This is a genomic window from Shewanella sp. 10N.286.54.B9, from assembly GCF_041468565.1.
Classification (GTDB): domain Bacteria; phylum Pseudomonadota; class Gammaproteobacteria; order Enterobacterales; family Shewanellaceae; genus Shewanella.
This window is the reverse complement of sequence record NZ_JBFRIY010000037.1, coordinates 41,916-148,820: the sequence shown is the minus strand read 5'-3', so window position 1 is coordinate 148,820 and position 106,905 is coordinate 41,916. Positions and strand designations below refer to the sequence as shown.

Annotated in this window: 77 protein-coding genes and 1 riboswitch; of the genes, 31 read left to right on the top strand and 46 right to left on the bottom strand. The window is 44.5% G+C overall.

What is annotated here, in order from left to right; genetic code table 11:
- Positions 1-423 precede the first annotated feature (423 nt).
- Positions 424-2,556, top strand: a complete 2,133-nt coding sequence (locus AB4135_RS13720; protein WP_371993706.1) for a M3 family metallopeptidase — start codon at positions 424-426, stop codon at positions 2,554-2,556.
- A gap of 345 nt (positions 2,557-2,901) precedes the next feature.
- On the opposite strand, the gene AB4135_RS13715 is transcribed toward AB4135_RS13720, so the two are convergent.
- From AB4135_RS13715 to AB4135_RS13705, 3 genes are all read right to left on the bottom strand, one after another.
- Positions 2,902-4,473, bottom strand: a complete 1,572-nt coding sequence (locus AB4135_RS13715; RefSeq protein WP_371993704.1) for a Na+/H+ antiporter NhaC family protein — start codon at positions 4,471-4,473, stop codon at positions 2,902-2,904.
- A gap of 79 nt (positions 4,474-4,552) precedes the next feature.
- Positions 4,553-4,773, bottom strand: a riboswitch (Lysine riboswitch).
- A gap of 195 nt (positions 4,774-4,968) precedes the next feature.
- Positions 4,969-5,892, bottom strand: coding sequence for an electron transfer flavoprotein subunit alpha/FixB family protein (locus AB4135_RS13710; protein WP_371993702.1), 924 nt, complete (start codon positions 5,890-5,892; stop codon positions 4,969-4,971).
- Entirely contained in the window at positions 5,892-6,641 is a 750-nt protein-coding gene (locus AB4135_RS13705) for an electron transfer flavoprotein subunit beta/FixA family protein (protein WP_371993700.1), read from the bottom strand. The genes AB4135_RS13710 and AB4135_RS13705 overlap by 1 nt, the downstream gene beginning before the upstream one ends.
- A 340-nt stretch (positions 6,642-6,981) precedes the next feature.
- On the opposite strand from AB4135_RS13705, the gene AB4135_RS13700 reads away from it, so the two are divergent.
- The 6 genes from AB4135_RS13700 to AB4135_RS13675 all read left to right on the top strand — a co-directional run bounded on the left by AB4135_RS13700 (position 6,982) and on the right by AB4135_RS13675 (position 13,853).
- Entirely contained in the window at positions 6,982-7,374 is a 393-nt protein-coding gene (locus AB4135_RS13700) for an H-NS family nucleoid-associated regulatory protein (RefSeq protein ID WP_371993699.1), read from the top strand.
- Positions 7,375-7,533: 159 nt separating this feature from the next.
- Positions 7,534-10,581, top strand: a complete 3,048-nt coding sequence (locus AB4135_RS13695; RefSeq protein ID WP_371993697.1) for an amidohydrolase family protein — start codon at positions 7,534-7,536, stop codon at positions 10,579-10,581.
- 89 nt (positions 10,582-10,670) lie between these two features.
- Positions 10,671-11,948 carry an amidohydrolase family protein gene (locus AB4135_RS13690; protein ID WP_371993714.1) on the top strand — a complete coding sequence of 426 codons (1,278 nt, stop codon included), beginning with the start codon at positions 10,671-10,673 and terminating at the stop codon, positions 11,946-11,948.
- Positions 11,949-12,078: 130 nt separating this feature from the next.
- Positions 12,079-12,462 carry an Rcs stress response system protein RcsF gene (gene rcsF, locus AB4135_RS13685; protein ID WP_371993696.1) on the top strand — a complete coding sequence of 128 codons (384 nt, stop codon included), beginning with the start codon at positions 12,079-12,081 and terminating at the stop codon, positions 12,460-12,462.
- Between the two features lie 22 nt (positions 12,463-12,484).
- The gene (gene tsaA, locus AB4135_RS13680; protein WP_371993694.1) at positions 12,485-13,237 is read left to right on the top strand and encodes a tRNA (N6-threonylcarbamoyladenosine(37)-N6)-methyltransferase TrmO; all 753 of its coding nucleotides are present in this window, start codon (positions 12,485-12,487) and stop codon (positions 13,235-13,237) included.
- Positions 13,230-13,853, top strand: coding sequence for a DapH/DapD/GlmU-related protein (locus AB4135_RS13675; protein WP_371993692.1), 624 nt, complete (start codon positions 13,230-13,232; stop codon positions 13,851-13,853). The genes tsaA and AB4135_RS13675 overlap by 8 nt, the downstream gene beginning before the upstream one ends.
- Before the next feature lie 34 nt (positions 13,854-13,887).
- Here AB4135_RS13675 and AB4135_RS13670 read toward each other — a convergent pair whose 3' ends face one another.
- Together AB4135_RS13670 and AB4135_RS13665 are read right to left on the bottom strand one after the other, a co-directional pair.
- A complete protein-coding gene (locus AB4135_RS13670; RefSeq protein WP_371993690.1) occupies positions 13,888-14,352 on the bottom strand; it encodes a GNAT family N-acetyltransferase in 465 nt (154 codons plus the stop codon).
- 519 nt (positions 14,353-14,871) lie between these two features.
- Entirely contained in the window at positions 14,872-15,222 is a 351-nt protein-coding gene (locus AB4135_RS13665) for a DUF805 domain-containing protein (protein ID WP_371993688.1), read from the bottom strand.
- A gap of 795 nt (positions 15,223-16,017) precedes the next feature.
- On the opposite strand from AB4135_RS13665, the gene AB4135_RS13660 reads away from it, so the two are divergent.
- Complete coding sequence (locus AB4135_RS13660) at positions 16,018-17,730, top strand: proline--tRNA ligase (protein ID WP_371993686.1); 1,713 nt, start codon at positions 16,018-16,020, stop codon at positions 17,728-17,730.
- A gap of 96 nt (positions 17,731-17,826) precedes the next feature.
- Here AB4135_RS13660 and AB4135_RS13655 read toward each other — a convergent pair whose 3' ends face one another.
- The 8 genes from AB4135_RS13655 to AB4135_RS13620 all read right to left on the bottom strand — a co-directional run bounded on the left by AB4135_RS13655 (position 17,827) and on the right by AB4135_RS13620 (position 27,312).
- A complete protein-coding gene (locus tag AB4135_RS13655; RefSeq protein WP_371993684.1) occupies positions 17,827-19,047 on the bottom strand; it encodes a phenylacetate--CoA ligase family protein in 1,221 nt (406 codons plus the stop codon).
- 13 nt (positions 19,048-19,060) lie between these two features.
- Positions 19,061-19,879, bottom strand: coding sequence for an ABC transporter ATP-binding protein (locus tag AB4135_RS13650; protein WP_371993682.1), 819 nt, complete (start codon positions 19,877-19,879; stop codon positions 19,061-19,063).
- 99 nt (positions 19,880-19,978) lie between these two features.
- Complete coding sequence (locus AB4135_RS13645) at positions 19,979-21,265, bottom strand: ABC transporter substrate-binding protein (protein WP_371993681.1); 1,287 nt, start codon at positions 21,263-21,265, stop codon at positions 19,979-19,981.
- A 75-nt stretch (positions 21,266-21,340) separates the two neighbouring features.
- Positions 21,341-22,414 (bottom strand): branched-chain amino acid ABC transporter permease, encoded by a 1,074-nt coding sequence (locus tag AB4135_RS13640; RefSeq protein WP_371993679.1) that lies wholly within the window; start codon positions 22,412-22,414, stop codon positions 21,341-21,343.
- 51 nt (positions 22,415-22,465) lie between these two features.
- Complete coding sequence (locus AB4135_RS13635; RefSeq protein WP_220737366.1) at positions 22,466-23,359, bottom strand: branched-chain amino acid ABC transporter permease; 894 nt, start codon at positions 23,357-23,359, stop codon at positions 22,466-22,468.
- A complete protein-coding gene (locus AB4135_RS13630; RefSeq protein WP_371993677.1) occupies positions 23,356-25,320 on the bottom strand; it encodes a long-chain fatty acid--CoA ligase in 1,965 nt (654 codons plus the stop codon). The genes AB4135_RS13635 and AB4135_RS13630 overlap by 4 nt, the downstream gene beginning before the upstream one ends.
- Complete coding sequence (locus tag AB4135_RS13625; RefSeq protein WP_371993675.1) at positions 25,320-26,117, bottom strand: ABC transporter ATP-binding protein; 798 nt, start codon at positions 26,115-26,117, stop codon at positions 25,320-25,322. Before AB4135_RS13625 ends, AB4135_RS13630 begins: the two co-directional genes overlap by 1 nt.
- 154 nt (positions 26,118-26,271) lie before the next feature.
- Positions 26,272-27,312, bottom strand: coding sequence for a DcaP family trimeric outer membrane transporter (locus tag AB4135_RS13620; RefSeq protein WP_248973851.1), 1,041 nt, complete (start codon positions 27,310-27,312; stop codon positions 26,272-26,274).
- Between the two features lie 268 nt (positions 27,313-27,580).
- Here AB4135_RS13620 and AB4135_RS13615 point away from each other — a divergent pair, with 268 nt between their 5' ends.
- Entirely contained in the window at positions 27,581-31,069 is a 3,489-nt protein-coding gene (locus AB4135_RS13615; RefSeq protein WP_371993673.1) for a PAS-domain containing protein, read from the top strand.
- Positions 31,070-31,119: 50 nt separating this feature from the next.
- Here AB4135_RS13615 and AB4135_RS13610 read toward each other — a convergent pair whose 3' ends face one another.
- Complete coding sequence (locus AB4135_RS13610; protein WP_371993672.1) at positions 31,120-31,770, bottom strand: response regulator; 651 nt, start codon at positions 31,768-31,770, stop codon at positions 31,120-31,122.
- Between the two features lie 405 nt (positions 31,771-32,175).
- Here AB4135_RS13610 and AB4135_RS13605 point away from each other — a divergent pair, with 405 nt between their 5' ends.
- The gene (locus AB4135_RS13605) at positions 32,176-33,306 is read left to right on the top strand and encodes a patatin-like phospholipase family protein (RefSeq protein ID WP_371993670.1); all 1,131 of its coding nucleotides are present in this window, start codon (positions 32,176-32,178) and stop codon (positions 33,304-33,306) included.
- Positions 33,307-33,359: 53 nt separating this feature from the next.
- Here AB4135_RS13605 and AB4135_RS13600 read toward each other — a convergent pair whose 3' ends face one another.
- Positions 33,360-34,073 carry an SGNH/GDSL hydrolase family protein gene (locus AB4135_RS13600; RefSeq protein ID WP_371993668.1) on the bottom strand — a complete coding sequence of 238 codons (714 nt, stop codon included), beginning with the start codon at positions 34,071-34,073 and terminating at the stop codon, positions 33,360-33,362.
- A 22-nt stretch (positions 34,074-34,095) separates the two neighbouring features.
- Positions 34,096-36,045: a monovalent cation:proton antiporter-2 (CPA2) family protein gene (locus AB4135_RS13595; RefSeq protein ID WP_371993667.1), complete on the bottom strand. Its 1,950-nt coding sequence runs from the start codon at positions 36,043-36,045 to the stop codon at positions 34,096-34,098.
- A gap of 364 nt (positions 36,046-36,409) precedes the next feature.
- Here AB4135_RS13595 and AB4135_RS13590 point away from each other — a divergent pair, with 364 nt between their 5' ends.
- The gene (locus AB4135_RS13590) at positions 36,410-37,300 is read left to right on the top strand and encodes a GGDEF domain-containing protein (RefSeq protein ID WP_371993665.1); all 891 of its coding nucleotides are present in this window, start codon (positions 36,410-36,412) and stop codon (positions 37,298-37,300) included.
- Between the two features lie 13 nt (positions 37,301-37,313).
- On the opposite strand, the gene tilS is transcribed toward AB4135_RS13590, so the two are convergent.
- The 17 genes from tilS to rpsB form a co-directional block, all read right to left on the bottom strand.
- Positions 37,314-38,672 (bottom strand): tRNA lysidine(34) synthetase TilS, encoded by a 1,359-nt coding sequence (gene tilS, locus AB4135_RS13585; protein ID WP_371993663.1) that lies wholly within the window; start codon positions 38,670-38,672, stop codon positions 37,314-37,316.
- Between the two features lie 3 nt (positions 38,673-38,675).
- Entirely contained in the window at positions 38,676-42,146 is a 3,471-nt protein-coding gene (gene dnaE / locus AB4135_RS13580; RefSeq protein ID WP_371993661.1) for a DNA polymerase III subunit alpha, read from the bottom strand.
- A 174-nt stretch (positions 42,147-42,320) separates the two neighbouring features.
- A complete protein-coding gene (gene rnhB / locus AB4135_RS13575; protein WP_371993660.1) occupies positions 42,321-42,929 on the bottom strand; it encodes a ribonuclease HII in 609 nt (202 codons plus the stop codon).
- Positions 42,929-44,080, bottom strand: a complete 1,152-nt coding sequence (gene lpxB / locus AB4135_RS13570; protein ID WP_371993658.1) for a lipid-A-disaccharide synthase — start codon at positions 44,078-44,080, stop codon at positions 42,929-42,931. Before lpxB ends, rnhB begins: the two co-directional genes overlap by 1 nt.
- A 68-nt stretch (positions 44,081-44,148) precedes the next feature.
- Complete coding sequence (gene lpxA, locus AB4135_RS13565; RefSeq protein WP_371993656.1) at positions 44,149-44,919, bottom strand: acyl-ACP--UDP-N-acetylglucosamine O-acyltransferase; 771 nt, start codon at positions 44,917-44,919, stop codon at positions 44,149-44,151.
- Entirely contained in the window at positions 44,916-45,377 is a 462-nt protein-coding gene (gene fabZ, locus AB4135_RS13560; protein WP_044555987.1) for a 3-hydroxyacyl-ACP dehydratase FabZ, read from the bottom strand. Before fabZ ends, lpxA begins: the two co-directional genes overlap by 4 nt.
- 38 nt (positions 45,378-45,415) lie before the next feature.
- Positions 45,416-46,432 carry a UDP-3-O-(3-hydroxymyristoyl)glucosamine N-acyltransferase gene (gene lpxD / locus AB4135_RS13555; RefSeq protein WP_371993654.1) on the bottom strand — a complete coding sequence of 339 codons (1,017 nt, stop codon included), beginning with the start codon at positions 46,430-46,432 and terminating at the stop codon, positions 45,416-45,418.
- A 4-nt stretch (positions 46,433-46,436) separates the two neighbouring features.
- Positions 46,437-46,934, bottom strand: coding sequence for an OmpH family outer membrane protein (locus AB4135_RS13550; protein WP_371993712.1), 498 nt, complete (start codon positions 46,932-46,934; stop codon positions 46,437-46,439).
- A gap of 59 nt (positions 46,935-46,993) precedes the next feature.
- Positions 46,994-49,477, bottom strand: coding sequence for an outer membrane protein assembly factor BamA (gene bamA / locus AB4135_RS13545; protein ID WP_371993652.1), 2,484 nt, complete (start codon positions 49,475-49,477; stop codon positions 46,994-46,996).
- 31 nt (positions 49,478-49,508) lie between these two features.
- Positions 49,509-50,879 (bottom strand): sigma E protease regulator RseP, encoded by a 1,371-nt coding sequence (rseP, locus tag AB4135_RS13540; RefSeq protein WP_371993650.1) that lies wholly within the window; start codon positions 50,877-50,879, stop codon positions 49,509-49,511.
- Positions 50,880-50,893: 14 nt separating this feature from the next.
- Entirely contained in the window at positions 50,894-52,084 is a 1,191-nt protein-coding gene (gene ispC, locus AB4135_RS13535; RefSeq protein ID WP_371993648.1) for a 1-deoxy-D-xylulose-5-phosphate reductoisomerase, read from the bottom strand.
- 4 nt (positions 52,085-52,088) lie between these two features.
- Positions 52,089-52,946, bottom strand: a complete 858-nt coding sequence (locus tag AB4135_RS13530) for a phosphatidate cytidylyltransferase (protein ID WP_371993646.1) — start codon at positions 52,944-52,946, stop codon at positions 52,089-52,091.
- A 21-nt stretch (positions 52,947-52,967) separates the two neighbouring features.
- The gene (locus AB4135_RS13525; protein WP_371993644.1) at positions 52,968-53,768 is read right to left on the bottom strand and encodes an isoprenyl transferase; all 801 of its coding nucleotides are present in this window, start codon (positions 53,766-53,768) and stop codon (positions 52,968-52,970) included.
- A 184-nt stretch (positions 53,769-53,952) separates the two neighbouring features.
- The gene (gene frr / locus AB4135_RS13520) at positions 53,953-54,510 is read right to left on the bottom strand and encodes a ribosome recycling factor (protein ID WP_371993642.1); all 558 of its coding nucleotides are present in this window, start codon (positions 54,508-54,510) and stop codon (positions 53,953-53,955) included.
- A 263-nt stretch (positions 54,511-54,773) separates the two neighbouring features.
- Positions 54,774-55,502: a UMP kinase gene (gene pyrH / locus AB4135_RS13515; RefSeq protein WP_371993640.1), complete on the bottom strand. Its 729-nt coding sequence runs from the start codon at positions 55,500-55,502 to the stop codon at positions 54,774-54,776.
- A gap of 148 nt (positions 55,503-55,650) precedes the next feature.
- Complete coding sequence (gene tsf / locus AB4135_RS13510) at positions 55,651-56,499, bottom strand: translation elongation factor Ts (RefSeq protein ID WP_248973867.1); 849 nt, start codon at positions 56,497-56,499, stop codon at positions 55,651-55,653.
- A 135-nt stretch (positions 56,500-56,634) separates the two neighbouring features.
- A complete protein-coding gene (gene rpsB, locus AB4135_RS13505) occupies positions 56,635-57,363 on the bottom strand; it encodes a 30S ribosomal protein S2 (protein ID WP_020913562.1) in 729 nt (242 codons plus the stop codon).
- 295 nt (positions 57,364-57,658) lie between these two features.
- Here rpsB and map point away from each other — a divergent pair, with 295 nt between their 5' ends.
- The 4 genes from map (at position 57,659) to AB4135_RS13485 (ending at position 62,640) form a co-directional block, all read left to right on the top strand.
- Entirely contained in the window at positions 57,659-58,459 is an 801-nt protein-coding gene (gene map / locus AB4135_RS13500) for a type I methionyl aminopeptidase (RefSeq protein WP_371993638.1), read from the top strand.
- 217 nt (positions 58,460-58,676) lie between these two features.
- Positions 58,677-61,232 (top strand): bifunctional uridylyltransferase/uridylyl-removing protein GlnD, encoded by a 2,556-nt coding sequence (glnD, locus tag AB4135_RS13495; RefSeq protein ID WP_371993636.1) that lies wholly within the window; start codon positions 58,677-58,679, stop codon positions 61,230-61,232.
- Between the two features lie 33 nt (positions 61,233-61,265).
- Positions 61,266-62,090 (top strand): 2,3,4,5-tetrahydropyridine-2,6-dicarboxylate N-succinyltransferase, encoded by an 825-nt coding sequence (gene dapD / locus AB4135_RS13490; protein WP_371993634.1) that lies wholly within the window; start codon positions 61,266-61,268, stop codon positions 62,088-62,090.
- Positions 62,091-62,298: 208 nt separating this feature from the next.
- A complete protein-coding gene (locus tag AB4135_RS13485; protein WP_371993632.1) occupies positions 62,299-62,640 on the top strand; it encodes a DUF3718 domain-containing protein in 342 nt (113 codons plus the stop codon).
- A gap of 53 nt (positions 62,641-62,693) precedes the next feature.
- Here AB4135_RS13485 and purU read toward each other — a convergent pair whose 3' ends face one another.
- The 4 genes from purU to AB4135_RS13465 all read right to left on the bottom strand — a co-directional run bounded on the left by purU (position 62,694) and on the right by AB4135_RS13465 (position 65,926).
- Positions 62,694-63,527, bottom strand: coding sequence for a formyltetrahydrofolate deformylase (purU, locus tag AB4135_RS13480; protein ID WP_371993710.1), 834 nt, complete (start codon positions 63,525-63,527; stop codon positions 62,694-62,696).
- Positions 63,528-64,013: 486 nt separating this feature from the next.
- Complete coding sequence (locus tag AB4135_RS13475) at positions 64,014-64,475, bottom strand: flavodoxin (protein WP_371993630.1); 462 nt, start codon at positions 64,473-64,475, stop codon at positions 64,014-64,016.
- Positions 64,476-64,751: 276 nt separating this feature from the next.
- Positions 64,752-65,588 (bottom strand): tRNA pseudouridine(65) synthase TruC, encoded by an 837-nt coding sequence (gene truC, locus AB4135_RS13470; RefSeq protein ID WP_371993628.1) that lies wholly within the window; start codon positions 65,586-65,588, stop codon positions 64,752-64,754.
- A complete protein-coding gene (locus AB4135_RS13465; protein ID WP_371993626.1) occupies positions 65,585-65,926 on the bottom strand; it encodes a YqcC family protein in 342 nt (113 codons plus the stop codon). The genes truC and AB4135_RS13465 overlap by 4 nt, the downstream gene beginning before the upstream one ends.
- A 124-nt stretch (positions 65,927-66,050) precedes the next feature.
- On the opposite strand from AB4135_RS13465, the gene AB4135_RS13460 reads away from it, so the two are divergent.
- Entirely contained in the window at positions 66,051-67,064 is a 1,014-nt protein-coding gene (locus AB4135_RS13460) for a DUF3549 family protein (RefSeq protein ID WP_371993624.1), read from the top strand.
- Positions 67,061-67,459, top strand: coding sequence for a DUF3301 domain-containing protein (locus tag AB4135_RS13455; protein WP_371993623.1), 399 nt, complete (start codon positions 67,061-67,063; stop codon positions 67,457-67,459). The genes AB4135_RS13460 and AB4135_RS13455 overlap by 4 nt, the downstream gene beginning before the upstream one ends.
- Positions 67,460-68,205: 746 nt before the next feature.
- Here the strand turns inward: AB4135_RS13455 and AB4135_RS13450 are convergent.
- Positions 68,206-68,898 (bottom strand): SDR family oxidoreductase, encoded by a 693-nt coding sequence (locus tag AB4135_RS13450; RefSeq protein ID WP_371993621.1) that lies wholly within the window; start codon positions 68,896-68,898, stop codon positions 68,206-68,208.
- Between the two features lie 131 nt (positions 68,899-69,029).
- Positions 69,030-70,196 carry an MFS transporter gene (locus AB4135_RS13445; protein ID WP_029235440.1) on the bottom strand — a complete coding sequence of 389 codons (1,167 nt, stop codon included), beginning with the start codon at positions 70,194-70,196 and terminating at the stop codon, positions 69,030-69,032.
- Between the two features lie 190 nt (positions 70,197-70,386).
- Between AB4135_RS13445 and AB4135_RS13440 the strand changes: the two genes are divergently transcribed.
- The 4 genes from AB4135_RS13440 (at position 70,387) to AB4135_RS13425 (ending at position 74,590) form a co-directional block, all read left to right on the top strand.
- Entirely contained in the window at positions 70,387-71,268 is an 882-nt protein-coding gene (locus tag AB4135_RS13440; protein WP_371993619.1) for a LysR substrate-binding domain-containing protein, read from the top strand.
- A 115-nt stretch (positions 71,269-71,383) separates the two neighbouring features.
- Complete coding sequence (locus tag AB4135_RS13435) at positions 71,384-72,481, top strand: alkene reductase (protein WP_017062692.1); 1,098 nt, start codon at positions 71,384-71,386, stop codon at positions 72,479-72,481.
- A 10-nt stretch (positions 72,482-72,491) separates the two neighbouring features.
- Positions 72,492-73,580 (top strand): alkene reductase, encoded by a 1,089-nt coding sequence (locus tag AB4135_RS13430; protein ID WP_371993617.1) that lies wholly within the window; start codon positions 72,492-72,494, stop codon positions 73,578-73,580.
- Between the two features lie 68 nt (positions 73,581-73,648).
- On the top strand, positions 73,649-74,590 hold the full coding sequence (locus AB4135_RS13425) for a zinc-binding dehydrogenase (protein WP_371993615.1): 942 nt from the start codon (positions 73,649-73,651) through the stop codon (positions 74,588-74,590).
- A 1,692-nt stretch (positions 74,591-76,282) separates the two neighbouring features.
- Here AB4135_RS13425 and AB4135_RS13420 read toward each other — a convergent pair.
- A complete protein-coding gene (locus AB4135_RS13420; protein WP_371993613.1) occupies positions 76,283-76,588 on the bottom strand; it encodes an Mpo1-like protein in 306 nt (101 codons plus the stop codon).
- The gene (locus tag AB4135_RS13415; RefSeq protein WP_371993612.1) at positions 76,581-77,219 is read right to left on the bottom strand and encodes a GNAT family N-acetyltransferase; all 639 of its coding nucleotides are present in this window, start codon (positions 77,217-77,219) and stop codon (positions 76,581-76,583) included. The genes AB4135_RS13420 and AB4135_RS13415 overlap by 8 nt, the downstream gene beginning before the upstream one ends.
- A 472-nt stretch (positions 77,220-77,691) precedes the next feature.
- On the opposite strand from AB4135_RS13415, the gene AB4135_RS13410 reads away from it, so the two are divergent.
- The gene (locus AB4135_RS13410; RefSeq protein ID WP_371993610.1) at positions 77,692-77,922 is read left to right on the top strand and encodes a DUF2789 domain-containing protein; all 231 of its coding nucleotides are present in this window, start codon (positions 77,692-77,694) and stop codon (positions 77,920-77,922) included.
- A gap of 17 nt (positions 77,923-77,939) precedes the next feature.
- Here AB4135_RS13410 and AB4135_RS13405 read toward each other — a convergent pair whose 3' ends face one another.
- A complete protein-coding gene (locus AB4135_RS13405; protein WP_371993608.1) occupies positions 77,940-78,311 on the bottom strand; it encodes a DUF3192 domain-containing protein in 372 nt (123 codons plus the stop codon).
- A 149-nt stretch (positions 78,312-78,460) separates the two neighbouring features.
- Between AB4135_RS13405 and AB4135_RS13400 the strand changes: the two genes are divergently transcribed.
- Together AB4135_RS13400 and AB4135_RS13395 are read left to right on the top strand one after the other, a co-directional pair.
- Entirely contained in the window at positions 78,461-78,811 is a 351-nt protein-coding gene (locus AB4135_RS13400; RefSeq protein WP_371993606.1) for a hypothetical protein, read from the top strand.
- A gap of 5 nt (positions 78,812-78,816) precedes the next feature.
- A complete protein-coding gene (locus AB4135_RS13395) occupies positions 78,817-79,590 on the top strand; it encodes a Zn-ribbon-containing protein (protein WP_371993605.1) in 774 nt (257 codons plus the stop codon).
- A gap of 63 nt (positions 79,591-79,653) precedes the next feature.
- Here AB4135_RS13395 and syd read toward each other — a convergent pair whose 3' ends face one another.
- Complete coding sequence (syd, locus tag AB4135_RS13390; protein ID WP_371993603.1) at positions 79,654-80,301, bottom strand: SecY-interacting protein; 648 nt, start codon at positions 80,299-80,301, stop codon at positions 79,654-79,656.
- 59 nt (positions 80,302-80,360) lie between these two features.
- Between syd and queF the strand changes: the two genes are divergently transcribed.
- Positions 80,361-81,218, top strand: coding sequence for an NADPH-dependent 7-cyano-7-deazaguanine reductase QueF (gene queF / locus AB4135_RS13385; RefSeq protein WP_371993601.1), 858 nt, complete (start codon positions 80,361-80,363; stop codon positions 81,216-81,218).
- A 40-nt stretch (positions 81,219-81,258) separates the two neighbouring features.
- Here queF and AB4135_RS13380 read toward each other — a convergent pair whose 3' ends face one another.
- A complete protein-coding gene (locus AB4135_RS13380) occupies positions 81,259-82,173 on the bottom strand; it encodes a LysR family transcriptional regulator (protein ID WP_371993599.1) in 915 nt (304 codons plus the stop codon).
- A gap of 150 nt (positions 82,174-82,323) precedes the next feature.
- Between AB4135_RS13380 and AB4135_RS13375 the strand changes: the two genes are divergently transcribed.
- Entirely contained in the window at positions 82,324-84,321 is a 1,998-nt protein-coding gene (locus AB4135_RS13375; protein WP_371993597.1) for an alkyl/aryl-sulfatase, read from the top strand.
- A 75-nt stretch (positions 84,322-84,396) separates the two neighbouring features.
- Here AB4135_RS13375 and AB4135_RS13370 read toward each other — a convergent pair whose 3' ends face one another.
- Positions 84,397-85,287 (bottom strand): 4'-phosphopantetheinyl transferase superfamily protein, encoded by an 891-nt coding sequence (locus AB4135_RS13370; RefSeq protein WP_371993595.1) that lies wholly within the window; start codon positions 85,285-85,287, stop codon positions 84,397-84,399.
- A gap of 182 nt (positions 85,288-85,469) precedes the next feature.
- Positions 85,470-87,503, bottom strand: coding sequence for an elongation factor G (gene fusA / locus AB4135_RS13365; protein WP_371993593.1), 2,034 nt, complete (start codon positions 87,501-87,503; stop codon positions 85,470-85,472).
- A gap of 364 nt (positions 87,504-87,867) precedes the next feature.
- On the opposite strand from fusA, the gene AB4135_RS13360 reads away from it, so the two are divergent.
- The 5 genes from AB4135_RS13360 to pfaD all read left to right on the top strand — a co-directional run bounded on the left by AB4135_RS13360 (position 87,868) and on the right by pfaD (position 106,887).
- Positions 87,868-88,734 (top strand): transcriptional regulator, encoded by an 867-nt coding sequence (locus AB4135_RS13360; protein WP_371993591.1) that lies wholly within the window; start codon positions 87,868-87,870, stop codon positions 88,732-88,734.
- Positions 88,734-96,947 (top strand): phosphopantetheine-binding protein, encoded by an 8,214-nt coding sequence (locus AB4135_RS13355; RefSeq protein WP_371993589.1) that lies wholly within the window; start codon positions 88,734-88,736, stop codon positions 96,945-96,947. The genes AB4135_RS13360 and AB4135_RS13355 overlap by 1 nt, the downstream gene beginning before the upstream one ends.
- The gene (locus AB4135_RS13350; RefSeq protein ID WP_371993587.1) at positions 96,947-99,187 is read left to right on the top strand and encodes a PfaB family protein; all 2,241 of its coding nucleotides are present in this window, start codon (positions 96,947-96,949) and stop codon (positions 99,185-99,187) included. The genes AB4135_RS13355 and AB4135_RS13350 overlap by 1 nt, the downstream gene beginning before the upstream one ends.
- Positions 99,187-105,063, top strand: a complete 5,877-nt coding sequence (pfaC, locus tag AB4135_RS13345; RefSeq protein ID WP_371993585.1) for an eicosapentaenoate synthase subunit PfaC — start codon at positions 99,187-99,189, stop codon at positions 105,061-105,063. The genes AB4135_RS13350 and pfaC overlap by 1 nt, the downstream gene beginning before the upstream one ends.
- Positions 105,064-105,258: 195 nt before the next feature.
- Complete coding sequence (gene pfaD / locus AB4135_RS13340; RefSeq protein WP_371993583.1) at positions 105,259-106,887, top strand: eicosapentaenoate synthase subunit PfaD; 1,629 nt, start codon at positions 105,259-105,261, stop codon at positions 106,885-106,887.
- The last annotated feature ends 18 nt before the right edge of the window (positions 106,888-106,905 follow it).

Here is a 106,905-nt window from a genome sequence, read left to right as displayed (position 1 = left end):
GTGTTATAGACTATTTGTGGAGAATAACTAAACGGCATAGCCTCCGCCTTGTCAAAATAGCCAATAAACTGCGGCAAAAACAACCGTGAAAGATCAACAGCCCCTAGCAAATGCCGAATCACTAGCAAGTTTTAGTCTATTTGAGCAGCTATTTTTGGTTGCGTGATTTAGCGCAAAGTCTGACCTTGCCCCCTGCTCTACAATTTTGCTACAAATCATAAAAAGAGACCACGAATCTAAGCAACAAATAAGGTTCTATAACCCTACCTTTTAAGAATCAATTAACGAACAATTGATAATGTGCAAATCACTATCTTCCTAAGTCTAAAAGGATATAGGTGGCTGAAAAGCCGAGGTACTAGTTCTAGCAAAGGTTTCTAACGCTAAGACACATAACAACTATAATGAAGGAAGTTCTAAACAATGCATAAGACATTAATCGCCGCAGCCATTACTGCGACATTTGCCCTGAGCGCATGTTCAACAACAAATCAGGAATCTAATCAAGCCGCTATGGTGCAAACCCAGAATCCGTTTATGCAAGCCAGCACCCTGCAATATCAAGCGCCCGACTTTACGCTGATTAAAGATGAGCATTTCGCGCCAGCGTTGAATCAAGGGATAGCTGAACACGACAAAGAAGTCATCGCCATCGCCAACAATAGCGCTGCGCCAACTTTCGACAATACAATTGTGGCATTGGAAAAGAGCGGTGAATTGCTGAATCGTACTTCTAAGGTTTTCTATAACCTTACAGGCTCTAACAGCAATCCAACCTTACGCCAAGTCCAAGGTGAAATGGCGCCGAAAATGGCAGCGCACTCTGACAACATCAATCTCAACCCTGCGCTGTTTACTCGCATAGAAACCTTATATAACAATCGAGCAGACTTAGGCTTAACGGCTGAACAAGACCGCCTTGTCGATGTTTACTATCAACGCTTTGTGCGTGCAGGAGCCAAACTCACAGAGTCACAAAAAACCAAAATTCGTAGCCTTAATGAAGAACAATCTACGCTTACCAATGAATTTGCGCAGCGATTGATGCGTCTATCGAAAGAGATTGCGGTAGTCGTCGACTCCAAAGAGCAGCTAGCCGGGCTTTCAGACAGCGCTATTCGCGCGGCAGCGAAAGATGCTGCTGATAATGGCCATGAAGGTAAATATCAACTCAACATCACCAACACCACTCGTCAGCCTGTTTTAGCACAGCTCGAAAACCGAATACTGCGTGAGCAAGTATGGCAAGCCTCTGCTAATCGTGGCCTCAGTGGAGAAAACGAAACCGCTTCATTAGTTGCGCGTTTAGCGCAGCTTCGTGCAGAACGTGCCGAACTTTTAGGCTTTGAAAGCTGGGCCGATTATCGCCTAGCACCACAGATGGCAAAAACGCCAGAAGCGGTTTACAAGATGTTTGGCTCTATGGTGCCAGCCGTTGTTGCAAATACCAATAAAGAAGCCGCCGACATTCAAGCGATGATAACTAGAACCGGCGGCGATTTTGAGCTCGCTCCTTGGGATTGGGCTTACTACGCCGAGCTGGTTCGCAAAGATAAGTACGACTTAGATGCAAGCGCTATTCGCCCATATTTTGAGTTTGACCGCGTATTAGAAGACGGTGTGTTCTTCACCCTTAAAGCACTGTATGGCGTAAGTTTAACCCCACGCCCAGATCTACCTGTATATCACCCAGATGTAAAAGCCTACGAGATGTTTGATGAAGATGGCACTAGCTTAGCCATCTTCTATGCCGATTACTTCTCTCGTGAAGGTAAACGTGGTGGAGCTTGGATGAGCTCTTTTGTGACCCAATCAGAGTTGCTTAACAATAAGCCTGTGGTGGTCAATGTAATGAATATTAAGAAGGCACCTGAAGGCGAGCCTACCTTTGTCAGTTATGATGAAGTGACCACCATGTTCCACGAAATGGGTCATGGCACTCATGGTATGTTCTCAAAAGTAATGTACCCAACCTTGTCTGGTACTTCTGTTTCACGCGACTTTGTTGAATTCCCTTCTACTTTTGAAGAGGACTGGGCTGCCCACCCTGAAGTACTTGCTAATTATGCCAAGCACTATGAAACTGGTGAAGCGATCCCACAAGAACTGTTAGAAAAACTGCTTAAGTCTCGTAGCTTTAACCAAGGTTTTGATACTTTAGAGTATATGTCAGCAGCGCTGTTAGATCTTGAGTGGCACTCACTTAAAGCCGGTGAACCACTGCAAGATGTGGCCAGCTTTGAAGCGGCAGCACTGAAGAAACACGCAGTAGACTTACCTGCGGTACCGCCGCGTTATAAGTCGACCTACTTTGCGCACGCATTCCCTGGAGGATACTCAGCCAGCTACTATGCCTACATGTGGAGTGAAATTTTAGCTGCTGACGCTTTTGCCTACGTACAAACTCAAGGTGGGTTGAATAGAGAAATAGGCATGAAGTTTAGAAAGACCATTCGTGAAGTCGGTAATACCGTTGCGCCTATGGACGCCTATAAAGCCTTCAGAGGTCAAGAGCCAACAACCGACGCCCTACTGAAGCGCCGCGGCTTGAACTAGTTCTTATACCAATCGGCATAAAGATGGTCGCTCAGCGAGAGTTTAGCGGTTTTGAGGCAAGGCAGTGAGTGAAGTACATAGTTATTCTACGTTCAAGCTCATTAACCCAGCATCAGAGCCGTTAAAGCTCGCCTGTAAGGAGTGTTTTTGGCTTCCTAATTCGGTGTTGGATAAAGGCAATAGGGAACAACCATTATGGCAATTATTCGCCTTGAATTAGTTTGCCAAAAAACACTCTGAGTCGAGCCACTACTTATACCAATTGGTATTATACCGATTGGTATTATCCCCACAAAAATGCCGCTCTAATTAGAGCGGCATTTTTATGTCTATCGAATTATCTGACTAAGCAGTGGTTCGCTGACAAGATTTAATCCGCAGTATAATCACACTAATCACAAACAGTGCACTACACGTTAATAAACCTGCAGTCACCGACTCAGTGAAACCAAGTACGATGTAACCTGCCAAACTAATACCTGCAACAATAAGGGCATAAGGCAACTGCGTGATCACATGATCGATATGATGACAATTAGCACCTGTCGACGACAAGATTGTGGTGTCAGATATCGGTGAACAATGGTCACCAAATACCGCACCAGCAAGCACTGCCGCAAGCATTGGTAACATCATGCCGGTGTGGCTACCCATCGCCATATCGGCTGCAATAGGCAACATAATACCGAATGTCCCCCAGCTGGTGCCGGTAGAGAAAGCAGTCAAACCTGCTAGTATAAATAGCACTGCTGGCAGCATGGCAAACGGAATATTACCGGTTGCTAAGCTCGCCATATACTTACCAGTTTCAAGTTGGCCAATCACGCCCGCTATCGTCCAAGCAAACAACAAGATGTAGATGGCTGGTAGCATAGATTTAGCGCCCTCAACCACACCTTTAACGATCATCTTCTTATCTACGCCTTGGTAGATCACCAATGCGAGCGTAACAACAAGACCAATTAAGGCACCAAAAAACAGTGAAGAACCCACATCAGTATTCTCAAACGCACCGATTAAGCTGAACGCTTCGTTCTTAGCTGCGAGCGCATCACCGCCACTGCTCACCATAAAGTAAAAAGTAGCAAAGACTAATACGGTTATAGGCAAGAACAAGCCGATGATCTTACCGGTGTCAGCTTCAGGTAGATCTGAATTTGCTCCAGGAGGTAACCCTTTAGTTTCATCATAAAGATTACCCTTTTGAGCATTAAGCTCATGCTGGCGCATAGGACCAATATCTAGTCCCATTAGCGCAACACAAAGTAGTAATAACAGCGCGAAAATAGCGTAGAAGTTCATCGGGATCATCTGTACAAATGTGCTTAGATGTCCTGAGTCAGTAAAACCATGAGCCGTTAAAATACCGCCGATCAACGCAATAATATAAGCACCCCAGCTTGATACTGGCGAGATCACACAGATAGGCGCGGCAGTTGAATCTAGCAAATAAGCTAATTTACTGCGGGAAATATAGTATCGATCGGTAAGTGGTCTTGCGACGCTCCCTACAACCAAACTATTGAAGTAATCATCAATAAACACTACACAGCCTAGGAACATAGTGAGTAGTTTGGCATCGCGTTTATTACGAATATGGTTACGGGCCCAGTCAGCAAACGCTCGGGCTGCGCCACTCACAGTGATCAATGCAGTGATCATTCCAAGTAGCACTAAGAAACCAAGAATATATAGGTTCCAGCTGTTGAGTGCACCGTCATCCCACACGAGCCCCATCACTTTTTCACCTACGTATTGCGCCGTATTCACTGCAGAAAAATCTGTCAGCAATAGCGCACCCAGCAGGATCCCTACCCCAAGAGAAAGTAAAACACGACGCGTTAACATCGCCAGTACGATTGCAACTACCGGAGGCAGCAACGAAAGTGCCGAATCGGCATAGCTTAAAATTGTCATTTAATTATTATCTTCGCTAAGTACGAATGGAGGCCGACTGAACTGGTGGGAGTTAGCATTGAAAGCTGATTACACCTGTCCTATCAGTAGCGCTCCACAGTAATATCGATGTCTGACATCGATATAAATCTTCCTATCTTCCAGATAAGAAATACTATGGCAGTGCTGTTCCTATTTGGTAACAGCCCCAGCAACAAGCCCCGATATGCTATGTCACTTCGGCATTAAATCCTTTCTCAACAAGTCACAGGCATCACCCTACTTGTCGGTACTAATATTAAATGCACCTCTACTTCTAAGGACGCTAAATAGACAGAGCTAATTAACGTGAATGACATAAAAACATAAGCGGCTTTAGGGATGCTACCCTAAAGCCGCTTATCGTGACACAGTTCTCAAATATTACCAACCCAAACTCATTACCGATAACAGCGCAGCAACCACCAGGTTACAACTGATTGTTTTTTAACTGCCATCAATAAGCTAGTTAATAAATTAAAGCTGTGCTAAAAGCTGAGGTACTGCTTCAAACAGATCAGCTTCCAATCCATAGTCTGCAACTTGGAAAATCGGCGCTTCTGGATCTTTGTTGATTGCGACAATCACTTTTGAATCTTTCATACCGGCAAGATGCTGAATCGCACCAGATATACCCACAGCAATATACAAGTCAGGCGCTACGATTTTTCCGGTTTGCCCTACTTGCAGGTCGTTAGGCACATAACCCGCGTCGACTGCAGCGCGTGAAGCGCCCAGTGCACCACCCAGCTTATCTGCCAATTGCTCCAGCATACCGAAGTTCTCGCTATTACCCAAAGCACGACCACCAGAAACAATCACCCCAGCGCTGCCGAGTTCCGGACGTTCAGATTCCGTTAGGCTCTGAGAAACAAATTCGACCTGAGGGGCGACTTCTTGTGAAAGCGTCACTAGATCGGCATTACCGTCGCTTGCTACTGCATCAAATGCACTTGAGCGAACTGTCATCACCTTCTTGTCATCTAAGCTTTGTACCGTTGCTAATGCATTACCTGCATAAACTGGGCGAACGAAGGTGTCAGGACTTACCACTTCTATCACTTCTGATAGTTGGTTGACGTCAAGCAGTGCTGCAACCCGTGGCAATATGTCCTTACCGTGACTTGATGCTGCGGCAAGTACATGCTCGTAGTCTGCTGCAACTTCAGTAATGACATCTGCTATGTTTTCAGCCAAACCGTTGGCATAAACGGCCGCATCTGCAACCAAAACATTACGTACACCATTTAGCTGTTGTGCGCTTTTAACTGCATCGCCACAGTTATGACCAATAACCAGCACATCAATGTCGCTACCAATGGCTTGACCACAGGCAATCACTTTAGCGGTATCCAGTTTAAGACTGGCGTTATCGTGTTCTGCTAATACTAAAATTGCCATTAGATCACCTTCGCTTCATTCTTTAACTTTTCAACCAACTCTTCTACAGAAGAAACCATCACACCCGCACTGCGCTGAGCAGGAGGAGTAACTTTAATGATATTTTGATGCGCTTTTAATGTCACATCAAAATCAGCAGGAGTTAGCGACTCAAGTGGTTTGCGCTTTGCTTTCATAATGTTAGGCAACTTCGCATAACGAGGTTCGTTTAGACGTAAGTCAGCAGTCACAACAGCAGGTAGAGGTAGCATTAACGTTTGTAAACCACCGTCAACTTCGCGGGTCACGGTGAGCTGGTTAGCGTCGACCTTTACCTCAGAGGCAAATGTTGCCTGCGGCATTTTGCCAATGGCAGCTAACATTTGACCCGTTTGGTTGTTATCACTGTCAATTGACTGTTTACCTAAGATTACTAAATCAGCCTGCTCTTTTTGCTGTACAGCATGGATAAGTTTGGCCACCGATAACGGAACTAGGTCTTCATCGGTTTCAATATGAATAGCTCGGTCAGCCCCTAGTGCAAGCGCCGTTCTCAACTGCTCTTGTGACGCTTTAGGGCCAATACTGAGTACAACCACTTCTGAAGCGTTACCCGCTTCTTTCAAACGAACAGCTTCTTCTACTGCAATCTCACAAAACGGGTTAATCGCCATTTTAAGGTTTGCGGTATCGACACAAGTATTGTCAGCATTAACCCTGACCTTAACATTGGCATCGACGACACGTTTTACTGGCACCAATACTTTCATAGGGCTTCCTTCTTACGTCTCTTAATGAACGGGATTGTGTGAATAGCCACTTATATAGCACAGTCGCTATTACAGAATTTAGAGTCACTTTACGTGCTGTTGACGTTAACGTCAACCTAGAGTCGAACACCTGTTCATATTTATCTGTTCATCAACAGAGTATTTACCTTATATCTATACTTTTTCATCAATATAACAAGCCTTTTCCAGTTAAATTATAATTAATCCTTTTTAATTATTAATAAAACTAAAATAATATTTGATCCTTATTGAAATAGTTTCTATTATTTAGCCAGAATATATAAATCCATATCAACTTTTTTAATCGGACTTAATCATTATGAGCGAATTTTTAGATATTTTGACCCACGGTCGCCGTTTTAAAGCTGCTGTAAAAGAGTTATCTCTTGAAGACTTGAAAGAAGTTTCAGTAAAGCTAGAAAAAATCATCGAAGAAAAAGCATCTCAAGCAGAAGCTGAAAGCGAAGCAATGGCAGAGCGTAATGCTAAAATTGAAGAAATTCGTAAACAAATGGAAGCCATTGGTTTATCAGTTGATGATATTGGCGGCGCTGGTGTTAAACCTGCTCCGAAGAAGCGTGCTCCACGTCCTGCTAAATACCAAATCGAAGTTAATGGCGAAATGGTGCAATGGACTGGTCAAGGCCGCATGCCAACCGTATTTAAAAATGAATTAGAAAATGGCCGTACTATGGAAGACTTCCTTATCTAAGTTTTCTCATACCGCCTTTAAAAACCCAGCTTTTGCTGGGTTTTTTGTTAATTATCGCTACATATACATTCAAGGTTACAAATACTACTTAGTAATTGGCATTAAGTTAAGATATGCTCACATCTCCACCACTTCCTATAACAAACAATAAGTACGATAATGCATAAACATAAAATAAAAGCCCTTGTCGCCCTACTTAGTGTGTTGAGCAGCCATAGTGTAATAGCCAATGAGCAGCTGACAGATAATACGCCAAAAATCACAGCCTTAAGTCATGCAACTCTGATGTTAGAACCTGGAGAAGTACTGACTAATGCCACTTTATTAATTGAAAATAATCGAATAAAGTCAATTATAAAAGATAATGATATCCCAGCAGGAGCCTTAGAAATAAACCTGTCAGGTCATATTATTTACCCAGGTTTTATTGATCCATTCACTGAATATGCAATCGAATATGAATCCCAGAGTGAAGATAGCGATGGTCCGGTTTATGAAATAAAACGAATTGGTGGTAACGCCGAAAATGGTGCTATCCATTCAGAGAAAGAATGGTTTAATTATGTATACCCCGACAAAGAACAAGCTAACAAATGGATTAACAATGGCTTTACCAGTGTGCAGTCTAGCTATTTAGATGGCATATTTAGAGGCCGAGGAGTCAGCTTATCTCTGGCAGATAAAAAAGCAAACGATATAATATACAAAGCAAAAGCCAATCAATTTATGGCATTTGATAAAGGCTCATCTATTCAAGACTACCCACAATCATTAATGGGTAGCATGGCGCTCATTCGACAAACGTTCTCCGATGCACTTTGGTATAACAGTAATATAGACAAAAGTACTAGTTCACCTAATAGTGTTGAATTCAATATTGCATTGGAGCGTCTTTCAAACTTGAAAGAACAACGCTTCATATTTCAAACAAAGAACTTAAATAATCAATTAAGAGCTGCTAGATTATTAAATAAGCAAAAGCTAAAAGGTAGCTTAGTTGGTAATGGCCATGAGTACGCTAGAATTGATGAACTAAAATCTTACCCCTATAGTTTAGTATTGCCTTTAAATTACCCTGCTGCACCAACCATTATCGATAGCGATAGTGAACGAGATGTCAGTTTGGCATCTTTAAGACATTGGGAAACAGCCCCGAGTAATGCCGCCATGGTGGCCAAAGCTGACGTGCCTTTTGCGCTAACGCAATACGGTATTGATGAAGACAAATTTTGGCCTAGACTCAAGCAAGCTATTGAGCGAGGACTCGATCAGGAAACCGCCCTTGCTGCGTTGACCACTGAGGCTGCAGAAATAGCAGGGATCAGTAATATGGCTGGTCAACTGAAGCCTGGCTTTATGGCCGATTTAGTCATTAGTAACGGTAATGTATTTGAAGATGGCAAAATCACCAGCATCTGGTTACAAGGTGAAGAGCGTCAGCTTATCAGCCGCGATCTAGCCCTACTCGCGCAGCCGTACCAACTACAAATTAATGAGTTAACTTTTGACCTTAACATTGAACAAGAGCCGAGTTTAGCGGGTACCTTGTCCAGTGGCGAACAAGAGATCAGCCTAGCCAACGTTAACTTCCACCAAGGTCGAATGACCTTTAGTGCTGATTTAGCCGACGCTGGTATTGCTGGGATTAGCCGTTTCACATTGTGGTTTGATGACAATGGCATTCGTGGTCGCCTGCTCGATAGCAATAATCAAATTGTACCTTTTGGCGGCACAAAGCTTGAACAAATAGCATTAGATGATAACGACTCACTCAATGCCAAGAGCGCAGAGTTACCGAAAATTGCTAAGCAAACTTCACCCAATGTTGCCTATGGTTTGTTAAAACAACCCGCTCAAGACAAACTGCATATCAAAAACGCCACTATCTGGACGTCTGCTGAAAACGGTGTATTGAACAACACAGACTTGATTATCTCTCGCGGAAAAATAGAGGAGATAGGAAGCCAATTAAGTACCCCGTCAGGATATAAAGTCATCGATGCCTCAGGCATGCACCTCACTGCAGGTATTATTGATGAGCACTCACATATTGCACTAAATGGTGGTACAAACGAAGCGACCGATGCCGTCACTTCAGAAGTAAGAATAGGTGATGTGATTAACCCTGATGATATCGCCATCTACCGCGGCCTTGCCGGCGGTGTCACTACCGCACAGATTCTACACGGCAGTGCCAACCCTATTGGCGGTCAGGCGCAAATCATTCAACTAAAATGGGGAGATAACGCCGAGCAGTTAAAATTTAAAGGCGCTCCTGCAAGTATTAAATTCGCACTCGGTGAAAATGTTAAACAAAGTAACTGGGGAGACAACTTTGACAGTCGATTCCCTCAGAGTCGTATAGGTGTTAAATCTCTGTTCAGCGAGGCATTTAACGAAGCCTTAGCGTACAGGAAAGCACAGCGTGATTATAAAAAAATGCGCTCCAGCGAACGAAGGCGTACTGTTGCCCCGCAATACAACTACCGCTTAGAAGCTGTTGCCGAGGTCTTAGAGCAAACACGTAGTGTACATATTCACTCTTACGTGCAATCTGAAATCTTAATGTTTCTTAGATTGGCGGAAGCTTACAACTTTAAAGTAGGCACTTTCACCCATATTCTTGAAGGTTATAAAGTGGCTGATGAAATGGCCAAACATGGTGCCTATGCATCTACCTTCTCTGACTGGTGGGCTTACAAATTTGAAGTTTATGATGCTATCCCGCAAAACACCTGCCTAATGCAAAACAAAGGCGTACTCACCAGCATCAACTCTGACGATTACGAAATGCAGCGCAGACTCAATCAGGAAGCAGCAAAATCGATGATGTATTGCGGTATGAATGCAGAAGATGCTTGGAAGATGATCACTATTAATCCTGCAATACAGCTAGGCATCGAGGAAAAAGTGGGCTCACTGGTTGAGGGAAAACAAGCTGATATCGTGCTTTGGACTGACTCACCACTGTCGGTTTACGCCAAAGTGGACTCCACTTGGATTCAAGGACGTCGATACTTTAACCGCGAGCAAGATAAATTGGCTCAACTCGAAGTCGAAAAAGAGCGTGCCGCGTTGATCCAAAAAGTGTTACTTAGTGATGATGCCCACAAACAAGGTGAAACCAGTATCGAGTTAAATGAACCCGAATGGCACTGCGACACTCACTTTAATGCATGGCAACAAACAGCTCAAGGAGCACTGTAATGAAGCTCACTCAATCAATCAAAATAGCAGGCTCACTCGCTAGCGTTATTACTTCATGCTTGTTTAGCGGTGCGCTTTATGCCCACGACATGCTGCCAGCACCGGCGCAAACTTCAGCAATACTATTTACCAATGCCACTGTGCACACAGTGACTCAAGGTCAACTGGACAATACCGACGTACTGATAGCAGATGGCAAAATTGTGGCTGTTGGACAGAACCTAGCAGTCGCGGAACCAGCAGCGGATCTTGGCGAGCAAGCAGATAAGCCAGCAACTCAATCAGAAACAACGCTCATGGCCGCCAGCGCAGTCGTGTTCGATGCCAGCAATAAACATATCTATCCAGGTCTTATTGCACTTGATACCACAATGGGGCTTGTTGAAGTAGAGATGATGCGCCCAAGTAATGATGCCTACGAAGTGGGCTTTATTAATCCACAGCTTGAGGCCATTTCCGCCTTTAACCCAGATTCTGAAATCATTCCCACCGTACGTGTTAATGGTATTACTCATGCTCAGGTCGTTCCGCAAGGTGATGGCCTAGCAGGTCAATCAGCACTCGTGTCGATGGACAGTTGGACCATTGAAGATGCATTAGTTGAGTCAAACAAACAGTTTCACCTCTATTGGCCTTATATCCGTTGGATCTCTTCTGATGCTGACAAACGTCAAGAGCAACTTGATGATCTTGGCAAGCGAGTAAACAAGGTTCATGACGCTTTTACTGACGCTCATCGTTATCAACTGGCACTTAAAGCCGGTAAAGTAAATAAAACAGACCTACGTTGGCAGTCTCTAACCCCACTATTTGACGGTGATGCGCAGTTGTTTATTCATGCACAATCACAAAAGCAGATAGAGGAAGCGATTGCACTGAGTAAAATGTATGGCTTTAAAATTGTTATTGTTGGTGGCTATGATGCTTGGCGCTTAGCCGATGCTTTGAGCGAAGTGAATGCTAAAGTTGTCTATACCCAAACATTGAGCTTACCGAAGCGTAAAGATGAACCAATTGATCTGGCCTTCAAAATTCCAGCACTGCTTAAACAAGCCAACGTGCCTTTCGCACTCGGTTTTTCGTCCGACTGGAATAGCCGTAACTTGCCTTTTGCAGCGGGGCAAACAGTGGCTTATGGATTAACTAAGTCACAAGCACTTCAAAGCATCACCCTTGATGCCGCTAGAGTACTTGATATTGACGACATGGGCGCGATTGCGCCTGGCTTTAAAGCCAACATGATTATTGCAACGGGTGATATTTTAGACCCGATGCAGGCGGGCATTGAGGCGGTTTATATTGATGGTCGTAAAATTGATCTAAATAATCGTCATCAACAGCTTTATCAAAAGTATCTAAAGCGCTAGAATTTCAAACTTATAGCGCTAACAAGACCGTTTAATAAAAAGTGCTCTTTATGAGCACTTTTTTGTACGCCTCTGTAGTGAAAGTTAACCCCTTTTACTAACCTAATAACTCATATAACAGGCATTCATTATGAAATACCTACTGCCAGCAACTCTCGTCATTTTACTCAGCGCATGTGCGGGTGAATATGCCTTTAACAGTAACCTCGATGGCGAAGCAATTAACGATTACTTTAAAGTTGGCGATGTCACCCTCTATGAAGGAAATATTCAACCTAAAGGACCTTATGAAATAAAAGGTTTAGTTGAAGGCGAGACTTGTCAAGTCGGTGAAAGCGATGCACCTGCTTCTATTGTAGAAGCGCGCACACTAGCTCGCCGCGCTGCAGCGGATAAGCAAGCAAACGGGCTGGTCATTAAAAACTGCCTACTGATCGAAGAGTCGACTCCAAACTGCGTAACTCGCGCGCTTTGTGTTGGCCAAGCCATTGTAACTACTACAGCGCAGGAATAGCCTAATCGCTAAATAACTGACTATGTCTTTTACCAATCAGATCCAAGCAGTAGCATATTGCCGCACGCCCTATAAACAAAAGTTCGGTATCCCACGCCAACCAGGTCTTGTGAGTGCTGCACGTGGTTTTGTTGAGCTTGCTCCGCCTTTCAATCAAATTGATGCAGTAAGAGGCTTAGAGCAATACTCCCACTTATGGTTACTTTTTTGTTTCCATGAAAATTTAGCTCAAGGCTGGAAAACCACGGTTCGCCCTCCCCGTTTAGGTGGTAATGAGAAGCTTGGAGTATTTGCGACACGCTCAACTTTTAGGCCCAACGGTATTGGTCAATCAGTGGTGAAACTCCATGGCGTACACAGCGATAACGGTAAAGTCCGCTTGGAAATCTCCGGCATGGACCTGCTTGATGGCACTCCAATCGTAGATATTAAGCCTTATATCCCCTTTTCCGACTCGATTGAAGAGGCGGCAGGTGGTATTGCCCAAGAAGCGCCAGTGCTGGCAAAGGTCAATTTTAGCCAGCCTGCTCAACAGCAATTGGAACAGTATCAAAAAAATCCTGATTATCCACGACTGGCCGAACTTATAGAAGGTGTATTAGGGCAAGATCCTCGTCCCGCTTACAAGAAGGCGAAAGCCGATCCTAAGCTTTATCAAGTCGCTCTGTATGACTTAGATATCCTATGGAAAATGTTACCCCACGGTATCGAAGTGCTTGAGTTAAGGCCTTCACAAGTTGGCACCTCCGCCAAGTTGGAGAAAGCGGATGACTGAAGCAGACAAGCCTGACTACCAAACTCAACATAAAAAGCGCCTGTCGTACATGCCATGGCTATACTTTTCCCTTAAAGAGAAGCACCTAATCTGGGCTAAACCTTGGCAAGATAAAGTGCAAGCACACTTTTGCAGTGTCGAAACCATCTCTATCGCCGAAAACAGCTTTGTTGCGCCAGAGGCTAATCTGTTTGCAGAGCGTGGTCGCGAGATCAAAGTCGGTAGACAATGCATGATTGCCGCCGATAGTTTTATACATGGGCCGCTCACTTTAGGCGATGAGGTTGCAATAAATCATGGTTGCTCAATCGATGGTGGCCGTCATGGCATTACCATTGGCAATCAAACTCGCATTGCCAACAACGTTACCATCTACGCTTTTAATCATGGCATGGCACCAGAAACGCCAATCTATCAACAATCTTCCAACTCAAAAGGCGTTGTTATTGGTGAAGATGTTTGGATAGGGGCACAAGCTGGTATTGTTGATGGCGTAACAATCGGCTCCCATGCCGTTGTCGGAATGGGGGCTGTAGTCACTAAAGATGTTGCAGATTACGCCATTGTCGCAGGAAACCCTGCAAAGGTGATTGGTGATAGACGAGATAAAACATAGGACTTTATAAATAAAATCATCCTGTTTATCTGTGTTAGAACAGTTGCTTCGCCATTACGACTGATGCCATCTCAAAGCCTAAAGGGTGCACCCATAAGGTTTCTTCTTTAGCGACAAAACCTAGGCCTTGATAAAATTTAACGGCATTTAAAGAGGAAGAGAGCGTTAACTGCTTAACGCCTGCGCGCTTGGCTACCAACAGCAATTCACTCGCAATCAGCTTTCCATAACCTTTACCTGCGCAATCTGGGGTAACAAAAAGTGCCTCAAGACGACGCTGCTGAATATCGACAAAGCCAAAAGCCAGAAGCTGATTTTGAACCTCAAAGACCAGTGCCTCATGATGCACTAGTACGTCGGCAAACCCGTCAGGCATTGGCGCACTTGACCAGCTAGATACTGTTTCCTGACTATAATGGCTGGAGCAACTTATCAATATCGCCTGAGTCCTTATTTGCCACACCCTGTAAACATCTGCCTTGGTCGCTTTTCTAATCATCTATCCTCCAGTCTACAGGGTTAAATTTTGATAGTTATAAGCAAATGTGAGCGGGTTAGCACCAACTTTGATCGCTCAGTTATTATAAATATCATTCGCTATGCATCTCTCTATTAATGAGAAGATGCTAAATAGAAACTTGAATGACCAATATATCAATCACGTTATCTGAATTATTGACTTATCCGAGCTCACCAAAAGGTTGATTTAAAATCATGCCGCCTTTCTTTATTGAGATGTCTTTGCCATTTCACTTCATCGCACCTTGTCCGACAAACACTACATATACCTGCTCTACTTGAAGAAGTGATGTTCAGCAGCATCGTCTGGCAGAACGGGATCTTTCTTGATTATTTGCACGCTTGTGGTCACTCGCTGTCGAATTAGCGGGCAGTACCACTTTATCAATAAACGATGCTGTACTTTCAGTACGAGCAGTATTATCTATAACAACTATACGCAAGAAAAAGGCCGAGTCATCACTGAATTCGGCCTTAAAAATATCAATATACGCTTAACTTAACTTGCAGCAACGGCTTTGGGGCTGCTGCCGTAGCTATTTTCATCATGGCTGTCTTGTACAAAAAAGACGATCAGTACGATAAAGCCAATAATAGGGATGATAAACAGCAACTGCCACCAGCCACTACGGCCAGTATCATGCAATCTTCTAGCACCAATACTTAATGATGGTACAAGCAATGCTAATGAAAAGAGAAGCGAAAACAATTCAGTGCCAAGCAATGACCCCACTAGCGCTAAAGCCAAATAGAAAATAGTGTAAAACAACATAAACATCCAATACTCAGTTCGTCTTGCACGTCCTGAAAAATCAGCGTATTTCTTTAAAGCTCCGATAAAATAATCCATTACCTTGGACTCTCCTTGTTAGTTTCAATTTCTATGCTCAATTTTGAGTGTATCTTCCAGTCTAAATATCTGAATATGGCTTAGCCAATACTCCGTTTCGATATTGCGTCAAAGTTAAATTAAATAGCGTTAATTAACAACCTTTTAAATTGACAAATAGTACTGATAAACACGTTAATCTACATCCTTGGTATAAAACCCAATAGCTAGAATCGACATATTGGCAATGCTCGTAAGGGCATTCTGGTTTCGATATAATTGCTAAGGCATCTGCACGAGGCACTCTAGACAAATTCACCAGCTAATTTAAAGCAGATATTCATAGCGATTATCCCCCTGTTCACCTGCAAGCAGGTCTATACCCGTGCTACCTGAAGTTGCAGGATTCAGTGGGAATTTAATGGGCTTTAATCAAGGTCAGTTATTGCTCCTGCTAAACAGACATTCGCACCATCCCTGGCGCTTGCATTGATTGCCATTAATGGTCGCTCCCTTAGTAAAATCAATAACACCGAGTAAAGCCCATGCTTTTTATATAAGAAACGCCCATCGCAGAAGGCATTGTGCCAGCCCACTTCGTTGTTGCACTAACTTAAAAGGGAATAACCATTTCTACATTAATGCGCCTAGAATTGAACAGGCACAATGCCTCTGAAACGAGCATTTTCAAGTAGAACGGGTATATATAATTCCAACTAAAAGCAACAATTTTGATTATTGTCGAAATCCTTAGGTGACATCACTTCTACAAGTGATAAAATGGCGCCCATTCAACTCAAATTTGGACATTCGGTAATGCGCGTAAGCAAGTACCTGCTATCTACTCAAAAAGAAACACCTGCTAATGCAGAAGTCATTAGTCATCAGTTAATGTTACGTGCGGGCATGATCCGTCGTAATGCATCTGGTTTATACAGCTGGTTGCCGACAGGTTTACGTGTACTGCGTAAAATTGAAGCGATTGTTCGTGAAGAGATGAACAAAGCAGGTTCTGTAGAGATCCTTATGCCAATGGTGCAGCCTGCCGATCTTTGGGTTGAGACAGGTCGTTTTGAAAAGTTTGGTCCTGAACTGCTGCGCTTCCAAGACCGTCACAACCGTGATTTCGTTTTAGGCCCTACTCACGAAGAAGTGATCACTGACATCGTGCGTAAAGAGGTTAACTCTTACAAACAGTTGCCACTGAACCTATACCAAATTCAAACTAAATTCCGTGATGAAGTTCGTCCACGTTTTGGCGTGATGCGCTCACGCGAATTTTTGATGAAAGATGCTTACTCTTTCCACCTAGAGCAAGAGTGCATGGATGAAACCTATGAGGCTATGTTCCAGGCTTATAACAACATCCTTACTCGTTTGGGTTTATCATTCCGCCCTGTAATGGCAGATACCGGCTCTATTGGTGGCAGTTTGTCACACGAGTTCCACGTATTGGCTAACAGCGGTGAAGACTTAATCGCTTACTCTACCGAAAGTGACTACGCCGCTAACATTGAAAAATGTGAAGCGCCAATGCCGACTGCAGCACGTCAAGCAGCTACCGTAGAGATGACTTTAGTCGACACGCCTAAAGCGAAAACCATTGCAGAGCTTGTTGAGCATCACGATATCGTGATTGAAAAAACCGTTAAGACCTTAATCGTTAAAGGCGCGACTGAAGAAGCGCCTTTGGTTGCTCTTGTTATTCGTGGTGACCATGATCTTAACGAAGTAAAAGCAGAAAAAATTGAAGCTGTTCTGGCTCCTTTTGAATTTGCAGATGAAGCAGACATTCGTAAAGCCATTGGTGCCGGACCGGGTTCAATTGGCCCTGTTGGTCTTAACATTCCAGTCTTCGTTGATCACGGCGTAGCGGTTATGAGTGACTTTGGCGCAGGTGCAAACCAAGACGATAAGCACTACTTTGGCATCAACTGGGAACGCGACTTACCGAGTGCACCAGCATTTGATTTACGTAATATCATCGAGGGTGAGGCCAGCCCTTGTGGTAAAGGCACTATCGCACTGCTTCGCGGTATCGAAGTCGGTCACATCTTCCAGCTGGGTAGCAACTACTCAGAAGCGATGCACGCGAACGTACTTGACCAAAATGGTAAGTCTAAGACACTGCTTATGGGTTGCTACGGCGTGGGTGTTAGCCGCATGGTTGCTGCTGCAATTGAGCAAAACCATGATGACCGCGGAATTATTTGGCCTGCAACCATTGCTCCGTTCCAAGTTGGTATCTTACCAATGAACATGCATAAGTCTCACCGCGTTAAAGATATGGCTGAACAGCTATATCAAGATCTAACGGATGCAGGTATGGAAGTCTTGTTTGATGACCGTAAAGAGCGCGCCGGTGTGATGTTTGCTGATATGGAGCTGGTAGGCTTACCCAATGTTGTGGTCATCGGTGACCGTAATATTGATAACGGCGTATTCGAATATAAGAATCGTCGCACTGGTGAGAAGCAAGATGTTCCATTCGATCAAATTGTTGAGTTCTTAAAGGCACAACAAGCTTAATCCAACAATGAGCCGCTCTTGTCGTTAAACGCTAAGATGCAAAAATAGATAAACGCCGATGGTAAACCATCGGCGTTTTTGTTTTCCTCCACCGCTCTAGCGCCGATCTTCAATCACGATGCCATCATTAGGCAAACTACCTACAGGCTCGATACACACCTCAGCAGATAACTGTGTCACGGCACGTATGGTTTGCACAATGGCGCTGACATCGACACTATTTAACGCTGTCTCCGCCACCTCACACAACAAACACATTTTATCGTTATCATTATCTCGACTAACAACCATTCGTAAACGCTGGATTATATTATGTTGCACTCTTATCTGTTCAACTTGCTCAGGGTGCACGAACAAACCTTTTACTTTAGTGGTTTGATCTGCTCGGCCAAGCCAGCCTTTAATGCGTATGTTACTGCGACCGCATGCGCTTGAACCTGCAAGCTCAGCAGATAGATCCCCTGTGGCAAATCGAATCAATGGATAACTAGGATTAAAGCTAGTGATAACAACTTCACCCACCTCGCCGGACTCTACTGGCATTAGCGTACCGGGTCTCACCAACTCTAAAATAATATCTTCAGCAACGATAAGCCCATCATCAACACTTTCAAATGCAATCAATCCTATATCAGCGGTGGCATAAGCCTGTTTAACTTCTATATCGGCGTCAATAAAAGCGGCTTTTAATGCGGGGGTTAACGCCTCTCCGGTCACTAACGCTTTTGTGAATGGCAATTTTTGTTGCTGACTTTTGGCTTTATCCAGCAGGATTTTTAAAAACGACGGTGTACCGCAATAACCATTAGGCTTAAGGTTTTCAGCCATCTCTAGCTGTAACTCTGTTTGGCCCGGTCCTGCCGGGATCACACTACAGCCACACGCTCTCGCCCCCGAGTCCATAATGAAGCCACCCGGTGTTAGATGATAAGACAAGCAGTTCTGTACAATATCCCCCTCTCTAAAACCAGCAGCAAAGAACGCTTGCCCCATGCGCCACCAATCATGCTCATCGGCCTCAGGTTCATAGATAGGCCCAGGTGATTGAAACACTCTGCCAATACTCGCCATATTAGGCACCATACCTGCAAATGGCATAGCTGCCGCTTGTAGCTTGATTAAGTCTGATTTACGGGTAATTGGCAGCGTGGCCAAACTCTCTCTGCTATCTATTTGGCTAACATCAATATCAGCAAACAGTTGTTGATAGTAAACTGATGAATCCTTAGCAAAGCTTAAAAAATCATTTAATCCAGACAATAATGTTGATTCTCGCAGCGCCATCGACTGCTGCTCTTGAGCACTATAAAAAGACATGGACAAGACTCCTTTATAACCAACGTTTACGGCGTTTATAAGATTTCAAATTTTTGAAGCTTTTACGTTTTTCGCTACCACCGCCGAGATAAAACTCCTTCACATCTTCATTATTTAATAGTTGCTCCTTGTTACCATCTAGCACTATCTTTCCCGACTCCATAATGTAGCCGTAATTAGCCGCCTTTAGCGCATAATTGGCATTTTGCTCCACCAGCAACATGGTGATCCCTTGGTCGCGATTGATCTTCTCTATGATGCCAAATACCTCTTTGACCAGCAGTGGCGATAACCCCATTGACGGTTCATCCAAACAGATCATTTTAGGCCGTGCCATTAGTGCTCTGCCTATGGCGAGCATTTGCTGCTCACCACCCGACAAATAGCCCGCGAGGCCAGTTCGCTCTTTTAACCGAGGAAAATAATTGAACACCATATCGATATCTTGATTAACTTGACCATCGTTACGGGTATAAGCGCCTAGTTTTAAGTTTTCGATAACACTCATATCTTCGACAATACGACGCCCTTCCATGACCTGAAACAAACCGGAACGCACGACATCCTCAGCATTTTTAACGTCAATCCTCTCGCCCATGAAATGAATATCACCGCGAGAGACTTCGCCATTTTCTGTTTTCAGCAATCCAGATATCGCTTTCAGGGTGGTTGATTTGCCCGCGCCATTAGGCCCCAGCAAGGTCACGATTTCGCCCTGAGGAACATCAATACTGACCCCACGCAAAACTTGAATCACGTCGTCGTAGACCACTTCAATGTTATTAATCGACAACAATGGGGTCTCAGGCTTTAACTGCACAGCTTGTGACATAACAACTCCAACTTTAATGTTATTACCTAGCAGGTGACCGCTCACCCACTAGGCAGGTATACCGTTTAAGATTAGTAAGCAAAATTTTGCAAGCGAGGCTTAGTAACCTAACCAATCAACACGGCGTTCCAGTGTCACCTGATTCACTTTTTCAACTCGTACATCACCACCATTAAAATTACCTTTATAGATGTTGACTTGATTGATACCGCGATGGTCTTCAGGTGTCCAAGTTGCCGCTAAACAGACTCCTTCAAGCCCTTTCGGCACCCAGTTTTTACGCGCGTACATGCCCTTTTTAACGTTCTCTCCTGTAACACCGCCATTGGCTTTGGCCCACTCCATCGACTCTTTCATAAAGTAGGTCGAGCAGACACCGCGAATGTAATGATGCAGACGTTCCTCATCACCATCGCTATCTGACATCTTTGAGATCTCGCGAACCAGCGTCATACCTGGTACGTCATCAGTCCAAAATGGTGTCATGGTGGGGAAAATGTAGTTTTTAACCCCCTCTCCCGCCGCCTTAAAGACCAGTTTGTCGCCGCCCCAAATATTCGACATAAACTGGATATCGGTACCGACGGTATTACAAGATTTAATCAGTGACTGCACCGAGCCACCTAAGTTACCGATGTAGCCGTAGTTGGTTTTAGAGCTTTTAAGGCTTAAGCACTGAGCTTTAAAATCACCGGGCTTCATAGAAATGACCACAGGAGGCTGAACATCAAAACCTAGCTCGGTTGCGTATTCAGCACATGCTGCTTTAGGCGCGTTAGGAAAAGGATGGTTAGCGCCAATGTGAGTAAACTTTGGCTTACCTTGTCCTCCTTTAGTTTTCCAATCATTGGCCGCCCACTGCACTAAACCGCGACACGAATCTGAGTAAGATGCACCGTAGAAAAAGTTATAGGGAGCCGGCTTTTTTGTCTTAGGGTTCTTGCCCTGCGGGTCGGTTAAATGCCCTGAGTAGGATGCCGAAAACACCGGTGTTTTATCTTTGGCTGCAAACGAGATTAACGCTTCAGTATCCGCCGTTCCCCATCCTTGCATCGCCACCATATTCTTGCGTGATTTCCACTTTTTATAAGAAGCGATAGCTTGCGGAACCTTGTAGGCATAGTCGATAGTTTCATACTCAAGCTTGGTGCCATCGATGCCACCATGGGCATTGATATAAGCTAACGAGTCTCGCACACCATCAGCATATGGCTTACCTACAAACGCTGTTGGCCCCGACATATCAGCCAAATGGCCAACAAAAATGGTCTCCTCAGCGCTCACGAAACCGCTCGCGCTAGCGGTTAAACAAGCAATGCTTGAGCCCAGAGCCAATTTTAGATAGTTCACTTTGCTCAATCTGTTTTTCTCAGTTTTGTTATGCATTGTTATAATCCTTCAAATGTTCAGTCAAAGTTGCAAGCTGTATACCGCTGCTGTACAGCTCGGTAAAACCAGTGGTTAGTAAGCAAACGGGTAGAATTTCCAGTAATTCTTAATCTGGGCCCAACGATGGGCTAGCCCTTCCGGTTCAAAAATTAAAAACAGGATGATGACCAATCCAATCGCCATCTCTTTGATATAGGCTAGGCCATCTGTCACCATGGGGATGTTGCCCCAATCGGTATACTTCATCAGGGCGACTATGCTCTCCAGCACTTCTGGCAATAACACCATAAACACCACGCCCATTAAGGTGCCTTTGATTGAGCCAAGGCCGCCGATAATTACCATTGCTAGGAATTGGATAGACATCAAAATGGTGAAGCCTTCCGCCGAAACGTAACCTAAGTAGTGGGCATACAAAGCGCCGCCAATGCCGGCATAAAATGAGGAGATCCCAAATGACAGTAAACGATATTTGTTAAGCTTCACGCCCATGATTTCAGCTGAGAGGTAGTGATCTCGCACCGCAACAAACGCACGGCCATCGCGGCTGCGCATCAAGTTACAGCCCCAGATGTACATAAATACCAGTGCAAATAAGGCGATGTAGTAGAAGCTCTGATCAGTATCGAACTCAAAGCCAAACAGGTTTACTGGCGCCGCCATAGAGCCAGATGAACCGCCAGAGAACCATTCCGCTCGAGCAAAAAAGTCTTCAATAATGAACTGCGCCGCTAAGGTAGCAATGGCCAGATATAGGCCTTTAATCCTTGCAGCCGGCATACCAAACATCATGCCCACAGCCATGGTCAGAAAACCGGCCAGCGGAATACACAGCACCACCGGAATTTGAAAACTGGTGTTTAACCACGCCGAGGCAAAGGCACCAAAGCCAAAAAATGCACCGTGACCGAGCGAAATTTGTCCAGTAAACCCCACCAGAATATTCAGTCCAAGCGCGGCAATACCAAGGTATGAGATCTGAATGAACAGTGTTAGAAAGTAGCCATCAAGTACCAATGGCGCACCACAAGCAATGGCGATAAGCGCTATCGTCATTAGTCGGATAGTTTTAGTTTCAAATATTGTATTGTCGGCTTTATAGCTGGTGCGGAAATCACCACACGGACGCATCGCTAAGCTAGACATAAAAACTCCTTAAACAAAAATTGGCGATAATTAGTAACGTTAGACAGGCGCTTAAATACGCTCGATATCACGGGTACCAAACAGGCCGTAGGGCTTAAACCAGAGAATGATAAGCAGCACGTAAAACGGCGCGATATCGTACATGTTGCCAATGTGCAGATACTGGCTATCAAAGAACTCGGCGACGTTTTCTAAGATACCAATGGTAATACCGCCAACTATCGCGCCGACAATTGAGTCAAGGCCGCCAAGAATAACCGCAGGAAAGACCTTGATGCCGATAGAGGAGAGAGAGTCTGAGACACCATTCACCATGCCGATCACAACACCTGCGGTTGCAGACACAGTCGCTGCAATTCCCCAACTCATGGCGAAAACCTGTTTCACTGATATCCCCAAACTTTGCGCAACTTGCTGATCAAAAGCGGTTGCCCGCATGGCCAAGCCATGTTTTGAATACTTAAAGAACAAGAAAAAACTGACCATAATAATGAGCGCAATCACGGTACTCATTAAGTAAGCCAACTCGATATTAAGCCCAAAGATTGAGATTGATTGGGTATCGAAAACTTTTGGGTAACTCTGTGGCGATACGCCGAAGATCCACTTAGTCAAAGACTGGAAGAAGATAGATAGGCCAATAGTCACCATGATCACTGAAATGATTGGCTCACCAATCATTGGCCTAAGCACTATCATCTGCAGAAATACACCAAACACCGCCATAAAGCAGAGAGTGAGTAAAAAGCCTAAAAAGAATGGCAACTGCAGGTAAACCAATAACGCCCAACATACCCAAGCGCCCACCAGCAAGAACTCGCCCTGGGCAAAGTTCACAATCTGAGTCGACTTGTACACTAAAACAAAGCACATCCCCACTACGCCGTATAACAGGCCAACAATCACCCCGTTGATGATAAGTTGCAGTAACAGTTCAAAATTCATGATGCTCTCCTTTGAGATACACTGCCTTGCGCAGCCGCTGGTGATTCAATAACAGTTGCCACCTTAAGTTGAGTTTGAATGCGCGATTTACTGCCATCTTGGAAGGTAATCACGGTATCGATATCTACATGGGGTTTATCGCTATAGAGTGACTCGATAATGTCGGCATATTTTTCAGCAATAACACCTCGGCGAACTTTGCGGGTACGAGTCAGCTCGCCATCGTCAGCATCGAGCTCTTTGTATAGCAGGATAAATTTATTGATCTTCTGCGCATCCGGTAGCGATTGATTAACTATCTCTACCTCTTTAGTCAGTTGCTGATAAACCTCTGGTAACGTTGATAGGTTGGTGTAGTTAGTAAACGCCAGCCCTTGTTGTTCGGCCCACTTAGAGACAATACTGAAACGAATACAAAGAATGGCTGATAGAAACGGCTTGTCTTTACCTAAAATCACCGCTTCACCGATGAATGATGAGAACTTAAGTTTATTTTCAATATATTGCGGCGAGTATTGGATCCCATGGCTGGTTTTGGCCAGATCTTTAATACGGTCGATGACCACCAAGTGTCCCGATGGCTTGAAGTAGCCCGCATCACCGGTATGCATCCAGCCCTCTTTAACGTCTTCATCAAAAGCGGCTTGGTCGCCAAGGTAACCATTGAACATACCCACGGTTTTAGCGATGACTTCACCGACGCCTTCGCTGTCGGTATTAATCACCTGCAGCTCGGCAGTATCAAAAGCTACACCGACACTGTCATAGTCAACATCATCTTGATGGTGAATCGTGTAAGCACCACACATCTCGGTTTGACCGTAAAGTTGGCGCAGTGGCACCCCTATACTCTGGAAGAACTTGAATGTGTCGGGCCCCATCGCCGCGCCGCCAGTTGCCGCAGATTTTAGAAATGAAAACCCCAGCCTGTCGCGCAGCGCTTTCATTAACAGGATATCCGCCAACGTCGAGCGCTTACCTTGAGCAAGTGCTGTTTCTGCACGTTTCATCGCGAACTCAAACAGCTTTTTCTTCAGTGGCGTCGAGTCCATCATCCGCGCCTGCACGTCGGCTAAAATCCCCTCCCACACTCTCGGTGCGAGTAACACAAAGCTTGGGCCTATTTCACGAAGATCAGCCATCATGGTTTCTTGCTCTTCTACAAAATTAACTATCTGTCTGGCAATCAGTGCTTGGCCAACGGCGTAGACCTGCTCCATGATCCAAGGCAGAGGCAATACCGATACATAGTTGTCGCCAGGCATTCTTGGATCGGCACGCAAGTATGAGCAGCAGTGGTCAATGAACTTACTGCCTTGTAGCAGCACGATTTTTGGTTTTGAAGTTGTGCCTGATGTGGTGCAGTAGATGGCAATGTTTTCTGCTTTACCGGCATCAACAAGTTCGTCGTAAGCTGTTGGGTTTTGTTTATCAAGCAGCTGACCACTCTGGTAAATATCTTCAATGTTGATCAGACGTGGATCGTTATATTTACGCATCCCTCTAGGATCGCAATAGACAATGTATTTTACAGATGGGATTTGATCGCCAAGCTCAAGTAACTTGTCACACTGCTCCTCATCCTCAGCAATCACCACCTGCGCATTGCTGCGGTTAAGCAGGTATGCCACCTCTTCATGCAGCGAGTCTTGATAGATCCCTAAGGAGAAACAACATAAGGCATGTGCTGCAACTTCGCCCCAAACCCACTCGGGTCGATTATCGCCTAATAACGCAATGGTTGTTTCGGCTTCAATGCCCAAATCGCGCAAGGTTAATGACAGCCATTTAACGCGGTTATGGTAATCAAGCCAGCTAAACTCGCTCCAGATGCCAAACTCTTTTTCACGCATGGCAATATCATCACTCCATAGGAGCGCGTTGTGGCGCAATATTTTGGGAAAGGTATCCATATCACCCATATCAAAACGTTCTGCAGCGCCTTCATTTGCAGTTTTCATTAACCCACCTCCTGCAGCTGCTCATTATCATCTAGGCCTAAGTAAGCTTGCCTAACATGTTCGTTTGCCATCACTTCATCCGGTAAACCGCTAACTAATTTCTTGCCGAAATCAAGCACCATCACTTCATGAGAAATATCCATTACCACTCCCATATCGTGCTCAATCATCACCACAGTAATGCCGAACTCTTCGTTGAGATCTAAGATATAGCGCGCCATATCTTCCTTCTCTTCTAGGTTCATGCCCGCCATGGGTTCATCAAGTAGGATTAGTTTGGGATTTAGCGCGATGGCACGAGCCAGTTCGACCCGTTTACGCAAGCCGTAGGACAAGGTGCCTGCAATCGACTTTCGTACATGGGAGATATCGAGAAAATCGATTATCTCTTCAACTTGGCGCCTATGTTTAAGCTCCTCTTTTTGCGCAGGAGAAGCCCAGTACAGAGGCCCAGTTAACCAGTTATTTTTCATCTGGTGATGACGGCCAACCATGATGTTGTCAAGAACTGACATATGACCGAATAGCGCCAGGTTTTGGAATGTTCGACCAATGCCTAAATCTGCACGGTCATTGGGTCGCATGTGGGTGACTTCTTGGCCATCAAAATGAATCGAGCCTTCATAGGGACGATAGCGACCTGAGATACAGTTAAGCATTGACGTTTTGCCTGCACCGTTAGGCCCAATAATTGAAAACACCGAGCCTTTTTTAACTTCAAAACTGACATCTGTTAGCGCTTTTACGCCACCAAATGCTAAGGAAATCTGTTCAACTTTTAAGATTTTATCTGCCACACCCATACTCCTTTACACTCAACATCGTTCTGCTTGTCGCACTTTTTTGCCACTAAATACTTATGTCGGACGACTGCCATGGGAATCAAAACTGAATACAGAAATACTCATTCACATCAAAATGACAGCAGGGGGACCCTGCTGTCGTTAATGACTAAAGCGCGTAACGGAAAGAGAGCTGAGCATAATCTGAGTCAACGTCTTGATCGCCAATTTCAAAGTTGCCCACCTCAAAACCTATCGCTAAATGCGGAGTGAGGTTTTGGAAAAGGTTTACACTCCATTGGCTGCGCTCAGCATTGCCAATGTCAGTTTCAACTCGACCATATAGCGCGGTACTTCTTAGGGTATCGGTCCAAAAATGGCGGTAAGCGGCGAGATAAGATGTAGTACTTTCAACCTCCTCACCAACCAAATCTCGCGCGACACCAATACCGACATAACGACCCACTTCGCCTTGGTGGAATTGGAAACGCAGATCATCTTTACCGAAAGTTTTAATGCGCCCAGCAATAGAGCCACCAAATGCCGTTTCACTATTGCCTAGATCAGTATTTAGGCTGCGACCAAGTGCAGATATTGAAATATCGCCCCAATCTCCTTTAAAGTTATAGCGGGCAACAACATCGGGAAGGTCATCGTTTGCGGTATCGCCACCAACACTTTCAGGGTTTTCTATTGAGAATTGAAAACCGCCGATGTCGTAACGAATTTGACCTTGACGAATAAAAGCAAGCCCGACAGTTGCGCCAGCAAAATCTGCTGTTTCAGGAATTGCGCTAGTGTTCATAAAGGTGGTCCAGGTTTGACCTGCGGTTAACCCTTCATATTTGATGAATGCATGACGTATTCTTGGGTTAGCGGAGTTGGAAACAACTTGGTTACCACCACCTCCAAGAAAGTCCATTTCAATAAAGCCCATCACATCGCCGTGGACATATTTGGTGTTAAAGCGTGTTTCATTAGCGAAAATTCTAAATTGAGAAGCACTTGCCTCAAGCGGCGTACCTGTACCAATCCAAAAGTCACGGTAACCAACATCACCACTGACATAACGCGCATCAACTTTAATGTAGCCACCGAATGTTAGCTTGCCATCTTCGCCAACTTCAAAGTCATAACCGGCAGCGGCCGAACTGGCTAGCAAACACAACGAACCTGCTAATGTGATTTTTTTTATTTTAGAAATGAGCATCTTTTATCCCCTTTAATGTCTGCACTCAAGATGAAGAATTAAAAGTGTTTGCTCAATTGTGTAATGGTATTAGTGCAGCAGTATTAATACGTTAGGTGCAATACCAACGAATTAAACACATGTGATTAATCAAAATGGATTAAGACTTAAGTCGATAGCGTTCAGTGCGCTTAACAACTAAAAAATGTGATATGTTAATTTCTATAACAATTAAGGGAGTTCTCGGTTATTAGTCGAAGGCCTCCCAATAAAAAGGTGTAACGACAGCATGTTTCCTAATTGGCTATTGGTGACTATCAGTATTAGCTATATTGGTTTGCTATTCCTGATGGCTTTTCTTGGCGATAAATATAGAGAAAAGCTTTTTAAACAGCAACATACAATTATCTATTCGTTATCTCTCGGTGTTTATTGCACCTCTTGGGGGTTCCTCGGCACCGCCGGACAAGCAGCCAGTAACTCGTTCTCCTATCTGCCTGTTTATATTGCTCCGATTCTACTTTTTATATTTGCTTGGCCATTTATTCAGCGCATCATCCGCGTCTGCCTTAAACTCAATATTACCTCGATTGCCGATCTACTCGCCGCCAGATTTGGTAAATCACAGCTGTTGGCGACAGTGGTCACACTGGTCGCGCTATTTGGCACCTTGCCCTATATTGCGCTGCAGCTAAAAGCGATTGTTAACTCCTATGAGATTTTAAGACAAGATCACCTGCTCTCTTCTTGGCAGCTAGGCTTAGTGGTCAGCCTTATATTAGCTGGTTTTACCATCATATTTGGCGTGAGAGCTATTGATGTCACTGAGCGTCACCCAGGGATGATGCTAGCCATCGCCTTTGAATCTTTCGTCAAGCTCATCGCCTACCTGACTATTGGTATTTTTGTGTCATTTTTTCTATTTGACTCTCCCATGGATATTTGGCGTCAAGCTAATGAAACTCTGCCGGTATCCACTGAATTTACTTATCCAAATATGGTGTCGATGTTTGGTTTACTGTTTATTGTGATGTCAGCATTTCTGTGTTTGCCACGCCAATTTCAAGTATTGATAGTTGAACTGAAAGAGCAAAAACATGCACTGTGGAGCCGCTGGACCTTCCCGCTTTACATCTTAGTCTTTGCTTTTTTCGCCATGCCTTTGGGGCAAGCTGGCAACATACTCTATGGCGACTCACTACAAAGTGATGCCTATGTGCTGTTTCTGCCCGCTTTTAGTGGTGACGCTTGGCTCGGTTTGTTTAGCTTTCTAGGTGCAATATCAGCGGCAAGCTCTATGGTTATCATTTCAACCATTGCATTAAGCACTATGTTAAGTAATGAAGTGGTATTCCCGACTCTGTTTAAAGTAACCAATATTCAGAGTACTGATTTTCATAAGTTTCGCTCTCACCTACTAAATATCCGTAAAGGGCTAATCCTGTTCGTTATTTTCTTGAGTTACGGTATGTTTCTACTCGCTCCACCCGACACGCTTGCCTCATTAGGGGAAGTGGCATTTGGTGCAATCGCTCAGATAGGTCCAGCACTGTTCGCTGCCTTTTTGTGGCGGCGAGTCACCCTCATTGGTGTGCTTGCAGGCATAAGCAGTGGTTTTACACTGTGGCTGACACTTAACTTATTCCCGCAGTTAGGTCTCTATGCTCACCCTTTTGCGGGAAGTGAGTACTCGATGACAACTATGGCGACTCTGGTTGGTTTGTTTGCCAATATCACCATGATATGGATAGTTTCATCATTTACCCGCCAAAGCGTGCACGAACAGATGCAAATAGCACATTTTATCGAACGCCCTGACCTTGCTAAATTGCAACCGGCCCTGCCTAAATATATTAACCCTACCGAGCTGGAGTTACTGGTTGCTCGCTTTATCGGCAAAGAAAAAGCCACTCAAGGATTTCATGCGTTTTTCTCAGCACAACAACCAATATCCGACAAAGCTGCCTATAACCAAGCACTGACTTTTCATACCGAGAATATGCTGGCCAGCGTGATGGGGTCAGCCTCCGCTCGCTTAGTGATATCTTGCGCCCTAAATGGTCACAATATTGCGATTGAAGATGTGGCACAGCTAGTTGAAGAAGCCTCTAGCCACCGCACTGAATTTAGTCGCAGTGTACTGCACAGCGCCATTGAAAATGCCAGTGAAGGGATCTCTGTCATCGACAAAGATCTGAATTTAGTTGCTTGGAACCAGCACTATTTAAACCTATTTAGCTACCCTGACGACCTTGTTTATATTGGTTGTCCAGTTAAACAACTAATCAAGTTCAACTTAAGTCATGCCTACCCTTTACAGCATGATTTGGCCCAACAAGTTGAACGACGTTTAGCTTACCTGCGCCAGGGTAGTCGCCATAGTACAGAACGTGTTCAGCCCGACGGAAAGACAATAAGAATAGAAGGTAACCCGATTCCCGATGGCGGCTTTGTGATGATATTTTCTGATATCAGTATGTACCGAGAAGCGGAAAAGCTACTTAAAGAACAGAATCTAGATCTGGAAGCCAGAGTATATGAACGGACCAAAAAGCTAGAGCAGGCAAACTTGAGCCTAGAGCATACCAATCAAGAGCTGGCGGTAGCGCTGCAAAAAGTCGAACAAGCTCACCAGAAAAAGAGCCAATACCTAAAAGCCTGTAGTCATGATTTATTACAACCACTGTCTGCCGCAAGACTGTTTTCATCTGCATTTTTACAAGATAGCCAACTCAGTCGTAAGCAACAACAGCAGATAGGTTATATCGATAACTCATTACAAGTTGCCAATGAACTGCTGCTCGACTTGAACGAAATTTCGCGCATTGAAAGTGGCACCATCATCCCGGAAATCACCGAGTTTGCCCTGCAAGAAGTCATTGACTCACTCGTTGACGAATTTGGCGCCATAGCTGCAACGTCCAGTGTGAAATTTAAATTTATTAACACCCAGCTTTGGGTTAGAAGTGACAAAGTACTATTGCGACGGATCTTGCAAAACCTAATCAGCAATGCCTTTAGATACGCAGGCAAAGGCAAAATTCTACTTGGTTATCGCCGTCATGGAGATGATATCTCTATTCAGGTGGTTGATGATGGACCGGGGATCCCCAAAGAGAAACAAAAGGTTATATTTGAGCAGTTTACCAGGCTACAGCATTCGGGGCATGACGGTGTTAATGGTCTAGGCTTAGGGCTGAACATTTCTCAAGGTCTTGCCTCACTGCTTAACCATCAACTGACGTTATCATCAAAGGAGGAGCACGGCAGTATATTCAGCTTGCGTCTCGCCACTGTTAAGCCTCAACAACTTGCACCTAAAGCGCCGGTAGACATTCTAACCCTTAACGGTGTGCATGTTTTATGCGTCGATAATGACCCGAATGTGCTCGCAGGCATGGTGCAGCTTCTGCAAAGTTGGAACTGTCGCGTTTATCAAGCATCATCAGCTCAACAAGCAAAACAGGAATTTGCCAAACATGCACACAAGATTGATATCGTGTTGATGGATTATCAGCTTGAAGATGACCACAATGGGCTTAATTTGATGCAGGAGCTTCAGCAGCAAACCGACTTAGCACTACCAGCAATATTGATAACCGCAACCATTGATGAAACTGTAGTAAATAGAGCAAAAGAGCTAGGCTATGGCTATCTGCGTAAGATTATTAAACCTATAGCATTGAGAGCTGTTATGAGCGCAACGCTGGCCAAAAACCTCCATAGCAACTACGCAACAAGCAAGACATCGAATTATACCGTGGATGAGGAGTTGTAGACTGCAGTGTTAACCCAGCTAAAGGTTAACACTGTAGCTAGCGGCTAAAATCAAGCAATAAGAGGTGTTTTTTCAAGCTGCAGTTCGTTCATGGCAATCACTGCTTGGGTGCGGGTATGCACCCCAAGTTTTAAAAATATGGCACTCGCATGGGCCTTAATCGTTGCTTCAGAAAGGCCTAATTCGTAAGCGATTTGCTTATTGAGTAAACCATCAGCAAACATCATCAAGATGCTGTGCTGTCTAGGCGAAAGGCTAACAATTTTACTGGTCATACTATCGGCTTCTATCGCTTCAAAATTGCTGCAACCTGCAGGTACCCACTGCTGACCTGCTAATACTGACTTAATCGCACTAACCATCACCTCAACGGCTGTCGATTTAGGAATAAATCCTGCCGCACCAAACGACATACTCTTACTGACGGTGACTTTATCTTCCTGCCCCGAGATAACAACAACCCCCATTTGCGCATGACAATTGCGAATATTCACTAATGTATTAAAGCCATGCGCTTTGGGAATATTGAGATCCAGCAGCAATAAGTCTGCATCATGCTGCTTTAATACTTCATCAAGTTCGGCAACTGATTCCGCTTCAAACAAACTCACATTTTCAAAATGAGTGGTTAAGATATTGACCAATGCTTGTCTAAATAATGGATGGTCATCAGCTATTATTATTTTTAGTGGCTGTAACATGTTCGATCCCTCATATGTACATTTTTTTAGTCTACTCCATTGCCTTTTATTATCAACTCGCCACGATTATGCACCTATTCGGCACACTCGAGATTTAACACTTTAATTACAAATAGATAGTCTTATCCATTGCGTAAAAAGCTCCTTAGCTCCTAGCAGAAACATAGACTTATTAACTAGGTTTTCTGTAAGGTTTTTGTGTTAGATGGAACTTTCCCCCTAACTAAACGGTGTCGTATCACAGCGCAAACTCCGCAAAATTCAAATCAGCGCCATAAAATAACAGCCAATTAAACTCATCACTAAATTTGGTTTAAGGCTTGTACATAAAGCAACTCTCACATATTCTGAATTAAGCAGTATTTTTAAATTAGTTTTACTTTTCAAATGATAAGGAACGCCAATTTGCCAGATAAAATTGCATTAGTATTGGGTGGCGGTGGCGCAAGAGCGGCATACCAAATAGGCGTTCTTAAAGCGATTGTACAGTTTTATCCCCGTAACCAAGGGATCCCCTTCAAGATTGTTTGCGGTACTTCCGCCGGCGCAATTAACGCAACCTCTATTGCAACTCACGCCTCTTGCTTTCATTTAGGCGTGCGAAAACTGGAATGGGTTTGGCGCCATATTCACGCAAAAAAAGTCTATCAAGCTTCTATTGGCGGCGTGGTTAAGCACCTAAGTAAAATGGCATTAAAAGGAGTGCAAAGCGATGGTGCCTCTCACAGTGCCGGCAGTTTATTTAATAGTGAGCCTTTACGAGGGCTACTGAACGACTTAATTAGTTTTGAGCGCATAGGGCGAAATATTAGTAGTGGTGCGCTAGATGCTGTAAGCCTAGATACCTCTTGTTATAACAACTCTCGCTCAGTCACCTTCTTTCAAGGTAATCCACTTATAGATGACTGGCAACGTGCACGTCGAAGCGGTCAGCGCACTCGCTTAAACACCGAACACCTATTAGCAAGCTCTGCCATTCCGTTGATATTCCCGTCTGTGCGTCTTAAACAAGAATATTATGGCGATGGCTCGGTGCATCAGCTTGCGCCATTGAGCAGCCCGATTCACCTTGGTGCAGATAAGATCATGGTGATCAATTTGGAAAGCCCCCATAAGGCTCAACCAAAGGAACTTGATCATCATCCTAAAACTGCAACCATTGCAGGTCACCTGCTCGACACGATATTTTCAGACACCTTAAACAGCGATCTAGAACGACTTGAGCGGATTAACAGTACTTTATCACTCATTCCTGAAGAGAGCCGACAAAAGCTGGCTTTGAAACAGATTGAGACCTTAGTCATTAAACCAAGTGAAGATTTAAGTGTTATCGCATCACGCTACTTTCAAGATATGCCATTTGCGATCAGAATGATGATGAAAGCACTGGGGATCAATGAACACTCAGACTCGAGTGTTGGCTCATACCTATTATTCGAGCAGGGATATTGCAGTGCGTTAATAGAGCTAGGTTACCAAGATGCCATGTGCCAAATTGATGAAATAAAGTCCTTTTTCAATATTCAGTCTCATTGATCATTGAGAGAATAAATAACTCCCTCATTTAAGAACCAAATGGTATTAGCGGGCTATTTCGGCATAACAGTGTCACCAATGGCCTCAACAATACTGTCACCCCAATGTTGATAGATGAGTTCGCCAGGATGGAAACCATCACTGGCCATCTGCGCAGGTTCTGGCTTTGAGCCAAAATCTAACAAGATAAAAGGTTCAGACTTAGAAAGTTGTCTCAACAAGCCATTAAACTCATCACTACGCTTACCAAGAAACCAACGTAAAGGTTGCGGCAAAGCAGGAAAGCTTCCCATAGGTGGGACTTGAGTTAATATCAGTTTACGGCAGTTAACGCTTTGGGTAAGAAACGCTATGAGTTCTAGCTGTTGTTGCAACCACTCCCGCGCCGATAATGGACTTAGTACATCATTAACCCCAAGTGACACCACCACGATATCGAACTCAAATGCTTGCTCATTATATCTCTTATTGAGCATTTTAAGGGTCTGTGCAGTGTTAGCACCAGACTTAGCAATAAGCTGCCACGACACCTCAAAATGAGCCGATAAACCTGAACTGATAGTACCGCTTAAGGCATCCTTTTGCTGCTCAACGCCCACGCCGGCGGCAGCTGAATCACCTAACACTAACAGGGAGACCGCGGGTCCTTCTCCCAAACAACCGCTGCGATCACCGCCGGCCTCAGGTAACTTCGGCGTATTCTTCTTTACTCGTCGACCTTGAATAAACATCAATGGCAGTAGCAGTATAAAAATTATCTTGTGCAAAATAACGTCCTTATTATCTCTGTTAACCTTGTAGTAAAAAGGTTTCCGCCTTTTCTATTCGTCGAGGCTTTCCAAGCAATATTAGAATATCACCCGGTTTAATCTGCCAGTCCAGTTCAGGATTATCAACTTCAGCGCCCGCCCGGCGAACTGCACGCAGTTCAACTCGAAGCTTTTCCCAGGGGATATCTGCCAACGTCAGCCCTACGGCATTGGCCCCTTTAGGTAATGACACGGCATGAAGCAATTCAAGGGTAAAATCTGTTTCAGCCCCTGAGAAGAAACCATGTAAATATTGATAATGGTTGCGTCGCTCTGATTCCAAACGTTTTAGGATCCTTGCGAGCGGCACGCCACATTGATAGAGCACTTGAGAAACCAGCATTAAGCTGCCCTCTAGGGTTTCTGGAATAACTTGGCTAGCCCCAGCCTCCTCTAACTCCTCCATGCCCGAGTCATCGCGAGTACGTACCAAAATTTTAGCCTCTGGCGCCAACTGACGGCATAGAGGCAGCACCTCCTCCAATATTCGTTCACTACTAAAGGTAATAACGATCAATTTTGCATGGCGCACGTGCGCTTGTTTGAGAATACTGCGTTTGCACACGTCACCAAAGTATACCGGCTCTCCCGCCGTTCTGGCCTCAGAGACACGTTTGGGATCTAAATCGAGTACAAGATAGGGTATCGCCTCGGTTTTCATAAACCTTGCTATCGTTTGCCCAACGCGGCCATAGCCAAGAATAAGCACCATATCATCGGCAACATCAGCACCAACGGCAATCGGTTCACTTTTTTCAGGCTTAGGTTTTAACCCTTGTAGCATTCTTGCTATGTCTACACTATGGCGAACAAGCCAAGGAGCAAGTGCCATTGATAACACCGCAACCATAACTAATGTGGTACTAGTTTTCACATCCAATAATTGATAGTTAACTGCAAGCGCTAGCACAACAAAGCTAAATTCACCGACCTGCGCCAAGCTTAAGGCTGTTGACACAGAGACCCTAAATGACTCTTTAGCAAGTTTAAGTAACGAAAAAATGACTAACGCTTTACCTAAGATTACTGCAATTAACAGTATGATGATCTGCCACCAATACTGCGCGACGAGTTGAAAATCGAGCAACATACCGATGGAGATAAAAAACAGCCCCATCAGTAAGTCTCTAAAAGGGCGAATATCGGCCTCTAATTGCCGGCGGTATTGGCTTTCCCCCAAGAGCATCCCCGCCATAAATGCACCTAACGCCATCGATAAGCCTAGCCACTGGGTAATAGCACCAGTGACTAACGCTACAACCAAAGTCGACAATACAAATAACTCATTTGAACGAGAACGCGCCACTTCATCGAATAGTCTTGGCAACGCCCATTTGCCAAAAGCCATTAGCGCAATGAAAGCCAATATGCCTTTTAATAACGCATAGGCTACATCACTTAATAATAGAGGTGCACCATCGCTTGCGAGCAGCGGCAGTAGGATTAATAGGGGAACAACGGCAATATCTTGAAACAACAGCACACTGACTGACAGCTCACCATGGCGGCGTCGCAGCCAGCCTTGTTCATTAAGCAGTTTAAGCACAATTGCTGTCGAAGATAGCGCAATGGCCGAGCCTACAACAATTGATTCGGTCACAGTCAAATTACATAACAGAGCGATGACCATGCTCAGCGCAGCAGTCACCAGCACCTGAGCACTGCCTAAACCAAATACGGTTCTACGCATCGCCCAAAGCCTCGGCAGAGAAAACTCAAGCCCAAGGCTAAACATCAGCAGCACCACCCCAAGCTCTGCAACCGACTGCATCTGATGCTGGGTAAACCAATGGAAACCACTCGGGCCACTAATTATCCCTGTCATTAAGTATGCCAAAATCGCCGGTAATCCCGCCCGCCTTAAAATGGCAATAGAGACAATGGCGACCACTAACATAAGCAGTATTTGGATTAAAAAGCTGTGTTCCATGTGCTCAATGTACTCCTAGGGACAATGTGAATTTTTAAGCTTGGGTTTAACGCATCTATTTATCATAAAGAATAATACTTGTACTACAAGCCAAAGAAACGATTAAGCATTTAAAAGTGAAACACTAATTGGTAATTACAACAGCAAAATTTGTCAATTTCATATGAGGTTTTACGATTTTTCCGTGTTGCCGAAATAGCGCCACTTCGCTGTTTGTCAAAAAACAGTCGCCTCAAGTTTTAACGCCTAAAACACCAAGGTAAACCTATGATTAATAAAGATAACAAATAAAAAACGAGCTGTTGGCACGATTAGTGCTTATTTAAAGATTAGTAATACCGCTAATTTATTTGGAGTTGAGTACATGGAATTTGGCCTAGCGACCGAGCTTTTTCCTAACGAGTATCGCGTTGAAGCTGATCTAGAGTCGGCCTACCCGGTAGATCTTAATCTTGTCCCCATCATCCAACAACTGCACCAACATTTAGACCCGCGGACAGTATTTGCCTGCTTCGGCAAAATCATGGGGCAATATTTGCCGCTCCATGGGGTGCAACTCAGTTATAAGCAATATCACTTTCAATGGGGACGCCAAGGCGGTTACTCGATTGAGCAGCATCTAACGCTGGCTGACACTATGGTTACGGTTAACTATAACCTAAAAGCGCCTTTAGTGCCGTCGCAAGCTCAGCGTTTGAATCAACTACAAGAACTGGTATTACAACCCTTGTTCAACGCGATTCAGTTTCAAGAGATATCCAAACAAGCAATGTTTGACGCGCTGACTCAGCTAGGAAATCGCCACTATTATCTTGAACAGATAAAAAAAGAGATCGCTCGCGCAGAGCGAAACCACAGTACTTTTTCATTAGTCACCTTAGATCTCGATAACTTTAAGCAACTTAACGATCGCTTTGGGCATCAGTTAGGCGATGAAGCATTGGTCTCTTTTGCCAAACTGCTTAATCGGGTAATAAGAGATACTGATCAAGCCTTTAGAATTGGCGGTGATGAGTTCACAATTTTAGTGCAAGGTGATGCACAAGCGGCTGCGATCCTGTGTGAAAGAATTTTGAGCGCCTTGGAGCAACTTGCAAATATAGAGAGTTATCAGGTTCGAACCAGTTTAGGTATTGCCCAGTGGGCTAACAATGATTCTGAGCAGAGTTTATACCAAAAATCAGATAGTGCTCTTTATCAAGCCAAAGCGATGGGCAGACAGTGCTACAGTATCTATCAGCCAAAAGATTGCTAATTAATTTAAGTAATTAATTAGCGGTAAACGACAGCCCTTGCTCACTCTCGGAGCACAGATAGGCTTTTTCATTCCAGTAACCGATGGCACATACCAATTTACCGTTGTAGCACAATAGCGGTACTTTAGCTCTTGCCCACGGCGGTACGGCAAACTCCTGCCATAATTTCTTCAATTCGCGACCTTTATTGCGATTATGCGGCTGACAACGAGTACTTCCTGGCAAAGCAAACTCAATAGTCACCTTTTCATCTGCACGTGGTAAACGCACCCCAGCCCCTAAAGCCAGACTCGCGTTAACCCGTTTCTCAGTACCACAGCTAATTCCCTGTTCGAGGATTTCATCGATTGATGACACTGTGATCTTGCTCAATGGCACCTCTTTAGTCAGCGTTAGAAAGTAACCTGCGCCTTTAAAGCGCTTTATGACAACGTCAGCTAACTTTATATCAATATTGGCATCAGCTTTAGCATCGAGCAATTGGCTAAGAATTTGTTGTACTTGTACTTTAGAAGGTGGCGCAAACCCTAATTGTTCCATGTGGCCTCGCAGCAGTAGCGCTTGCCAAGCTGCAGAATACTCAGCTAATGCCGCGAGCTCAATAACCGACTCACCCTCTTGCCGACTCTGAATTGAGGGCAATCGCGTTGCCATCTCCTCATCAACAACACTTTGTTGCATCGCACATAACTCGGCACTGCGACTCGCTGTTGCAGCAATGGCACTCCAACGCTGCTTTAAGGCAGGAATGATAGATTGACGTAGAAAGTTTCTATCATATTTTTCATCAAAATTACTCTCATCTTGAATATGAGTAATGTGATGTTTGCTGGCGTAAGCTTCAACATCCGTTTTTTTCATATCAAGTAGTGGGCGTATCAACCACTTATCTTTATCGAATGGCTGTACCCTGCCCATCGCTGATAGACCTTTTGGGCCTAGTCCGCGCTTTAAAGCCAGTAAAATAGTTTCGAGTTGATCATCTTGATGATGAGCTGTCATTAGAATATCAGCAGCGTCCATCTGTGCTGTTAGTGCTTGATAACGCACCAAACGTGCAGCGGCTTCAACACTGACCCTTGGTGCCAGTTTCACCTCGACATGGACTACAGAGCAAGGTAACTGATATTTAGCAGCCTGCGCTTGGCAATGTAACGCCCAACGATTGGCGTTAACACTCAAACCATGATGAACATGCAGCAACTGATATTCAAACTGTGGCTGTTGCTTGGCAAACAACGACAAACCTTGTGCTAAGATCTCTGAATCGACGCCACCACTATAAGCCAGCACAACTTTACGGGGCTTTTGGCTTAGCTCAATCGATGGTAACTCGTCGATACAACGTTGGATCAGCTGTGCAATATCCATAACTTAAAAGACTATCCGAACTTTGTTTGAGCCTGTTAGCGACTCAAGCGCCAACATTAAATCATCGGTTGGGTTCACCCGCCATTCATCACCCAGTGCAAACTGCGCTTTAGTTTCTGGCTGGGCGTAATTGATTAACACTGGTACAGCGCCATTTTTCCATGGTTCAACTGCTGCCTGAAAACGGTTTAACCAATCTCCATCAACCTCTGTTGACTGCAGGTCAACTTCAACCGCATTTGCAAAGTGGCTGCGCGCTTCGCCCATATCAATAATATTACGCGCAGTCATACGATTACCGCCGGAGAAGTCATCGAAGCTAACTTCGCCTTCAATAATCAAAATACGATCTTTTTCAAGCAAGTGATTAAACTTCTCAAACGCTTCGGTAAATAGCATCACCTCTAAACGTGCACTCTTATCGTCCAATGTCACCAAGCCCATTTTAGCACCACGTTTGGTCATCATGACTCGTGTTGCTACCACGAGCCCAGCCGCTTTCATGGTTTTACCACGCTCTGTTGGATGAACATCTTTCAGCCGACCAGAGGTGTAATGCTTAAGCTCTTTGAGATACTGATTAATCGGGTGGCCAGTTAAATACAAACCAAGCGTGTCGCGCTCCCCTTCTAGCCAGACTTTGTCAGGCCAAGGCGTGCAATCTACGAATTGTTGTTTATCATCTTCTGGCTCGCTATTGAGCAAGCCAAACATATCGTGTTGACCTAAGGCTTCCGCTTTAGCATGCTGATCCGCCGCGCGAATAGCTTCTGGTAATGTTGCCACCAATGACGCTCGATGCGGGCCAAGATTATCAAGCGCGCCGGCACAAATTAACTTTTCAATCACGCGGCGATTAAGCTTTTTAAGGTCAATTCGAGCACAAAAATCAAACAAATCGGTAAATGGACCATCTTTTCTAGCCTGTAGTATCGAGTCCACTGGGCCTTCACCTACCCCTTTAACCGCACCGATGCCGTAGACAATATTAAGATCTTCATCAACAGTAAACCTAAATAACCCCTTATTGACATCGGGTGGGATAAGCGGCAAGCCCATACGTTCACACTCATCAACTAAGGTAACAATCTTGTCGGTGTTATCCATATCAGCTGACATCACCGCGGCCATAAACTGCGACGGGTAATGGGTCTTTAACCATAGTGTTTGGTAGGATACCAATGCGTAAGCAGCAGAGTGAGACTTGTTAAATCCATAACCCGCAAATTTTTCCACCAAATCGAAAATCTTCATCGATAGTGGGCCATCAACGCCGTTCTTAATTGAGCCCTCTTCAAACGTTCCGCGCTGCTTTGCCATCTCTTCTGGCTTTTTCTTACCCATAGCACGACGCAGCATATCCGCCCCACCCAAGGTATAACCAGCCAATACCTGGGCAATCTGCATCACCTGCTCTTGGTACAAAATAATGCCGTAGGTTGGCGACAGTAATTCTTTCAATGATTCGTGCTGGTACTCTGCATCAGGGTAAGAAACTTCTTCGCGACCATGCTTACGCTCAATGAAGTTATCTACCATGCCAGACTGCAAAGGACCGGGTCTAAACAGTGCTACTAGTGCAATCATATCTTCAAAGCAGTCAGGCTGAAGGCGCTTAATCAAATCCTTCATACCCCGGGATTCCAGCTGAAATACCGCCGTCGTTTCGTAGCGCTGTAGTAACTTAAAACACTTAGGGTCTGTCAGCGAAATAGACTCAATTCGCACACGATCTTCACCATTCTTGTCTTTAACGGCGTTAACCATCTGCAACGCCCAATCAATAATGGTCAGCGTTCTTAGACCTAAGAAATCGAACTTAACCAAACCTGCGGTTTCTACATCGTTTTTATCAAACTGAGTAACCGGGTTAAGCCCTTCCGAGTCACAGTAAATAGGAGAGAAATCAGTAATTTTGGTCGGCGCAATAACAACACCACCAGCATGCTTACCCGCGTTACGCGTTACGCCTTCCAATATGCGGCACATGTCGATGAGGTCTTTCACCTCCTCGCTGCCGTCATAGGATTCTTGCAACGCTGGTTCGACCTCAAAGGCCTTTGCCAAGGTCATACCGGGTTCTGCTGGCACCATTTTTGAGATACGGTCAACAAAACCATAAGGGTGCCCTTGAACACGTCCCACGTCTCGTATTACTGCTTTGGCCGCCATGGTACCGAAAGTAATAATCTGCGATACCGCATCTCGGCCGTACAAGTCTGCCACATGGTCAATAACCTCATCTCGGCGATCCATACAAAAATCGACATCGAAATCCGGCATAGAAACACGTTCAGGATTCAAAAATCGCTCGAACAGTAGATCATATTCTAGTGGGTCGAGATCGGTAATTTTCAGTGCATAGGCTACTAATGAGCCAGCACCCGAACCTCGACCTGGGCCAATAGGAATATCGTTATCCTTACCCCACTGGATAAATTCCATCACGATGAGGAAGTAACCGGGGAAGCCCATCTCGTTAATTACTTTAAGCTCAATATCCAAGCGTTCGTCGTATTCTGGCCGCTTCTCAGCTCTAACCTCTGCATCGGGGAATAAAAACTCTAAGCGCTCTTCTAACCCTTTCTCTGACACATCAACCAAAAAGTCTTCAATAGATAAATCGCCTGTGGGAAAGTTAGGCAAAAAATATTCATTCAAACGCACAGTGACATTACAACGCTTAGCAATTTCAACCGTGTTCTGTATCGCTTCTGGAATATCCTCAAACAGCTCACACATCTCCTCGCTACTCTTAAAATACTGCTGGTCGCTATATTTTTTAGGACGGCGAGGATCGGCTAATGTAAAACCATCTGAAATAGCCACACGGATCTCGTGTGCTTCAAATTGCTCAGGCTTATTAAATACCACTTGGTTGGTGGCGACTACTGGCAAATCTTTAGCTTGTGCCAGCTCTACAGCCATATGTAAGTAGCGCTCTTCATCTGGGCGCCCAGTACGTAATAACTCTAGGTAATAGCGATCTGGGAAATGGGTTTGATAAAACTCTATTAAGGAGTCAACCTGTGCCTGATTCTCTTTAAGTAACGCGCGGCCAACATCACCATGACGGCCACCAGAAAGTAAAATTAAACCGTCGTTATATTTGGCTAACCACTCATGATCAATAACTGCTCTATCGTCAATATGGCCACGAAGATAGGCATCACTGATAAGTAATGTAAGACTCGAATAGCCTTCATTATTCATCGCTATGGCAGTGATTGAGCAGAGCTCGTCGACACCAGGGACTTGTACCCAAAATTCGGTACCGATAATGGGCTTGATTCCGGCACCATGGCAACCGCCATAGAACTTTACCAGTCCACACATATTGGTCTGATCCGTCAGCGCCACTGCAGGCATGCCAAGTTCGCTCACTTTAGCGAGAATTGGTTTTACCTTGGACAGTCCATCAGACATTGAAAAGTCACTATGGACGCGCAAATGCACAAATAAAGGATCAGACATAGTTGGAGTATCTTTCTTTTAGGTAGATGAAGACAAATAGTCAATCTTACAGAGTAAAACATGGACTAGCAGCAAACAAGCGAAACCGCTAATCCAAGTGACGGATGGATAAATTTTTAGCGACAATCATGCCGTATATGCACTTAGAGCATTGTTTGAAAAAAAGGACAAGTTCTACATCGCTTCCCGTACTGGACGAAAACTCTTGCGATGCTCAGCGAGTACGCCGTAATTGGCTAATGCTTCAAAATGAGCCTTCGTCGGGTAACCTTTGTGTTTCTCAAATCCATATTGAGGATACTGCTGTGCAAGTTGCTCCATTTCACGGTCGCGGATCACTTTAGCAATAATTGAAGCGGCGCTGATGGCATCGATAAGACCATCACCTTTAATGATTGCGTGGCTTTGCATACCAAAGTCTGGACAACGATTACCATCAACCAATACCGAGCTTGGCTTAATAGATAACCCAGCAACCGCACGCTGCATTGCAAGCATAGTGGCGTGCAATATGTTTAGTTCATCAATTTCAATAGGCGTAGCAGCGCCAACGCTGACACTTAATGCTTTCTCTTGGATCTGATTGAAAAGCAATTCGCGCTTTTTCTCTGATAATTTTTTTGAATCGTTAAGGCCAATAATCGGATTATTGGGATCTAATATAACTGCAGCGGTTACCACATTGCCTACTAAAGGACCGCGGCCAACTTCGTCAACTCCAGCGTATTGTCCAATACAGATCGATTCAATTTGCTCTTGGGTTATACCTTTAAAAACGGCCACTAGTTTTGTTCCTCTATTAGCTTAACCACCGCATCTGCTGCACGTGCACTAGCATCACGACGGATCTCTATATGCATCTGCATGAAACGATCATGTAATGGGGTGAAATCGCTATCAAGCTGTCTAGATACTGCAGCAGCTATTTTTTGCGCGGTACAATGCTCTTGGATCAATTCTTCAACCACATCGTCATCGGCCAGCAAATTGGGCAGCGAATAGCGTTTGGTTAGCATCATACCTTTAGCAATACGATAGGTGATTGGGCTAACTCTATAAGCGACAACCATAGGTCTTTTAACCAACATAGCTTCAAGCGTGGCAGTACCTGATGCGAGTAATATGCAGTCGGCGGCTGCCATCACTTCACGAGAATGGCCTTCAACTAAATGAATCTCTAAATCAGGTGCATGCTCGCTCAGTGCTTGCTCGAATTGGGTGCGGCGTTTTTCATTCACCAGTGGTGTGACAAATTTGATATCGGGATAGCGCTGCTTAATGATGCTAGCCGCCTTCACAAAAGGCTCTGCAAGCATTTTTAACTCCCCACCTCGAGATCCAGGTAAGATAGCTAAATATTCAGCTTCGCCATCCAGTCCAAGTAGTTCACGAGCCTCAGCCTTACTGCTTTCTAACGGGATATCATCTGCTAACGTGTGGCCAACAAAGGTACAAGGTACTTGATACTTATCGTAAAAGGCTTTCTCAAACGGCAATAGCGACAGCACCATATTGGTTGCCTTCGCAATTTTAAAAATGCGCTTCGGCCGCCATGCCCATACTGATGGACTAACATAATGAACCGTCTTTATGCCACGAGCTTTAAGCTTTAACTCGAGGCCTATATTAAAATCAGGAGCATCAATTCCAATAAAGCAGTCTGGCTTAAGTTGGCTAATTTCATCAATCAGCGTTGACCGTACTTTAAGCAACCTAGGAAGACGCGAAAGCACCTCTACAATTCCCATAACGGCGAGTTCTTCATAGGAGAATAGAGATTCAAAGCCAAGCGCGTCCATGCGTGGGCCGCCAATGCCGACAAAGCGTGCATCTGGATAGCTTTGCTTAAGCGCTTTAATCAAGCCAGCACCAAGAATATCACCCGAGATTTCTCCGGCGACCATAGCGAATATACGAGGAGTGTTTAGGCTCATAAAAAAAGTCTATTTTTAAAGATGATTGATAAAGAAAAAACCCGCTAGATAGCGGGTTCTTATTAACACTATCGAACTATGCCTCGACTTGAAGATGCGACAAAGTCGACCAACAGTTTAACTTGTTCATCATCGACTGCCGCTTCCTTTAACTGCTCAACCGCTTCTTCAACGGTTAAACCATTGCGGTAAAGCGTTTTATAAGCTCGTCGAACCGCAAGCTGAGATTCCTTACTGAAACCTCTGCGTTTGAGACCTTCACTATTAAGGCCTCTTGGCACTGCAGGTTGACCCGAAGCCATGACAAACGGTGGCACATCGTTCAAAATTAAAGAATAGCCAGCTGTAAATGCGTGAGCGCCGATTTTTACAAACTGATGCACACCTGTCATGCCGCCAAGAATGGCATAATCGCCGACATGAACATGTCCAGCAATTGAAGCATTATTAGACATAATAACATTATTACCAACGACACAGTCGTGGGCGATATGCACATAGGCCATAAATAGGTTATTTGAACCGATACGGGTTTCCCAATTATCTTGAGTTGTACCACGGTGTATCGTTACCGATTCACGAATAACGTTATTATCACCAATAATAAGACGTGTTGCTTCACCTGCAAACTTCTTATCTTGACAATCTTCACCTACTGAGGCGAATTGATAAAATTTATTACCTTTGCCAATAACTGTTGGGCCTTTCACAACAACGTGTGAACTAAACCAACAATCATCACCAATTTCTACGTTTGCGCCAATATAGGTCCATGGACCTATAGTGACATTATTGCCAATTTTGGCATCTGGATGGATGTAAGCTAATTTATCGATCACTTGGAAATCTCTCTCCGTGCACACATTATTTCGGCTGAACAAACAACCTCGCCATCCACTTTGGCTTCGCCAGTAAATACGCCAATTCCACGGCGCTCTTTAATCATTTTGACTTCGAAATGCAACTGATCGCCTGGTTCTACAACACGCTTAAAACGTGCTTTGTCGATCCCTGCAAAATAATATAGTGCATCATTCGAAGGTGCATCACTCATCGTCTTGAATGCTAAAAGACCAGTAGCTTGCGCCATAGCCTCTAAAATCAATACGCCTGGCATCACTGGTTGAACCGGGAAGTGTCCCTGAAAGAATGGCTCATTAATGGTGACATTTTTGATAGCATGTAAAGTTTCACCAGGGGTGAAGTCCAATACTCTATCAATCAATAAAAATGGGTATCTATGAGGCAAAAACTTTAGGATCTCTTTGATATCCATTGTATTCAATTGATTTGACACGAAACTTATTCCTTAACCTGCCCAAGGCAGCTATTCATTTACTTTGTGTTGTTTTCTAACTTCTTAACACGCTGAAACAGCCCATCAAGCTGTCTAAAGCGAACAGTATTTTTACGCCACAGTTTATTATCCATCGCAACCGTTGCAGAAGAATAAACACCAGGCTCACGGATCACACTGGTAATATTAGTACTGCCGGTAACATGCACGCCATCACAGATGCTGAGATGCCCTGAAATTGCGCAATTACCGCCGATTATACAGTGCTTACCAATAGTGACACTACCGGCAACAACTGTACTCCCCGCAATTGCGGTATTAGCACCAATAATATCGTTGTGCGCTATCTGAACTTGGTTATCTACAATAACACCATCATGAATTTCGGTATGATCTATCGCACCACGATCTACGGTAGTATTGGCACCAATCTCAACACGGTCTCCAATTCGAACGCCGCCTGTTTGTGGTATTTTAATCCACTGTCCACGTTCATTGGCATAACCAAATCCATCAGAGCCTATAATAGCACCCGAATGAATAATACAGTCTTGACCTAGATGCACATCATGATAGACAGTCACATTCGCCCATAATAATGTGTTAGAACCAATAACACTGTCTTGTCCAACAACGCTACCAGCGCCAACTTGGACATTGTTACCAACAACAACATTTTCACCAATAACGGCATTTGCACCAATAGCAACATCCTCTCCTAGCATAGCAGAAGCTGCTATTTGTGCAGAAGGGTGAATATTTTCAGCCGCCTTTGGGGTGGTATCAAGGAATTGTGCAATGCGGGCAAAACCAACATAGGGATCTTTCAAGACAATGGCATTGCCTTCAAACCCTTCAGCGTCTGCCGGACTCATCAAAATCGCCGATGCAGCTGTAGTTTCAAGCTGTGAACGGTATTTTGAGTTTGCCAAAAAAGAGATTTGACCTTTACCTGCACTGTCCAAAGTGCCGACCGTTGATATTTCAACGGAGTCGTCACCTTGAACATCTGCATTAAGATGGTCAGCCAGTACTCTTAAAGTATAGCTAGTCATCTATTTACTTGCCTTTACCTAGAGCTTCAACAACCTTGTTGCTGATGTCAGCAGTTGGCTTAACGTAGATAACAGCACCACGTTGTAACACCATGTCATACTGCTCTTTTTCTGCAATTGTATTGATTGTCTTTTGTACTTCAAGAAGTAATTTATTTTGCTCTTCACCGTTACGACGACGCATATCTTCGTCTAGTGCTTTGCCTTTAAGTTGCAGCTCAGCCTTCATTGATTCCATCTTACGAACCATTTCAGTCTTTTGAGACTCACTCATCAGCGCCGCATCACGCTGCTGCTTTTCAAGCAAACCACGTAGCTCTTCTTGCATTTTTTGTACAGCGGCAACACGGTCACCAAACTCTGCTTTTAAAGTTTCGTTAACCTGTTCGCGTTGAGGTAGCTGTTCAAATACAGCTTGCATGTCTACAACTGCAATCTTTTCAGCGTGCGCAACCAATGGTGCACCTAAAAGAACCAAAACCATCATTGCGCGATTTAACATCTTATTCAAAACAAACTCCTTTATCTCAGCAAAACTTGCCGATTACATTTAAATTATTTTTAGAAAGTTTTACCAATATTAAACGAGAAGATCTCTGTTTCATCATCCTCGTATTCCTTGATTGGCCATGCAAGACTAAACACCATAGGTCCCATCGGCGACAACCACTGCACGCTCATGCCCCAAGAGGCACGAATACGACTCGGATCGCTATAATCTTCAAGTTTATTAAACTCTTCAATTGGAAGATAACGATACGACTCATAGTCAAACTCAGTATCCCATACGTTACCCGCATCCACAAAGAAGCTTGTACGAACAGAGTTGGTATAGGCTTCATCTAAGAACGGCGTAGGTACAATTAACTCTAAACTCGCTGTTGCAATAGCGTTACCACCAATTGAGCGACCTGAGCTAACTTGAATCCGGTTAGGATCCCCTGGTAGCGTACAACCTGTTCCAGAAGGATCTGGTGAACAAGGCTCGCTGCCACGGTATAAATAGAATGAACGTGGACCAACCGAGTTAGACTTAAAGCCCCGTAATGAACTACTACCACCTGAGTAATAGTTCTCCCAGAACGGTAGAATTTGGTCATTGTCATTAAACTGACCATAACCGTTACCGTAACCTAAACGACCACGCGCTAACACAACAAAGCTGTGACTGCGGTTAATTGGGAAGTAAAAGTTAGTGTCAAAGTCAGCCTTAAAGTACTGCAGGTCAGACCCTGGAACCGTCATCTTACCATTTAGACGTTGTGACGAACCATCTGATGGGAAGGTGCCACGGTTCAAGTTACTGCGTGACCAACCAAGACTTAGCTCAAAGTTATCAAAGCTTAAGCCTGCATTAGGGTCATCAGAATCACGGTAAATATCATAAAAACGAACTGCTTGTTCATAAGCCGAAATCTCTGAGATTTCGTTATGACGATAACCAATGCCACCGTTTATGCGGTTGTATTCGTTAATTGGAAAGCCTGAATTGATTGCAATACCGTAGGAGCTATTTTTATAGGCCTCTAGGTTTGCTTCATCAGCATCAAACTCACTCCAATAGATACTGCCGCCTAAACTTACACCATCTTTTGTGAAGTATGGATCTGTAAACGATAGATTGACGTTTTTCTGATACTTATTGGTGTTGAGGTTTATACCAGCTTGATTACCGGTACCTAAGAAGTTACTTTGCTGTACACCGAACTGCAAACTAAGCCCAGATTCAGTACCGTAACCCACACCAGCGTTAAATGAACCAGACGGCTGCTCTTTAACGTTAAAGGCAACATCAACTAAATCGTCAGTACCTGGTACTTGTACAGTTTCAGTATCAACTGTTTCAAAGTAGCCCAGACGGTTTAAGTTAGACTTAGATAGCTCTACTTGAGCAGAGTTAAGCCATGCGCCTTCCATTTGACGCAGTTGACGACGCATAACTTCATCTTTCGTCACTGTGTTACCAGTGAAATTGATATTACGCACGTAGACACGCTTACCGGGTTTTACATTGATATTTAACGTCACTTCTTTAGTTTCGTCATCAATTTCAGGGTAAGTCTTCACTTCAGGGTATGCATAGCCGTAACGACCTAGATACTTACCGTACATCTCTTCGGTAAATGTCACATCGCCGCCGTTATACATATCACCTTCTTTGATTGGTAATATCGCTTGTAACAGCTCTTCACGCCCCATCAAATCACCAGTAAGGTTAACGTCTTTAACCTTATACTGCTCACCTTCGTCTACATTAATCGTAATATACAGACCTTTACGGTCTGGTGTCATCGCGACCTGAGTAGATGTCACATCAAAACGAATATAACCGCGGTTTTGATAGTAGGTTTTAATGGTTTCTAAATCCGCTTGCAGCTTTTGCTTTTGGTAACGACGTTCACCAAATAGATCCCACCATGCAACGTAGTCTTTAAGCTCAAGCATACCGATGAGCTCTTCGTCACTAAATTCGCTATTACCAACAACGTTGATTTGACGAATCTCAGCAGCTAAGCCTTCAGTAAAAGAGAATTTAAGCTCGACACGGTTACGTGGCAAATTGACGATTTCTGCTTTTACTTTCGCGCCATACTTACCTACGCCATAGTAGAAATCTTGAAGACCTTTTTCGATGCCAGACAACATGGTGCGGTCAAGAGACTCACCAATTTTAACGCCGGAACCATCGAGGCTTTCTTGTAGCTGTTCATCTTTAATATCTTTGTTACCTTCAAAGGTAACAGAGCTAATTGTCGGCCTTTCAGTGACTTTAACCACCAAAACATTGCCGTCGCGCAACACTTCAATTTTTTCGAAGTTCGTTGACGCATATAAGCTCTTAATTGCTTGTTGCAACTTTAATTGATCAACAGTATCACCTACCTTCACAGGTAGATTTAGCAGAGCCGCACCGAGTGCAACTCGCTGTAATCCTTCAACTTGGATATCAGCTACTTCAAAAGGTTGAAAAGTATCAGCCCAACCGTTCCCTGAAAAAGACGCTCCGACTAATAACATCGAGGCAAAAATTTTATTCAATCTCATAGAGCACTTCTAATTATTTGTCTGTCCCTGATCAGAGTCGGGAAAAATCATTGAAGAGCGCTACACTCATCAACATTAGCAGCAATGCTGCCCCAAATCTGAATCCAATTTCCTGAACCTTTTCAGGTACAGGCCTGCCTGTTATCACTTCAACGAAGTAATACAAAAGGTGTCCTCCATCTAGCACTGGCAAAGGCAAAAGATTAATAATGCCCAAGTTCACGCTAATCAACGCAAGGAAACCTAAAAAGTAAACTAATCCGACATTAGCACTATTTCCTGCGCCTTGCGCAATAGAAATAGGCCCACTCAGATTTTTAACTGACACGTCACCAGTTAATAACTTGCCAATCATCTTAATGCTGACGGAGACAAGTTGCCATGTTTTATCCACTGCAACAGGAAAAGAGTCAAAAAAACCATATTCCAACTGCAATTTCATATTATCTGGCCAAGGTTCAAAGGTAGGAGCAACCCCTATCACTCCCTCAACGCCACCATCAGCACTTTCTCGTGATTTAGGCGTCACCTTCATCACGAGCTGTTCACCGTCACGCCTAACGGTGATATCAACGCTTTTATTTGCCGATTGCTGAATAATTTCAACAAAACGCGGCCATTCACTATAACGTTTTCCGTCAATAGCAACCAAAATATCGCCAACTTTAATACCAGCAAGCCCTGCAGCGCCATCGTCACTGACCATTGCTAGCGTTGGCAATATTTGTGGACGATACATGCCCAAACCGATAGCGGTTATCGGTAGCTCTTTTTCAGGATCGAATTTCCACTCGCGAGTATCTAATGTATATTGCTGTGCATTCGAATTTATCCCTTCTAGGCGATTCAGGGGAGCGACTGAAATATCAACTTGTGGGTTACCTATGTGGCCTGCAAGCGCCAGATTAACCTCTTCCCAGTCTTTCACTTTTTGGCCACCAACAGTCATGATTTGCAGTGGCTCTTTGACAACAATTTGCGCGGCAGGAGATCCTGCGATGGTTGAATCTATGACAGGTTTAATGGCGGGAACACCAATAAGATACATTGCGTATAGTGCAACAATAGCGAAAATGAAGTTTGCTATGGGGCCAGCACTGACAATTGCAATGCGTTGCCATACTCCCTTGCGGTTGAATGCTTGCTCTTTCAATTCTTCGGGTACGTCATCAACACGCTCATCTAGCATCTTGACATAGCCACCGAGCGGGATCATCGCGATTACGTACTCAGTACCATCTTGTCCGGTTTTACGCCAAATAGCTTTACCGAAACCGATAGAGAAACGCTCGACTTTTACGCCGCACTTTCTAGCCACCCAAAAGTGTCCATATTCATGCGCGGCGATCAAAATACCCAGTGCTACGATAAACGAACCTAGGTTCCAAAAAAAATCTATCATTCCCTTCCTCTGAACTATTTGAGCTTTCTAACAGCTTCTAATGCATATTGTCGAGCTTGGCTATCTAACGCCATAATATCGTCAATAGTGGTTAATGATTGCGCCGTTACGTGCTTAAAGCTCTGTTCATTGATAATGGCTATATCGGTGAAACGTATCTGCCCATCTAAAAATGCCTGTACTGATATTTCATTGGCAGCATTTAAAACGGTTGTCGCTTCTTGCCCTTGTTTACAAGCTTCGATTGCTAACGCTAAACAAGGAAAGCGATTAAAATCTGGTTCTAAGAAGCTTAACTGTCCGACTTTAAAAAAGTCTAAAGGTTCAACTCCGGATTGAATTCTCTGTGGAAAAGACATGCAATGCGCAATTGGTGTACGCATATCCGGATTTCCTAACTGTGCGATAACAGAGCCGTCTCGATACTGCACCATTGAATGAATCACACTCTGAGGGTGAATAACGACTTTTAACTGCTCAGCGCTGGCATTAAACAACCAACGCGCCTCGATGTATTCGAGGCCTTTGTTCATCATGCTAGCCGAATCAACGGAAATCTTCTGCCCCATAGACCAATTAGGGTGTTTACAAGCTTGTGCAGGCGTCATGGAAGACAGTGTAGACAATTCAGAGTTTAAGAACGGTCCACCAGAGCCAGTTAGCAAAATATGAGAGACACCAGCTCCAACCAAATCGCATCGGCCAATTTCTAATTGATTACGTTCAGATAAACATTGAAATATTGCATTGTGCTCACTGTCAACAGGGAGCACTGTGGCTCCCGAGCTCTGCATCGCCTCAATGAATAATTGTCCCGACATCACTAACGACTCTTTATTCGCCAGTAACACACGTTTGCCAGCTTTCACTGCTGCTAATGTTGATGGCAGACCAGCAGCACCAACGATAGCAGCCATGACAGTATCAACTTCTGAGCAACTGACAAGCGATAAAAGCTCATCTTCACCCGTAGTAACCTCAATAGCCAACTCAGCGGGTAGTAATTGCTTTAATTCAATCGCTGCTTGAGCGTCTACCATATGGGCTACGACAGGACGATGCTCTACACAGATTTCAAGCATCTTGGCGACATTAGTATTCGCGACAAGTGCAAATACACGGTATTGCTCATGATTGCACTTAACGACATTTAAGGTACTCGCGCCGATGGAGCCAGTAGCACCTAAAATCACCATATTTTGCATATAGTTACATCCAAAAAGCTATATATATTAAAGTAAATACAGGCAATGCCGCAGTTAAGCTATCGATACGATCTAAGACACCGCCGTGCCCTGGTAAAATGGTACCTGAATCCTTAATATTAGCGACCCGCTTAAACATACTTTCAGACAGATCACCTACTGCTGACGCAAGTGCGACAAATAAAGTAACTGCAATCAAAAGCCCTAACTCTTGCTCAGGTGAAAAATACATAACCCCAGCAACAATAAGCATGGTCGTCGCCAAGCCACCTAGCAAGCCTTCAATGGTCTTAGCTGGGCTAACGTTTGGCATCAGTTTGCGTTTGCCAAATGATTTACCCGCAAAATAGGCGCCTGAATCAGTAGCCCAAACAACTAACATCACCAAAAACACTAATGTACCACCGTAATAAGGTGAGGCTTCAGTGCTCAATGCTTTTAGGGATAATAGAGAGACAAAACATGGGATTAGAGTTAACTGTCCAAACATGGACTTGAGCATATGGCTCTTGTTCCAAAAGCCAGCACTTTTGGGATAAGAGATCACCATTAACAATGAGATAAGCCACCAAAGCCCACCCATTGCAATCACCCCTAAAAATATAGGGTGCATCATACCTTTAAACCATATTTCGTCTGCTGGCACCATTATATTAAGCGCTATCAGCAACACACCGATAGTAATAGTAAAGCTCCATTGAGTCATTTCACATTGACTATCAATGATACGCCCCCATTCCTTAGCGGCAATTAAAAAGACACCCAATAATGCCCAGGAAAAGTACTCGGTTGGTAGGCCAAATATGGCACCAAAAACTAAAGGGATTAACCATAATGCTGTTATTATTCGTTGTTTTAGCAAAAAAATGCCCTCTTTTTATAATTACAAAGCGCGAATAGTATCAATTTGAGTTCCAGTCAAACCAAAACGGCGCTGTCGGCTTGCAAACTTAACGATGGCATCTTTAAAAGCATCCTCGTCAAAGTCGGGCCATAGCGTGTCAGTAAATACTAACTCTGCGTATGCGGCCTGCCAAAGTACAAAATTGCTGATCCTGTAATCACCACCCGTGCGGATCATTAAATCAACTTCAGATTGGTTATGCATGCAAAGATGTTCGCTCAATGCCTCTTCAGTGAACTGTTCACTACTCATTTCACCCGTTTCAACTTTAGCAGCGAGCTTTTGTGCCGCTTGCATGATGTCCCAGCGACCACCATAGTTCGCCGCAACATTTAACACTAACCCAGTATTATCGATGGTCTTTTCTTGAGCGGTAGCGATCTGTTTTTGCAATCTTGCTGAAAAACGACTGATATCACCGACAATATTAAGCCGAACGCCATTTTTATCGAGTAACTTTAGCTCACGCTGAAGCACAGTAAAGAATAGCTCCATTAACAAGCTGACCTCTTTATCGGGTCGGCGCCAATTCTCACTAGAAAAGGCAAACAAAGTTAATGATTCGACACCTAACGTGCTTGCAGTGCTCACAGCCCGTCTTACCGCCTTTACGCCAGCCTTATGGCCAACAACTCGCGGCTTCCCTTGCGCCTGTGCCCAACGCCCATTGCCATCCATAATGATAGCAACGTGTTTGGGTATAGACTGTTTTACCAATGCTGATAGATCATCTGGTAATGCTTCTGACACATCCTTGTCAGATTGGGAATCGAATGACATCTATTACAACCCTTAAAAATAGACAAACGCCGTGTAGTATAACTCTACACGGCGCCTGAACTCTATAGCCTGTTTCCCTTTCGCGTTCAATATTTATTCAACCATTAAACTTTTAGCGTAAGGCGTGAGCAATAACCGATTGCACTTTTTAAGAAACCGCTATAAACACTGATGATATCTAAAATTAGAACTCCATCAGTTCCTTTTCTTTTGCAGCTAGAATTTCATCAATTTTCTTGATGTGAGCATCTGTAAACTTCTGCACTTCATCTTCGCTACGACGAACGTCATCTTCAGTACATTCTTTTTCTTTCTCAAGCGCTTTAACATCAGAGTTAGCGTCACGACGTACATTTCGAACAGCAATACGGCCATTCTCAGCTTCAGCGCGAACTACTTTAATAAGGTCTTTACGACGCTCTTCAGTAAGTGCTGGTAGAGGGATGCGAATCGTTGCGCCCGCTGACATAGGGTTCAAACCAAGGTCTGAACTCATAATCGCTTTTTCTACTGCAGCAATCATAGTACGGTCGAATACAGATACATTTAATGTACGAGCATCGCCAATGGAAACACTTGCAACCTGCTTAAGCGGCGTAAGAGAACCGTAGTAAGGTACCTGAATGGTATCAAGTAGACTTGGGTGTGCACGGCCAGTACGTACTTTAGCCATTTGAGTCTTGGTTGACTCTACACATTTATCCATGCGTGTTTGCGCATCTGTTTTAATTTCGTTTATCACTTTAATATGTCCTTTTAAGTCACTAGGAGCTAATTGCCCTTTAGGGCCTATTGAATTCGTTGTACGCAGAAACTAGGCAAATGATGAGTATAAACTAAACCCATTAAATATCTGATGCTCTCGTTCTCATGTTCTGCATAGTACCAATGACTTTTAGGCTAGCATCTTCTGATACAGAGTAAAACTCAGTCGAGTGCGACATTGGTACATTTTGTTTCAGTTGCTGTTATTAAAAACAACATCTGCTATCACTGCACGGTTAATTAACCAGCGTTAATCAGTGTCCCTTCAGGCTCACCCATGATTACACGACGCAATGCGCCAGGCTTATTCATGTTGAAGACCAGTAATGGCATGTTATGATCTCTAGCCAATGTAAATGCAGCTAAATCCATTACTTTCAGTTCTTTGTCTAAAACTTCGTTATAGCCCATTTGATCGTACTTAACGGCTTCAGGGTTTTTAACTGGGTCGTCTGAGTAAACACCATCGACCTTAGTGCCTTTGATCACGATTTCAGCTTCAATTTCGATACCACGTAAACAGGCTGCCGAATCTGTTGTACAGAAAGGATTACCGGTACCCGCAGCAAAAATAACAACACGGCCAGATTTTAGCAAACTGATTGCCTCAGCCCAGTTGTAATCATCACAAACGCCTTTCAGTGGGATAGCTGACATCAAACGTGCGTTGACGTATGCACGGTGCAATGAATCACGCATTGCCAAACCATTCATCACAGTTGCAAGCATCCCCATATGGTCACCAACAACTCGATTCATTCCCGCTTGCGCTAGACCTTCGCCACGAAACAGATTACCACCGCCAATAACAACACCGACTTGAATACCGAGTTCGACTAACTCTTTGATCTCCTGACCCATGCGATCTAACACTTTTGGGTCGATGCCGAAGCCTTCTTCACCCATTAGGGCTTCACCACTTAGTTTTAAAAGAACACGGCGATAAGCAGGTTTAGGATTGGTACTCATATTTATTATTCCTGATAATGGCTTTAGGGAATTGTATACTCAAATAACCTCACGATGCATTTTTCGTCTCAAACATCATAAACTTATTTCAGTAAATACAATAAGACCGCAGCAATTGCTACGGTCTTAAGTTGGCTAAAAAAGGAGATTAACCTTTAGTAGCAGCGATTTGTGCAGCTACTTCAGCAGCAAAATCTTCTTCTTTCTTCGCGATACCTTCACCAACTTCTAAACGGATGAAGTTAGAAACTGAAGCACCTTTCTCTTTAAGAACAGCGCCAACAGTTTTCTTAGGTTCCATGATGTAAGCTTGGCCAGTAAGAGAGATCTCACCAGTAAACTTCTTCATACGACCGATAACCATTTTCTCAGCAATCTCAGCAGGCTTGCCTTCGTTCATAGCGATTTCGATCTGAAGTGCTTTTTCTTTTTCAACAAGATCAGCAGGAACATCTTCAGGGTTAACGAATTCAGGCTTAGAAGCAGCAACGTGCATTGCAACGTGCTTAAGTGTTTCTTCGTCAGCTTCACCAGCAACAACAACACCGATACGCTCACCGTGACGGTACTGAGCTAGGTTTGCACCATCGATGTACTCAACGCGACGAACGTTGATGTTTTCACCGATCTTAGCAACAAGTGCTACACGAGTTTCTTCGAACTGTGCTTTAAGATCTTCGATAGATACTTTAGAAGCTGAAGCAACGTCTAGTACTGAGTTTGCAAATGCTAAGAAGTTAGCATCTTTTGCAACGAAGTCAGTTTGACAGTTAACTTCTAATAGAGCAGCGAAACCTTCGCCATTCTTAATAAGGATTGCGCCTTCAGCAGCGATATTACCCGCTTTTTTAGCAGCTTTTGCAGCACCGCTCTTACGCATGTTGTCAATTGCAAGCTCGATGTCACCGTTAGTTTCGGTCAAAGCTTTCTTACAGTCCATCATGCCAGCGCCAGTGCGGTCACGAAGTTCTTTAACTTGGGCAGCAGTAATTGCCATTGTTAAATCCTCTACAGATAATTCTTCAAATTCAATAGATATAGAACAGGGGCTAATCACCTTGGGTGAAATCGCCCCTGCTCACCAATCATGTATCTTGGTTAATAAGGGAGATGGAAAAAACCATCAAACTTATTATTCAGCTTCTACGAAACCGTCTTGCTCAGCTTGAACAGCTAGGTCTTGGTTACGACCAGCTTTAGCAGCAGTAGCAACAGACTCAGTGTAAAGACGGATAGAACGCATAGCATCATCATTACCAGGAATGATGTAGTTGATACCGTCTGGAGAAGAGTTTGTATCAACAACAGCAACAACAGGAATACCTAGGTTGTTAGCTTCTTTAATAGCAATATGCTCGTGGTCAGCACCGATTACGAAGATCACGTCTGGAAGACCAGCCATGTTCTTGATACCACCAAGAGACTTTTCTAGTTTCTCAAGTTCACGAGTACGCATAAGCGCTTCTTTCTTAGTAAGCTTGTCGAAAGTACCGTCGATAGACTGGCTTTCAAGATCTTTAAGACGCTTAATTGATTGACGAACTGTTTTCCAGTTAGTCAACATACCACCTAACCAACGGTGATCTACGTAGAACTGGTCACAAGAAACAGCAGCTTCTTTGATAGCTTCGCTCGCAGCACGCTTAGTACCAACGAAAAGAACCTTACCTTTTTTAGAAGCGATGTTGCTGATGAACGCTAATGCTTCATTGAACATAGGCACAGTGTGCTCTAGGTTAATGATATGAACGCCGTTACGTGCGCCGAAGATGAAAGGCTTCATCTTTGGGTTCCAGTAACGAGTTTGGTGACCGAAGTGAACACCGGCTTGTAGCATGTCGCGCATTGAAACTGTAGTCATTTTATTTACCTTAAATAATTAGGGGGTTAGACCTCCACATATCCCATATCTTCGACCCGGTTAGGGGCACCCCGAAGAATGTGTCGATATGTGTGTGATTTAGTATTTTCAATTAGCCATGTATAATGGCGGCCATATTAACCCTGCTGCTCTCCCTAAGGTTGAACAACAAGAGTCAAACATAACGGCGCGCTTTATACCATATTTTGAAAAAAAGCACAAATATTTACGTCGTTTTAGGGCATAATAACCTTTATTGAAAGACAGCAAATCTAAAGACAGAAGAGACAGTTGAATGAGTATTGTAATTAAGACAGCAGAAGAGATTGAAAAAATGCGTGTTGCAGGAAAATTAGCAGCCCAAGTTTTAGAAATGGTTGCTCCTCACGTAAAAGCTGGTGTTACCACCAATGAGCTCAATGACATATGCGCTAAGTTTACAGCAGATAACGGCGCAATCTCGGCTCCGCTTGATTATCATGGTTTCCCAAAATCTATCTGTACCTCTGTAAATGATGTGATTTGTCATGGTATTCCAAATGATAAGCCACTGGTTGATGGCGATATCATCAACATAGATATTACCGTGATTGTTGATGGGTATCATGGTGATACTTCTAAAATGTTCCTTATCGGTGATGTGAGCCCGAAGAATGCTCGCCTTTGCCGTATCGCCCAGGAAAGTTTATACGCCAGTATCAAGAAAGTTCGTCCGGGCATGAAACTTGGTGAGATTGGTACCCTAATCGAAAAGTTCATCAAGTCTAAGAAGACTGGCCTTGAGAAATACAGCATCGTCACTGATTATTGCGGTCACGGCATTGGTGCAGTATTCCATGAAGAGCCACAAGTGATGCATTACAAGAACAATGATAAAACTGTTCTGCGTGCTGGCATGTGCTTTACCATTGAGCCTATGATCAATGCAGGTCGCCATACCAGCGTACTTGATAAAAGTGATAACTGGACTGTTACTACCTCAGACGGTAAGAATTCAGCCCAGTGGGAACACACTCTACTGGTCACCAAAACAGGTGTTGAAGTACTAACACTGCGTGAAGAGGAAAAAGATCTTCCACGTATCATCAATCATTAAGGATTGTGCAGATTAAAAGGCGTGAATTATCACGCCTTTTAATCATTGTTTTTTTCTATTTTGGAAAGTAAGTTAAGCGCTTAGCTTACAAAATATCGCTTCCCGTCCATTGTTTGTTATCCCAATATTATTTATAGCGATAAAGCACTTCTAATTTGTTTTTTTTGCAGAGATAATCATTGCACTCTTCCAGTAAAGCGCATTAAAGAAAATATTGATGAACAGTGCCCAAACAGCAAAAAGTGTTCTTATCGACTTAAACAGCACATTGCTAGACTCTTTTAATAGCCAATCTGATATTCGCGCGATTGTCAGTGAACGTTGTCAACATGTTGATGCGCTATTGCAAAAAGAGTGGGTCTCCCATGGTTTAGAACAGTTCGCAATCGCACTTGTGGCTGTAGGCGGTTATGGTCGAGGGGAATTGCACCCGCAGTCTGATGTTGATTTACTGTTTCTTACTGACGGAGCATTAACTCTGCAAGCAGAGCAAGCACTGGGGGGATTCATAACCTTTCTTTGGGACGCTGGGCTCGAAGTCGGTCACAGCGTTCGCTCTATTGATGAAACCATGGCGCAAGGGCGCAGTGATATTACAGTCGCCACCAATTTACTTGAATCTCGTCTACTTTGCGGCCCGCAAGGACTCTATAGCACGCTGTATTACAATATTCGCCAAGATGACTTTTGGCCAAGTAGTGATTTTTATGTTGCTAAACGTGATGAGCAAATTGCTCGCCATGAAAGAGCTAACGCCTTCGATTTAGAACCCAACTTAAAAAGCTGCCCCGGCGGTCTTCGAGATATTCAAACCGTCGCTTGGGTCGCAATGCGACACTTCAATGCTAATAAGTTAGAAGATTTGGTGGTGTACGATTTTCTCGAACCACATGAACTCGAAGAACTACTAGAATGCCAAGATTTCTTATGGCAATTACGTTGTAGCTTGCACCTAATTTCTGGCCGTGACGAGAATCGGCTACTGTTTGATCTACAACGTCAAGTAGCTGATTTAATGGGCTATGAAGATGAGACTCAACTGGCTGTCGAGCAGATGATGAAGCGCTATTACCGCACTGTGCGCCGAGTCATGGAGCTAAATCAAATGCTATTGCAGCTCTTTAAGCGCGCAACACTAGGCCATATAAAAGCCCTAGAAGTCGCTGCAATTGATGCTCAATTTCAGCGCCGCGGTAAATTCATAGAAAGTCTTCAGCCTGCACTATTTGATAGCCCAGAAAACATTCTAAAACTGTTTCTTTGTGTTGCCAAAAACTCAAACATTCAAGCCGTGTATGCCGTTACACTGCGCAGCTTAAGACAAGCAAGAAGAGCACAAACTCAGGCCTTAATGTACAATGAACAGTGCCGTAAAATTTTTATGGAGATCTTGCGTCATCCTCGCGGCATTGTTGCGCTATCTCTAATGCATAAGCATGGCATTTTGTCAGCGTACTTACCCGCCTGGAGAAGTATTGAGGGCCAAATGCAGTTTGATCTTTTCCATGCCTATACTGTTGATGAACATACTCACAGATTATTACTCAATATCGAGCGCTTCTCTCAACCAGAGCAAAAAGAGGAGTTTCCGCTCGGCTCAGTACTGATCAATCAACTGCCTAAAAAAGGCCTACTGGTTCTTGCGGCAATTTTTCATGATATTGGCAAAGGTAGAGGCGGCGACCACAGTAAGCTTGGCGCCGTTGACGCGCTTGAATTCTGTAAACTACATGGCTTAAATGACCATGATGGACGATTGGTTAGTTGGCTTGTTGAGCACCATCTTGTCATGTCGGTAACTGCTCAAAGGCGCGATATTTCAGATCCCGATGTGGTTGGTGATTTTGCAGAAAAAGTCCGTGATGCAGTGCATTTAAGCTACCTCTACTGCCTAACCGTTGCCGACATTTGCGCCACCAATGAAAAAACATGGAACAGCTGGAAAGGCTCATTACTTCGAGATCTCTATTTTGCTACACAACGCGTGCTAGCAAGAGGCAAAGAGAAGCCTGTTGATATTAGAGCCCGTGTTCGAGAGCATCAAGCTAAAGCTAAAAAAGAACTACTTAGGCGCGGTATTAAAGAGAAAGACTTAGATACCTTGTGGCAGCGCTTTAAAGCAGATTATTTTTTGCGTCATCAACCAAGTCAAATTTCTTGGCATGCCGAGGCGATAATAAAGCATAAGCATGATGAAACTTTAGTGTTGATCTCAAAACATACCACCAGAGGCGGCACAGAGCTATTCATATACGGTAAAGACAAACCCAAGTTATTTGCCACCGTAATGGCGATTTTAGATAATAAAAATATCAATGTGCATGACGCAATAATCATGAACTCTAAAGACGACTATGCACTAGACTCTTTTGTTATTTTAGAACAAGATGGTAAACCAGTATCCCAGCTATCGCGGATCCAAGGGATCAAAAAAACGTTAATTAAAGCGCTGAGTAGTGATACGCCAAAGTTACCAAAATTTAGAAATCTTTCAAGAAAGATGAAACCTTTTAAAGTAGCCACTCAAGTCAGTTTCCCTCCTACCCGCCGTCATGGTACAAGTATGATGGAACTCATTGCATTAGACTCACCAGGTCTACTTGCGAGGATAGGCGAAGTGTTATTTCGATGTGAAACTCGATTATTGGCCGCGAAAATTACCACCATTGGTGAGCGAGCAGAAGATTTTTTTCTGTTACAAACTGCCGATGGCGAACAGTTAAATGAAACTCAACAGATTAAATTACGACAAGCACTCACGAGTGCACTTTAGATATATTGATAACCAAAATACCAGGAGAAGTTAATGGAGGCTTTACGCCAACGTATAGAGGCGGCTTTTGAAGCTCGCGCAGAGATCAGCCCAACATCAGTAGAGCCAAGTGTTCGTGCCGATGTCGAAAATGTCATTGCAATGCTAGATAAAGGCGAAGTAAGAGTCGCAGAGAAAATTGACGGCGAATGGCATGTTCACCAGTGGCTAAAAAAAGCTGTGCTACTCTCATTCCGAATCTTCGATAACGGTGTAATCGACGGCGGCGAGACCAAATACTTCGATAAAGTACCAATGAAGTTTGCAGATTACGATGATGCACGCTTTAGAGAAGAAGCGATTCGAGTTGTACCACCAGCAGCAGTTCGCAAAGGCTCATTTATCGGCAGAAATACTGTGTTAATGCCATCTTATGTAAACCTTGGTGCTTATGTTGATGAAGGCTCTATGGTGGATACTTGGGCAACTGTAGGTTCATGTGCTCAAATTGGTAAAAACGTTCACCTATCTGGCGGTGTTGGCATTGGTGGCGTACTAGAGCCATTGCAAGCTGGCCCAACAATTATTGAAGATAACTGTTTCATTGGCGCACGTTCTGAGATTGTTGAGGGTGTGGTTGTTGAAGAAGGCAGTGTTATTTCAATGGGCGTATATATCGGCCAAAGCACACGTATTTTTGACCGTGAGACAGGTGAAGTTCACTACGGCCGTGTTCCTGCTGGCTCAGTAGTGGTCTCTGGTAACCTACCATCAAAGTGTGGCACGTACAGCTTATATGCAGCGATTATCGTTAAGAAAGTCGATGCAAAAACCCGTGGCAAAGTTGGCATTAATGAGTTGTTACGTATTGTTGATTAATCGACTTTTTGCCTAATATTAAAATCCCACTATTCAGTGGGATTTTTTTTATGCTAAAAATGGCTAAAATGACACATTTTGTTACCCTCAGTCATACAATGATCCCGACTCCACACCTTGATACAGTTAGCTACACAATCGTTACAATGAACAGCCTGTAATGCGCTTTACTCAATGATGAACCCCAATGGAAGAGTCGGAGCAGGATATGTTCAAAACACTCGCAGTAGCAGGAATCACCCTAACTATGGCATTTAGCGCCAATGCAGCAATGACACCGCAAATGGAGAACACACTAGTATCAGTATGTAAAGCTGGTGCAAGTAACAGTAACTACCAGTTCAACAATACAATGAAAAGTTATCGTATTAACAAAAAACGAATATTCCCAAGGTTAGTTTGTAATGGTGAATCATTCTATAACTTTGCCCTTAACGCTGGTGCAGAAAAAACTGCGGCAAAAATAGCCCCTTACGCTAGAGGTACAGTAACCATTAAAGATATTGCACAAACTGAACAAGACAGTGATCTTTACGTGGTAAATTTCTAATATTACGGACTCAAATAAAAAAGAGGCTTTGGCCTCTTTTTTGATCGCGCTAATTAAAAAACAACGGTCTTGTTACCATAGACAACAACATCCTCATTAATGACCAATTGCAAAGCTTTGCTTAGCACACTTTTCTCTACGTCTCTGCCGCACTTTGACAGTGCCTCTACGCTATAGCTGTGATCAACAGGGATAACGTCTTGCTTTATAATCGGCCCTTCATCCAAAGAGTTAGTTACAAAGTGAGCCGTTGCACCAATAATTTTAACGCCGCGCTCCCATGCTTGACGATAAGGTGATGCCCCAATAAAAGCCGGTAAAAATGAGTGATGTATATTAATGATTCTATCTGGATAATGACAAACAAATTCAGGCGTTAAAATCCGCATAAACTTGGCCAGTACTAGGTAATCAGGCTCATAATTTGCTATCACTTTAAGCATCGCCTGCTCATGCTCTGTGCGATTTAACCCCTGATGATCAATATAATGAAATGGCACATCAAACTTTTCAGTAAGGGGGGCGAGTACATCATAGTTGCCCACGACAGCAACAATCTCAACATCAAGAGCGCCCGAATAGGATTTTATCAACAGGTCGCCAATACAATGTGCTTCCTTAGTCACCATCACCACAATGCGCTTCTTTCCTACATCGACTAACTTAGTATGATTTTGCTGCGGTAATACCGCCCGTAATGCTTCGAGTAAACGTGGCGAATCAAAGTGGCCTTCAAGTTCCGTTCGCATAAAGAAACGGCCTTGGCAATTATCCACGAACTCACTATTTTTAATGATATTAAGACCATGCTCAAAACACGCTGCGGTGATTTTCGTAATCAGCCCCGGCGCGTCGGCGCAGTCAATAATCAACACCTTTCGTTGCATATACATTCTCGCTATCATTTGATGTGCTAGAAATAATCACGCCCACAAAGACATGAACCAAATTCAACATTAAAAGGCTAGCAGGATCGAGGCAACCTAGTTGAAGCATTTCCGCTTATAATCTGTCAGTAAACTGAAGATTCACCAACAAAATATTGGTTTAAGTGATTATTTCACATTAACTTTGGTTTTATCGCCTAAAAAGAAATAAAGGGAGAGTATCTTTATAAAAGTCCTGTGCCATTAAAACAAAGCGATAAAAGTACGACATAGCAGAGTTAGTTGGATAGTTGAGATAGCAGAGATAGTTGAGATAGTTGAGATAGTTGAGATAGTTGAGATGACTTAACGCTCTGTATCTACAGTGAATCACATCGGCGCAAAAATCTAAAATGCAAATAGTGGTTTATAGCAGCAAAACGAAAGACCGTTGTCATGGCAATAACAAGGCTGAATATCGCTCTATTCAGCCTCAAATAAACAAACTTAGGCAGCTAATTCGTTATCAAGCGCATTCCAACTTGGTAGCCATGCTAATGCTTCAACTTCAGGCTCCATCGTCTCACCAGCATCGATTTTTAAAAAATCGCCTAAGCGTTTAGCACCCAACTCTTCAAATAAGTTCGCTAACTGCTCTGCTGCGCCACAGAAGGTTTCGTAACTAGAGTCACCAAGGCCAATAATACCGAATTTAAGCTCTGGCAGATAAGGCGCTTTTGACTGCATATCATAAAACCATGTCTGAATATCATCAGGTAGATCGCCCTGCCCTGTAGTAGAGCACACCATTAACAGCAACTCATCCTGAGGCGGTACAAAGCCGACAAGCTCATCACTTTGATATAAAACGGCTTCTCGTCCTAGATCTGTTAAAGCTTGTTGCAGAGTCTCTGCAACGTATTGCGCGCCACCATAAACTGTTCCAAAAACTAGATTCACTTTTTTCATGTTTTACTTCGCCTAAAAGTCATTTAGTTATATCCTTAACATACTGTATCGATGAACATTGCTGCAAGCCCTGCCGCAATTAAAAGTGAATGTACGAGGATAAGCCTTAATGAAACACTCTTGCAGACAAAAGCACCGAAAACACCTCAATCGATCAGCTCATATCAGAAGAATGTGCTATTTCCATACAGTACAATGCTTAAGAACTTCATTACCCGCTAATGATAGCTTACAGGTGAATGCCAGCAAATTAACTGGCACCACAAAAGCAACGTCTTAATCAGCAGCTATTTGATAGCTATTGTTGGATCCCGATAACGTATCCTCGCCCCATCCAAGCTCATCAAACAGTGTAAGCCACTCTTGCTCAAGTTCGGTTTCAACCGCGACTCTTTCACCTGTTCTTGGGTGATTAAAGCTGAGTTTTTTAGCAATCAACCACAATCTGTTTATGCCAAAATGTTCTCTAAAGAATTTATTTTGCTTGCCATCACCATGGGTTGTGTCGCCAAGGATTGGATGACGCAGGTGCGCCATGTGACGACGTAACTGATGCTTACGGCCAGTATGTGGTGATAGATGCACTAGTGCGTAGCGACTGGTTGCATAGCGCCCCGATGCATAAGGGATTTCGCTGTTAAGCAGCGGTTTATAGGAAGTCACAGCATCCTGAGCCGCCTTATTCGGGTCGACATCTTTATCCGCTACATCATCCAGCTCCTCTTTAAGCGCATAATCTAGTGTCGCGGCTTCGTGCATATTGCCACGCACGATTGCGAGGTATTCTTTATCAATCGAGTGGGAGGCAAACTGTTCACATAGAGCATTTGCCATTTCACTGCTTTTAGCAAATAACAAAATACCAGAAGTCGGTCTGTCTAAGCGGTGCACAGGGAATACATGACAACCCACTTTGTCACGGGTTAATTGCATCGCGAAAAAGCGCTCTCGCCTCGCCAAGTAGCTTCTATGAACCAGCAGGCCTGCGGGCTTATGAATAGCAACAACATCATCATCTTCAAACAAGATTTCGATATGAGGAGCAACCTCATCCGTTAGCAATTGCTCTGCAACCGTTTCGCTATCAACTGTTTGTTTTGTTTCATCAGTCATTCAATAATCTCTTTTGTCACGTCGTTACCGTTTAGCAAGGAGTCTATAGCCTGGATTAAACCAACTAAAGTTTGGTACTTCGTTTCGCCTTGCCAAACATGTTGCGCCATTGGTGCAATGGATATCGCATTTGGCAGCGATAAGTTACTGTCAAGGATAGTGTGCATCTTGGGTAAAAAAATAAACTGTAACCACTGCTCAAATGGCATCACATCACAGGAAAAAGGAGCGCTGCTAGTCAGAGCCTCTTTTGTTGGTGACTCAATACTCAATAAGTTTTGCGCTGCTAATTCCGCCTCTAATGCGACTAACAACTCTCGTGTTTTAACCGTTATCACAGATAAGGCTCCACAGAAATGTGTACGGGGCTATGCCTAGCATAGGAAATTTAGCTCGCGATGATACCATCTAGGTCGACTTATCCCTATAATACGCCCTAATTCACCGACACTCGATAACGATATGACAGAAATAACGACCCTCAGCCAATTCTTAAAAACCGCTAACACTCAGTTCCAAGTTTATGATTTGGGCCGTAGAGTACAACATATCGATATGATGGCTTTTCACCAGATAGAGGAGCTGCTCACGCCGTATCCCTCTCCCATTCAAGGCCATGCACAGTTTGCTATCGTTTTTTGGGATGCCAGCCAACAGCATTATATTTGGTTCATTAAGTTAGCATTGGATGAGCGCGGTTTGCTTTCACCAGCGCCAAGATTACAGTTCATCAAGATGATCATTGAAGCCTTAGGCAGAGATCCAACTCAACCTCTAACAGAGCAACAGCAAGAGCAACTGGCAAACCACCCATTTAACTTTAAGCCAACTCAAGAAAAGTTAGCCGTATTTAACGCATTAGTGCGTAAGCAACTTGGCGAAAAAGCATCAGCACAATATGAGTTTGCTTACCAATATATGTCAGGACAACATCCTACAGACCAATGGCAAAACATTGGTATGCAGGGGATTGCTGATGTTTGCGTAAGAGCTAATGAGCTTGACCATCAACAACATATCAATGCCAGTTTTGAAAATGCAGCAACCGAAGTGCAAGTAGCGATGTGTCAGTGCCTAGAGCACCTCAATATTGACGATAATCTCGCCGCCCTTGTGTTCGATAAGCTTATTGCTGCGTCAGCAGAGCAGCAAGCTTATTTGTTAAGAGCGCTAGCCTCACATACAGAGCAAAGCCAAAAAGCGATTGCACATCTTGATTCTATCGACGGCTTGTCTGCCGACATACTGATCACCATTGCAGCACGTAACTGGTCTGCACTAAAAGATGAGCAAACTCTCAGTATCTATCTAGAAGCGCTTGCGAAACAAGAACAACACTTCTTTAACCAGATTTTTGCTGATATTGTGGCTATACCATTAATTCGCACGCAACTGCTTACTCAACTGCGAAACCCGAACCGAAGTGCAGAACTTTCTGCAGCTATTGGCGGCCTATTTAAGGTAATGAAAGCATGATGACAGATTTTCTATTAATCGTAGCGGTAGTGGTTATCGCTGCATTTTTTTGGCAATTAAGACAAATGGCGGAAATGAGCCGTGTTTTTGCCACCAAAGAGTGCCAGAAGCAAAAAGTACAACTGCTTGCTATCGCGCAAGAAACCGCAAAGCCAAGTCTTGGTGGCAGTACCGGGCTGACTTGGAAAGTAAAATACCTATTTGAATTCAGCACCGACGGTATTAACCAATACAGTGGCAGCTTATGGATGCATGGTAAGAAGATTCAAAAAGTGCAGTGGCCTATCTTCCCTGAGCCAGAATGGCACGATGCGCCAGAGTCCCGCGGTTCCGTTGGCGGTGGTTGTGGCGGTGGACGCGGTAAGAGTAATTGCAGTTCAGGTGGTTGTAAGTAACCGTAATTGCCAAGGCTTTATCAGCCTTTGAATACTTAACCATTTGGTTAATCGCATATCCCTATATGAGCCAGTAGCGATACTGGCTCATTTCATTTTTGTTGAATGTTGGCACCCATGCCTCGCTTACGCGGTTCGTCTTCATTGAGTTCGACCACTTCAGAGGGGAATAGGAGTTTTCTGCTAGTTTTGTAACCCACTTTTCCCCAAAGTTAATCGGCCTTTGAATGAAGACTGATTACATTTTTAACTGGTGTTACCAAACAACCTGTTTGAACTTGTGATCTCAAGGCTATTAATCGCCTCCAGCGGGGTATGTGCAGACACTGGTTAACTGGTGTTTCAATTTATACCCTTGCGATTTGATGCTTAACGCGGAAATGTCCCATTTCGCGTTAACCTATTGACTCTGCATGAGTTCTAGTCTGCAAGTTTTCCATAGGTTCTTTAATGTGCTTAGACTTATTTTCGCTTATATAGTGACTGATAATGAAATACTTAGAACCCTAAAATGTTAGCCCTTCATCAGGCTTAATACGCAAAGCTCCCCAAAAACACAACTTGGTATTAGAAGCTTTAATGAATCAAAGGCATTCATCGTCTTCCCACGCCCAGTCCATTAGGGATATATCACAGGAGGCTTTTGCATATACCACCCGAACAAAGCCATAATGAAGAGCGTTAACATCATGATGATGAATAGCATTGTGTCGCCTCAAAACTGGGAAATGACGTAAATAACCGATTTACCATGGCAGTTGAGTGCCATCGTAAACAAAAAATGAGCCAGAGTGTTTCACTTCGAGGTTATCAATAACATTGATTATCCCTGCTACACTTTGTGCTGTAGTGATCTTTCCATTAGCTCCCCCCATATCGGTTTGCACCCAGCCCGGATGAATTGCCATGGTTTTTACCCCAGAGCCCGATAACTCACACGCCAATGATTTAATAATCTGATTAAGTGCTACTTTTGATGCTCGATAGCTGTATCGGCCTCCTGAGCGGTTATCATCAATGCTGGCAAGTATAGAAGTCATCCCGACTATGGTTTTATCTTGGCCTGCTAGAATATTATTAAGCAAAGCTTGTGTAATCAACATCGGTGCGATGGTATTGACCTTTAACACCTCTAGCCATCCTTGCTGATCCATATTGCCTAAGTTGTCACATCCTTCACCACTTACCCCAGCATTATGAATAAGTACGTCAATAGGTTGATCTTTAAACACCTCAGTTAAAGCGAGAATATCTGTTTCATTACTAACATCTAGTGCATAAGGGCGAATGCTTGAATACTGTTGTGCTAACAGGGTTAACTCATGCGCTGAATCAATATCGCGACAGCAAGCGATGACCTTGTAATGTCGCTGTGCATATTGCTTTGCAAGCTCTAATCCTAAGCCACGATTAGCTCCAGTAATAAAAACGGTTTTCATTGAGTGCCTCTTATCAGTTTCAATCTTGTCTAATACCAATCAATATAAGTTGCGAAAAGCTGGCCAATGCTGCTGCATTGACCAGCTCTAAGGGTAAAAGTCGTGTTTATTTCATTAATACATTTTTACCATTAACTTTCTGCACGCTTATCAAGACGGCCACTAAAGCGGGTCAAAGCAAGCGCTATCAGTACAACTACTGCACCTACCCAAGGTGTATGCATTAAGCCTGCTTCAGCGACAACCATCCCTCCGCCCCATGAACCAAGTGCAATACCAACGTTAAAGGCGGCAATGTTTAAACCGGAAGCAACATCCACTGCATCTGGTGTATATTTTTCAGCAAGTTTCACTACATATACTTGTAAACCTGGAACATTACCGAATGCAAATGCCCCCCAAACTAAAATCGTGGCTACCGCGGCAATAGGGTTAACGGCGGTAAAATTGAACACGATAAGCACAGCTGCAAGACCAGTAAAAATAATGCTAAGGGCTTTTATTGGGCCCATTTTATCGGCCATTTTTCCGCCCCAAATATTACCAATCGCAACTGAGACTCCATAAACCAACATAATTAAACTAATTGCATTCGCACTAAAGCCAGTTTCTTGCTGCAAAATAGGAGCAAGGAAAGTGAATGCTGTAAAAGTGCCGCCATAACCCAGTGCAGTAATCGCATAAACCAGTAATAATCTAGGTTGAGTTAATACCTTAAGCTGCGATGAAAGCTTAGCTGCAGCAGGTTGTTTTAAGTTATTTGGTACTAAGAAAGCACTACCAATTAATGCGATTAAACCTAATAGCGCAACAACTAAGAAGGTTGATTGCCAGCCAAAGGTTTGACCTATGTATGTCCCAAGCGGCACGCCTGTGACTAACGCCACGGTTAAACCAGTGAACATAATCGCAATGGCGCTGGCGGCTTTTTCTTTTGGTACCAGACCGGTAGCAATGGTTGAACCAATGGAGAAAAATACACCATGGGCTAAACCTGTCAAAATACGAGCGATAATCAGGGTGTTATATCCAGGTGCTTGCCATGCAACTAAGTTACCGACAACAAACAGTGACATGACGGTAATCAATACGTGTTTACGATTCCACTTTCCTGTTAAAGCCGTTAAAACCGGGGCGCCAATGGCAACACCAAGTGCATAAAGGCTGACCAGCAAGCCTGCTGAAGGCAGTGATATATTTAGGTCGGAGGCCATGGTCGGGAGTAGCCCCACGATCACAAACTCCGTTGTTCCAATAGCAAAGGCGCTGAGCGTCAATGCAAGAAGTGCTAAAGGCATAATATTTACTCTCTGTTGTTTGAAAATGACCAGCAATAGCCGATGTATTGGTCGCTATGCCGTCGCGTTGTTAATTGATGGGGGGCATTTTGCATTAAAGATGTTTTGTGAAAAACAGAGGTTTTTACAAATGATATTTGTTATAAATGCAATAAAGCTGATGAGAGAGTGGTAAAAAAGAGGGAATAGCATGCGAACAAAATCTGATGATTTAGCCATTTTACTAGCTGTAGTCGATACCGGAGGTTTTTCAGCGGCAGCAGAGAGCCTAGATATCCAAGTCGCGCGAGTATCCAGAGCGGTCAGTAAAGTGGAGAGTCAACTTGGGGTCACTATTTTAAACCGAACCACTAGACGTATTGAATTAACCGATGAAGGACGCCAGTTCATTGACTCTGTGCGGGTGGGATTAATGCAATTACAGCAGGCGGAAGAAGATATTATTTCCCGTGGGGAATTGCCCAAAGGCCGTTTACGTGTCGACGCGGCTAGTCCGTTTGTGTTTCATCAACTGGTGCCATTGGTGCAGTCATTTAATCAAGCCTATCCCGATATTGAGCTAGAAATAACTTCCAATGAAGGCATTGTGGATTTACTAGAAAAGAAAACCGATTTAGCAATCCGTATTGGTACCTTGAGCGATTCAACGCTACATGCTCGGTCGCTGGGTCGAAGCCCCTTGTATATTGTGGCTTCACCAGAATATATCTCAAAACGCGGGCTCCCCACTAAAAGCAGCGATCTTGCTCAGCATGATATCATTGGATTTGTCGCCCCCAAAATTTTGAATGACTGGCCTTTAAAAGGGTTTACCCAACTAGACGCTTTGATGTCATCAAGTAATGGCGAAACCATTCGACAAATTGTGTTGGCAGGAAATGGCATTGCATGTCTATCAGGGTTTATGGTGAATAAAGATATTGCCGAAGGACGTTTAATCTCGCTGTTGGAGAGCGAAAAAATCAGTCATCCACGAAGAGAACAAGTCAACGCTGTGTATTATAAGACTTCTTCTGTGGCCAAGCGGATCTCCGCTTTTATTGATTTTATTAAGCCAAAGCTAACCCTGTAACCCGCTTAAACAAGCTGATTGTTGCAATTTATACAAATATTATTTGCCTTTATTGCTATAAATGATTGGTGACTCATTTGCTAGTATGCCCCTATCAAATGAAGAGGGCTCAACAATGTCACTATCACTATTTAAACCATTCACATTGGGTGGACTCACACTCAAAAACCGCATTGTCATGCCACCGATGACGCGTTCAAGAGCCAGTCAGCCTGGTGATGTCGCAAATGACATGATGGCAACCTATTACGCTCAGCGTGCCAGTGCAGGATTGATTGTGTCTGAAGGTACGCAAATTTCAGCGACGGCAAAAGGCTATGCATGGACCCCAGGTATTTACACACCTGAGCAAATTGCTGGTTGGCGTAAAGTGACAGACGCTGTGCATGCCAAACAAGGCGCTATTTTCGCGCAGCTTTGGCATGTGGGAAGAGTCACTCACCCAGATAACATCGGTGGTAAGCAACCGATTTCTTCCTCCGCATTAAAAGCGGAAAACGTCAAAGTATTCGTTGATAATGGCAGTGATGAACCTGGTTTTGTTGACGTCGTTCAGCCTAGAGCGATGACAAAAGCCGATATTCAGCAAGTGATCGAAGATTACCGTCAAGCCGCATTGAATGCCATTGAGGCAGGCTTTGATGGCATTGAACTGCATGCCGCTAATGGTTATTTAATTAACCAATTTATTGATTCGGAGGCGAATGATCGCACTGATGAGTACGGTGGATGTCTTGAAAACCGTCTTCGTTTTCTTGATGAAGTTGTTACTGCAATGGTCGATGCCATTGGCGCTGATCGCGTTGGTGTGCGCTTGGCACCTTTAACAACCCTCAATGGTACTGTTGATGCTAACCCTATTGAGACTTATACCGCTGCCGCAGCGTTACTCAATAAACATCATATCGTGTACCTACATATTGCTGAAGTCGATTGGGATGATGCACCAGATACACCCGTCTCATTCAAACGTGCAATGCGCAATGCTTTTCAAGGCGTGCTGATCTACGCAGGTCGTTATAATGCGGAAAAAGCAAAGCAAGCTATTGATGACGGACTGGCTGATATGATCGGCTTTGGTCGACCTTTTGTGGCGAATCCCGATCTTCCTGAACGTCTACTTCACGGCTACCCATTGGCAGAGCATGATCCAAACACCTTGTTTGGTGGTGGTGAGAAAGGTCTGATTGATTATCCAACGTATAAAGCTTAAGGGGGTAAGTATGTTTAAGGTATTTAAAGGTCACGGACTTGAGACTAGAAACCGTATCGCGATGGCGCCGATGACTCGTTCACGCACGTCTCAACCTGGTGATGTACCAAACGAGATGATGGCAACCTACTACCGTCAGCGTGCCAGTGCTGGACTCATTGTATCAGAGGGCACCCCGATCTCAGCGGCTGCACGAGGTTATTCGATGACTCCGGGCATTTATACCCCAGAGCACATCGAAGGCTGGAAAAAAACCACCCAAGCTGTGCATCAAGAAGGCGGGAAAATATTTACTCAACTTTGGCATGTGGGGCGACGCAGTCATTCTGATATTTCAGGTACTAAGCCGTTAGCCCCATCAGCGATTAAAATCCCAGATCAAGTATTTGGCCCACTAGCTGAAGGTGGCTTTGGGATGATTGAAACTGAAACGCCACGGGAGATGACGCTGCAAGACATTAAGAGCACGATTGCGGATTTTGTACAAGCGGGCAAAAACGCCATTGAAGCTGGTTTTGATGGCGTGGAAATTCATGCTGCGCATGGTTACTTGTTTGATACCTTTTTACGCTTAGAAAGCAACCAAAGAAGTGATCAATATGGTGGCAGCCAAGAGAATCGTATGCGCTTTCTGGTTGATACCTTACAAGCACTTACTGACGAAATTGGTGGGGAAAGAGTTGCGGTTCATCTGTCTCCTCATATCGGAGAGGGTTTTGCTGGGGATGATGTTGAAATTGTTCCGCTAACGTTAGCATTGCTGGAAAAACTACAACCGATGAACCTTGCGTATGTGCATTTTTCAGAAAACATATCACGCTATGTAGAGGTACCTGAAGAGTTTCGCCAACAAGTTCGCCGAATATACTCAAACCCAATCATGGTTGCTGGAAAGCTGACCAAGCAATCAGCGCAACAGTTACTCGACAAGCAGTATGCTGATTTCGTTGCCTTTGGTACCCCTTTTGTAACGAACCCAGATTTAGTCGCCCGTTTGGCCAATGATAACCCACTGGCCGAGTTTGATGCTGACGCAAGACTCACCTTGTATGGTGGCGGAGCCGAAGGCTACATCGATTATCCTACTTATCAGGCATAGCAAAACTAGGCATCAAGGACTAACCACTCCTTGGTGCCTTCTCCTTTCTTTAAGCAAACGAGAATGCGATGGAACCCTATCAAATTTGGCAATATCAAACAGAGACACACAGTGTTATTTTAGGTAAGGCTGAAATACCAGCTTTAGATGACAATGAAATCTTAGTACAAAACAAAGCGATTGGTATAAACCCTGTCGATTGGAAATTTATTAAAGCCAATCCTCTAAATTGGCCGAATGGTCATGTTCCTGGTGTTGATGGTGCAGGCGTCATCGTACACGTAGGCTCTAAAGTTGACACCAGTCTCATTGGGCGTCGAGTGGCGTATCATGGCTCACTAAATCGCCATGGTAGCTATGCTGAATATACCGTTTTGAATGCTGAGCGAGTGATGACGCTGCCTGAGAGCCTATCATTTGAACTTGCAGCAGCGCTACCTTGCCCGATGCTTACCGCATGGCAAGCATTTGAAAAAATTCCATTAACCCGACAAAGAGAAGTGCTTGTCGTTGGTTTTGGCGCGGTGAATAATTTATTATCCCAGTTCCTTCTCGATGCGGGTTATATCGTTGATGTTGTCTCAGCGAGTCTGAGCGAAGAGCGAGCCCAAAAGCTAGGTATTCGCCAAGTTTATCGAGAACAATCTCAAATCGACATGCAATACTTCGCCATTTTTGATGCCGTGAGTGGCGAAAATGCCGCCCATTTAGTACCACTGTTAAGAGCGAATGGACATATTGTCTGCATTCAAGATCGTATTGCTAAACCCATTGACCCGCCATTTACTCGCACTATTTCTTACCACGAAATAGCCCTTGGCGCGTTACATGATTTTGGTGATAAACAAGATTGGCATGCATTAATGCAAAATGGTGAAGCGTTACTTGAACGAATTACTAAAAGTGATGTTGTAATTAGTGCGCCCATCATATTCAATTTTGCAGACATGCCTGAGGCATTGACACATAGTGAATTTACAAAACTAAAAACTGTAATTACATTGAGTTAAACCGCACTATTTATATTTTTACTGGGAGCCACCATAGCTGACACCCTACACTTAACTTGGCTTAACTTGGCTTGGCTAGTTGTTCTTATCGTTGATGATGAGCAAAACTTATCTCTAGGACATGGACAAAAATCATAAAAGTAAAGGGGTCGGAGCTAATTAGAGAAACAACCATACTTTGTCTAATCAAAAACTCATGAGCTAGAGCAGATTTTCTAGCTCATTTATGCCCAAAAACGAGTTAACGACTACCATGGGCTTGCTAGGTATTCATCTGGGTTGGGCTGTGCAAGCTTCTAAATCAAGGATGATTTAGCAGCGCCTATAGGGATATATTCACGGCGACTTGCAAAAGGTCAATGCAGCTGAATGGCGCTTGAGTAAAGGCTAAAGGGTAAATCCAGCGTCTATTATTGAATCATAACCAAAGAAAAAGCGCGGCCCCAGAGGAGACGCGCCTTCGCTATTTCTTTGTAAGCTCATCCTGCTATTTTAATGCTCCTTGCACCATCCATGCGTAACTTGGCTCCCTGCCTATCCATATATCCATTTTTCCTTGTACCTTACGGTACTCATCCCTGTCTCTTAGTAATCCATTTACTAAGCTTGCTCATCCTGAGCGTGTCCAATATCATCCTTGAGAGTCCATTCACTAACTATCCGTAGCATTCTACCTTCCGAGGTAGTAAACCTTCCGTCCTGGATTGTTTTACCGCTCCTTGGTCGTTATGGCAATCAATCCTTGAAAGCCCGTCCATGATAGTTATCCATATTAAGTGCGAATCCTTCGTCACTTTTTAGATCTTCCTAATCTGTGAATCCTTTCCACATGCGTCCTTGCACAATCAAATAATAAGTCAAAATCGAATAAATGTTAGCTAAAGATCGATGATTTAACATTCGTTCACATTAGACATACACCAGTAAAAAAACCTAAGATCATGATTACTAGGTGATTTTACATTCTTCATGCTAAATAACGGCAACTTAAAGCCCTTATTTCGCACGAAGCTGTAAGAGATCTCTCACATGGAATCGAGCAAATCATCAAACGATATATTTAGCTAAAAGAAAGGGCGCACCTTTCGGTGCGCCCAGATCTAGCTTCTTTTAGCTTTCCCGCTATATATGTGCTCCCTGCATCATCCTTGCTTAACGTGCGTCCTGCATCTTCCTTGTAAGTCCATTTATATCCTTGTACACATGGTACAAAATCCATTTATCAGCTTATCCTAAGCTAAATTCCTCATCCTGAGGTTGTCCTGGTTGCTTCCTGCAAATTCCTAACTCGTTAATAAGTATATGGTTAATAATCAAGCCCTACAAAGGCGACAACTAATCAAACATCGCCAATATTAAACTAACTTATCCTTAAGTTAGTGGCTTAACATACTTATTAACTAATATGATTAAATCTAACAAGCGACACGCAAACCGCAGCTTATACCGAGTAAAGTCACAGCGTTGTTTCTCGCGATTTCTTAAGCTAAGTATATCTATCGATTAAGCAAAAAAGGCGCTTTCGCAATTCCCCCTCAAAGCTGTAACATTATTGCAGCAAATGGTTTTCATGGTAATCTCATGATTTAAAAGAAGTAAATTAGACATAAGGGGTTGTATCAACATTAATTTCATAGGATTTCCCACAGTAAAGTAAGAGATCTCTTACAACAATGAGAAACTAAACGGAGATCACATTTTAATTTTTCTACGGATAGCAGCAAAATACATAACCCAATCAGCCAGTAAGCTATACAAAGGGTACTCAAATGTCGCAGGCCTATTTTTTTCAAATACAAAATGCCCGAGCCAGGCGAATCCATAACCTATAACCGGAAGCGACAAAAGTAGCAGCCATTGGCCTGAGTAAAGTACAATCGCCAGCATAAAAATAACCAGAGAACTACCGATATAATGCAAAGCTCGGCAAATATTATTTTGATGCTGCGAAAGATAGAATGGATAAAACTCAGCAAAACTATTAAACCGCTTAATCATTGTTTTGGCCTCGATAGAACATCAACTCTCCAGCCACGTTGCCTATTTCTAGCTCCTCTAGTTTTTCAAAGCCGTGGTTGGCGAATAACTTATTATGGCCAGCATCACTAACAAATACACCGACACCATCGAGATGCGGTTGCTCATCACACCAACTTAGTACCGTTTTAACAAGCTGGCTGCCATACCCTTTCCCCTGTTCATTAGTTGAAACAGCAATAAATTGAATTATCCCACAGTTAGCATTTGGTAAGCTTTCGACTATCTGATGCTCTTTTTTGATCCAAGCTTGAGTTGATTGCCAGCCAGCACTAATCAGCATTTTTAAACGCCAATGCCAGTAACGCGCTTCTCCAAGTGGTACTTGTTGAGTCGCAATGCAGGCGACTCCAATGAGTCGTTCATCTGAAAATATACCTATCAATCCCTGCTCTTGTTGCCACAGTTCATTTAATTCTTCACGAATTGCACCGCGCAATTTTTGCTCATACTGAGCAGTATCATTGCGATATAGAGCATCCATAAAGAAAGGGTCATCGTGATATGCATTATAAAGAATAGAAGCGGCGACTCTTAAATCTTCAGCTGTTAGATATACAGCACGGCACTCTTCCATGGCTTGATTTTCCATTGTTATTTTCCTAGATCGAGATCACACAATACCAATGTATCAATCTTTACGAAAAGTGCAATTATTAATCAAAGCAAACATTAACAGCCAATCTTTAACGCTAATGCTTTAGCTTTACATGATAAAACAGTGACTAGTGCTGTTAACCTTTCGGGCTAGGTTTTTGTTCGTATTCAATGCTTTTAGGGCAAGGCTTGAGCGATGCTGCATCACTCGCTAAGTAAGAAGCTCGTCACGCAGTGATAAGAGTGTTGAAGCGAACCTTAAGAGCCACACTTCTTGGCTATTTTCTTGGTTTAGAAAATGCAAAATCACATAGCCTCCACCTTGTTAAAACAACCAATAAACTGGCGTAAAAACAACCATCAAAGATCGCCCCGCCCTAGCTAAAACAATTGAACCGGTTTGAAACAGCAGATATATGAGGTTTGAGCCATACTATAGCCAAGCACTTTTCAACGGAGATAACGGCATGGATACCACCCAGGGAGATCTCAAACATCTATTTCAACAATTAGGTTTGCAAAGTGATGGTAATTCCATTGAGGGATTTGTTAGAAAGCATCAATTACCAGAGGGGCAGCTTATTCAACAAGCTGATTTTTGGAACGAATCACAACGACACTTTTTGGCAGAAGCATTGGCAGAAGATGCCCAGTGGTCTGATGTTATTGACCATCTGGACACCTTATTAAGAAAGTAATTTGGCGGGAGTAACGCTTAAATTTTACTGTAAGCCATCTCACCCCAGCCTACTACTGCATTATTGCTAATGACGACTGGAGTACATTCGTCTTTAGTCGTTTTGCCGTCGCCTTTTAAACGTTGAGTTCGGTAAAACAATACGTGCACTTCTTTATCTTGTTGAACATAGGCTTCATTAAAATCGGCAGTGCCCATAAGCGTCGTCACTTGGTCTTTAGACATACCCAAAGAAACCTTAGCTAGATTGCCACGGTTAGTTTCTTGTGTTTTCTGCCAAGAACCGTTGCTATCCCAATCTGATTCACCATCGCCAACATTGATCACGCAGCCAGTTAGCCCTATGCTTGCAATCCCAAAAAACGCTAAACTTAATAAATTTTTTTTCACTTTAACTTCCTGTATTTATTTTGATTTTATAATCTTCAATAAAGCAAACAGTGTGCCAATAGTTAAGTGGTTGTTTTAAAGCAATTTAGCTAACTCATGTTAGCCCGTTTAACTAAATAGACTAATAAGAGTAAGGAATTTAACCAACGATGAGCCCACTAGACCAAGTACTCTACGCCGCAAAGCAGCTTAGTGATGAAGGTAAAAACCCTACTCTAGCGTTAATAAAAACCAAATTAGGGATCAGCGTGGCGATGCCAATCTTGATCCAAGGTCTGCAACAGTACAAATCGATGAGCGATGCTGACAAAGCCAGTATCAAAACAACCGCACAAATCAATGCAGCCGCACAAGAAAATCTGCAGCAGCAATCTACTGACGATAAACATAGAGTGGAAAAATTGGAGCAAGAGCTTGTGCTACTTAAAACTGAGCTTAAAGCTGTAATGCAAAGATTGACCATACTTGAATCGGCTGCCAAAAAAACCTGTGAGAAATAAAGACAATGCACGTCATTGAATTAAGATTTGAATGTTTCGACAACACCACCATTACAGCAGCAGAAAAAGCGATTAATGGGTTACTAGAGGCTTACCGAGCAAATGGTCAAATACTTGGTCGTGAATTTGCCGTGGCCTTTAATGATGGTGAGTTTAAAGCTCGCTTGTTAACTCCGGAGAAAAGCAGTCTTGCAAAGCGTTATAACAGTCCGTGGGTTGAAAAGACGCTCACTGAACTGACAGACGCTAAACTGCTTGCCCCACGAGAAAAGTATATTGGTCAGGATATTAACTCGGAAGTTTCGAGCCAAGAAGCGCCAAGCTGGCAACTACTTTATACCAGCTATGTGCATATGTGCTCACCGCTGAGAAATGGCGATACACTGCAGCCTATACCACTTTATCAAATACCAGCTACTGCCAATGGCGATCATAAACGCATGATCCGCTGGCAGACCGAATGGCAAGCATGTGATGAATTACAGATGGCAGCTGCGACAAAGGCAGAATTCGCCGCATTGGAAGAGTTAACAAGTCATCAGAGCGATCTGTTTAGACGAGGCTGGGATCTGCGCGGCAGAGTCGAGTATCTAACCAAGATCCCAACTTACTATTATCTCTATCGCGTGGGCGGTGAAAGCCTCGCCAATGAGAAAAAGCGCTGTTGTCCAAAGTGTGGCAGTAATCAATGGCTGCTTGATGAGCCATTACTAGATATGTTTCATTTTCGCTGCGACACATGCCGCATCGTATCGAATATCTCTTGGGATCATCTGTAATACGGTCCAAATAAAAAAGCCTGAATAAACATGTTATTCAGGCTTTTTTATTGAAGCAAGGGATTACTTCCCCAGCAAATTACGCCACATAATCTTCATTCGCTGCCAGATCCCCGGATGATCATAGGCGGGGATCACTTCCTCCACCAATTTAACCGGTGGCGTAACACGCGGGCTGATCTCGCTGATAAATCTGTTTAAAGAGTCCGCTAACTTAAGACTTTGTACTTGACCGGCAACTTCTACCCAAACGCTGCCATCAGCATTGTTTACCGTGATCATCTTGTCTTCATCATCAAATACACCAATAAACCAAGTAGGCTCCTGTTTAAGCTTCTTTTTCATCATTAGATGACCAATCATATTTTGCTGCAGATGCTCAAAATCACTTTGGCTCCATGCTTGCAACAGCTCTCCAGTACCCCATTGTGAATCAAACATCAGTGATGCAGCAAAGTGAGAACCATAAAAGCCATTTATATCGTCATGTAAAGACAGCTCTAGCGCATGCTCAACATTATCAAATCGTCCTGCATCAACTCGAACAACGCTGTTCCATTGCAGCGCCTCTTCGGTTTCAACGTCAACGTCACCCACAATACACTCAGACGCTTGCTGCTGGGCGTAATATCTAGGGTGTTCACCTAGTGTATCTAAGTAAGCTTGTTGATAGTCGTTTAAAAAAATATCCAGAGCAGGTAAAGAAGACACTTAAGCCGATCCCAAAATCAGTTATAATAAGGGTCTATTTTGACATGGAAACCGTATTGATGACAAAACATCATGATCCCTATAGTGACGCAGCCGAACTTTCACAACTAACATTAGGCAAGTCGACTAGCTACCAAGAGCAGTATGATGCTTCTTTACTACAGGGCGTGCCGCGCAAATTGAACCGTGATGCAATTGGACTTACCAATGATTTGCCCTTTCATGGCTGTGATATTTGGACCGGCTATGAACTGTCTTGGCTCAATGCCAAGGGTAAACCAATGGTGGCTATTGCAGAATTCAGTTTAGATTATCAAAGCGCTAATTTAATTGAGTCAAAATCGTTTAAGCTGTACTTAAACAGCTTTAACCAAACTAAATTTGATGATGTACAAGCGGTGCAATCGACCTTAAGAAATGACCTATGCGAATGCGCACAGGGTGAGGTCAGCGTTAAAGTCATTGAGCCTAAGCAGTTTAGCCACCAACGTATTGTAGACCTGCCAGGAACCTGTATCGATGATCTCGATATCGAAGTCAATGATTATAGCTTTAACCCTGATTACTTAGTCGACAGTGTTGATGAAAAAGTGATGGTCGCTGAAACATTGACCTCAAACCTACTCAAGTCAAACTGCTTAATCACCTCTCAACCCGATTGGGGCACGGTAATGATCCGTTACCAAGGACCTAAAATTAACCGAGAAAAACTGCTGCGCTACTTGATCTCATTTAGGCAGCACAATGAGTTTCATGAACAGTGCGTCGAGCGTATTTTTGTTGATTTGAAACGTTTCTGCCAATGTGCAAAGCTTACGGTTTACGCACGATATACTCGTCGTGGCGGCTTAGATATCAACCCCTATCGTAGTGACTTTGAAAAACCTGCCGATAATCATCGTCTCGCCAGACAGTAAATTCCCCCTAACAAAAAGCCGAGCCGATGAGCTCGGTTTTTTATAGCTCTAATGTTTGGACAAGTTCAGTGATCTGCTCTCGTAACCAAGCATTCGCACTATTGCGTTGCAATTTTTTACTCCAGATTAAGTGATACTCAATCGGCCGAGTGTCAAACGGTAAAGGATACTGCGCCAAATTAAATAGCTGCGCATATTCTTTAAGGTAGCGAGAAGATCCCACAGAGATAGCATCAGTTTTAGATGTCGTCGCCAACATACTTAATAGCGAAGATTGCTCACTATAGGTTTTACGCTGCGGTAAAGCCGTTTCACTATACAGCTCGGTGATAGCAAGATTTGAGCGGCGCATCTTAAACACCACATGCTTCTCAGAGAAGTAGGCTTCAGAACTCAACGGTCCTTGTATTCTCGGGTGCGCTTTTCTCGCCACGCAAACCAGTTTATCTTGCATTAAAAAGCTGATGCTCAATGATGACGGTATTTGGCTCATTACATCTATTGCCAGATCCACTCGTTCAAACTGCAGATCCGCCTGCAGTTGCTCTTCATTTGAAGGGGGTTCTTTAAATACAATATCGACTGCAAGCCCTGCGGTTAACTTATCAATAGGCGCTTGTAGCAACTGCATAACCACTTCGTTGGCATACACCTGAAACTCTCGTGAGTGTAATGTAGGGTCAAATTGATCCATCGCTGCGACTACATCATCAATAGCATTAAAGTGACTATCCAGCTGATGGTACAAGTTATGCCCAGCAGAAGTCGCTTCCACCCCTCTACCTACCCGAATAAACAGTTCGTCACCCAGCTGCTTTTTCAAACGGTTTATCGCATTGCTCACTGAAGATTGTGTTAAATCAAGTTGCTCAGCAGCACGACTAAATGAACCACAGCGATACACCGCAAGAAATACCGGAAATAGATTCAGATCAAATTGGTTAGTTTGTGGCATTGGCCTCACTACTATTTACAGTGTGAATATTAAGTTTCAATCTAGCGATAATTACTAAATAACACAAGCACTCTACACTAGCCTCAATTCAATTTGTATTGACTCGGTTCTAGCTCAAATCCTGTTTAGAGCCATTTTTGAGGAAACACCATGAAACTTTCAGCCGTTACTCTCGCCATCATCAGTACCGTCACCCTTGGCTTGTCATCGACAACTTACGCAGCACAACATGAACATGACCATATAACCGTTCACTATGAAGGCAAGGCCGCGACCCAGCATACAGCGGAGCATAACCAAGCTATTGCTGAAACGCTTAACTTTGCTGACACCAAGGCTTTTGAGCAATCCTCAAAAAACCTTGTTGCCAAGTTTGATCAAGCGACTGCCGATATACTTAGGGCTGAGTTCGCTTTTATCATCGAGCAAACACCGGACTCAGTCAACCCGTCGCTTTATCGTCAAGCACAGCTAAATATGGTGCCAAATGGCTTATACAAAGTGTCGGATGGGATCTATCAAGTACGTGGCACAGACTTATCTAACTTAACCTTAATAAAGGGTGAAACGGGCTGGATCGCCTACGATGTGTTGCTCACCAAGGAAGCCTCTAAAGCATCTCTTAGCTTTGCACTTAAAAACCTACCAGAAGGCAGCGAGCTCCCGGTTGTGGCAATGATTTATTCTCACAGCCACGCCGATCACTTTGGTGGTGCCCGCGGTATTCAGGAGATGTTCCCTGACGTCAAAGTCTATGGCTCACACAACATTACTAAAGAGATAGTTGATGAAAACGTGCTTGCAGGTAATGCAATGAGCCGCCGTGCAGCTTATCAATACGGTGCAACATTAGGTAAGCATAACCACGGAATTGTTGATGCCGCGCTTGGTAAAGGTCTCTCAAAAGGCGAGATCACTTATGTGGCTCCAGATTACACCTTAAACGGTGAAGGAAAATGGGAAACCATTGAAATCGATGGCCTAGAAATGGTGTTTATGGATGCCTCAGGCACTGAAGCTGAATCTGAAATGATCACTTATATTCCGTCTAAAAAGGCGCTTTGGACCGGTGAACTGACTTATCAGGGAATGCACAACATCTACACACTACGCGGTGCTAAGGTACGTGATGCGTTAAAATGGTCTAAGGATATCAACGAGATGATCGGTGCTTTTGGCACTGATGTTGAAGTACTGTTTGCCTCTCATTCAGCGCCGGTTTGGGGCAATAAGGATATTAATCAGTTTTTACGTCTGCAACGTGACAACTATGGATTGGTTCACAATCAAACCCTCAGACTGGCTAATAGTGGCGTCGGGATCCAAGACATTGGTGATGCAATTCAAGACACTATTCCTGAAGCGGTATATAAGGCTTGGCATACCAATGGTTACCACGGCACTTATAGCCATAATGCCAAAGCCGTTTATAACAAGTATTTGGGCTATTTCGACATGAACCCAGCCAACTTAAACCCGCTACCGACAAAGCTTGAATCGGCTAAATTTGTCGAATACATGGGTGGTGCCGATGAGGCTTTAAAGCGCGCTAAAGCAGACTTTGCTCAAGGTGAATATCGCTTTGTCGCCACAGCACTAAATAAGGTGGTAATGGCTGAGCCAACTAACGATGCTGCGCGGCAACTATTGGCGGATACCTATGAGCAGTTAGGCTATCAGTCAGAAGGTGCGGGCTGGAGAAATATCTACTTAACTGGCGCACAAGAGTTACGTGTTGGGATTCAAAAAGGCGCACCTAAAACCGCTTCTGCTGATGTGATCAGTGAAATGGATATGCCAACCTTGTTTGACTTCCTCGCGGTTAAAATAGATAGCCAGCAAGCCGCTAAACACGGCTTAGTGAAAATGAACATCATCACGCCTGATACTAAGCAAGTACTCTACATTGAACTGAGTAATGGTAACTTAAGCAACAGTCTGGTTGACAGTGAGCAAACTGCAGATGCGAACCTTATTGTTAACAAGGCTGACGTTACCCAAATATTACTCGGGAAGACCACCCTTAAAGCTTTACTAGCAGCGGGTGATGCTAAAATTACTGGCGACAAAACAGCCTTTAGCAAGATAGCAGGCAGTATGGTGGAGTTTGACCCTGCATTTGAAATCGTGCCAACACCAAAATCATAAACGCTTAACCAAAAGAACCATAAGCTAGATATGAACAAAGGGACGCTCAATGCGTCCCTTTTCTATTGTTACTGATTATGAATAAGTTAAAACCAATGTGTTAATACAGCTCATCTGCGCCTGATACTCTATAGAGTCTGCGACAATAGCCTGTCCATCTATACTAATCGCAAAACGGTATTCGTCATTTAAATGACCTAAAGCACAGTGCCAAGTATCAGCTTCACTCGCTGACAAAACGTTAGCATGTGTGACACCAATTGGCTTATCAGCACCGAGTTTGGTGTTATCACTGTTTGAACTTTGCTTAGCAAAAAACTGTAACCCGACTTGCTGCTTAAACAGCATCTGCTCAGTAAAGCCTGTTTGTTGTAACTCTGGTGGCGTCTTCTCGCTCGATTGCAAAATTAAAGTGCTTTGCTTCATAACAGAGAGATCAAACCCAAATGATTTTAACGACAACGCTAAGCCTAAACCCTTAGCTTTAATATAGGACTCTTTCAGTGCCCAAAGATCAAAGAATCTATCACGCTGCCGTTCGCTAGGCAGTGCAAGTAAGGCAGTAGTCTCAGGCTCAGAAAAGTAATGGTTTAGTATAGAGTGAATATTGGTACGACTGCGGCAACGCTCAATATCAACACCCAACTCCAACGGCAGCATCCCCAGTGGTTGTTGGTAAATAGCCAGCAACAGCCAGTCGCCACTATGGCTTAAATTAAAATCGATGCCACTGAGTGCAAACTGCGCCGGCGTTAAACGCGGCTTGCCCTTTTCACCGTATTCAAATTGCCATTCGTTTGGTTTAAGTGTGCCATGCTGCGACAATATAGCCCGCAGATAACCACGTACCATTAATCCTTGCACTTGAGCCGATTGCTGAATATAACGATCCACCTTATCTATCTCATCTTGTGGCAACCAACCACGGATAGTTATCGCGACGTTATCGTCCAGAGATGAAGGCAATAACGGACAAAAATAAAGTTTGATACTCGATGACGATGAGGTAGGCAATGACAAGGCGGACTCGAAACAGTGGCTTATTCGCTTATTGTGGCCTCTTTTCCCCTAAAACAACAGAGGGGCAAGCTCAAATAATCTAAGCTCGCCCCGCTAACGCTAATATATCCCGACTCATTTTCCCTCTGTTAATCAGTTAGCAGCAACTCCTTAAATGCCTTATTGGGAATGACCCCATAGCGGCTAAAGCTCATTGAAAATACCCCATCTCCACCTGTCATTGATTTAAGCCGAGTCGAGTAATCGCCGACGTTGGCCAATGGTGCCTCCACGTTAACTTCAACCCTGCCAGTCGCTTTTGCCTCAGTACCACAGATGATCCCACGCGAGGCACTGATGTCTCCAGTTATCTCTCCCACTTGGCTTTGTTCAACCGAGATCTGCATATCTACGATAGGCTCTAACACCACTGGCTCAGCCAATGCTACCGCGTCCTGAAATGCTTTTTTACCCGCCATCACAAATGCAATCTCTTTTGAGTCCACACTATGGTGCTTTCCATCAAGCACAGTAACTTTGATGTCCTGCATTGGGAAACCAGCCAATGTGCCTGCTAACATTGCGTCACGCACGCCTTTCTCAACCGCAGGAATGTATTGGCTCGGTACCGCCCCTCCAACCACTTTGCTGACAAATTCAAAACCTTGACCTCGCGGTAGCGGCTCGACTTTAAGCTCAACTTCACCAAACTGGCCCGAACCACCGGATTGCTTTTTATGGCGAAAACGTGCGCTTGCCTCAGTCTGTATAGTTTCTCTATAGGCCACTGCAGGTGCCTCGGTGTCCATATCAACATTAAATAAGGTTTGTGCTTTTTCCAGCGCGATTTGCAGGTGTAGATCCCCCTGCCCCTTTAAAATAGTTTGCCCTTTAGCCTCACTGCGGTTGATCTCAAGACTTGGGTCTTCAGCCACCAGCTTATGCAACACTTCGGAGATTTTTTGCTCATCTCCGCGGCGCTTTGGTGATACCGCAAGGCCAAAAATCGGCTGTGGCAAGTTAATTTCTGGCAGATGAAACTCATCTTCATCATGGCTATCATGCAGCACTGCACCGACTTCAAGTTCATCAATCTTGGCAATAACGCAGATGTCGCCAGGAATAGCCTGGCTAACATCGATGAGTTTATCCCCTTGCAATTTGGCCAAGTGAGCCACCTTAAACGCCTTACGCTCACGGCCAATGAATAGCTTCATGCCAATATTAAGGGTGCCTTGGTAAAGTCTAAATACGCCCATTCGACCAAAAAATGGATCGATTGAGACTCTAAATACATGAGCAAGTACGTGGTCTGTTGGACTTTGACTAACATCTATCGGTAACGCATCCTGATCAAAGCCTTTAACAAACTGTGGTGGATTGGCTTCCAGTGGGCTTGGCATCAGCTTCACTAATAATTCTAATAAAGCAGCAATTCCCATATCATTCTCGGCACTGGTAAAACAAACCGGCACTAGATGCCCCATTCGCAGTGCAGCTTCCAGCGGCGCATGGAGCTGTTCAGGGCTTAGAGACTCTCCTTGCTCTAGATACAGCTCCATCAATTGTTCATCTTCTTCCAGCACCGTATCAACTAACTCGTCACGTGCATTCCCGACACCAATAAATGCAGCGTCTGTCTGTTCATCGCAGTGAAGATAGCAGTCAACCACATCATCCATGCCACTATTTGGTAAATTAACCGGTAAACAACGGTGACCAAACTGTTGCTGTATATTTTCCAGTAGCGGTGCAAGTCCAGCTTCGTTGCCATCAATATGGTTTATTGCTATCAGGACCGCCTTACCTTGGCTGCGCGCTGCAGCAAACGCTCGCTTAGTGACGGATTCAATACCCACTCCAGCATGAATCACTAGCAACACTGACTCGACACCTGGCAATGGCAGCAATGCTCGTCCAAAAAAGTCTGGTAGACCAGGGGTGTCGATTAGATTGATATGGTGATTTGCAAAATCTAGATTTAAAAACGAGGGTTCTAAGCTGTGGCGGTGAGATTTTTCTTGGGCAGTGAAATCAGCATGATTTGTGCCCTTATCCACCCTGCCTTTTAAATTAATTGCTTTCGCGCGAAACAATAGCGCCTCTAATAAAGAGGATTTTCCTGATCCTGTATGCCCGAGCACAGCCAAATTGCGGATCTGCTCAGTATTGAACTCAGCCATAACGGCCTCCTTTGTCACATTATTAAACTTACGTATATCAATAAGACAATTTTTATGGAGCTGTTAACAACGAGTATAGACTTGTGATAAAGCGCAATATTTGACCTAGATCACGCTTTACTTTGCCAACGTTAGTTACTACACAAAATAACACTTTAGCTTACACTTGTTCACTGAATCTGGTCATATCAGCGATTATTAAGTCCCAGGTGATTGTATTGCTCCAAAAGCTGATGTAGTCTGCACATCCATTGGTCAAAATATACTAGGTTAATTACCAGAAACATTGAACTGCCGAGCAGTTCATTAGTCATAAAAACGTAATTAAGTCCCAGTAGATTATTAACGGAAACCCGCTAAATAGATGGCAGAGCAAGTTAACACAGGCTTAAATTCGGCAGCGAGTAATCCGAATAAGTGTACGCAAAGCGCTACAGAAGCTCGGCACAGCAATGCCACCACGACTCCCGAGATGCGTCGATTCATTCAAGAATCTGACCTCAGTGTGAGTCAACTTTCCAAAGTGCTGAATATCAGCGAAGCCACTGTACGCAAATGGCGCAAGCGCGATTCGATAGAAAATACCCCAAACACACCGCATCACCTCAATACCACGCTAACGCCGCTACAAGAGTATGTTGTCGTCGGTTTGAGATACCAGCTGAAAATGCCACTTGATAAATTACTCACTGCAACGCAGAGATTTATTAACCCCAATGTGTCACGTTCAGGCTTAGCAAGATGTTTAAAGCGTTATGGAGTTTCACGTGTTAGCGATATTGAAAGCCCTAACGTACCGATGCGTTATTTTAACCAACTACCGATAACCCAAGGTAGTGATGTACAAACCTACACACTGCACTATGAAACACTGGCACAAACCTTGGCGTTGCCAAGCACAGATGCAGACAATGTGGTTCAGGTGGTTTCATTGACGATCCCGCCACAGTTGACCAATGAGCAACCCAGTTCAATCCTGCTTGGTATTGACCCCCATAGTGACTGGATCTACCTCGATATTTATCAAGATGGGAATACCCAAGCCACCAACAGATACATGGCCTATGTACTTAAACATGGGCCGTTTCACTTACGAAAGTTACTCGTCAGTAACTATCACAGTTTTATAGAGCGCTTTCCTGGTGCGACGCCAAATCGCCGTACCTCTACAGATAAGCCTAAAACAAACAACAAGACGCCTGAATGCCAGGCATCCACTGGAGACTCATAATGAGCCAGACCTCTAAACCTGAACAATCATCAGCATCAGAGCAAGCACAAGACTCGCAAGCTGATACTCGCTTAAATAAACGCTTAAAAGATATGCCGGTCGCGATTGTCGGCATGGCTAGCATCTTTGCTAACTCGCGCTACCTCAACAAGTTTTGGGATCTTATCAGCGAAAAGATTGATGCCATCACAGAGCTACCACCGACTCACTGGCAAAAAGAAGATTACTTTGATGCTAACAAGAGCACGCCAGATAAAAGTTACTGTAAACGCGGTGGTTTTCTACCGGATGTAGACTTCAATCCAATGGAGTTTGGCCTGCCGCCAAATATCCTAGAGTTGACTGATTCATCGCAGCTATTGTCATTGATTGTCGCTAAAGAAGTATTGGCTGACGCTAATCTACCTGAAGGCTATGACCGCGACAAAATCGGTATTACCTTAGGTGTTGGCGGCGGACAGAAGATCAGCCACAGCCTTACTGCTCGCCTGCAATACCCCGTCCTAAAGAAGGTCTTTGCCAATAGTGGTATTAGCGACGAAGACAGCGAAATGCTGATCAAAAAGTTCCAAGACCAATACGTACATTGGGAAGAAAACTCATTCCCTGGTTCATTAGGCAACGTTATTGCTGGTCGTATTGCCAACCGTTTTGATTTTGGCGGCATGAACTGTGTGGTTGATGCGGCTTGTGCAGGTTCTTTAGCAGCAATGCGCATGGCACTTAGCGAGCTGGTTGAAGGTCGCTCAGAGATGATGATCACTGGCGGTGTTTGTACCGACAATTCACCCTCTATGTACATGAGTTTTTCGAAGACTCCGGCATTCACTACCAACGAAACCATTCAACCGTTTGATATCGATTCAAAAGGGATGATGATTGGTGAAGGCATTGGCATGATAGCGCTTAAGCGTCTTGAAGATGCTGAACGCGATGGCGATAGAATTTACTCAGTCATTAAAGGTATTGGTTCATCATCAGATGGTAAGTTCAAATCCATCTATGCACCTCGCCCATCAGGACAAGCTAAAGCACTTAACCGTGCCTATGACGATGCCGGCTTTGCACCGCACACTCTTGGTTTAATTGAAGCTCATGGTACTGGAACCGCTGCAGGTGACGCCGCTGAATTTGCCGGTCTTTGCTCAGTGTTTAGTGAAGGCAACGACACTAAACAGCATATTGCGCTGGGCTCGGTTAAATCTCAAATTGGCCACACTAAATCAACTGCAGGTACAGCCGGACTGATTAAAGCCGCGTTAGCACTGCACCATAAAGTATTGCCAGCAACGATTAACGTCAGCCAGCCAAGTCCAAAGCTTGATATCGAAAACTCGCCATTTTACCTCAATACCGAAACGCGCCCATGGTTACCACGGGTAGACGGCACGCCGCGCCGTGCTGGTATCAGCTCGTTTGGTTTTGGTGGTACTAACTTCCACTTTGTACTAGAAGAGTACAATGCGGAGCACAGCCGCGATGATAGCGACAAAGCTAAATATCGTCAGCGTCAAGTCGCCCAAAGTTTCCTTGTTAGTGCTGCAACTAAAACAGCACTTATTAACGAACTAAATACATTAGCGACAGCAAGCACTGCAGCTGAGTTTAACCTTAAAGATACCGCTGCAAATTACGCTGTTCGTGAATTGGCCAATGATGCACCGCGTATTGGTCTGGTTGCTAATAGTGCTGCTGAGCTGGCAAGCTTTATCAAGCAAGCCCTATCAAAGTTAACCGCAAGCGATGACACACAATGGCAATTGCCTGGTGGTATTAGCTACCGCGCAGCCGCAATTGAAGGCAAAGTGGCAGCGTTGTTCGCCGGACAAGGTTCGCAGTACCTGAATATGGGACGCGACTTGGCTTGTTACTACCCAGAGATGCGTCAGCAACTGGTCACCGCAGATAAAGTATTTGCCGCCAATGACAAAACACCTTTGTCGCAAACCTTATATCCAAAGCCAGTATTCAATAAAGACGATGTCAAAGCACAAGAAGCACTGCTGACTAACACCGCCAATGCACAAAGTGCTATCGGTGCTATCTCAATGGGGCAATACGCGCTGTTCACTGCAGCTGGCTTTAATGCCGATATGGTGGCCGGTCACAGCTTTGGTGAGTTAAGTGCTTTATGCGCTGCAGGCGTCATCTCAACAGATGACTACTACAAGCTCGCTTTTGCCCGTGGCGATGCCATGGCAACTAAAGCCAAAACTAAAGACGGTCAAGACGCTGATTGCGGTGCCATGTTTGCGGTAATCCATAAAGCCGAAGATTTAGCCACACTAGAGAGCACTATCGCTAAATTTGATGGTGTTAAAGTGGCTAACTACAACGCACCGACTCAGTCGGTTATTGCAGGTCCAACAGCTAGCACCACTGATGCAGCTAAAGCCCTAAGCGATCTCGGTTACAAAGCAATTAACCTGCCCGTTTCAGGTGCTTTCCACACTGAGCTAGTAGGTCACGCACAAGCACCATTTGCCAAAGCGATTGACGGCGCTAAGTTTACTAAACCTAGCCGTGCACTCTATTCAAATGCTACTGGCACGCTACATGAAGCTACTGCAGCTAAGGTTAAGGCCTCGTTCAAGAAACATATGCTGCAATCAGTGCGTTTCACCGCTCAGCTAGAAGCGATGTTTGACGCTGGCGCTCGCGTATTCGTTGAATTTGGTCCAAAGAATATTTTGCAAAAACTAGTGCAAGGTACCTTGGCAAGCAAGTTAAACGAACTCAGCGTTGTTTCTATCAACCCAAATCCTAAAGGCGACAGCGACTTACAACTTAAGCAAGCGGCTGTTCATCTAGCCGTTGCTGGTGTACAGCTTGATAATATCGATCCGTACCAAGCCGATATCGCCGCGCCAGCCAAGCGTTCACCGATGAGTCTAACGTTAAATGCTGCCAACCATATTAGCCCTGCAACACGCACTAAAATGGCGAAGTCATTAGCAACAGGTACAGTGAAGAGCTCAACTATCATCGAAGAGAAAATCGTTGAGAAGGTGGTAGAGAAAGTGGTTGAAGTCGAAAAAATCGTTGAAGTGCCAACCATCATTGAAAAAGAAGTTGAAAAGATCGTGGAGATTGCCGTACCAATGTCTAATGAACATGTAGTGTCTACTGCCCCAGTTCAAAATAATTTCGTTGCTTCAAATGCAAGCGCTCCAAGTGTAAGCGTGAGCACTGATGCCTTAAGTCAGTTCTTTGCTGCACAGCAACAAGCGGCCGAGTTACATCAGCAGTTCCTCAGCATCCCACAGCAATATGGTGAAACTTTCACTACCTTGATGGCTGAACAAACAAAACTTGCAGGCGCTGGGGTTGCATTACCTGAAAGCTTACAGCGCTCAATGGAGCAGTTTCACCAGCTTCAAGCGCAAACAGTTCAAAGCCATACTCAGTTTTTAGAGATGCAAGCTGGCAATAACAATGCCGCGCTAAACATGCTTAATGGTACTGCGACAGTGATCACCGCACAGCCGTTACAAGCAGCAGTGCAGAGACCTCAGCAAGTCGTTCAACAGGCCACAGTTTCAGCACCAGTCGTTTCTGCACCAGCAGTAACGACTCCAGCTGCAGCCTCTGTTGCGGTTGCTCCAGTTGTTAACAATACTCCGGCGCCAGTTCAACAAGCCGTTGCAACACACATTCAAGCCGTTGCTAAAGCGGCTGAAGCTGCACCAGTAGTCGCTGCGCCGTCATCTGCACCAGCTGTGCCAGTGAGTAATAGCGCAGCAGCTGTTCTTAGCGCAGAGAAGGTTCAAGCAACCATGCTTGAAGTGGTCGCTGAGAAAACTGGCTACCCTACAGAGATGCTTGAACTTGAAATGGACATGGAAGCCGATTTAGGTATCGACTCTATCAAACGAGTAGAAATTCTCGGTACAGTGCAAGATGAGCTTCCAGGTCTACCTGAGCTTAGCCCTGAAGATTTGGCCGAGTGTCGTACACTGGGCGAAATCGTTAGCTACATGAACAGCAAACTCTCTACAACTGCCGCCGCAGGCGCTACTGGCGTTTCATCTGCAGGTGCAGCGCCTCAAGTTGCTACTGCCGAGACAGCCCTGAGCGCACAAAAAGTCCAGGCGACCATGATGTCAGTGGTTGCAGAGAAGACCGGCTACCCAACAGAGATGTTAGAGCTTGAGATGGATATGGAAGCCGATTTAGGCATCGATTCTATCAAGCGTGTAGAAATTCTTGGTACTGTTCAAGATGAGCTTCCAGGTCTACCTGAGCTGAGCCCTGAAGATTTGGCTGAGTGCCGTACTCTGGGCGAAATCGTTAGCTATATGAACAGCAAACTCTCTACAACTGCCGCCGCAGGCGCTACTGGCGTTTCATCTGCAGGTGCAGCGCCTCAAGTTGCTACTGCCGAGACAGCCCTGAGCGCGGAGACAGCCCTGAGCGCGCAAAAAGTCCAAGCTACCATGATGTCTGTGGTTGCCGAAAAGACTGGCTACCCAACAGAGATGTTAGAGCTTGAAATGGATATGGAAGCCGATTTAGGTATCGACTCTATCAAGCGTGTTGAGATCTTAGGTACTGTACAAGATGAGCTTCCTGGTCTACCTGAACTTAATCCTGAAGATTTAGCTGAGTGTCGCACACTGGGCGAGATCGTTAGCTATATGAACAGCAAGCTCTCTACTAATACAAGTGCCGCCGCAGGCGCTGCTGGCGTTTCATCTGCAGGTGCAGCGCCTCAAGTTGCTACTGCCGAGACAGCCCTGAGCGCGCAAAAAGTACAAGCCACTATGATGTCAGTAGTCGCAGACAAAACCGGTTACCCAACAGAGATGCTAGAACTCAGCATGGACATGGAAGCCGATTTAGGTATCGACTCTATCAAGCGTGTTGAGATCTTAGGTACTGTGCAAGATGAGCTTCCAGGCCTGCCTGAGCTTAATCCTGAAGATTTAGCTGAGTGTCGTACACTAGGCGAGATCGTTAGCTATATGAACAGCAAGCTCTCTACAACTACCGCTGAAGGCTCTACTAATACCAGCGCCGCTGCGCCAACGACTAATGGTCTGAGCGCGCAAAAAGTACAAGCTACCATGATGTCAGTTGTTGCTGACAAAACCGGCTACCCAACAGAGATGCTTGAGCTAAGCATGGACATGGAAGCCGACCTTGGTATCGACTCTATCAAGCGAGTCGAAATTCTAGGTACTGTGCAAGATGAGCTACCTGGTTTACCTGAACTTAATCCAGAAGATTTAGCTGAGTGCCGCACTTTGGGTGAAATCGTTAGCTACATGAACTCGAAACTTTCTACAAGTGCTGCTGAAGGCTCTCTACAAGCTGAAGGCTCTATACAAGCTGAAGGCTCTGCGCCACAAGTGAGTGCAGCAGCTAATGGCCTATCTGCCGAGAAAGTGCAAGGCACTATGATGTCAGTGGTCGCTGAGAAGACCGGTTACCCAACAGAGATGCTTGAACTGAGCATGGACATGGAAGCCGATTTAGGTATCGACTCCATCAAACGAGTGGAAATTCTAGGAACAGTGCAGGATGAGCTACCAGGTTTACCTGAGCTAAATCCAGAAGACTTGGCAGAGTGTCGCACACTAGGCGAAATCGTTGCATACATGAACGCTAAACTGGCCAATGCTAGCAATGCAGCAACTGCTGTCATCGCTGACGCAGTTAAATCAGTCGCTGACACAGTAACATCTTCTCTTGAGCTTCCTCCTCATAGCGAGGTAGCGCTAAAAAAGCTTAATGCGGCGGATCAAATTGTTGATTGCTTCGCCGCAGACGCAACTGTAGTGATCACAGATGATGGTCATAACGCAGGCGTACTTGCTGAGAAACTATCAAAACAAGCCCTTAAAGTCGCAGTAGTTCGCCTGCCAAAAGGCGCAGCTCAATCACCGCTCAATAGTGATATCGCGAGCTTCCAAGCAGATAGCCTTGATGAAGCAGGGATCAACGCAGTTATCACTAAAATTGAGCAGCAACTAGGCGTGATTAGTGGCTTTATCCACCTGCAACCACAAGCTGATAACAATAGCGTAAATGATGCGATTAACTTGAGTAGCGAAAGTTTCACTCACGTTAGCCAAGTATTCCTTTGGGCTAAGCTGTTACAGTCAAAGCTAAACGTAACAAGTGATAAGCGTCGCAGCTTTATCAGCGTTAGCCGTATCGATGGTGGTTTTGGTTACTTAGACACTAAACAGCTGCAAGATGCTGAGCTAAACCAAGCTGCATTAGCAGGGTTAACTAAAACGCTGAGCCATGAATGGCCAACGGTTTTTTGTCGTGCGCTAGACGTTGCACCGAGTTTAGACGCAACTCACTTAGCCGATGCGATTGCTAACGAGTTATTCGATAGTGTGACTAATCTGCCAGAAGTGGGCGTAGCCGCTGACGCCAAAGGTAAAGTTACACGCTCAACCTTAATTGCAGGTGATGCAAGCCGTAAACATGCCGCCGCGGAACTCAATCGCACAGATAAAGTACTCGTGACCGGCGGCGCAAAAGGGGTGACCTTTGAATGTGCCTTAGCACTGGCTAAGCGCACTCAGTCGCATTTCATCCTTGCAGGCCGCAGTGAACTACAGGCGATTCCAGCTTGGGCGACGGGCAAACAGGTTAGCGAGCTAAAACCTGCTGCTATTGCACATATTATCTCTACAGGCAGCAAGCCGACACCTAAACAGGTAGAAGCACTAGTCTGGACAGTGAAGAGCTCTATCGAGATTAATACTGCCCTAGCAGCATTTAATCAAGTGGGCGCAAGCGCCGAGTATGTCAGCATGGATGTGACCGATACTGCCGCAATTACTGCAGCACTAAACGGTCGCTCAGCTGAGATAACCGGCCTTATCCACGGTGCCGGCGTACTGGCTGATAAGCATATTCAAGACAAAACACTTGAAGAGCTTGCCCGGGTTTATGGCACTAAAGTCAACGGTCTTAAAGCACTGCTTGCTGCACTTGAGCCGAGTAAAGTTAAATTGTTAGCAATGTTCTCGTCTGCTGCAGGATTTTACGGTAATACCGGACAGAGCGATTACGCTATGTCTAACGACATTCTTAACAAGGCTGCATTGCAATTCACTGCACGTCACCCACAAGCTAAAGTCATGAGCTTTAACTGGGGTCCTTGGGATGGTGGCATGGTTACCGATGCGCTGAAGAAGATGTTTACCGAGCGCGGTGTATACGTCATCCCACTAAAAGCAGGAGCAGAACTCTTTGCCACTCAGCTATTAAGTGAAACGGGTGCACAACTGCTTATTGGTACATCAATGCAAGGTGGAACTGACACTCAAGAGGCTGCATCAGTAAAAAAGCTTAATGCGGGTGAGGTGCAAAGCGCACTGATCCCGCTAGCACCACTGTCTTTAACAAGAGCCTTAGATCCTAATGCAATGGTCTTTATTCAAGACCACCGCATTAGCGGTAACCCTGTGCTGCCCACTGTATGCGCAATACAGTGGATGCGTGAAGCTGCCAGTGAGATGCTTGGCGCTCAAGTTAGAGTGGTTGATTATAAGCTACTAAAAGGGATCATCTTCGACAGCAGTGATGTTCAAGAGATGACACTAACGCTAACGCCAAGCGGCAACGACCAAATGATAGCGTTAATCAGCAGTCAAGGACGTCCGCAATATAAAGCGACTTTAGCCCGCGCAGAAAGCATTGATGATACGCCATCAAAGGTATTTAGCGAACTGGGTAAAGCGGTGACCACAGCTGCTGAGCTTTATAGCAACGGTAGCCTGTTCCATGGGCCACGTTTGCAAGGCATACAGCAGGTGTTCAATTTTGATGATACGGGCCTGATTGCTAAGTGTCAGTTGCCACTGGTCAGCGATACTGATTGCGGTCAATTTGTTGCAAGCAGTCATCTTGGTGGCAGCCAGCCCTTTGCTGAAGACTTGCTACTGCAAGCGATGCTCGTATGGGCAAGACTGAAGTACGGCGCAGCAAGCCTGCCATCAACTATCGGTGAGTTTATCTCTCACAAGCCACTGGCATTTGGTGACAAGGCGATACTGGCGCTAGAGGTGGTTAAGACGAGTGCTCGCTCACTTGAGGCTAACGTTGCGCTTTACCATGAAAATGGTGAACTAAGTGCAATGGTGAAAGGGGCGAAAGTCACGATCAGTAAGAACCTCAATAGTGCTTTCTTAAATGAAGCCGCCGTGAGTGACAAAGATAAAGCCTTGAGCACTGGAGAGCAGCCATAATGGCCAATTTGACAGCCAGTGCTACTCGCTCAAGCGATCAGGTTATCAAGAGTGAGATGCCACTGCGCATCGCACTCTTGGTGCTGCCTGCACCACTAGACTTAAGCGGAAATGTTGAACAAACATCAGAGCTTATTTCTGTGCTATTGCCTGAGTTACATAGCTCAAAGTTATTACAGACATCAGAGCTTGTCTCAATCAAAGTCGACGACTTTGAAACTAACTTAACCGCCACTATCGATGCGATAGAACAAGGCAAAATAGTGCAAATTTATACAGCGACCAGTTCGCTGTTAATGATGCATGCACTTAAAGCTGCGCAAAATAGGGTTCACCCCCACGCTCAGCTTGCAGCAATGCAGATAAGTTCATTGACTCAGTCTGCGTCAACAGTGCTTGCAGACTCATGCATGAATAATGCATTGAGCCAAGCCAAGCGTCAGCCTGACAGTGTCAGTAAACGTATCGATTTGCCCGAGCTTGATAGCACACAGCAGTTTAATGCCGTGTGTGAACTGATTAAAGATCTCGCCTCTCGTACACATCACAGAGCGCCTGATTCGATTAGTGCTAAACAAGCTGCAAGTCACTACTGGTTTACTGAGCACCATCAAGCACGTGTGATGGCTATTAATTTAACTAATACAGTAGAAAGCACAGCAACAAACACGACAAGCTGTATTAGCTTCATCGTATCTCAAGGTACTGGCTTTATCGCAGCCAAGTCGATAATTGATAGCAAGCGATTACAGTTTATTGTCAGTGCTAATAGTGAAGCTGAATTGCTTGGCCAGCTTAGCAAAATAGAATCTAAGCTCATTACAGAAGCTGATCCACTACTGACGCTTATGCGCGATAACCTTATCGCCTATGAAAAGCAGCATAGTGATAAAGCCGTAATCGATAAATATGCTATTACCCTGCAGGCAAGCTCAGTTGAAGCCATGCTGCAAGAGCTTAAAGCCATGGCCGATGCTCTGCCTAAGATCATCAGTGAGCAAGGTCAGTACCGTACCCCAGCAGGAAGCTACTTTACCGCTAACGCCTTAGGCACCGTCGAGCAAAATGGTTTAGCGTTTGTTTACCCGGGTGTAGGTACAGTCTATAGCGATATGTTCAGCCAGTTGCACCGATACTTTCCTTCTCTCTATGCCAAGCTTGAGCGAGAAGGTGATTTAAAGTCGATGTTTCAAGCCGATGCTATCTACCATTTAGACACTAAAGTGACGCCAGCTTTACCCCTAGGCGACTTAGCGATTGCCGGTGTAGGGAGCAGCTACTTGCTGACTCAGTTACTGGTTAACGCATTTAATGTCACCCCACGTTTCGCGCTCGGTTACTCTATGGGCGAAGCATCAATGTGGGCAAGTCTTGGTGTTTGGAGCGATCCACACGCCTTAATTGAAAAGACTAAAACCGACCCGCTCTTTACCAGTGCAATTTCGGGCAAGCTAACGGCGGTTCGTCAAGCGTGGCAGCTTGGTAACACCAGTCCTGATATCGTGTGGAATAGCTTCGTTGTGCGCTCTGATGCGAAAACTATTGAAGCACTTCTGCCTGAGTTTCCACGCGCTTACCTTGCCATAGTTCAAGGCGATACCTGCGTGATTGCAGGTTGTGAAATCCAGTGCCGCGAATTATTAACACGAATGAAAAAACGCGGCATTGCTGCCAATAGAGTCACTGCAATGCACACTGCTCCCGCAATGGAAGAGCATAGCAATGTCGAGCAGTTTTACATACAACCGCTACTCGAATCACTACCTACTGATATCAAGTTTATTAGTGCTGCTTCTGGTGAGGGTACGGTATCAAACGCAACAGATAGCCTAGATAGTCAAGTCATTGCGCGTTCCATTGCCGACACTTTCTGCAACACCTTAGACTTTACAGCGCTTATCCATAGCGCTCAAAAGCAAGGCGCGACATTATTTGTCGAGCTAGGTGCAGATAGGCAAAACTGCACCCTTATCGACAAAATTACCAAACAAGACCGTCAATGTGGCAGCAAGTCGTCAGACTTTCCATGCTGTACTGTGCCAACAAATGCCAAAGGCGGTGACGATATCACCACTTTACTTAAGGCATTAGGCCAGCTCATTAGTCATCGAGTTCCACTGTCAGTCACTCCACTTATCGATGGATTACATCGTGAAATAGCGCTGGCTCATTTAGCCACTAGCGTGAAAACGGTTGAGAGTGAATTGCAGTCAAACCTAACATTACAAGGGGAAGTCTAATGTCTTCTTCAGACAAAAATACTAGCTCTAAACAGAGCAAGATTGCCATTGTCGGTTTAGCTACGTTGTACCCAGATGCTAAAAGCCCACAGCAATTTTGGCAAAACTTACTCGATAAACGAGATTCGCGTAGCACCTTGACCGATAAAAAGCTTGGCGCCAACAGTGTCGATTATCAGGGTATACAGGGAGAGTCAGACCGTTTCTACTGCGATAAAGGCGGTTACATTGAAAACTTCAGCTTTGATTCAGCAGGCTATAAGCTCGCAGCAAATAGCCTTGAAAGTTTAGACAACAGCTTTCTATGGGCACTCGATACTAGCCGCAAAGCACTCGCTGATGCGGGTATTGCCCTTAACAATGACGACTTGCTTGCGCGAACTGGCGTTATTATGGGTGCGCTATCTTTCCCAACCGAGCGCTCCAACGACCTGTTCTTGCCGATTTATCACAGCGCAGTAGAAAAAGCGTTGCAAGATAAGCTTGGCAGCCAAAACTTCAAGTTAAGCGCCACTAATGCTGCGAGCCCGCGCGCGACTAACGAGTCCAGCCTAGATACGGCTAATGGCGCCATAGCCCACAACACCTCTAAAGTAGTTGCCGATGCCCTTGGGCTTGGCAGTGCTCAGCTAAGCCTCGACGCTGCTTGTGCAAGCTCGGTTTACTCACTTAAACTTGCCTGTGATTACTTAAGCACTGGCAAAGCCGATGTGATGCTTGCTGGCGCCGTATCAGGTGCTGACCCATTCTTTATCAACATGGGATTCTCTATCTTCCACGCTTATCCCGATCATGGTGTATCTGTGCCATTTGATGGCGACAGTAAGGGTTTATTTGCTGGTGAAGGTGCAGGTGTATTAGTCCTTAAGCGCCTTGAAGATGCAGAACGTGACAACGACAAAATCTATGCGGTTGTTAGCGGCGTCGGTTTATCCAATGATGGCAAAGGCCAGTTTGTATTAAGTCCAAACCCTAAAGGTCAGGTCAAAGCTTTTGAACGTGCTTATGCCGCTAGTGATATAGAGCCTAAAGATATTGAAGTGATTGAGTGTCACGCAACTGGCACACCATTGGGTGACAAAATTGAACTCACCTCAATGGAAACCTTTTTTGAAGATAAGCTGCAAGGTAGCAGTGCCCCGCTTATCGGCTCAGCTAAATCAAACTTAGGTCATCTACTCACTGCTGCTGGCATGCCGGGGATCATGAAGATGATCTTTGCCATGAAAGAAGGTCTATTGCCACCGAGCATTAATATCAGCGACGCTATCTCGTCACCGAATCAGTTATTTGGTCAAGCGACCATGCCAAACCTTGTACAAGGCTGGCCTGATAAACCTTCTAATAGTCATTTGGGTGTAAAAACTCGCCACGCTGGCGTGTCTGTATTTGGTTTTGGCGGCTGTAACGCTCACCTATTACTTGAGTCTTACACACAAAAATCGGCACCAACCCAATCCCAAAGTTCAGCGGTCACAGCAGCAACACCTGCACCATTGAAAATAGTTGGCCTCAGTTCGCACTTTGGACCTTTAAGCACCATTAACCAGCTCGACAGTGCTATTGCTAATAACAGTGATGCATTTATTGAGCTACCAGAAAAGCGCTGGAAAGGTTTAGAGAAACACCCTGAGTTACTGGCACAGTTTGGTCTTAACGCTGCGCCGAAAGGGGCTTACGTTGATAACTTTGAGCTAGATTTCTTACGTTTTAAACTGCCACCAAACGAAGACGATCGTCTGATCTCACAGCAACTAATGTTGATGCGAGTCACCGATGAAGCGATTCGTGATGCCAAGTTACAAGCGGGCCAAAAGGTGGCAGTGTTGGTGGCGATGGAAACAGAGCTTGAGCTGCATCAGTTCCGCGGCCGAGTAAACTTGCATACTCAGCTGCAACAAAGCTTAGCCGCATTAGGCGTTAACCTAAGTGATGACGAATACCAAGCACTTGAAGCTATCGCCATGGACAGCGTACTAGACGCTGCCAAGCTGAATCAATACACCAGCTTTATTGGCAACATTATGGCATCTCGCGTGTCATCTCTGTGGGATTTTAATGGCCCAGCCTTTACTATTTCGGCGGCTGAACAATCGGTCAGTCGTTGTATTGATGTCGCCCAAAATCTTATTGCCGAAGACAACCTTGATGCAGTCGTGATTGCCGCAGTCGACTTATCAGGCAGCTTTGAGCAGGTTATCTTAAAGAACAACATCGCCCCAGTCGCCATGACACCAACGGGTAATGCTACTGCGCAAGCTAACTGGAACGTTGGTGAAGGTGCTGGTGCAGTCGTGTTAGTCAAAGATGAAAGCACATCAGGTCGCGCATACGGGCAGATTGATGCGCTGGCATTTGGCCATGCACAGCAACTGCCGCAAGTGACCGATAAACTACTGACACAAACTGCAACCAACAACGCCAGCATCAATGTTGTTGAAACCAATGTCGCACCAGGCAGCTTAACCACAAACGTGACATTGAGTAACAGTTTTGAGAACGCCGTTGCCACCAGCGCCGACAATCGTATCGGCCACTGCTTTGCCGCTGCAGGTATGGCAAGTTTACTCCATGGATTATTGAGTGCATCTCGCAACGCAGCAGCAAGTAACAAAGCGCTGATCACCAATGTGAGTGAAAACCAAGCTTCTCAATTATTGATTAGCCAAAGCCAGAGCGAGCAGCAAGCATTGGCTGCACGCCTAGCCAATGAGCTTAAGTCGGACGCAAAACATCAGTTAGTAAAGCAAGTCACTTTAGGTGGTCGCGATATCTACCAACATATCTACGACACACCGCTAGCGAGCTTGGCTGCAATAAAGAACAAACTGGCAAATGGTGCAGTATCCACCCTGCCCCAGCAACCAAACAAACCAATGGTAGTTAGAGCGCAACAGACAGCTCAGCTTTCAACCTTACCTATGAGTGCAACAGGCAGAACTGTTCAACAAACAGCTACTGTTGCCACTCAAGCATTAGGCACTTCAACTATGACGACTCAAGTTAAACCAACTCAAGCTGCACCCGTTGTTAACACTGCAATAGATGTATCTGCAGGTGACTTAGCTGCATTCCAACAGAATCAGCAATTAGCCCAGCAAGCACATCACGCATTCCTTAAGAGCCGCTCTGCGGGTATGCAAGTTGCCGACGCGCTATTAAAGCAACAACTTGCTCAAGTAACGGGACAAACAGCAGCAGCGCCAACGGTTACAGCAACAGCTCCAACAGCCGTTGCTCCTGTTGCGGTGCCAGTGAATGTTATCGCTCCCGATCACGCCAACGTGCCACCTTATATCGCGCCAACGCCAGCACTGAAGCCTTGTATCTGGAACTACGCCGACTTAGTGGAATACGCAGAGGGCGACATTGCTAATGTATTTGGCAATGATTACGCAATAATCGATAGCTACTCACGCCGCGTTCGCCTGCCAACCACTGATTACCTGTTGGTATCGCGAGTGACAAAGCTTGATGCGACTATGAACGAGTTTAAACCTTGTTCAATGACCACTGAATATGACATCCCAGTCGACGCGCCTTATTTGGTTGATGGTCAGATCCCGTGGGCGGTTGCGGTTGAATCAGGTCAATGTGACTTGATGTTGATCAGCTACTTAGGTATCGACTTTGAAAACAAAGGTGAACGCGTTTATCGTCTACTAGATTGTACCCTCACCTTCTTGGGCGACTTGCCTCGCGGTGGTGATACCCTGCGTTACGATATTAAGATCAACAACTATGCCCGTAACGGAGAAACTTTGTTGTTCTTCTTCTCTTACGAGTGTTTTGTTGGCGATACCATGATCCTGAAGATGGATGGCGGTTGTGCAGGCTTCTTCACTGATGAAGAGCTGGCCGACGGTAAAGGGGTTATTCGCACTGAAGACGAAATTAAAGCGCGCAGCTTAGCGGTGAAGAAAACCTTTAATCCTCTGCTTGATTGCCCTAAAACCAGCTTTAGCTACCCTGAAATCCACAAGCTATTAACGGCAGATATCGAAGGTTGTTTTGGCGCGAGCCATAAGGGTAATGCTCAACCATCACTTTGCTTCGCATCAGAGAAATTCTTGATGATTGAGCAGGTAAGTAAAGTTGAGCGCAATGGTGGCACATGGGGCTTAGGCTTGATTGAGGGTCATAAGCAACTTGAAGCTAACCATTGGTACTTCCCTTGTCACTTCCAAGGTGATCAGGTGATGGCAGGCTCATTAATGGCTGAAGGTTGTGGTCAGTTACTGCAGTTCTATATGCTGCACCTTGGTATGCACACCCAAACTAACAATGGTCGGTTCCAGCCACTAGAAAATGCTTCACAGCAAGTACGTTGTCGTGGGCAAGTATTGCCGCAATCTGGTGTTTTGACCTACCGCATGGAAGTCACTGAAATTGGCTTTAATCCGCAGCCTTATGCCAAAGCCAATATTGATATCTTGCTTAACGGCAAAGCCGTGGTGGATTTCCAAAACTTAGGTGTGATGATCAAAGAGGAAGATGAGTGTACTCGTTACCCGCATCTTACGACAAACACTGAGCAAGCATCTGCTACGGCAGGTCATCACGCATCTGTTAAAAGTGTGCCTGCGGCGTCTCGCAATAAAGGCTACCAAGCTGCATCGGTTAATGCTCCATTGATGGCGCAAATCCCCGACCTGACTAAAGCGCCTAACAAAGGTGTGATCCCAATTTCACACGTGGAAGCCCCCATCACACCAGACTATCCAAACCGTGTACCCGATACCGTGCCATTTACGCCGTATCACATGTTTGAGTTTGCCACGGGTAATATTGAAAATTGCTTCGGCCCTGAGTTCTCTATCTACCGCGGCATGATCCCACCACGTACTCCGTGTGGCGATCTGCAAGTGACTACCCGTGTTATCGAAGTGAACGGTAAGCGCGGCGACTTTAAAAAGCCATCATCATGTATCGCTGAATATGAAGTGCCGACAGATGCTTGGTATTTTGATAAAAACAGCCACCAAGCAGTAATGCCTTACTCCATTTTGATGGAGATTTCACTGCAGCCAAATGGCTTTATCTCTGGCTACATGGGTACAACTCTTGGCTTCCCTGGGCTTGAATTGTTTTTCCGTAACTTAGATGGTAGCGGTGAGCTACTACGTGAAGTCGATTTGCGCGGCAAGACTATTCGCAATGACTCACGCTTGCTATCAACAGTGATGGCAGGTACCAACATCATTCAGAGCTTTAGCTTCGAGCTAAGCACCGATGGTGAGCCCTTCTACCGCGGCAGCGCAGTGTTTGGTTACTTTAAAGGTGACGCACTAAAAGACCAACTTGGTCTTGATAACGGTAAAGTGACTCAACCTTGGCATGTCGCTAACGGTGTTGCAGCAACAACCACTGTTAACCTGCTGGATAAGAGCTGTCGTCATTTCAATGCCCCAGCAAGTCAACCACACTACCGCCTAGCGGGTGGTCAGCTGAACTTTATCGACAGTGTTGAAATTGTTGATAATGGCGGTACAGAGGGCTTAGGTTACCTATACGCCGAGCGCACTATTGACCCTAGTGATTGGTTCTTCCAGTTTCATTTCCATCAAGATCCTGTCATGCCAGGCTCCTTAGGTGTTGAAGCTATTATCGAAACCATGCAGACTTATGCTATCAGTAAAGATCTAGGCGCTGGATTTAACAATCCTAAGTTTGGTCAAATACTCTCGAACATCAAGTGGAAGTACCGTGGTCAGATCAACCCATTGAACAAGCAGATGTCGATGGATGTCAGTATCACCTCTGTTAAAGATGAAAATGGCAAGAAAGTCATCACCGGTAATGCAAGCCTAAGTAAAGATGGTCTGCGCATATACGAAGTGTTTGATATTGCAATATCGATCGAAGAATCTGTTTGAATCTGAGTGAATGACTGGCTATTTTACTCAATTTCTGTGTCAAAAGTGCTCACCTATTAGCATAGGCTGCGCGCTTTTTCCTAGAAATTGAGCAAAATTATCTGCGTCCTAACTCGATTTAATAATAATTTATTTAAAGAAAAGAATAGCTAAGAGCCGCGGGCTCAAAACAAATGATTAAGGGTCTTAAATATAATGAATCCTACAACAACTAATGAAATGCTATCTCCGTGGCCTTGGCTGGTCACCGACACCAACATCAGCTTTGATGTTGCCGTGATGGAGCAACAGCTAAAAGACTTCAGCCGTGGCTGTTATGTAGTAAATCATAGTGACAAAGGCATTGGCATCGCGCAAACAGCAGAACTCGTCGCTGACCAAGCCGCTAACAGCAATAGCCTACCTGTTGCCGCTTTCACCCCTGCACTCGGTACAGAAAGCTTAGGCGACAGTAATTTCCGCCGCGTTCACGGGGTAAAATACGCTTACTACGCAGGCGCAATGGCAAATGGGATCTCTTCTGAAGAGTTAGTGATTGCGCTCGGCCAAGCGGGTATTTTGTGTTCATTTGGCGCTGCAGGACTTATCCCAAGCCGCGTTGAAGCCGCTATTAACCGTATTCAAGCCGCGCTGCCAAATGGCCCGTACATGTTTAACCTTATTCATAGCCCAAGCGAGCCTGCATTAGAGCGTGGCAGTGTTGAGCTATTTTTAAAACATAAGGTGCACACCGTTGAAGCGTCAGCATTTTTGGGCTTAACGCCGCAAATCGTCTATTACCGTGCAGCAGGTCTAAGCCGTGATGCGCAAGGTAATGTCGTTGTCGCCAATAAAGTTATCGCAAAAGTGAGCCGCACCGAAGTCGCTGAAAAGTTCATGATGCCGGCCCCAGCAAAGATGCTGCAAAAGCTTGTAGATGAAGGCTCTATCACGCCAGAACAGATGGAATTGGCGCAACTTGTACCGATGGCAGATGATATTACCGCTGAAGCCGATTCAGGCGGCCATACCGATAACCGCCCTTTAGTCACTCTTTTGCCAACTATCTTGGCGCTAAAAGAGGAGATCCAAGCTAAATATCAATATCCAACACCTATTCGTGTTGGTTGTGGTGGCGGTGTTGGAACGCCTGATGCGGCGCTAGCAACCTTTAATATGGGCGCAGCCTATATCGTAACGGGCTCTGTCAACCAAGCCTGTGTTGAAGCGGGCGCAAGTGAACACACTCGTAAACTACTGTCGACCACAGAGATGGCCGATGTGACTATGGCTCCAGCAGCGGATATGTTCGAGATGGGCGTGAAACTGCAAGTGGTTAAGCGCGGTACCTTGTTCCCAATGCGTGCCAACAAACTTTACGAGCTCTACACTCGTTATGACTCAATAGAAGCGATTCCAGCTGATGAACGTGAAAAGCTTGAGAAACAAGTCTTCCGTTCGACCCTTGATGATATTTGGGCTGGAACCGTCGCACACTTTAACGAGCGAGATCCTAAGCAAATTGAACGTGCGGCAGGTAACCCAAAGCGTAAAATGGCACTGATTTTCCGCTGGTATCTAGGACTCTCTAGCCGCTGGTCAAACTCAGGTGAAGCCGGCCGTGAAATGGACTACCAAATTTGGGCTGGTCCTGCTTTAGGCGCCTTTAACCAGTGGGCAAAAGGCAGTTATTTAGACAACTACCAAGATCGTAATGCCGTCGACGTTGCTAAGCATCTAATGTATGGCGCAGCATATCTTAATCGCGTAAATAGCTTAACCTCACAAGGCGTTAAGCTACCGACACAGTTGTTACGCTGGAAGCCGACGCAACGTATGGCTTAATGCTAGGTGCTAGGTGCT

Excerpts from the sequence above, each read along its gene's own strand:
- AB4135_RS13720 (WP_371993706.1), top strand. The coding sequence starts at position 424 with ATGCATAAGACATTAATCGCCGCAGCCATTACTGCGACATTTGCCCTG.
- AB4135_RS13715 (WP_371993704.1), bottom strand. The coding sequence starts at position 4,473 with ATGACAATTTTAAGCTATGCCGATTCGGCACTTTCGTTGCTGCCTCCG.
- AB4135_RS13710 (WP_371993702.1), bottom strand. The coding sequence starts at position 5,892 with ATGGCAATTTTAGTATTAGCAGAACACGATAACGCCAGTCTTAAACTG.
- AB4135_RS13705 (WP_371993700.1), bottom strand. The coding sequence starts at position 6,641 with ATGAAAGTATTGGTGCCAGTAAAACGTGTCGTCGATGCCAATGTTAAG.
- AB4135_RS13700 (WP_371993699.1), top strand. The coding sequence starts at position 6,982 with ATGAGCGAATTTTTAGATATTTTGACCCACGGTCGCCGTTTTAAAGCT.
- AB4135_RS13695 (WP_371993697.1), top strand. The coding sequence starts at position 7,534 with ATGCATAAACATAAAATAAAAGCCCTTGTCGCCCTACTTAGTGTGTTG.
- AB4135_RS13690 (WP_371993714.1), top strand. The coding sequence starts at position 10,671 with ATGCTGCCAGCACCGGCGCAAACTTCAGCAATACTATTTACCAATGCC.
- rcsF (WP_371993696.1), top strand. The coding sequence starts at position 12,079 with ATGAAATACCTACTGCCAGCAACTCTCGTCATTTTACTCAGCGCATGT.
- tsaA (WP_371993694.1), top strand. The coding sequence starts at position 12,485 with ATGTCTTTTACCAATCAGATCCAAGCAGTAGCATATTGCCGCACGCCC.
- AB4135_RS13675 (WP_371993692.1), top strand. The coding sequence starts at position 13,230 with ATGACTGAAGCAGACAAGCCTGACTACCAAACTCAACATAAAAAGCGC.
- AB4135_RS13670 (WP_371993690.1), bottom strand. The coding sequence starts at position 14,352 with ATGATTAGAAAAGCGACCAAGGCAGATGTTTACAGGGTGTGGCAAATA.
- AB4135_RS13665 (WP_371993688.1), bottom strand. The coding sequence starts at position 15,222 with ATGGATTATTTTATCGGAGCTTTAAAGAAATACGCTGATTTTTCAGGA.
- AB4135_RS13660 (WP_371993686.1), top strand. The coding sequence starts at position 16,018 with ATGCGCGTAAGCAAGTACCTGCTATCTACTCAAAAAGAAACACCTGCT.
- AB4135_RS13655 (WP_371993684.1), bottom strand. The coding sequence starts at position 19,047 with ATGTCTTTTTATAGTGCTCAAGAGCAGCAGTCGATGGCGCTGCGAGAA.
- AB4135_RS13650 (WP_371993682.1), bottom strand. The coding sequence starts at position 19,879 with ATGTCACAAGCTGTGCAGTTAAAGCCTGAGACCCCATTGTTGTCGATT.
- AB4135_RS13645 (WP_371993681.1), bottom strand. The coding sequence starts at position 21,265 with ATGCATAACAAAACTGAGAAAAACAGATTGAGCAAAGTGAACTATCTA.
- AB4135_RS13640 (WP_371993679.1), bottom strand. The coding sequence starts at position 22,414 with ATGTCTAGCTTAGCGATGCGTCCGTGTGGTGATTTCCGCACCAGCTAT.
- AB4135_RS13635 (WP_220737366.1), bottom strand. The coding sequence starts at position 23,359 with ATGAATTTTGAACTGTTACTGCAACTTATCATCAACGGGGTGATTGTT.
- AB4135_RS13630 (WP_371993677.1), bottom strand. The coding sequence starts at position 25,320 with ATGAAAACTGCAAATGAAGGCGCTGCAGAACGTTTTGATATGGGTGAT.
- AB4135_RS13620 (WP_248973851.1), bottom strand. The coding sequence starts at position 27,312 with ATGCTCATTTCTAAAATAAAAAAAATCACATTAGCAGGTTCGTTGTGT.
- AB4135_RS13615 (WP_371993673.1), top strand. The coding sequence starts at position 27,581 with ATGTTTCCTAATTGGCTATTGGTGACTATCAGTATTAGCTATATTGGT.
- AB4135_RS13610 (WP_371993672.1), bottom strand. The coding sequence starts at position 31,770 with ATGTTACAGCCACTAAAAATAATAATAGCTGATGACCATCCATTATTT.
- AB4135_RS13595 (WP_371993667.1), bottom strand. The coding sequence starts at position 36,045 with ATGGAACACAGCTTTTTAATCCAAATACTGCTTATGTTAGTGGTCGCC.
- AB4135_RS13590 (WP_371993665.1), top strand. The coding sequence starts at position 36,410 with ATGGAATTTGGCCTAGCGACCGAGCTTTTTCCTAACGAGTATCGCGTT.
- tilS (WP_371993663.1), bottom strand. The coding sequence starts at position 38,672 with ATGGATATTGCACAGCTGATCCAACGTTGTATCGACGAGTTACCATCG.
- dnaE (WP_371993661.1), bottom strand. The coding sequence starts at position 42,146 with ATGTCTGATCCTTTATTTGTGCATTTGCGCGTCCATAGTGACTTTTCA.
- lpxB (WP_371993658.1), bottom strand. The coding sequence starts at position 44,080 with ATGAGCCTAAACACTCCTCGTATATTCGCTATGGTCGCCGGAGAAATC.
- lpxD (WP_371993654.1), bottom strand. The coding sequence starts at position 46,432 with ATGACTAGCTATACTTTAAGAGTACTGGCTGACCATCTTAATGCAGAT.
- AB4135_RS13550 (WP_371993712.1), bottom strand. The coding sequence starts at position 46,934 with ATGTTAAATCGCGCAATGATGGTTTTGGTTCTTTTAGGTGCACCATTG.
- bamA (WP_371993652.1), bottom strand. The coding sequence starts at position 49,477 with ATGAGATTGAATAAAATTTTTGCCTCGATGTTATTAGTCGGAGCGTCT.
- rseP (WP_371993650.1), bottom strand. The coding sequence starts at position 50,879 with ATGATAGATTTTTTTTGGAACCTAGGTTCGTTTATCGTAGCACTGGGT.
- ispC (WP_371993648.1), bottom strand. The coding sequence starts at position 52,084 with ATGCAAAATATGGTGATTTTAGGTGCTACTGGCTCCATCGGCGCGAGT.
- AB4135_RS13525 (WP_371993644.1), bottom strand. The coding sequence starts at position 53,768 with ATGTCATTCGATTCCCAATCTGACAAGGATGTGTCAGAAGCATTACCA.
- pyrH (WP_371993640.1), bottom strand. The coding sequence starts at position 55,502 with ATGAGTACCAATCCTAAACCTGCTTATCGCCGTGTTCTTTTAAAACTA.
- tsf (WP_248973867.1), bottom strand. The coding sequence starts at position 56,499 with ATGGCAATTACTGCTGCCCAAGTTAAAGAACTTCGTGACCGCACTGGC.
- rpsB (WP_020913562.1), bottom strand. The coding sequence starts at position 57,363 with ATGACTACAGTTTCAATGCGCGACATGCTACAAGCCGGTGTTCACTTC.
- map (WP_371993638.1), top strand. The coding sequence starts at position 57,659 with ATGAGTATTGTAATTAAGACAGCAGAAGAGATTGAAAAAATGCGTGTT.
- glnD (WP_371993636.1), top strand. The coding sequence starts at position 58,677 with ATGAACAGTGCCCAAACAGCAAAAAGTGTTCTTATCGACTTAAACAGC.
- dapD (WP_371993634.1), top strand. The coding sequence starts at position 61,266 with ATGGAGGCTTTACGCCAACGTATAGAGGCGGCTTTTGAAGCTCGCGCA.
- AB4135_RS13485 (WP_371993632.1), top strand. The coding sequence starts at position 62,299 with ATGTTCAAAACACTCGCAGTAGCAGGAATCACCCTAACTATGGCATTT.
- purU (WP_371993710.1), bottom strand. The coding sequence starts at position 63,527 with ATGCAACGAAAGGTGTTGATTATTGACTGCGCCGACGCGCCGGGGCTG.
- AB4135_RS13475 (WP_371993630.1), bottom strand. The coding sequence starts at position 64,475 with ATGAAAAAAGTGAATCTAGTTTTTGGAACAGTTTATGGTGGCGCGCAA.
- truC (WP_371993628.1), bottom strand. The coding sequence starts at position 65,588 with ATGACTGATGAAACAAAACAAACAGTTGATAGCGAAACGGTTGCAGAG.
- AB4135_RS13460 (WP_371993624.1), top strand. The coding sequence starts at position 66,051 with ATGACAGAAATAACGACCCTCAGCCAATTCTTAAAAACCGCTAACACT.
- AB4135_RS13455 (WP_371993623.1), top strand. The coding sequence starts at position 67,061 with ATGATGACAGATTTTCTATTAATCGTAGCGGTAGTGGTTATCGCTGCA.
- AB4135_RS13450 (WP_371993621.1), bottom strand. The coding sequence starts at position 68,898 with ATGAAAACCGTTTTTATTACTGGAGCTAATCGTGGCTTAGGATTAGAG.
- AB4135_RS13445 (WP_029235440.1), bottom strand. The coding sequence starts at position 70,196 with ATGCCTTTAGCACTTCTTGCATTGACGCTCAGCGCCTTTGCTATTGGA.
- AB4135_RS13440 (WP_371993619.1), top strand. The coding sequence starts at position 70,387 with ATGCGAACAAAATCTGATGATTTAGCCATTTTACTAGCTGTAGTCGAT.
- AB4135_RS13435 (WP_017062692.1), top strand. The coding sequence starts at position 71,384 with ATGTCACTATCACTATTTAAACCATTCACATTGGGTGGACTCACACTC.
- AB4135_RS13430 (WP_371993617.1), top strand. The coding sequence starts at position 72,492 with ATGTTTAAGGTATTTAAAGGTCACGGACTTGAGACTAGAAACCGTATC.
- AB4135_RS13425 (WP_371993615.1), top strand. The coding sequence starts at position 73,649 with ATGGAACCCTATCAAATTTGGCAATATCAAACAGAGACACACAGTGTT.
- AB4135_RS13420 (WP_371993613.1), bottom strand. The coding sequence starts at position 76,588 with ATGATTAAGCGGTTTAATAGTTTTGCTGAGTTTTATCCATTCTATCTT.
- AB4135_RS13415 (WP_371993612.1), bottom strand. The coding sequence starts at position 77,219 with ATGGAAAATCAAGCCATGGAAGAGTGCCGTGCTGTATATCTAACAGCT.
- AB4135_RS13410 (WP_371993610.1), top strand. The coding sequence starts at position 77,692 with ATGGATACCACCCAGGGAGATCTCAAACATCTATTTCAACAATTAGGT.
- AB4135_RS13400 (WP_371993606.1), top strand. The coding sequence starts at position 78,461 with ATGAGCCCACTAGACCAAGTACTCTACGCCGCAAAGCAGCTTAGTGAT.
- AB4135_RS13395 (WP_371993605.1), top strand. The coding sequence starts at position 78,817 with ATGCACGTCATTGAATTAAGATTTGAATGTTTCGACAACACCACCATT.
- queF (WP_371993601.1), top strand. The coding sequence starts at position 80,361 with ATGACAAAACATCATGATCCCTATAGTGACGCAGCCGAACTTTCACAA.
- AB4135_RS13380 (WP_371993599.1), bottom strand. The coding sequence starts at position 82,173 with ATGCCACAAACTAACCAATTTGATCTGAATCTATTTCCGGTATTTCTT.
- AB4135_RS13375 (WP_371993597.1), top strand. The coding sequence starts at position 82,324 with ATGAAACTTTCAGCCGTTACTCTCGCCATCATCAGTACCGTCACCCTT.
- fusA (WP_371993593.1), bottom strand. The coding sequence starts at position 87,503 with ATGGCTGAGTTCAATACTGAGCAGATCCGCAATTTGGCTGTGCTCGGG.
- AB4135_RS13360 (WP_371993591.1), top strand. The coding sequence starts at position 87,868 with ATGGCAGAGCAAGTTAACACAGGCTTAAATTCGGCAGCGAGTAATCCG.
- AB4135_RS13355 (WP_371993589.1), top strand. The coding sequence starts at position 88,734 with ATGAGCCAGACCTCTAAACCTGAACAATCATCAGCATCAGAGCAAGCA.
- AB4135_RS13350 (WP_371993587.1), top strand. The coding sequence starts at position 96,947 with ATGGCCAATTTGACAGCCAGTGCTACTCGCTCAAGCGATCAGGTTATC.
- pfaC (WP_371993585.1), top strand. The coding sequence starts at position 99,187 with ATGTCTTCTTCAGACAAAAATACTAGCTCTAAACAGAGCAAGATTGCC.
- pfaD (WP_371993583.1), top strand. The coding sequence starts at position 105,259 with ATGAATCCTACAACAACTAATGAAATGCTATCTCCGTGGCCTTGGCTG.